The organism is Ramlibacter sp. bp-362 (genome assembly GCF_054956735.1).
Map to the genome: position 1 here is coordinate 1 of NZ_JBUDXE010000001.1, position 110,165 is coordinate 110,165.

The 110,165-nt window shown below is 70.2% G+C and carries 104 protein-coding genes and 1 other RNA gene; 37 read left to right on the top strand and 68 right to left on the bottom strand.

Features of this window, described 5'->3' with window-relative positions:
* Window positions 1-105: 105 nt before the first annotated feature.
* Window positions 106-732, bottom strand: a complete 627-nt coding sequence (locus ACY0MJ_RS00005; RefSeq protein ID WP_462636174.1) for a trimeric intracellular cation channel family protein — start codon at window positions 730-732, stop codon at window positions 106-108.
* A 42-nt stretch (window positions 733-774) separates the two neighbouring features.
* On the opposite strand from ACY0MJ_RS00005, the gene ACY0MJ_RS00010 reads away from it, so the two are divergent.
* Window positions 775-2,244 carry an MFS transporter gene (locus ACY0MJ_RS00010; protein ID WP_462636175.1) on the top strand — a complete coding sequence of 490 codons (1,470 nt, stop codon included), beginning with the start codon at window positions 775-777 and terminating at the stop codon, window positions 2,242-2,244.
* A gap of 4 nt (window positions 2,245-2,248) precedes the next feature.
* On the opposite strand, the gene ACY0MJ_RS00015 is transcribed toward ACY0MJ_RS00010, so the two are convergent.
* Window positions 2,249-3,979 (bottom strand): IlvD/Edd family dehydratase, encoded by a 1,731-nt coding sequence (locus ACY0MJ_RS00015; protein ID WP_462636176.1) that lies wholly within the window; start codon window positions 3,977-3,979, stop codon window positions 2,249-2,251.
* A 27-nt stretch (window positions 3,980-4,006) separates the two neighbouring features.
* Here ACY0MJ_RS00015 and ACY0MJ_RS00020 point away from each other — a divergent pair, with 27 nt between their 5' ends.
* The 3 genes from ACY0MJ_RS00020 (at window position 4,007) to ACY0MJ_RS00030 (ending at window position 6,450) form a co-directional block, all read left to right on the top strand.
* Window positions 4,007-4,939: a dihydrodipicolinate synthase family protein gene (locus ACY0MJ_RS00020; RefSeq protein ID WP_462636177.1), complete on the top strand. Its 933-nt coding sequence runs from the start codon at window positions 4,007-4,009 to the stop codon at window positions 4,937-4,939.
* 44 nt (window positions 4,940-4,983) lie between these two features.
* The gene (locus ACY0MJ_RS00025) at window positions 4,984-5,208 is read left to right on the top strand and encodes a hypothetical protein (RefSeq protein WP_462636178.1); all 225 of its coding nucleotides are present in this window, start codon (window positions 4,984-4,986) and stop codon (window positions 5,206-5,208) included.
* A gap of 495 nt (window positions 5,209-5,703) precedes the next feature.
* A complete protein-coding gene (locus tag ACY0MJ_RS00030; protein WP_462636179.1) occupies window positions 5,704-6,450 on the top strand; it encodes a hypothetical protein in 747 nt (248 codons plus the stop codon).
* A 7-nt stretch (window positions 6,451-6,457) separates the two neighbouring features.
* Here ACY0MJ_RS00030 and ACY0MJ_RS00035 read toward each other — a convergent pair whose 3' ends face one another.
* Window positions 6,458-8,005 carry a UxaA family hydrolase gene (locus tag ACY0MJ_RS00035; protein ID WP_462636180.1) on the bottom strand — a complete coding sequence of 516 codons (1,548 nt, stop codon included), beginning with the start codon at window positions 8,003-8,005 and terminating at the stop codon, window positions 6,458-6,460.
* Window positions 8,006-8,144: 139 nt separating this feature from the next.
* Here ACY0MJ_RS00035 and ACY0MJ_RS00040 point away from each other — a divergent pair, with 139 nt between their 5' ends.
* The 5 genes from ACY0MJ_RS00040 to ACY0MJ_RS00060 are packed head-to-tail and all read left to right on the top strand — an operon-like array spanning window position 8,145 to window position 12,862.
* Entirely contained in the window at window positions 8,145-8,957 is an 813-nt protein-coding gene (locus tag ACY0MJ_RS00040) for an ABC transporter ATP-binding protein (RefSeq protein ID WP_462636181.1), read from the top strand.
* Window positions 8,957-9,676 carry an ABC transporter ATP-binding protein gene (locus ACY0MJ_RS00045; RefSeq protein WP_462636182.1) on the top strand — a complete coding sequence of 240 codons (720 nt, stop codon included), beginning with the start codon at window positions 8,957-8,959 and terminating at the stop codon, window positions 9,674-9,676. Before ACY0MJ_RS00040 ends, ACY0MJ_RS00045 begins: the two co-directional genes overlap by 1 nt.
* 11 nt (window positions 9,677-9,687) lie before the next feature.
* The gene (locus tag ACY0MJ_RS00050) at window positions 9,688-10,560 is read left to right on the top strand and encodes a branched-chain amino acid ABC transporter permease (RefSeq protein WP_462636183.1); all 873 of its coding nucleotides are present in this window, start codon (window positions 9,688-9,690) and stop codon (window positions 10,558-10,560) included.
* 14 nt (window positions 10,561-10,574) lie between these two features.
* On the top strand, window positions 10,575-11,621 hold the full coding sequence (locus tag ACY0MJ_RS00055) for a branched-chain amino acid ABC transporter permease (protein ID WP_462636184.1): 1,047 nt from the start codon (window positions 10,575-10,577) through the stop codon (window positions 11,619-11,621).
* A gap of 32 nt (window positions 11,622-11,653) precedes the next feature.
* On the top strand, window positions 11,654-12,862 hold the full coding sequence (locus ACY0MJ_RS00060; RefSeq protein ID WP_462636185.1) for an ABC transporter substrate-binding protein: 1,209 nt from the start codon (window positions 11,654-11,656) through the stop codon (window positions 12,860-12,862).
* Window positions 12,863-12,966: 104 nt separating this feature from the next.
* Here the strand turns inward: ACY0MJ_RS00060 and senA are convergent, their stop codons facing one another.
* Entirely contained in the window at window positions 12,967-14,202 is a 1,236-nt protein-coding gene (gene senA / locus ACY0MJ_RS00065; RefSeq protein ID WP_462636186.1) for a selenoneine synthase SenA, read from the bottom strand.
* On the opposite strand from senA, the gene senB reads away from it, so the two are divergent.
* The 8 genes from senB (at window position 14,187) to ACY0MJ_RS00105 (ending at window position 21,841) form a co-directional block, all read left to right on the top strand.
* Window positions 14,187-15,179: a selenoneine biosynthesis selenosugar synthase SenB gene (gene senB, locus ACY0MJ_RS00070; protein WP_462636187.1), complete on the top strand. Its 993-nt coding sequence runs from the start codon at window positions 14,187-14,189 to the stop codon at window positions 15,177-15,179. The two genes, senA and senB, sit on opposite strands and share 16 nt — an antisense overlap.
* Complete coding sequence (gene selD, locus ACY0MJ_RS00075; RefSeq protein ID WP_462636188.1) at window positions 15,176-16,246, top strand: selenide, water dikinase SelD; 1,071 nt, start codon at window positions 15,176-15,178, stop codon at window positions 16,244-16,246. Before senB ends, selD begins: the two co-directional genes overlap by 4 nt.
* Before the next feature lie 139 nt (window positions 16,247-16,385).
* The gene (locus ACY0MJ_RS00080) at window positions 16,386-17,159 is read left to right on the top strand and encodes an ABC transporter ATP-binding protein (RefSeq protein ID WP_462636189.1); all 774 of its coding nucleotides are present in this window, start codon (window positions 16,386-16,388) and stop codon (window positions 17,157-17,159) included.
* Window positions 17,160-17,161: 2 nt separating this feature from the next.
* A complete protein-coding gene (locus tag ACY0MJ_RS00085) occupies window positions 17,162-17,869 on the top strand; it encodes an ABC transporter ATP-binding protein (protein WP_462636190.1) in 708 nt (235 codons plus the stop codon).
* A gap of 28 nt (window positions 17,870-17,897) precedes the next feature.
* Complete coding sequence (locus ACY0MJ_RS00090; RefSeq protein WP_462636191.1) at window positions 17,898-19,094, top strand: ABC transporter substrate-binding protein; 1,197 nt, start codon at window positions 17,898-17,900, stop codon at window positions 19,092-19,094.
* Window positions 19,095-19,144: 50 nt separating this feature from the next.
* A complete protein-coding gene (locus ACY0MJ_RS00095; protein ID WP_462636192.1) occupies window positions 19,145-20,029 on the top strand; it encodes a branched-chain amino acid ABC transporter permease in 885 nt (294 codons plus the stop codon).
* Between the two features lies 1 nt (window position 20,030).
* The gene (locus ACY0MJ_RS00100; protein ID WP_462636193.1) at window positions 20,031-21,074 is read left to right on the top strand and encodes a branched-chain amino acid ABC transporter permease; all 1,044 of its coding nucleotides are present in this window, start codon (window positions 20,031-20,033) and stop codon (window positions 21,072-21,074) included.
* On the top strand, window positions 21,071-21,841 hold the full coding sequence (locus ACY0MJ_RS00105; protein WP_462636194.1) for an SDR family oxidoreductase: 771 nt from the start codon (window positions 21,071-21,073) through the stop codon (window positions 21,839-21,841). Before ACY0MJ_RS00100 ends, ACY0MJ_RS00105 begins: the two co-directional genes overlap by 4 nt.
* A gap of 139 nt (window positions 21,842-21,980) precedes the next feature.
* Here the strand turns inward: ACY0MJ_RS00105 and ACY0MJ_RS00110 are convergent, their stop codons facing one another.
* The 7 genes from ACY0MJ_RS00110 to ACY0MJ_RS00140 form a co-directional block, all read right to left on the bottom strand.
* Window positions 21,981-22,865 carry a carbohydrate kinase family protein gene (locus ACY0MJ_RS00110; RefSeq protein ID WP_462636195.1) on the bottom strand — a complete coding sequence of 295 codons (885 nt, stop codon included), beginning with the start codon at window positions 22,863-22,865 and terminating at the stop codon, window positions 21,981-21,983.
* Window positions 22,866-22,880: 15 nt separating this feature from the next.
* Entirely contained in the window at window positions 22,881-23,903 is a 1,023-nt protein-coding gene (locus ACY0MJ_RS00115; protein WP_462636196.1) for a DUF3426 domain-containing protein, read from the bottom strand.
* Between the two features lie 22 nt (window positions 23,904-23,925).
* Entirely contained in the window at window positions 23,926-24,807 is an 882-nt protein-coding gene (gene prmA, locus ACY0MJ_RS00120; protein WP_462636197.1) for a 50S ribosomal protein L11 methyltransferase, read from the bottom strand.
* A 7-nt stretch (window positions 24,808-24,814) separates the two neighbouring features.
* Window positions 24,815-26,164 (bottom strand): acetyl-CoA carboxylase biotin carboxylase subunit, encoded by a 1,350-nt coding sequence (gene accC, locus ACY0MJ_RS00125; RefSeq protein WP_462636198.1) that lies wholly within the window; start codon window positions 26,162-26,164, stop codon window positions 24,815-24,817.
* A gap of 2 nt (window positions 26,165-26,166) precedes the next feature.
* Window positions 26,167-26,625 (bottom strand): acetyl-CoA carboxylase biotin carboxyl carrier protein, encoded by a 459-nt coding sequence (accB, locus tag ACY0MJ_RS00130; protein WP_462636199.1) that lies wholly within the window; start codon window positions 26,623-26,625, stop codon window positions 26,167-26,169.
* A 150-nt stretch (window positions 26,626-26,775) separates the two neighbouring features.
* Window positions 26,776-27,336 (bottom strand): TlpA family protein disulfide reductase, encoded by a 561-nt coding sequence (locus tag ACY0MJ_RS00135; RefSeq protein ID WP_462636200.1) that lies wholly within the window; start codon window positions 27,334-27,336, stop codon window positions 26,776-26,778.
* On the bottom strand, window positions 27,333-27,926 hold the full coding sequence (locus tag ACY0MJ_RS00140; RefSeq protein WP_462636201.1) for a hypothetical protein: 594 nt from the start codon (window positions 27,924-27,926) through the stop codon (window positions 27,333-27,335). Before ACY0MJ_RS00140 ends, ACY0MJ_RS00135 begins: the two co-directional genes overlap by 4 nt.
* Before the next feature lie 72 nt (window positions 27,927-27,998).
* On the opposite strand from ACY0MJ_RS00140, the gene ACY0MJ_RS00145 reads away from it, so the two are divergent.
* Both ACY0MJ_RS00145 and mpl read left to right on the top strand, forming a co-directional pair.
* On the top strand, window positions 27,999-29,627 hold the full coding sequence (locus tag ACY0MJ_RS00145; protein ID WP_462636202.1) for a long-chain fatty acid--CoA ligase: 1,629 nt from the start codon (window positions 27,999-28,001) through the stop codon (window positions 29,625-29,627).
* 199 nt (window positions 29,628-29,826) lie between these two features.
* Entirely contained in the window at window positions 29,827-31,212 is a 1,386-nt protein-coding gene (gene mpl / locus ACY0MJ_RS00150; RefSeq protein WP_462636203.1) for a UDP-N-acetylmuramate:L-alanyl-gamma-D-glutamyl-meso-diaminopimelate ligase, read from the top strand.
* Window positions 31,213-31,243: 31 nt separating this feature from the next.
* Here mpl and ACY0MJ_RS00155 read toward each other — a convergent pair whose 3' ends face one another.
* The 5 genes from ACY0MJ_RS00155 to ACY0MJ_RS00175 all read right to left on the bottom strand — a co-directional run bounded on the left by ACY0MJ_RS00155 (window position 31,244) and on the right by ACY0MJ_RS00175 (window position 36,688).
* Window positions 31,244-32,275 carry a hypothetical protein gene (locus ACY0MJ_RS00155; protein WP_462636204.1) on the bottom strand — a complete coding sequence of 344 codons (1,032 nt, stop codon included), beginning with the start codon at window positions 32,273-32,275 and terminating at the stop codon, window positions 31,244-31,246.
* Between the two features lie 94 nt (window positions 32,276-32,369).
* A complete protein-coding gene (locus ACY0MJ_RS00160) occupies window positions 32,370-33,485 on the bottom strand; it encodes a 3-deoxy-7-phosphoheptulonate synthase (protein ID WP_462636205.1) in 1,116 nt (371 codons plus the stop codon).
* Between the two features lie 232 nt (window positions 33,486-33,717).
* A complete protein-coding gene (locus ACY0MJ_RS00165) occupies window positions 33,718-34,203 on the bottom strand; it encodes a hypothetical protein (protein WP_462636206.1) in 486 nt (161 codons plus the stop codon).
* A 97-nt stretch (window positions 34,204-34,300) separates the two neighbouring features.
* Window positions 34,301-35,761 carry a metalloprotease TldD gene (gene tldD, locus ACY0MJ_RS00170; RefSeq protein WP_462636207.1) on the bottom strand — a complete coding sequence of 487 codons (1,461 nt, stop codon included), beginning with the start codon at window positions 35,759-35,761 and terminating at the stop codon, window positions 34,301-34,303.
* A 54-nt stretch (window positions 35,762-35,815) separates the two neighbouring features.
* The gene (locus ACY0MJ_RS00175) at window positions 35,816-36,688 is read right to left on the bottom strand and encodes an NAD(P)-dependent oxidoreductase (protein WP_462636208.1); all 873 of its coding nucleotides are present in this window, start codon (window positions 36,686-36,688) and stop codon (window positions 35,816-35,818) included.
* Window positions 36,689-36,808: 120 nt separating this feature from the next.
* Here ACY0MJ_RS00175 and ACY0MJ_RS00180 point away from each other — a divergent pair, with 120 nt between their 5' ends.
* Genes ACY0MJ_RS00180 through ACY0MJ_RS00190 form a run of 3 tightly spaced genes read left to right on the top strand, consistent with a single transcriptional unit; the run spans window position 36,809 to window position 44,226 of the window.
* A complete protein-coding gene (locus ACY0MJ_RS00180; protein ID WP_462636209.1) occupies window positions 36,809-38,578 on the top strand; it encodes an ATP-binding response regulator in 1,770 nt (589 codons plus the stop codon).
* The gene (locus ACY0MJ_RS00185) at window positions 38,559-42,614 is read left to right on the top strand and encodes a GMC family oxidoreductase N-terminal domain-containing protein (protein WP_462636210.1); all 4,056 of its coding nucleotides are present in this window, start codon (window positions 38,559-38,561) and stop codon (window positions 42,612-42,614) included. Before ACY0MJ_RS00180 ends, ACY0MJ_RS00185 begins: the two co-directional genes overlap by 20 nt.
* Before the next feature lie 7 nt (window positions 42,615-42,621).
* Window positions 42,622-44,226: an alkaline phosphatase D family protein gene (locus tag ACY0MJ_RS00190; RefSeq protein WP_462636211.1), complete on the top strand. Its 1,605-nt coding sequence runs from the start codon at window positions 42,622-42,624 to the stop codon at window positions 44,224-44,226.
* On the opposite strand, the gene ACY0MJ_RS00195 is transcribed toward ACY0MJ_RS00190, so the two are convergent.
* Window positions 44,190-44,810 carry a response regulator gene (locus ACY0MJ_RS00195; protein WP_462636212.1) on the bottom strand — a complete coding sequence of 207 codons (621 nt, stop codon included), beginning with the start codon at window positions 44,808-44,810 and terminating at the stop codon, window positions 44,190-44,192. The two genes, ACY0MJ_RS00190 and ACY0MJ_RS00195, sit on opposite strands and share 37 nt — an antisense overlap.
* Window positions 44,811-44,928: 118 nt before the next feature.
* Window positions 44,929-46,083, bottom strand: a complete 1,155-nt coding sequence (rodA, locus tag ACY0MJ_RS00200) for a rod shape-determining protein RodA (protein ID WP_462636213.1) — start codon at window positions 46,081-46,083, stop codon at window positions 44,929-44,931.
* Between the two features lie 86 nt (window positions 46,084-46,169).
* Here rodA and ACY0MJ_RS00205 point away from each other — a divergent pair, with 86 nt between their 5' ends.
* Window positions 46,170-46,832, top strand: a complete 663-nt coding sequence (locus ACY0MJ_RS00205) for a response regulator transcription factor (RefSeq protein WP_462636214.1) — start codon at window positions 46,170-46,172, stop codon at window positions 46,830-46,832.
* A 6-nt stretch (window positions 46,833-46,838) separates the two neighbouring features.
* On the opposite strand, the gene ACY0MJ_RS00210 is transcribed toward ACY0MJ_RS00205, so the two are convergent.
* A complete protein-coding gene (locus ACY0MJ_RS00210) occupies window positions 46,839-48,602 on the bottom strand; it encodes a hybrid sensor histidine kinase/response regulator (protein ID WP_462636215.1) in 1,764 nt (587 codons plus the stop codon).
* A 78-nt stretch (window positions 48,603-48,680) separates the two neighbouring features.
* Between ACY0MJ_RS00210 and ACY0MJ_RS00215 the strand changes: the two genes are divergently transcribed.
* Genes ACY0MJ_RS00215 through ruvC form a run of 6 tightly spaced genes read left to right on the top strand, consistent with a single transcriptional unit; the run spans window position 48,681 to window position 54,353 of the window.
* Complete coding sequence (locus tag ACY0MJ_RS00215) at window positions 48,681-49,265, top strand: YqiA/YcfP family alpha/beta fold hydrolase (protein WP_462636216.1); 585 nt, start codon at window positions 48,681-48,683, stop codon at window positions 49,263-49,265.
* A gap of 41 nt (window positions 49,266-49,306) precedes the next feature.
* Window positions 49,307-51,367, top strand: a complete 2,061-nt coding sequence (locus ACY0MJ_RS00220; RefSeq protein ID WP_462636217.1) for a ribonuclease catalytic domain-containing protein — start codon at window positions 49,307-49,309, stop codon at window positions 51,365-51,367.
* A gap of 4 nt (window positions 51,368-51,371) precedes the next feature.
* Entirely contained in the window at window positions 51,372-52,226 is an 855-nt protein-coding gene (locus tag ACY0MJ_RS00225) for an energy transducer TonB (protein WP_462636218.1), read from the top strand.
* Complete coding sequence (aroE, locus tag ACY0MJ_RS00230; RefSeq protein ID WP_462636219.1) at window positions 52,226-53,068, top strand: shikimate dehydrogenase; 843 nt, start codon at window positions 52,226-52,228, stop codon at window positions 53,066-53,068. Before ACY0MJ_RS00225 ends, aroE begins: the two co-directional genes overlap by 1 nt.
* Window positions 53,065-53,799 (top strand): monofunctional biosynthetic peptidoglycan transglycosylase, encoded by a 735-nt coding sequence (gene mtgA / locus ACY0MJ_RS00235; RefSeq protein ID WP_462636220.1) that lies wholly within the window; start codon window positions 53,065-53,067, stop codon window positions 53,797-53,799. Before aroE ends, mtgA begins: the two co-directional genes overlap by 4 nt.
* 5 nt (window positions 53,800-53,804) lie before the next feature.
* Window positions 53,805-54,353, top strand: a complete 549-nt coding sequence (gene ruvC / locus ACY0MJ_RS00240; RefSeq protein WP_462636221.1) for a crossover junction endodeoxyribonuclease RuvC — start codon at window positions 53,805-53,807, stop codon at window positions 54,351-54,353.
* Between the two features lie 55 nt (window positions 54,354-54,408).
* On the opposite strand, the gene ACY0MJ_RS00245 is transcribed toward ruvC, so the two are convergent.
* Together ACY0MJ_RS00245 and ACY0MJ_RS00250 are read right to left on the bottom strand one after the other, a co-directional pair.
* Window positions 54,409-55,353 carry a 2-hydroxyacid dehydrogenase gene (locus ACY0MJ_RS00245; RefSeq protein WP_462636222.1) on the bottom strand — a complete coding sequence of 315 codons (945 nt, stop codon included), beginning with the start codon at window positions 55,351-55,353 and terminating at the stop codon, window positions 54,409-54,411.
* Window positions 55,353-55,775 (bottom strand): VOC family protein, encoded by a 423-nt coding sequence (locus tag ACY0MJ_RS00250; RefSeq protein ID WP_462636223.1) that lies wholly within the window; start codon window positions 55,773-55,775, stop codon window positions 55,353-55,355. The genes ACY0MJ_RS00245 and ACY0MJ_RS00250 overlap by 1 nt, the downstream gene beginning before the upstream one ends.
* A gap of 118 nt (window positions 55,776-55,893) precedes the next feature.
* Here ACY0MJ_RS00250 and ACY0MJ_RS00255 point away from each other — a divergent pair, with 118 nt between their 5' ends.
* On the top strand, window positions 55,894-56,559 hold the full coding sequence (locus ACY0MJ_RS00255) for a GntR family transcriptional regulator (RefSeq protein WP_462636224.1): 666 nt from the start codon (window positions 55,894-55,896) through the stop codon (window positions 56,557-56,559).
* Between the two features lie 5 nt (window positions 56,560-56,564).
* Here ACY0MJ_RS00255 and ACY0MJ_RS00260 read toward each other — a convergent pair whose 3' ends face one another.
* The 5 genes from ACY0MJ_RS00260 to ACY0MJ_RS00280 are packed head-to-tail and all read right to left on the bottom strand — an operon-like array spanning window position 56,565 to window position 61,070.
* Window positions 56,565-56,984, bottom strand: coding sequence for a RidA family protein (locus ACY0MJ_RS00260; protein WP_462636225.1), 420 nt, complete (start codon window positions 56,982-56,984; stop codon window positions 56,565-56,567).
* Window positions 56,981-57,907 (bottom strand): dihydrodipicolinate synthase family protein, encoded by a 927-nt coding sequence (locus ACY0MJ_RS00265; protein ID WP_462636226.1) that lies wholly within the window; start codon window positions 57,905-57,907, stop codon window positions 56,981-56,983. Before ACY0MJ_RS00265 ends, ACY0MJ_RS00260 begins: the two co-directional genes overlap by 4 nt.
* A 10-nt stretch (window positions 57,908-57,917) precedes the next feature.
* Complete coding sequence (locus ACY0MJ_RS00270) at window positions 57,918-58,844, bottom strand: alpha/beta hydrolase (protein WP_462636227.1); 927 nt, start codon at window positions 58,842-58,844, stop codon at window positions 57,918-57,920.
* A gap of 2 nt (window positions 58,845-58,846) precedes the next feature.
* A complete protein-coding gene (locus tag ACY0MJ_RS00275; protein WP_462636228.1) occupies window positions 58,847-60,070 on the bottom strand; it encodes an FAD-dependent oxidoreductase in 1,224 nt (407 codons plus the stop codon).
* A gap of 28 nt (window positions 60,071-60,098) precedes the next feature.
* The gene (locus ACY0MJ_RS00280) at window positions 60,099-61,070 is read right to left on the bottom strand and encodes a Bug family tripartite tricarboxylate transporter substrate binding protein (RefSeq protein ID WP_462636229.1); all 972 of its coding nucleotides are present in this window, start codon (window positions 61,068-61,070) and stop codon (window positions 60,099-60,101) included.
* 174 nt (window positions 61,071-61,244) lie between these two features.
* Between ACY0MJ_RS00280 and ACY0MJ_RS00285 the strand changes: the two genes are divergently transcribed.
* Both ACY0MJ_RS00285 and ACY0MJ_RS00290 read left to right on the top strand, forming a co-directional pair.
* The gene (locus tag ACY0MJ_RS00285) at window positions 61,245-61,661 is read left to right on the top strand and encodes a VOC family protein (RefSeq protein WP_462636230.1); all 417 of its coding nucleotides are present in this window, start codon (window positions 61,245-61,247) and stop codon (window positions 61,659-61,661) included.
* 44 nt (window positions 61,662-61,705) lie between these two features.
* Window positions 61,706-62,734, top strand: a complete 1,029-nt coding sequence (locus tag ACY0MJ_RS00290; protein ID WP_462636231.1) for a porin — start codon at window positions 61,706-61,708, stop codon at window positions 62,732-62,734.
* Between the two features lies 1 nt (window position 62,735).
* On the opposite strand, the gene lpxC is transcribed toward ACY0MJ_RS00290, so the two are convergent.
* From lpxC to ACY0MJ_RS00400, 22 genes are all read right to left on the bottom strand, one after another.
* On the bottom strand, window positions 62,736-63,659 hold the full coding sequence (gene lpxC / locus ACY0MJ_RS00295; protein ID WP_462636232.1) for a UDP-3-O-acyl-N-acetylglucosamine deacetylase: 924 nt from the start codon (window positions 63,657-63,659) through the stop codon (window positions 62,736-62,738).
* 166 nt (window positions 63,660-63,825) lie between these two features.
* Entirely contained in the window at window positions 63,826-65,067 is a 1,242-nt protein-coding gene (gene ftsZ, locus ACY0MJ_RS00300) for a cell division protein FtsZ (RefSeq protein WP_462636233.1), read from the bottom strand.
* A gap of 147 nt (window positions 65,068-65,214) precedes the next feature.
* Complete coding sequence (gene ftsA / locus ACY0MJ_RS00305) at window positions 65,215-66,444, bottom strand: cell division protein FtsA (RefSeq protein WP_462636234.1); 1,230 nt, start codon at window positions 66,442-66,444, stop codon at window positions 65,215-65,217.
* A 13-nt stretch (window positions 66,445-66,457) separates the two neighbouring features.
* The gene (locus ACY0MJ_RS00310) at window positions 66,458-67,246 is read right to left on the bottom strand and encodes a cell division protein FtsQ/DivIB (RefSeq protein WP_462636235.1); all 789 of its coding nucleotides are present in this window, start codon (window positions 67,244-67,246) and stop codon (window positions 66,458-66,460) included.
* On the bottom strand, window positions 67,243-68,214 hold the full coding sequence (locus ACY0MJ_RS00315) for a D-alanine--D-alanine ligase (RefSeq protein ID WP_462636236.1): 972 nt from the start codon (window positions 68,212-68,214) through the stop codon (window positions 67,243-67,245). Before ACY0MJ_RS00315 ends, ACY0MJ_RS00310 begins: the two co-directional genes overlap by 4 nt.
* Window positions 68,211-69,623, bottom strand: coding sequence for a UDP-N-acetylmuramate--L-alanine ligase (gene murC / locus ACY0MJ_RS00320; protein WP_462636237.1), 1,413 nt, complete (start codon window positions 69,621-69,623; stop codon window positions 68,211-68,213). Before murC ends, ACY0MJ_RS00315 begins: the two co-directional genes overlap by 4 nt.
* Entirely contained in the window at window positions 69,620-70,684 is a 1,065-nt protein-coding gene (murG, locus tag ACY0MJ_RS00325) for an undecaprenyldiphospho-muramoylpentapeptide beta-N-acetylglucosaminyltransferase (RefSeq protein ID WP_462636238.1), read from the bottom strand. Before murG ends, murC begins: the two co-directional genes overlap by 4 nt.
* Window positions 70,681-71,913, bottom strand: a complete 1,233-nt coding sequence (gene ftsW / locus ACY0MJ_RS00330) for a putative lipid II flippase FtsW (protein WP_462636239.1) — start codon at window positions 71,911-71,913, stop codon at window positions 70,681-70,683. The genes murG and ftsW overlap by 4 nt, the downstream gene beginning before the upstream one ends.
* Window positions 71,910-73,424 carry a UDP-N-acetylmuramoyl-L-alanine--D-glutamate ligase gene (gene murD, locus ACY0MJ_RS00335; RefSeq protein WP_462636240.1) on the bottom strand — a complete coding sequence of 505 codons (1,515 nt, stop codon included), beginning with the start codon at window positions 73,422-73,424 and terminating at the stop codon, window positions 71,910-71,912. The genes ftsW and murD overlap by 4 nt, the downstream gene beginning before the upstream one ends.
* Window positions 73,424-74,602 (bottom strand): phospho-N-acetylmuramoyl-pentapeptide-transferase, encoded by a 1,179-nt coding sequence (gene mraY / locus ACY0MJ_RS00340; RefSeq protein WP_462636241.1) that lies wholly within the window; start codon window positions 74,600-74,602, stop codon window positions 73,424-73,426. The genes murD and mraY overlap by 1 nt, the downstream gene beginning before the upstream one ends.
* Window positions 74,592-75,986, bottom strand: a complete 1,395-nt coding sequence (locus ACY0MJ_RS00345; RefSeq protein WP_462636242.1) for a UDP-N-acetylmuramoyl-tripeptide--D-alanyl-D-alanine ligase — start codon at window positions 75,984-75,986, stop codon at window positions 74,592-74,594. Before ACY0MJ_RS00345 ends, mraY begins: the two co-directional genes overlap by 11 nt.
* On the bottom strand, window positions 75,983-77,494 hold the full coding sequence (locus tag ACY0MJ_RS00350; RefSeq protein WP_462636243.1) for a UDP-N-acetylmuramoyl-L-alanyl-D-glutamate--2,6-diaminopimelate ligase: 1,512 nt from the start codon (window positions 77,492-77,494) through the stop codon (window positions 75,983-75,985). Before ACY0MJ_RS00350 ends, ACY0MJ_RS00345 begins: the two co-directional genes overlap by 4 nt.
* Window positions 77,494-79,230: a peptidoglycan D,D-transpeptidase FtsI family protein gene (locus ACY0MJ_RS00355; RefSeq protein ID WP_462636244.1), complete on the bottom strand. Its 1,737-nt coding sequence runs from the start codon at window positions 79,228-79,230 to the stop codon at window positions 77,494-77,496. The genes ACY0MJ_RS00350 and ACY0MJ_RS00355 overlap by 1 nt, the downstream gene beginning before the upstream one ends.
* Window positions 79,227-79,508 (bottom strand): cell division protein FtsL, encoded by a 282-nt coding sequence (gene ftsL, locus ACY0MJ_RS00360; RefSeq protein ID WP_462636245.1) that lies wholly within the window; start codon window positions 79,506-79,508, stop codon window positions 79,227-79,229. Before ftsL ends, ACY0MJ_RS00355 begins: the two co-directional genes overlap by 4 nt.
* Window positions 79,505-80,416, bottom strand: a complete 912-nt coding sequence (rsmH, locus tag ACY0MJ_RS00365; protein ID WP_462636246.1) for a 16S rRNA (cytosine(1402)-N(4))-methyltransferase RsmH — start codon at window positions 80,414-80,416, stop codon at window positions 79,505-79,507. The genes ftsL and rsmH overlap by 4 nt, the downstream gene beginning before the upstream one ends.
* A gap of 9 nt (window positions 80,417-80,425) precedes the next feature.
* Window positions 80,426-80,854, bottom strand: coding sequence for a division/cell wall cluster transcriptional repressor MraZ (gene mraZ / locus ACY0MJ_RS00370; RefSeq protein WP_462636247.1), 429 nt, complete (start codon window positions 80,852-80,854; stop codon window positions 80,426-80,428).
* Between the two features lie 234 nt (window positions 80,855-81,088).
* Entirely contained in the window at window positions 81,089-82,405 is a 1,317-nt protein-coding gene (gene hslU / locus ACY0MJ_RS00375) for an ATP-dependent protease ATPase subunit HslU (protein ID WP_462636248.1), read from the bottom strand.
* The gene (hslV, locus tag ACY0MJ_RS00380; RefSeq protein WP_462636249.1) at window positions 82,402-82,953 is read right to left on the bottom strand and encodes an ATP-dependent protease subunit HslV; all 552 of its coding nucleotides are present in this window, start codon (window positions 82,951-82,953) and stop codon (window positions 82,402-82,404) included. Before hslV ends, hslU begins: the two co-directional genes overlap by 4 nt.
* A 52-nt stretch (window positions 82,954-83,005) precedes the next feature.
* Window positions 83,006-84,910, bottom strand: coding sequence for an STAS domain-containing protein (locus ACY0MJ_RS00385; RefSeq protein WP_462636250.1), 1,905 nt, complete (start codon window positions 84,908-84,910; stop codon window positions 83,006-83,008).
* 27 nt (window positions 84,911-84,937) lie between these two features.
* Window positions 84,938-86,023, bottom strand: coding sequence for an RNA polymerase-binding protein DksA (dksA, locus tag ACY0MJ_RS00390; protein WP_462636251.1), 1,086 nt, complete (start codon window positions 86,021-86,023; stop codon window positions 84,938-84,940).
* Between the two features lie 291 nt (window positions 86,024-86,314).
* Complete coding sequence (locus tag ACY0MJ_RS00395) at window positions 86,315-87,370, bottom strand: CobW family GTP-binding protein (RefSeq protein WP_462636252.1); 1,056 nt, start codon at window positions 87,368-87,370, stop codon at window positions 86,315-86,317.
* 37 nt (window positions 87,371-87,407) lie between these two features.
* The gene (locus ACY0MJ_RS00400) at window positions 87,408-88,592 is read right to left on the bottom strand and encodes a class I SAM-dependent rRNA methyltransferase (protein WP_462636253.1); all 1,185 of its coding nucleotides are present in this window, start codon (window positions 88,590-88,592) and stop codon (window positions 87,408-87,410) included.
* Between the two features lie 73 nt (window positions 88,593-88,665).
* On the opposite strand from ACY0MJ_RS00400, the gene ACY0MJ_RS00405 reads away from it, so the two are divergent.
* Window positions 88,666-90,408 (top strand): sensor domain-containing diguanylate cyclase, encoded by a 1,743-nt coding sequence (locus ACY0MJ_RS00405; RefSeq protein WP_462636254.1) that lies wholly within the window; start codon window positions 88,666-88,668, stop codon window positions 90,406-90,408.
* Between the two features lie 152 nt (window positions 90,409-90,560).
* Here the strand turns inward: ACY0MJ_RS00405 and ACY0MJ_RS00410 are convergent, their stop codons facing one another.
* From ACY0MJ_RS00410 to dapF, 3 genes are read right to left on the bottom strand one after another with little or no spacing between them, the layout of a single operon-like run.
* Complete coding sequence (locus tag ACY0MJ_RS00410; RefSeq protein ID WP_462636255.1) at window positions 90,561-91,481, bottom strand: tyrosine recombinase XerC; 921 nt, start codon at window positions 91,479-91,481, stop codon at window positions 90,561-90,563.
* Between the two features lie 5 nt (window positions 91,482-91,486).
* Complete coding sequence (locus tag ACY0MJ_RS00415) at window positions 91,487-92,179, bottom strand: DUF484 family protein (protein ID WP_462636256.1); 693 nt, start codon at window positions 92,177-92,179, stop codon at window positions 91,487-91,489.
* Window positions 92,180-92,197: 18 nt separating this feature from the next.
* On the bottom strand, window positions 92,198-93,067 hold the full coding sequence (gene dapF / locus ACY0MJ_RS00420; protein ID WP_462636257.1) for a diaminopimelate epimerase: 870 nt from the start codon (window positions 93,065-93,067) through the stop codon (window positions 92,198-92,200).
* Between the two features lie 76 nt (window positions 93,068-93,143).
* Here dapF and ACY0MJ_RS00425 point away from each other — a divergent pair, with 76 nt between their 5' ends.
* Window positions 93,144-94,778 (top strand): MBL fold metallo-hydrolase, encoded by a 1,635-nt coding sequence (locus ACY0MJ_RS00425; RefSeq protein ID WP_462636258.1) that lies wholly within the window; start codon window positions 93,144-93,146, stop codon window positions 94,776-94,778.
* Here the strand turns inward: ACY0MJ_RS00425 and rnpB are convergent.
* From rnpB to ACY0MJ_RS00500, 15 genes are all read right to left on the bottom strand, one after another.
* An RNA gene (rnpB, locus tag ACY0MJ_RS00430) (RNase P RNA component class A) lies at window positions 94,779-95,112 on the bottom strand. It abuts the gene before it with no gap.
* A 22-nt stretch (window positions 95,113-95,134) separates the two neighbouring features.
* Complete coding sequence (htpX, locus tag ACY0MJ_RS00435; RefSeq protein ID WP_462636259.1) at window positions 95,135-96,001, bottom strand: protease HtpX; 867 nt, start codon at window positions 95,999-96,001, stop codon at window positions 95,135-95,137.
* A gap of 69 nt (window positions 96,002-96,070) precedes the next feature.
* Window positions 96,071-96,847 carry a DUF3025 domain-containing protein gene (locus ACY0MJ_RS00440; RefSeq protein WP_462636260.1) on the bottom strand — a complete coding sequence of 259 codons (777 nt, stop codon included), beginning with the start codon at window positions 96,845-96,847 and terminating at the stop codon, window positions 96,071-96,073.
* Window positions 96,844-97,599 carry an NYN domain-containing protein gene (locus ACY0MJ_RS00445; RefSeq protein WP_462636261.1) on the bottom strand — a complete coding sequence of 252 codons (756 nt, stop codon included), beginning with the start codon at window positions 97,597-97,599 and terminating at the stop codon, window positions 96,844-96,846. Before ACY0MJ_RS00445 ends, ACY0MJ_RS00440 begins: the two co-directional genes overlap by 4 nt.
* Window positions 97,596-98,630: a dihydroorotase gene (pyrC, locus tag ACY0MJ_RS00450; protein WP_462636262.1), complete on the bottom strand. Its 1,035-nt coding sequence runs from the start codon at window positions 98,628-98,630 to the stop codon at window positions 97,596-97,598. Before pyrC ends, ACY0MJ_RS00445 begins: the two co-directional genes overlap by 4 nt.
* Window positions 98,631-98,756: 126 nt before the next feature.
* Entirely contained in the window at window positions 98,757-99,494 is a 738-nt protein-coding gene (locus ACY0MJ_RS00455; RefSeq protein WP_462636689.1) for an amino acid ABC transporter ATP-binding protein, read from the bottom strand.
* A 28-nt stretch (window positions 99,495-99,522) separates the two neighbouring features.
* Window positions 99,523-100,191, bottom strand: a complete 669-nt coding sequence (locus ACY0MJ_RS00460) for an amino acid ABC transporter permease (RefSeq protein WP_462636263.1) — start codon at window positions 100,189-100,191, stop codon at window positions 99,523-99,525.
* A 1-nt stretch (window position 100,192) separates the two neighbouring features.
* Window positions 100,193-100,954: an amino acid ABC transporter permease gene (locus ACY0MJ_RS00465; RefSeq protein ID WP_462636264.1), complete on the bottom strand. Its 762-nt coding sequence runs from the start codon at window positions 100,952-100,954 to the stop codon at window positions 100,193-100,195.
* Between the two features lie 61 nt (window positions 100,955-101,015).
* Window positions 101,016-101,900, bottom strand: a complete 885-nt coding sequence (locus tag ACY0MJ_RS00470; RefSeq protein WP_462636265.1) for an amino acid ABC transporter substrate-binding protein — start codon at window positions 101,898-101,900, stop codon at window positions 101,016-101,018.
* Between the two features lie 169 nt (window positions 101,901-102,069).
* The gene (locus ACY0MJ_RS00475; RefSeq protein ID WP_462636266.1) at window positions 102,070-103,014 is read right to left on the bottom strand and encodes a LysR substrate-binding domain-containing protein; all 945 of its coding nucleotides are present in this window, start codon (window positions 103,012-103,014) and stop codon (window positions 102,070-102,072) included.
* 21 nt (window positions 103,015-103,035) lie between these two features.
* Entirely contained in the window at window positions 103,036-103,440 is a 405-nt protein-coding gene (locus ACY0MJ_RS00480; protein WP_462636267.1) for a VOC family protein, read from the bottom strand.
* The gene (locus ACY0MJ_RS00485) at window positions 103,364-104,233 is read right to left on the bottom strand and encodes a M23 family metallopeptidase (protein WP_462636268.1); all 870 of its coding nucleotides are present in this window, start codon (window positions 104,231-104,233) and stop codon (window positions 103,364-103,366) included. Before ACY0MJ_RS00485 ends, ACY0MJ_RS00480 begins: the two co-directional genes overlap by 77 nt.
* Before the next feature lie 50 nt (window positions 104,234-104,283).
* On the bottom strand, window positions 104,284-104,733 hold the full coding sequence (locus ACY0MJ_RS00490) for a metallophosphoesterase family protein (RefSeq protein ID WP_462636270.1): 450 nt from the start codon (window positions 104,731-104,733) through the stop codon (window positions 104,284-104,286).
* A gap of 5 nt (window positions 104,734-104,738) precedes the next feature.
* The gene (locus ACY0MJ_RS00495) at window positions 104,739-105,095 is read right to left on the bottom strand and encodes a hypothetical protein (protein ID WP_462636272.1); all 357 of its coding nucleotides are present in this window, start codon (window positions 105,093-105,095) and stop codon (window positions 104,739-104,741) included.
* The gene (locus tag ACY0MJ_RS00500; protein WP_462636274.1) at window positions 105,095-106,969 is read right to left on the bottom strand and encodes an ABCB family ABC transporter ATP-binding protein/permease; all 1,875 of its coding nucleotides are present in this window, start codon (window positions 106,967-106,969) and stop codon (window positions 105,095-105,097) included. Before ACY0MJ_RS00500 ends, ACY0MJ_RS00495 begins: the two co-directional genes overlap by 1 nt.
* A 41-nt stretch (window positions 106,970-107,010) precedes the next feature.
* On the opposite strand from ACY0MJ_RS00500, the gene ACY0MJ_RS00505 reads away from it, so the two are divergent.
* Window positions 107,011-107,439, top strand: coding sequence for an acyl-CoA thioesterase (locus ACY0MJ_RS00505; protein ID WP_462636275.1), 429 nt, complete (start codon window positions 107,011-107,013; stop codon window positions 107,437-107,439).
* 51 nt (window positions 107,440-107,490) lie between these two features.
* Complete coding sequence (locus ACY0MJ_RS00510) at window positions 107,491-108,579, top strand: AI-2E family transporter (RefSeq protein WP_462636277.1); 1,089 nt, start codon at window positions 107,491-107,493, stop codon at window positions 108,577-108,579.
* A gap of 6 nt (window positions 108,580-108,585) precedes the next feature.
* On the opposite strand, the gene ACY0MJ_RS00515 is transcribed toward ACY0MJ_RS00510, so the two are convergent.
* Window positions 108,586-109,068 carry a hypothetical protein gene (locus ACY0MJ_RS00515; protein ID WP_462636690.1) on the bottom strand — a complete coding sequence of 161 codons (483 nt, stop codon included), beginning with the start codon at window positions 109,066-109,068 and terminating at the stop codon, window positions 108,586-108,588.
* Between the two features lie 169 nt (window positions 109,069-109,237).
* Here ACY0MJ_RS00515 and ACY0MJ_RS00520 point away from each other — a divergent pair, with 169 nt between their 5' ends.
* Window positions 109,238-109,594, top strand: coding sequence for a winged helix-turn-helix domain-containing protein (locus ACY0MJ_RS00520; protein WP_462636279.1), 357 nt, complete (start codon window positions 109,238-109,240; stop codon window positions 109,592-109,594).
* A 28-nt stretch (window positions 109,595-109,622) separates the two neighbouring features.
* On the opposite strand, the gene ACY0MJ_RS00525 is transcribed toward ACY0MJ_RS00520, so the two are convergent.
* Window positions 109,623-110,150, bottom strand: a complete 528-nt coding sequence (locus tag ACY0MJ_RS00525; RefSeq protein WP_462636280.1) for a ComEA family DNA-binding protein — start codon at window positions 110,148-110,150, stop codon at window positions 109,623-109,625.
* Between the last annotated feature and the right edge of the window lie 15 nt (window positions 110,151-110,165).

Genomic DNA, 110,165 nt, shown 5'->3' on the forward strand with positions numbered 1-110,165 from the left:
GTGCAATCCCCAACTCGGTGGCTCTTGTTCCTTCACACCCCCCTCCCCCCCCCCCCCCCCCCCCCCTCCTCCCCCCCCCCCCCCCCCCCCCCCCCAAACCCCAGCTCAATTCCGGTCGACGTCCGCCCCTGCCCGCGGCAGCTGCCAGCCATGGCGGATCGCCATCACGCGCAGCCCGAAGCACAAGCCGGCCCCCAGGACCGCCACCGTGAAGTAGGGCATCCCCAGCCGCTCGCCGACCACGACCACCGCCGCTCCCGCCAGCGCCGCCACCGCATAGAGATCCGAGCGCAGCACCGTCGGGATCCGCGCCAGCAGCATGTCGCGCGCCATGCCGCCGCCGATGCCGGTGAGCATGCCCAGCAGGGTCGCCATCACCGGGTCCAGCCCGTAGGCCAGCGCCTTGTGCGCGCCGGTGACGGCGAACAGCGCCAGGCCGGCCGCGTCGAACAGCAGCACGGGGTTCTTCCAGCGGTGGCCGATGGCCTTCGGGAAATGGAAGGCCAGGAGTCCCGCCGCGACGGAAACGCCGAGGTAGTGCCAGTCGCGGATCGCCGCGGGCGGCACGGCGCCGATCAGCAGGTCGCGCGTGATCCCGCCGGTGTTGGCCGCCGCGAACGAGAGCACCAGAACCCCGAACACGTCGGCGCGGTGCTTGATGCCCGCCATGGCGCCGCTGAGCGCGAAGACGAAGGTGCCGGCGAGATCGAGCGCATAGGGAAGCCACGCCATGGACCCGGAGTCTAGGCCCGCTTCCTCGCTTAGCATCGCCGCGTGCGCGAAGACCAGGAACCCGCCTCTCCGCCGGCCACCTCCTTCGCCGCGCTCTTCAGCGCGGTGATGTTGCCCATGTTCATGGGTGCGGTGGACCAGACGCTGCTGGTCACGGCGACGCCGCGCATCGCCCGCGAGCTCGGGGGGCTGAGCGAAACCTCGTGGATCGCGGCCGGCTACCTGATGGCCGCCACCGTGATGGCTCCGCTCTACGGCCGGCTCGGCGACCGCTTCGGCCGGCGCAACGTGATGCTCGCGGCGCTCACGGTCTTCGCGCTCGGCTCGCTGGCCTGCGCGCTCGCGCCCACCATGCGCCTGCTGATCGCCGCCCGGGTGGTGCAGGGCCTGGGCGGCGGCGGCCTGATGGTGCTGTCGCAGGCGCTGATCGGCGAGCTCGTGCCGCCCTGGGACCGGCCGCGCTACCAGGGTTACTTCGCCCTGGTCTTCACCACCTCGAGCGTGGGCGGGCCGCTGATCGGCGGCTTCGTGGTCCACCACGGCGACTGGCGCTGGCTGTTCCTGGCCAACCTGCCCCTGGCCGCGCTCGCGTTCTGGCGCATGGCGCTGCTGCCGAAGCCGCAGCCCACCGCGGCCCGGCACGCCGCCTACGACCCGCTCGGGTTCGTGCTGTTCGCGCTGTGCGCCATCAGCGCGCTTCTGTGGTTCGGGCAGGTGGGGCACGGCTTCCCGCTGGTGTCCGCCTTCAGCGCCGGGCTGGTCGCGGCCGCCGTGGTGCTGGGGCTGCTGCTCGCGCGCCAGCAGCGCGCACACGCCAACGCCTTCCTGCCGCTGGACATCCTGCGCCTGCCGGGCGTGCCCTGGATCTGCGCTTCCGTGGTCGGCTTCGCCGGCACGCTCTTCGCGCTGCTGTTCCTGCTGCCGATCTACCTGCAGGTCGCCCGCCACGCCGACGCCGTCGACGCCGGCCTGCGGCTGCTGCCGCTCACCGGCGGCATCGTCGTGGGCTCGACGCTGAACAGCCGTTTCAGCGCCTGGACCGGCACCAGCGGCAAGCCGCCGCCCTACGGGCTCGGCGCCGCGGCGCTGGGCGTGCTCGCGCTGGCGCTGCTGCCGCCCTCGCCCTGGCTGATCACGATCGTGGCGGCCGTGTGCGGCGTGGGCTTCGGCACGGTGATGCCCAATTCGCAGCTCACGACGCAGATCCTGGCCGGCCGCGAGCGGCTCGGCACGGCGGCGGCGCTGCTGTCGCTGACGCGTTCGACGGGCGCCTCGATCGGCACGGCCGCCTTCGGCGGGCTCGCCTTCGTGCTGCTGCAGCCGCCCGGGGGCCACGCGCTGGAGATCCAGGGGCTGGACCCGGCGCGGGTGGAGCACGCCTTCCGCATCGTGTTCGGCGTGCTCGCCGGCTTCGCGGCGCTGGGGGCGTTCGCGGCGACGCGGGCGCCGACGGTGGAGTTGCGCGCGCAGGCGCGCGAGGAAAGCCCTGGGTCCCCGCCTGCGCGGGGATGACGCACTACGCCTTCGGCACGCTGCCGCGTTTTTGCGGCGCCGCGAGGAAATCGAAGTCCACGCCCTGGTCGGCCTGCGTGACCGTCTCGAGGAACAGCTTGCGGTAGCCCCGTTCCGCGCGCGGAACGGTGACCGGGTGTTCCTGTGCGCGGCGCGCCAGTTCCGCGTCGTCCACCAGCAGGCGGATCTCGCGCCGGCTCACCGAGAGGCGGATGCGGTCGCCGTTGCGCACGTGGGCGAGCGGGCCGCCGACCGCCGACTCGGGCGTCACGTGCAGCACGATGGTGCCGAAGGCGGTGCCGCTCATGCGGCCGTCGGAGATGCGCACCATGTCCTTCACGCCCTGCCGCGCCAGCTTGCGCGGCAGCGGGATGTAGCCCGCCTCGGGCATGCCCGGCGCGCCCTTGGGGCCGATGTTCTTCAGCACCAGGATGTCGTCGCGCTCCACGTCGAGGTCGTCGCTGTCGATGCGGTTGGCGAGGTCCTCCAGCCCCTCGAACACGACGGCGCGGCCCTCGTGTTCCATCAGCCGCGGGTCGGCGGCCGACTGCTTGATGATGGCGCCGCCCGGCGCGAGGTTGCCGCGCAGCACGGCGATGCCGCCCTGCGGGTAGATCGGGTTGTCGCGCGGCCGCACGACGTCCTGCTTGAAGGGCGGACTGGCCCGCTCGAGTTCCTCGCCCAGCGTGCGGCCGGTGACGGTGAGCGCGTCCAGGTGCAGCAGCGGCTTCAGTTCGCGCAGCAGCGTGGCCATGCCGCCGGCCGCGTCGAAGTGCTCCATGTAGTGCTGCCCCGAGGGCTTCAGGTCCAGCAGCACCGGCGTTTCGCGGCCCATGCGGTCCAGCGCCTCCAGGTCCACCTCGAAGCCGAGCCGGCCCGCGATGGCGGTGAGGTGCACGATGGCATTCGTCGAGCCGCCGATGGCCAGCAGCACGCGCATCGCGTTCTCCAGCGCCTTCTCCGTCAGGATCCTGTCGATGGTGAGCCGGCTCTTCGCCATCTGCACCGCCACCGCGCCGGTCTGCTCCGCGATGCGCATGCGCGCCGAGGTCACGGCCGGCGGCGAGGCGCCGCCGGGCACCGTCATGCCCAGGGCTTCGGCGATGCAGGCCATGGTGCTGGCCGTGCCCATCACCGAGCAGGTGCCGATGCTGGGCACCAGCTGGTTGTTGACGTCGGCGATCTCCTGCGCGTCGATCTCCTCGGCGCGGAAGCGCGCCCAGTAGCGGCGGCAGTCGGTGCAGGCACCCACCGTCTCGCCGCGATGCGAGCCGGTCAGCATCGAGCCCGTGATCAGCTGGATCGCCGGCAGGCCGGCGGAGGCCGCGCCCATGAGCTGCGCGGGCACGGTCTTGTCGCAGCCGCCGATCAGCACCACGGCGTCCATGGGCTGGGCCCGCAGCATCTCCTCGGTGTCCATGGACATGAGGTTGCGCAGGTACATGCTGGTGGGCGCCGCGAAGCTCTCGCCGATGGAGATGGTCGGGAACTTCACCGGCAGGCCGCCGGCGAGCATGATGCCGCGCTGCACGGCCTCCACCAGCTGCGGCATGTTGCCGTGGCAGGGGTTGTAGCCGCTGCCCGTGTCCGTGATGCCGATCACCGGCCGGTCGAGCGCGTTGTCGGTGAGGCCCGCCCCCTTGATGAAGGCCTTGCGCAGGAACAGCGAGAAGCCGGCGTCGCCGTAGTTGGTGAGGCCCTTGCGCATGCCGGTGGGGTGGTCGGATTGGCTCATGGCCGGATTGTCCCGCACAATGGCCCTATGACCGCAGCCACCCCCCGCATCCAGGGCGTGCTCTCGCCCGTGCTCACGCCCTTCCGCGCCGACCACACGCCGGACCCCGACCGCTTCATCCGCCACTGCCGCTGGCTGCTGGACCAGGAGGTCGGCCTGGCCGTCTTCGGCACCAACTCCGAGGCCAACTCGATGACGGTGGCCGAGAAGCGCAAGCTGCTCGACGCGCTGCTGGAGGCGGGCCTGCCGCCGGCGCGCATGATGCCGGGCACCGGCTGCTGCGCCGTCCCCGACACGATCGAGCTCACGAAGCGCGCCGTGCAGGCCGGCGTGGCGGGCGTGCTGATGCTGCCGCCCTTCTACTACAAGGGGGTGAGCGAGGAAGGCCTCTATCGCGCCTTCGCCAGCGTGATCGACGGCGTGGCCGACGATCGCCTGCGCGTCTACCTGTACCACATCCCCCCGGTGTCCAACGTGCCGATCCCGCGCGGGCTGGTGGCGCGCCTCTTGAAGTCCTACCCCGGCATCGTGGCCGGCCTCAAGGACAGCGGCGGCGACTGGAACCACACGAAGGCGATGCTGGAGGAGTTCGGCCCGCAGGGCTTCGACGTCTTCGCCGGCAGCGAGAACTTCCTGCTGGCCGATCTGCGCGCCGGCGGGCCGGGCTGCATCACGGCCACGGCGAACGTCAACCCGACGGCGATCGTGCAGCTCTACAAGACCTGGAAGCAGGCCGACGCCGACGAACAGCAGAAGAAGCTGGACGCGACGCGCGCGGCCTTCGCGCAGTTCCCCATGATCCCCGCGATGAAGGCCGCGATCGCCTGGAAGACCGGCCGTGCCGACTGGGCGCACGTGCGCCCGCCGCTGGTGGACCTCGACGCGGCACAGCAGCAGGTGCTGCAGGCCGCGCTGGACAAGGTCGGCTTCACCATGCCCAACGCCGCGGCGCTGGCCTGATCTGCGTCAAGCCTGCGGGCGGGGAGCCGGTGTCTACTTGCACCATGTTCCCGCCCGCCCCGACCGACCTGCTTCCGCCGCAGCGCGCGCTGCTGGCGGAGTTCGAGCGGCTGCACGAGGCGTGGCGCGTGGCCAGTGCAGCGGCGGACGAGGTGGAGTGCGCGATGTGCGCGGATGACTGCGCGATGGACGTGCTCCTGCATCAGCGGCTGGTTGCCGACCAGGTGCAGCAGGAGGCGATGCGGTTGCTGCGCAGCGCGCCGCTCTGAACGGCATTCCCGCCGGGCGTTCTGAAATGCATCTTGTCATCCCGGCGGAAGCCGGGATCCCAGCTGTTCCAGCAGGCAGTGCCGCGCCGCGTCGCGCCAGGCGGTGCGCGGCGCAGGCCCGCTGGGGCGCCGGTCCGCGGCTGCGCGCGCGGACTTCCCTGAGCCGGTGCTTGCGGCACCGCCCGCGCCATAACTCACTGCGAGTTGGGCCGCGCGGCCCAACTCTCCGTTCGGACAAATGGCGCGAGCATGAAACGTACGCGCGGCTCGATGCGGGCCTGCGCCGCGCACCGCCTGGCGCGACGGATCGCGACGCTCGACCCATGAGACCAAGGTTCTCACCTTCCTGAACTTGTCATCCGCATGAATGCACAGCTGAGGTGGTGAGGTGTGTCTGATACCCGCGGTGGTCGGATTGGTGCTCTTGACCCTCCAAGGCTCAACTTCCTACATTCCCCTGGCCGCACCTTGTTGGCGCAGCAAGGAGAGTGAAGAATGAAGAAGCTCCTGTGCGTTGCATTCACCGCCGTCTTGCTCGCCGCCTGCGGGGGAGGGGGAGGCGGTGGCGATAGTGAAGGCGGGACCGGAAACCAAACGGGAAGTGCCTCCGCCGAAGGGTTCTGGACGGGCCAGACATCTACCGGCTACTCGGCCAGCATAGCCATCCTCGAGAACGGAGACACATGGGGCGTCTACACCTCGGGCAACTTGGTCATCGGGGCACTGCATGGACAGACCCAATGGAGCAACGACGGCAAGCTCTCGGGCTCTGGCAGTGAATTCAACCTGGTAACGCAAACCGTCTCCTCCAGCACGTTTTCAGGAACATTCGAGAGCGCTAAGGAAATCGCGATCACCACCGCCGACCGCGTGCGCTTTGATGGCTCTTACGAAGATGTCTATGAGGAATCACCCTCCCTGGCGGCATTGGCGGGCACCTTCTCCGGATCCGCGGCAACGGGCAGTACCAGCGCACAGACCGTCTCCGTGAACGTCACAGCTGGCGGCGTCGTCACCGTGCCCGACACCGGAGGTTGTTCCGCGTCGGGCACCGTCGCCCCGAGGCCCACCGGGAAGAACGTGTTCGACGTCAGCGTCACCTTTGCGGGATCGTCGTGTGCGCTTGGAAGCGGAACCCGCGTGAGGGGGGTTGCCTTCTACGATGTGACGGCGCGGCAACTGCTGGTGCTGGCCCTCAATGCAGGCCAAACCGACGGCTTCATCTATCTGGCAACGAAGTAAGCGAGGATCAGCTCACCACCCCGATGTTCCACGGCACGAATTCGTGGTCGCCGAGGTCCAGCAGTTCGCTCTTGCTGCGTTCCCCCGACGCGATCTGCAGCATCAGCCGGAAGATCCCCTCCGCCGCCTCCGGCAGCGTCTGCGTGCCGTCCAGGATGGTCCCGCAGTTGTAGTCCATATCCTCCGCCAGCCGCTCGTACATGGGCGTGTTCGTCGCGAGCTTCACCGAGGGCACCGGCTTCGCGCCGAACATCGAGCCGCGCCCCGTCGTGAACAGGATCATGTTGGCGCCGCCGGCGATCTGGCCGGTGGCGGAGCACGGGTCGAAGCCGGGCGTGTCCATGAACACGAAGCCGTTCTGCTTCACCGGCTCGGCATAGCGGTACACCTCCATGAGCCCCGTCGTGCCGCCCTTCATCGAGGAGCCCAGCGACTTCTCGAAGATGTTCGCGAGCCCGCCCATGTTGTTGCCGGGACTCACCGCGCCGTTGATCTGCACGTCGCGGCCCGGCGAATACTCCTCCTTCCACCAGCGGATGCGCTCGATCAGCTTCTCGCCGACGGCGCGGCTCACGGCACGCCGCGTCAGCGTGTGCTCCACGCCGTAGATCTCGGGCGTTTCCGAGAGGATGGCCGTGCCGCCGTGGCGCACCAGGATGTCCATCGCGGCGCCGAGCGCGGGGTTGGCGGTGATCGAGGAGAAGCCGTCCGAGCCCCCGCATTGCAGGCCCACCTTCAGGTGGCGCGCCGACACGGGCACGCGCACGACGTCGTTGGCGGCCGGCAGCATCTCCTGCACGGCGGCAACCGCCGCCTCGATCGTCTTCCGCGTGCCGCCGCTCTCCTGCATGATGAAGGTCTGCAGCCGCGGGTTGGCCGCGAGCTTCTCCTGCGCCATCAGGCCCGAGAGCTGGTTGCGCTCGCAGCCCAGGCCGATGATCAGCACGGCCGCGAAGTTGGGGTGCTTCGCGTAGCCGCCGATCGTCCGGCGCAGCAGGTCCATGGGCTCGCCCGTCATCTCCATGCCGCAGCCGAGGCCGTGCGACAGGCCCACCACGCCGTCGATGTTGGGGTAGGCCGCGAGGCGCTCCGGCGTGAACCACTCCGCCACCTTGTGCACCACGGTCGCCGAGCAGTTCACGGTGGACAGGATGCCGATGTAGTTGCGCGTGCCGACCTCGCCGCCGGGCCGCACGTAGCCCATGAACCTCGCCTGCTCCGCTTCGGGCAGCACGGGCGTTTCCACGTAGTCCTGGCCCCAGGCGTAGTCGCGGTCGTACTCGCGGAAGCTCACGTTGTGCGAGTGCACATAGGTGCCCGGCGCGATGTCCACGGCGGCGAAGCCGATGCAAACGTTGTACTTCAGGATCGCCTCGCCCTGGCGGATCGCGCGGGCCGCGATCTTGTGGCCGGCCGGCACCTGGCTGCGGCTGGTGAAGCCCTCGCTGGGCACGGGCGTGCCGATGCCCACGTCCACGCGCGCCACCACCACGTTGTCCTTCGGGTGCAGGCGGATGATGGGGCCGGTGACGCGCTTTTCGGAGAGTTCGAGCATCCCGCCATCATGCCAAACCGCGGCCGCCACGCATGGGCAGCGATGTGAACCTACGTGACACCCTGCGGGAAAACACTGTGCGGCCCGCGGCCGGATGCGTGAAAGCATGCAGGCCTCTTTGGCAAGGCCGAGGTCCGCAGTGCAGGTTCTTCCGGAAACGCGCACCGTCCCCACGTCCGACGCCAGCAGCCCGCTGCTGTCGGTGCGCGACCTGTGCGTGCGGTTCCGCGGCATCACGGCCCTCGACGGCGTCTCGTTCGACGTCGCGCGCGGCCAGATCGCGGGCCTGATCGGCCCCAACGGCGCCGGCAAGACGACGCTGTTCAACTGCCTCTCGCGCCTGTACGGCTACTCCGAGGGCCGCATCACCTTCGACGGCCAGCCGCTGGAAGGCCTCGGCCGGCACAAGGTCGCGCCGCTGGGCATCGGCCGCACCTTCCAGAACCTGGCGCTGTTCGCCAGCATGACCGTGCTGGACAACATCCGCGTGGGCCGCCACTGCCGCACGCGCAAGGGCTTCTTCGCCAATGCGCTGCGCCTGCCGGGCGTGGCGGAGGAGGAGGCGGACAGCACGCGGCGCGCCGAGGACCTCGTGCGCTTCCTCGGCCTGGAGGCCGTCGCGCAGCAGCGCGTGGCGGAGCTGCCCTTCGGCACGCGCAAGCGCGTCGAGCTCGGCCGCGCCCTGGCGAGCGAGCCGCGGCTGCTGTTGCTGGACGAGCCCGCCGCCGGCCTCAACCACGAGGAGGTGGGCGCGCTCGGCAGCCTGATCCAGGCCATCCGCGACCAGTTCCACCTCACGGTGCTGCTGGTGGAACACCACATGGGCCTGGTGATGAGCGTGTCGGACCACGTGGTGGCGCTGAACTTCGGCCGCAAGATCGCCGAGGGCACGCCGGCGGAAGTGCGGGGCAACCCCGACGTGATCCAGGCCTACCTGGGGGCGCAGAGCTGATGGCCGGCCCGCTGCTCGAGGTGCGCGACCTCCATGCGGGCTACGGGCCGACGGAGGTGCTGCACGGGCTGTCCTTCAGCATCGAGGAAGGCAGCATCACCGCGCTGCTGGGCGCCAACGGCGCCGGCAAGACGACCACGCTGCGGGCGATCTGCGGCATGGTGCGGGCCAGCGGCGAGGTCCGCTTCGCCGGCGACCGCATCGTCGGCCGACCCACCGAGGACATCGTGCGCCTGGGCGTGGCCCACGTGCCCGACGGCCGCGGCACCTTCACCGACCTCACGACCGAGGAGAACCTGCGCCTGGGCGCCTATGCGCGGCGCGACAAGGGCGGCGCGCTGGCCGAGGACTACGAGCGCATGTACAAGCTGTTCCCCATCCTGGCCGAGCGGCGCCACCAGCAGGCCGGCACGCTCTCGGGCGGGCAGCAGCAGATGCTGGCCGTGGCGCGCGCGCTGATGCTGCGTCCGCGCCTGCTGCTGCTGGACGAACCCTCGTTCGGCCTCGCGCCCCTGGTGGTGAAGGAGATCTTCGAGGTGATGCGCGACATCAACCGCACGCAGAAGATGACCATCCTGCTGGTCGAGCAGAACGCCGCCATGGCCCTGCGCCTCGCGGACCGCGCCCACCTGCTGGAGACGGGGCGCATCGTGCTGTCCGGCAGCAGCGCCGAACTGATGAACGACGACGCGGTGCGCCGCGCCTATCTCGGCTACTGAAAGGCCCGCGCATGGAAGCCTTCCTGCACCAGGTGATCGCCGGCCTCGCGACCGGCGGCATCTACGCCAGCCTGGCGCTCGCGCTGGTGATGATCCACAACGCGACGCGCCTCGTGAACTTCGCCCAGGGCGAGATGGCGATGTTCTCCACCTACCTGTGCTGGACGATGATCCAGGCCGGCATGCCCTACTGGGTCGCCTTCTTCGCGACGCTGGTGCTCTCCTTCGTGCTGGGCGCCGCGATCGAGCGCATCCTGATCCGCCCGGTGGAGCGCGCGCCGGTGCTCACGGTGGTGGTGGTGTTCATCGGCCTGCTGCTGATCCTCAACAGCGTGGCCGGCTGGATCTACACCTATACGGTGAAGTCCTTTCCCAGCCCCTTTCCCAGCGGCCCGCCCTTCGGGCTGCACCTGGTGTCCTGGCACGAACTGGGCGCGATCGGCGTGACCCTCGTCGTGCTGCTGATGGTGTTCCTGTTCTTCCGCTTCACCCCGCTGGGCCTCGCGATGCGCGCGGCGGCGCAGAACCCCGATTCGAGCCGGCTCGTAGGCATCCACGTCGGCTGGATGCTCGCCCTCGGCTGGGGCCTCGCGGCGGCCATCGGCGCCACGGCCGGAATGATGGTGGCCCCCATCGTCTTCCTCGACCCCAACATGATGACGGGCGTGCTGCTGTACGCCTTCGCCGCGGCCCTCATGGGCGGCATCGACAGCCCCGGCGGCGCCGTCGTCGGCGGCTTCGTCGTGGGCGTGCTGGAGAACCTGGTGGGCGCCTACCTGATCGGCACCGAGCTGAAGCTGACGGTCGCGCTCGTCCTCATCGTCGGCGTCCTGGTGGTGCGTCCCGCGGGCCTGTTCGGCCGCACCATCGTGCAACGGGTCTGAACCGCATGGAAGCCGTGAACTCCACCCCCGTGCCCCTGGCCGCCGCCCCGCAGCCGGCCTCCGGCGCCGTGCGCGACTGGTCGCCGCGCACGCTGGCGCTGTGCCTCGTGCTGCTCGCCGCCGCCTGCGTGCTGCCCTTCGTGCTCAGCAACTACCGGGTGTTCCAGTTCACCATGGTGCTGATCTACGCGATCGCGCTGCTGGGGCTGAACATCCTGACCGGCTACAACGGGCAGATCTCGCTGGGCCACGGCGCGTTCTACGCGATCGGCGCCTACGTGGCGGCGATCATGATGGACCACTTCGGCCTGCCCTACTGGGCCACGATCCCCGCGGCCGGCGCCGTATGCCTGCTCGCGGGCTTCCTGTTCGGGCTGCCCGCCTTGCGGCTGGAGGGCGTCTACCTCGCGCTCGCCACCTTCGCGCTGGGCGTCGCGCTGCCGCAGCTGCTGAAGTACAAGCTCGTGGAGGGCTGGACCGGCGGCGTGCAGGGCATCTCGCTGATCAAGCCCGACCCGCCCTTCGCCACGCTGTTCGGCCTGAAGCTCAACCCGGACCGGTGGCTGTACCTGTTCACGCTGTTCGTGACGGTCGTGATGTTCGTCCTGGGCTGGAACCTGCTGCGCGGCCGCGTCGGACGGGCGCTGATCGCGATCCGCGACCAGCCGATCGCCGCCTCCACCATGGGCATCGACAACGCCCTGTACAAGTCGCTCGCCTTCGGCGTCAGCGCCATGTTCACGGGCGTGGCGGGCGCGCTGGGCGCGATCGCGGTGGCCTTCGTGGCGCCCGACAGCTTCACCATCTTCCTGTCCATCAGCATGCTGGTCGGCATGGTGGTGGGCGGCCTGGCCTCCATCAGCGGCGCCTTCTGGGGCGCGCTGTTCATCCAGTTCGTGCCCAACTTCGCCGACCAGATCTCGAAGGCGGCGCCGTGGGCGATCTACGGGGCGCTGATGATCCTGCTGATGTACCTGATGCCCACCGGCATCGCCGGCGCCTTGCGCCTGGCCGCCCGGCGCCTGCGGCGCCGGGCGCGCCGGGACTCCACAGCGGCGTGATTGCCGTAGCTCTCCCCGAGAAAGGACTTGTCATGTCAATCAAGAACCGCATCGTGCTCGCTTCGTTGGGTCTCGCGCTCGCGGCCGCGCCCGCGCTGGCGCAGAAGCAGTACGGGCCGGGCGCCAGCGACACCGAGATCAAGATCGGCAACACCATCCCGTACAGCGGCCCCGCCTCGGCCTACGGGATCATCGGGAAGGTGGAGGCGGGCTACTTCAAGATGCTGAACGAATCCGGCGGCATCAACGGCCGCAAGATCAACTACATCTCCTACGACGACGGCTACAGCCCGCCCAAGGCCGTGGAGATGGTGCGCAAGCTGGTGGAGCAGGACGAGGTGCTGTTCACGGTCAGCACGCTCGGCACGCCGTCGAACTCGGCGATCCACAAGTACATGAACCAGAAGAAGGTGCCGCACCTCTTCCTGGCGACGGGCGCTTCGAAGTGGAACGACCCGAAGGACTTTCCCTGGACAATGGGCTTCAACCCCAACTACCAGAGCGAGGGCAAGCTGTACGCGCAGCACATCCTGGCCACCAAGCCGAACGCGAAGATCGCCGTGCTCTACCAGAACGACGACTACGGCAAGGACTACCTGAAGGGCTTCACCGACGGCCTGGGCGACAAGGCCAAGACCATGATCGTGAAGGCGGTCACCTACGAGGTGACCGATCCGACGGTGGATTCGCAGATCGTGACGCTGCAGGCCTCCGGGGCCGACACCTTCTTCAACATCACCACGCCCAAGTTCGCGGCCCAGGCGATCCGCAAGGTGGCCGACATCGGCTGGAAGCCCACGCACTACCTGAACCAGGTGTCGGCGAGCGTCGGCTCGGTGCTCAAGCCCGCGGGGCTGCAGAAGGCGGTCGGCCTGATCTCCATGCAGTACATCAAGGACCCGACCGACCCGAAGTGGGCCAACGATCCGGCGATGAAGGAGTACTTCGCGTTCATGAAGAAGTACGTGCCCGAGGGTGACCCGATGGACGGCAGCGCCACCTACGGCATGGCGGCGGCGCAGCTGATCGCGCAGGTGATCAAGCAGTGCGGCGACAACCTGACGCGCGAGAACGTGATGAAGCAGGCCGCCAACCTGAAGAACTTCCAGATCCCCATGGCGCTGCCCGGCGTGACGGCGAACACCAGCCCGACGGACTATGCGCCGTTCCAGACCATGCAGCTGGTGAAGTTCGACGGGAAGACCTGGGAAGGGTTCGGGGAGCCGATGGCGGTGAAGTGATTGCTGATTGCTGGGGTTCGCCTTCGGCTCACCACCAGCCTACGGGCATCGTCGATCCGCGGTGATTCGTAGGCTGGCGGTGAGCGCAGCGAACCCCAGCATCCTCACGGCCGCACGCTGCGGAACCCGGCAAAGACATCCCGCCGCTGCGGCTCGAAGAAATTGCGGTAGCGCGCATGCGCGAGCGCCGGCGCCGTCGCCGGCGCCGCTCCGCGCAGCACCCGCCGCGTGCCGAACCAGGGCTGCGAATAGTCACGATAGGGATGCGGCTCGAATCCGGGCCAGGGCTGGAACGTGCTCGCCGTCCACTCCCACGCGTGGCCCCAAAGGAATTCCTTGCCCGCCAACGCCGCGCACTCCCACTCCGCTTCCGTCGGCAGCCGCCGGCCGGCCCACCGGCACCACGCCTCGGCCTCGTGCGCATTCACGTGCATCGCGACCTGCTGCGCGACCAGCGGCTGCCAGCGCCCGTGCCGCAGCTGCTCCCAGCCGCTGCCCTGCCGCCGCACCGCCGCCGGCCCGCGCCGCGGCAGGCCCGCGAGCCAGGCGCGTCCTTCCTCGCTCCACCAGCGCGCATCCTCGTAGCCGCCCGCCTCCACGAAGGGCAGGAACGCGCCCCAGGTGACCGGCTCCGCGTCGATCGCGAAGTCCGCGAGGGCGACGGCGTGCGCGCCGAGCTCGTTGTCGAAGGCGAAGCCCGCGCCGGGCTCGCCCAGGCGCAGCTCGCCGCCGGCGATGCGCAGCTCCCGGCGCGGACCCGCCTCCGGCGGCGTGCCGGCGCGCACCGGAATCCCCAGCGCATGGGCCATGTACACCGCCGCCTCCGCGTGCATCTGCTCGTGCAGCGCGACCAGGCGGAAGAAGTAGAGCGCGTCCTCGCCGGCGTCCGCCGGCAGCGCTTCCAGCAGGTCCAGCGTGCGCTCCAGCGTCGCTCGCAGGTAGGCCGCCGTCCCTTCCGCATCCGGCAGCGGCAGCTCCCAGCGCGTGCGGTGCGCCACCCGGCTGGAGTCGTACCAGCGGTCCGCCTGCGGCAGCAGCGAGGGCGGGCGCGGCGCGTCGGGATCCGCGCGGCAGCCGCGCGCGCGTTCCGGGTTCCGGGCGATCCACCATTCCTGGAACCAGGCCACGTGGCCCAGTTCCCACAGCGGCGGATTGAGCCCCGCGTCGTAAGGCACCCGCGCCGAGGCGCCGAGCGCCGAGCGCACGTCCTCGGCGAGCCGCAGCGTGCGGGCGCGCGCGGCGCGCAGCGCGGCGCCCACGGCCGCCGGCGGGCCTTGCCGCAATGCGAGCGCGTCCGGCGGCGCCGGCGCGCTATAAACCGCGGATGTCGCGTTCCCCATCGGTGGTCATCGTAAGCCCGGCGCTGGCGGACGCCAACAACGGCAACTGGCGCACGGCCCGGCGCTGGGCGCAGCTGCTGGCGCCGCTGCCGGTGCGGATCACCAGCCAATGGCCCGACGACCAGGCCGGCGGCGACCGCCTCATGCTGGCGCTGCACGCACGCCGCTCCGCCGCGTCGATCGCCGCCTGGGCGCAGGCCCACCCGGGCCGCGGCCTCGCCGTGGTGCTGACCGGCACCGACCTGTACCAGGACATCGCGACGGATGCCGCCGCCCGGCGGTCGCTGGAACTGGCGCAGCGCCTCGTCGTGCTGCAGGAGCGCGGCGCCGACGCGCTGGCGCCGGCGCTGCGCGCGAAGGCGCGGGTGGTGTTCCAGTCGACGCCGGCGCGGCCGCCGCTGGCCAAGGGGCGCGACGTGCTGCGCGCCGTGATGGTCGGCCACCTGCGCGCCGTGAAGACGCCGCAGACCCTGTTCGCCGCGGCCCGCCTGCTGCGCGATCGCGCCGACATCCGCATCACGCACATCGGCGACGGCAGCGGCGATCCCGCGCTGGCCGGCGAAGCACGGGCGACCGCGCGCGACTGCCCCGGCTACGAATGGCTGGGGCCGCTGCCGCACGAGGAAACCCTGGAGCGCATCCGCGGCTCGCATGTGCTCGTGCACACCAGCGCCCTCGAGGGCGGCGCCCACGTGATCATGGAGGCCGTGCGCTGCGGCGTGCCCGTGCTCGCGAGCCGGGTGCCGGGCAACGTCGGCATGCTGGGCGCGGACTACGAGGGCTATTTCCCCCATGGCGACGCGGCCATGCTGGCGCGGCTGCTGGCCGCCTGCCGGGCCGGCCAGGCGCAAGACCCCCCGGGCGGCCTGCTGGGGCGCCTCGGCGCACAATGCGCCCTGCGCGCGCCGCTCTTCGATGCCGATGCCGAGAAGGCAGCGCTCACGTCCCTGCTGCAAGAACTGGAACCTGCCCCATGAACGCCGCCCTCCCCGCCACGGCCGCCGAACCCCGCCTCACCTCGCTGTCGCACGGCGGCGGCTGCGGCTGCAAGATCGCCCCCGGCGTGCTGTCCGAGATCCTCAAGGGCACCGCGCGCCTGCCGGTCCCGCCCGAGCTGCTGGTGGGCATCGAGACCGCCGACGACGCCGCCGTCTACCAGCTGAACGACGAGCAGGCGCTGATCGCCACCACGGACTTCTTCATGCCGATCGTGGACGATCCCTACGACTTCGGCCGCATCGCCGCCACCAACGCGATCTCCGACGTCTACGCCATGGGCGGCAAGCCCATCATGGCCCTGGCCCTGGTGGGGATGCCGATCAGCGTGCTCGGCACGGGCACCATCGGCCGCATCCTCGAGGGCGGCGAGTCGGTGTGCAAGGCGGCGGGCATTCCCATCGCCGGCGGCCACACCATCGACTCGGTCGAGCCGATCTACGGCCTCGTCGCGCTGGGACTCGTGCATCCCAAGCGCGTCAAGCGCAACTCCGATGCCCGGGCCGGCGACGTGCTGGTGCTGGGCAAGCCGCTGGGCGTGGGCGTGCTGTCGGCGGCGCTCAAGAAGGAGCAGCTCGACGCGGCCGGCTACGAACGCATGATCGCCACCACCACGCGCCTGAACACGCCCGGCCCCGAGCTGGCGGCGCTCGAGGGCGTGCATGCCCTTACCGACGTCACCGGCTTCGGCCTCGCGGGGCATGCGCTGGAACTCGCGCGCGGCGCGCAGCTGGCCGTCGACCTCGACTGGGCGCAGGTGCCGGTGCTGGAGGGCGTGCGCGCGCTGGCGCAGGCCGGCTTCGTGACCGGCGCGTCGGGGCGCAACTGGGCGGGCTACGGTGCCGAGGTGGCGCTGCCGGCCGGCTTCGCGGACGCGGACCGGGCGCTGCTGTCGGATCCGCAGACCAGCGGCGGCCTGCTGGTGTCCTGCACGCCCGCGAGCGTGGACCAGGTGCTCGCGGTGTTCCGCCAGCACGGGTTCGGCCAGGCGGCGGTGATCGGCCGCATGGCCGAAGCGCAGGACGGCGCGCGTTTGCGCGTGCGCTGAGGGCTTCGCCGGCGTAAACATACGTAGCAGCACGTACCTAGGGCTTTCCCGCTTTCTGCGCTGCAGCACGCGCAGGACCATTGGCGGTTTCGACGGGGCCGCGGCCCCGAGTCCTGTCACGCCGTTGCCGGAGGAGCATTTGTCCGCAGAGACCATCCTGGAAACCCAGGGCCTGACCAAGGAGTTCAAGGGCTTCGTCGCCGTGAACAACGTGGATCTGAAGGTCAGGCGCGGCGACATCCATGCGCTGATCGGCCCCAACGGCGCCGGCAAGACCACCTTCTTCAACCTGCTGACCAAGTTCCTGCCGCCCACGCGCGGCAAGATCACCTACCAGGGCACGGACATCACCAACGAGGCGCCCGCGCAGACGGCGCGCCGCGGCATCGTCCGCTCCTTCCAGATCTCGGCCGTGTTCCCGCACCTGACGGCGCTGGAGAACGTGCGCGCGGCGCTGCAGCGCAACCTGGGCACCTCCTTCCATTTCTGGAAGCCCGAGCGCTCGCTGTACCCGCTGCACGGCCGCGCGCTGGAGCTGCTGCACGCCGTGGACCTGCAGGACTTCGCCCAGGAACTCACCGTCAACCTGCCCTACGGCCGCAAGCGCGCCCTGGAGCTGGCGACCACCATGGCACTGGAACCCGACCTGATGCTGCTGGACGAGCCGACGCAGGGCATGGGCCACGAGGACGTCAGCCGGGTGACGCAGCTGATCAAGAAGGTGGCCCAGGGCCGCACCATCCTGATGGTCGAACACAACATGAACGTCGTCTCCTCGATCGCCGACCGCATCACGGTGCTGCAGCACGGCAGCGTCATCGCCGACGGCCCCTACGCGGAGGTCTCGAAGAACCCGCAGGTGATCGAGGCCTACATGGGCTCCGCCGACACCGAGCTCCAGGGAGCGCACTGAGCATGGCCGCCAACGAGATGCTGCGCATCGAGGACCTGCACGCCTGGTACGGCGAGTCGCACGTGCTGCACGGCGTGGACATGCGCGTCGAGGAGGGCGAGGTGGTCTCGCTGCTGGGGCGCAACGGCGCCGGCCGCACGACCACGCTGCGGGCCATCGTCGGCCTGACCGGCGCGCGCACCGGCTCGATCCGCATCCGCGGCCAGGAGGCCGTCAAGCTCGCGTCGCACCGCGTCGCGCGGCTGGGCGTGGGCTACTGCCCCGAGGAACGCGGCATCTTCGCCAGCCTGTCGGCCGAGGAGAACCTCATGCTGCCGCCGGCGATCGGCGAGGGCGGCATGAGCGTGGCCGAGATCTACGACATGTTCCCCAACCTGAAGGAGCGCGCCGGCAGCCCCGGCACGCGCCTGTCGGGCGGCGAGCAGCAGATGCTCGCCGTGGCCCGCATCCTGCGCACGGGCGCGCGGCTGCTGCTGCTCGACGAGATCTCCGAGGGCCTCGCCCCGGTGATCGTGCAGAAGCTCGCCGAGACGATCCGCACGCTCAAGGCCAAGGGCTACACGATCGTGCTGGTGGAGCAGAACTTCCGCTTCGCCGCGCCGCTGGCCGACCGCTTCTACGTCATGGAGCACGGCAAGATCGTGCGCGAGTTCGCGCAGGGCCAGCTCAAGGAAAACATGGGGATGCTGCAGGAATACCTGGGCGTCTGACAACGACTTTCAACAAGGAGACCGTGCTATGAAACTCAAGACCCTCGTGGCCGCACTGACCATCGGCTTCGCCGGCGGCGCCTTCGCGCAGGCCCAGACCGGGCCCGTGCGCATCGGCTTCATCACCGACATGGCGAGCCTGTACGCCGACATCGACGGCCCGGCGGGCGCCGAGATGATCAAGTGGGCGGTGCAGGACTTCGGCGGCAAGGTGCTGAACCGCCCGATCGAGGTGCTGACGGCCGACCACCAGAACAAGGCCGACATCGCCGCCTCCAAGGCCCGCGAGTGGATGGACAGCGAGAACCTGGCCATGCTGATCGGCGGCACCAGCTCCGGCACCAACCTCGCCATGGCCGCGGTGGCCAACGAGAAGAAGCGTCCCTTCATCGCCATCGGCCCGGGCTCGGCCCGCCTGACCAACGAGAACTGCACGCCCTGGACCATCCACTACGCCTACGACACCGTGGCCCTGGCCAAGGTGGCGGGCAACGCGCTGATCAAGGCCGGCAACAAGAAGTGGTACTTCCTGACCGCCGACTACGCCTTCGGCCACTCGCTCGAGGCCGACGCCTCCACGGTGGTGAAGGCCAACGGCGGCACGGTGGTCGGCGCGGTGCGCCACCCGCTGAACGCCTCCGACTTCTCGTCCTTCCTGCTGCAGGCGCAGGGCTCCAAGGCCGACATCCTGGCCATGGCCAACGCCGGCGGCGACTTCATCAACGCGATGAAGGCGGCCAAGGAGTTCGGCATCACCAAGACGATGAAGGTCGCGGGCCTGCTGGTGTTCGTGAACGACGTGCACTCGCTCGGCCTGAACAACACCGCCGGCCTGCAGCTGGCCGACAGCTGGTACTGGAACCAGGACGACGCCTCGCGCAAGTTCGCCAAGCGCTTCTACGACAAGTTCAAGCGCATGCCCTCCAGCCTGCAGGCGGCCGACTACTCGGCCACCATGAACTACCTGAAGGCGGTGCAGAAGGTCGGCACGACCGACGCCGAGAAGGTGAACAAGGAGCTGCGCTCCATGAAGTACAACGACTTCTACCACAAGGGCTACGTGCGCGGCGACGGCCGCATGATCCACGACATGTACCTGTTCGAGGTGAAGTCGCCCAAGGAGTCCAAGGCGCCCTGGGACTACTACAAGCTCGTGGCGACGGTGCCCGGCGAGCAGGCGTTCACGACGCCCGCCGAGTCGAAGTGCTCCCTGTTGAAGAAGTGATGTGAGCCAGCCGGGGCGCGCGCCGCGCGTCCCGGCGCAAGCCCTGCCCCATGGAAATATTCGGAATCCCCCACCAGGCCTTCCTCGGGCAGCTGATGCTCGGGCTGGTCAACGGCGCCTTCTACGCCATGCTCAGCCTCGGGCTGGCCGTGATCTTCGGCCTGCTGGACATCGTCAATTTCGCGCACGGCGCGCTCTACATGGTGGGCGCCTTCGCCGCCTGGATCATGCTGGATTCGTGGGGCGTGAACTACTGGTTCGCGCTGGTCCTCGCGCCGCTGGTGGTCGGCATCCTCGGCGCCCTCATCGAGCGCTTCCTGCTCAAGCGGCTGTACGGGCTCGACCCGCTCTACGGCCTGCTCCTCACCTTCGGCCTCGCCCTGATCCTCGAAGGCGCGTTCCGCAAGCAGTACGGCGTCTCGGGCCAGTCCTACGACGTGCCGGAGCTGCTGGCCGGCGCGACCAATCTCGGCTTCATGATCCTGCCCAACTACCGGGCCTGGGTCGTGGTCGCCTCGGTGGCCGTCTGCCTGGCCACCTGGTTCCTGATCGAACGCACCCGCCTGGGCGCCTACCTGCGCGCCGGCACCGAGAACGCGCGGCTGGTGCAGGTCTTCGGCGTCAACGTGCCGCGGATGGTGACGCTCACCTTCGCCTTCGGCGCGGCGCTGGCCGGCCTGGCCGGCGTGCTGGCGGCCCCCATCATCCAGGTCACGCCGCTGATGGGGTCGAACCTGATCATCGTCGTGTTCGCGGTCGTCGTGATCGGCGGCATGGGATCCATCCTCGGTTCGGTCGTGACCGGCCTGGGTCTCGGCGTGGTCGAGGGCTTCACGCGCGTGTTCTACCCGGAAGCCTCCAACATCGTCGTCTTCGTGATCATGGCCATCGTGCTGGTGCTGCGGCCCGCCGGCCTGTTCGGCAAGGAAGCCTGATATGTCCGCGCCCTCCTCTTCCGTCGCCGCCGCGGGCCTGCCCGCGGACGAAGCCCGCGCCCCGCAGCACGCGGGCGCGCCGCTCGCCTCCTCCGGCCTGAGCAAGCCGGTCCGGGTGCTGTACCTGGCGCTCCTCGCGGTGGCGCTGGTCGCCCCCGCGCTGGGCCTGTACCCGGTGTTCCTGATGAAGCTGCTGTGCTTCGCCCTGTTCGCCTGCGCCTTCAACCTGCTGCTCGGGTTCACCGGCCTGCTCTCCTTCGGGCACGCGGCCTTCTTCGGCTTCGCCGCCTACGTCACCGGCTGGCTGGTGAAGGTGCAGCACTGGACGCCCGAACTGGGCCTGCTCGCCGGGCTCGTCACCGGCGCGCTGCTCGGGCTGGTATTCGGCCTCGTCGCGATCCGCCGCCAGGGCATCTACTTCGCCATGATCACGCTGGCGCTGTCGCAGATGGTGTTCTTCCTGTGCCTGCAGGCGCCCTTCACGCACGGCGAGGACGGCCTGCAGGGCGTGCTGCGCGGCAAGCTGTTCGGCGTGTTCTCGCTGGTCGACGACACGGTCATGTACTACCTGGTGCTGGCGGTGTTCGTCGCCTGCTTCCTGGGCATCCTGCGCATCGTCACCTCGCCCTTCGGCCAGGTGCTGAAGATGATCCGCGAGAACGAGCCGCGCGCCGTCTCGCTGGGCTACCAGGTCGACCGCTACAAGCTGCTGGCCTTCGTGCTGTCGGCTTCGCTGTCGGGCCTGGCCGGTTCGATGAAGACGCTGGTGATGAAGTTCGCGACGCTCACCGACGTGCACTGGCAGATGTCGGGCGAGGTGATCCTGATGAGCCTGATGGGCGGCGTGGGCACCTTCTTCGGCCCGGTGCTGGGCGCCGGCATCGTCATCTCGCTGCAGGACGTGCTGGCCGACAAGGTCGGCGAATGGGTGACCGTCATCATCGGCGCCATCTTCGTGCTGTGCGTGCTGGCGTTCCGCAAGGGCATCGTCGGCGAGTTCCTGGCCTGGCGCGAGCGCCGCAAGGCGCGCGCGAAGGCGAAGTGAAGGACCTCTTCTCCCTGCAGGGGCGGGTGGCGCTGGTCACGGGCGGCTCGCGCGGGATCGGCTTCATGATCGCCACCGGGCTGCTGCACCAGGGCGCGAAGGTGTACATCAGCGCGCGCAAGGCGGCGGCCTGCGATGCCGCGGCGAAGGAACTGTCGGCGCTGGGTCCCTGCATCTCGCTGCCGGCGGACGTCTCGAGCGTCGAAGGCGCGCGCCGGCTCGCCGGCGAACTGGTGCAGCGCGAACCGGCGCTGGACATCCTGGTGAACAACGCCGGCGCCGCCTGGGGCGAGGACTTCGACACCTTCCCGGAAAACGGCTGGGACAAGGTCGTCGACCTGAACCTGAAGACGCCCTTCTTCCTGACGCAGGCGCTGCACGAGGCGCTCAAGCGCGGGGCGAAGCCCGAGCGGCCCGCGAAGGTGATCAACGTCGCGTCGATCGACGGGATCTCGGTGAACCCGTGGGAGACCTACTCGTACGCGGCGAGCAAGGCCGGCCTGATCCACCTCACGCGGCGCATGGCGCTGCGCCTGGCGCAGGATCACATCGTCGTCAGCGGCATCGCGCCGGGGCCCTTCCCGTCCGACATGAACAAGCAGGCGCGCGACCACGGCGACGAAGTGGCGCAGCGCGTGCCCGCCGGCCGCATCGGCAACACCGAGGACATGGCCGGCGTGGCGATCTACCTCGCCTCGCGCGCGGGCGACTACGTGGTCGGCGAAACCATCGTGGTCGACGGCGGGGTCACGCTCGCGCGGGGCTGAAGCCCGGAAACCGGGAGCGGGTACCGGACGCAAAGGTCGCAAAAGCCGAAAAACCGAAGTCGCAAAATCCAATCAGGATTTCTTTTGCGACTTTTGCGCAACCTTTGCGACCTCTGCGTCCGGCTGTCCGCCTTCCTTCCTATCCCAGCGTGTAGTTCTGCGGCCCGCGGCTCGCGATCTTGATCGCGCCGACCTTGTTGCCCAGTTCGGCGCAGCGCGCCAGCGACCAGCCCTGCTCCAGGCCGTACAGCAGCGCGCCGCGCCAGGCGTCGCCGCAGCCCGTCGGGTCGACGATCGCCTCGGCCTTCTGCGCCGGCACGTGCGTGAGCTCGCCGTCGATCCAGACTTCGCAGCCCTCGCCGCCCAGCGTGACCACCAGGCCCTGCACGCGGCGCGAGATCTCGGCGCTGCTCCAGCCCGTGCGCTCGCTCAGCATCTTGCCTTCGTAGTCGTTGACCGTCACCCAGGTGGCGAGGTCGACGAAGCGCGCGAGCTCCTTGCCGTCGAACATGGGCAGGCCCTGGCCCGGGTCGAACACGAAGGGAATGCCCGCGGCGTGGAACTGCTGCGCGTGCTGCAGCATCGCGTCGCGCCCGTCCGGCGAGATCATGCCCAGCTTGATGTCCGGCCGCGCGCGCACCTGCACCTGGTGCGCCTGCATCATCGCGCCCGGGTGGAAGGCGGTGATCTGGTTGTTGTCGCGGTCCGTCATGATCATCGCCTGCGCCGTGTAGGTGTCGTCCGCGCGCAGCACGAACTCGCTGCTGATCCCCAGCTGCTGCAGGCGCTGCAGGTAGTCGCCGCCGTCGCTGCCGACCGCGCCCATCGGCAGCGGCGTGCCGCCCAGCAGCTTCAGGCTGTAGGCGATGTTGCCGGCGCAGCCGCCGAAGTCGCGCCGCAGGCTGGGCACCAGGAAGGAGACGTTGAGGATGTGCAGCTGGTCCGGCAGGATCTGCTCGGCGAAGCGGCCCTCGAAGCGCATGATGGTGTCGAAGGCGAGGGATCCGCAGATGACGGCGGCCATGGTTTCTTTCTTGGTTCAGGGATAGAAGGCAAGCAGGCGGTAGCCCGCGACGCGGGGCCCGCCGGCGGTATCGAGTTCGATGCCGGCGGAGCGGGACCATTCTCCGGCCGCCGGGATCACCGGGTTCCCGGCGCCGAGTTCCGCCGGCGTGAGCACGCGGCGCGCGATGGTCTGGTCCTGCGCGTCGGTGATGGTCAGCTCCAGCGTGGGCGCGGCCACCGGCAGGCTGGCCGTGTTGCGCAGCGTGAAGGCGAGCCGGTAGGTGTCGTCGCGCAGGCGGTTGAAGCCCGAGCTCTCGATCACGATGGATTCGATCTGCCGCGGCGCGCCCAGGCTGCAGTGCAGCACCTCGCACATCTGCTCCAGCGCCGGGCGCAGCGCCGGCTGCGCGAGGGCCAGCCGGTCGCGGTCGTGGTAGGCGGCCTGCAGCAGCAGCGCGGCGGCCAGCACGAGCACCAGCAGCGCCAGGAACACGCGCACGAGCGGACGCCGCCAGAACTGCCGCCGGCGCGCCTGGCGCACGAAGGACACGTCGGCCAGCTCCTCGGGCTCCTCCGCCGGCTCCAGGTCCTCGGGCAGGATCTGGCTTTCGCGCCCCGGCTCGGCCTCGAGCTGGCTCAGGGAGACCTCGGAGCGGCGGAACACGAAGGGCGCGTCCAGCGGCGAGGGCTCCAGCTGCGCCTCGACCGCCTCCTCGCCGAAGAAGTCGGACGGGTCGGACGACATCCGCGAGTCCTCCTCGGGCAGCGCGCGCGAGACGGCGGGCCCGGACGGGCGGAACGGCGGCGGCGGCGGCGGAGGGGGTGGCGGCGGCGCGACGGACACCGGCTCCTGGGGCAGCGTCTGCTCCAGCGGGGCCGAGCGGGTGGACTGGGCGTCCGCGAGCGGGCCCAGCACGGACTCGTCGCTCAGGTGGGCGGTGGCGTCGAACACCTCGCTGCAATGCCCGCAGCGGACCCAGCCTTCGGAAATCTTCAGCTGGTCCGGTACCACGCGGAACATCGTGCCGCAGGCGGGGCAGCTGGTGATCAGGCTCATGAGCCAGCGATTGTAGGGAGGCTCAGGCCCGGGCCGTCATGAGGATCCACCCTTCCTCTTCGTCGCTGACCTGCAGCGGCAGGTACGGCGCGTAGGCGGCCTGCAGCTCCTCGGCCTGGCGCGCGAGGATGCCGGCCAGCACCAGGTGGCCGCCGGGCGCGACGTGGGCGCACAGCAGGGGGGCGAGCACCTTCAGCGGCGTGGCGAGGATGTTGGCCAGCACCAGCGCGTAGCGGCCGCTCGCCCGGTCGGGCAGGCCGGCGGCGAGCTGCACGCCGTTGGCCCGCGCGTTTTCCTCGGTGGCGCGCACGGCCGCTTCGTCGATGTCCACCGCGTCCACGCTGGCCGCGCCGAACTTCGCCGCGCCGATGGCCAGGATGCCGGAGCCGCAGCCGTAGTCGAGCACGCGCGCGCCGCGCGGGGGATGCGCCGCGATCCAGCGCAGGCACATGCGGGTGGTGGGATGGGTGCCGGTGCCGAAGGCGAGCCCCGGATCGAGGCGGATGACTTCGCGCGCCTGCGCCGGCGGCTCGTGCCAGGTGGGCACGATCCAGAACGTGGGGGTGACCTGCACCGGCTCGAACTGCGACTGCGTGAGGCGCACCCAGTCCTGGTCCGGCACGGCCTGGATGCCCAGCAGCCTGCAGCCGGCGAAGAAGTCCTGCGGCGGCAGCAGCCGGGCCGCCTCGGCCGCCTGCGTTTCATCCGGGAAGAGCGCGATCACGACCGAGCGCTGCCAGCCTTCCTTGGGCGGCGGCAGGCCCGGCTCGCCGAACAGCGCCTGCTCCGCGGGCGTCTGCGCGTCGGCGTCCTCGACCGAGACGCTCAGCGCATCGAGGGCTTCCAGCGCGTCGCCGACCGCCTCGACGCGTTCCTCCGGGCAGAGCAGCCGCAGCTCGAACATGATCCGGCTAGCGCTTGTGATGCGACAGCCACTCTTCCAGGTAGTGGATGTTGGTGCCGCCGTCCATGAACTTGGCGTCCACCATCAGCTCGCGGTGCAGGGGGATGTTGGTGTTGATGCCCTCGACCACCGTCTCGCCGAGCGCGCCGCGCATGCGCGCGAGCGCCTGCTCGCGGGTGTCGCCGTGCACGATGATCTTGCCGATCATCGAGTCGTAGTTGGGCGGCACGAAGTAGTTGTTGTAGACGTGCGAGTCCACCCGCACGCCCGGGCCGCCGGGGGCGTGCCACTGCGTGATCCGGCCCGGCGAAGGCACGAAGCTGTACGGGTCCTCGGCGTTCACGCGGCACTCGATCGCGTGGCCGCGCAGCACGATGTCGCCCTGCTTGAAGGGGAGCTTCTCGCCCGCGGCCACCCGGATCTGCATCTTCACGATGTCGACGCCGGTGATGAGCTCGGTGACCGGGTGCTCCACCTGCACGCGCGTGTTCATCTCGATGAAGTAGAACTCGCCGTTCTCGTAGAGGAACTCGAAGGTGCCGGCGCCGCGGTAGCCGATCTTCTTGCAGGCGGCCGCGCAGCGCTCGCCGATCTTCTCGATCAGCTTGCGCGGGATGCCGGGGGCCGGCGCCTCCTCGATGACCTTCTGGTGGCGCCGCTGCATGGAGCAGTCGCGCTCGCCCAGGTACACGGCGTTCTTGTGCTTGTCGGCCAGCACCTGGATCTCGATGTGGCGCGGGTCCTGGAGGAACTTCTCCATGTAGACGGCCGGATTGCCGAAGGCGGCCTGCGCCTCGGCCTTGGTCATCTGCACCGCGTTCACCAGCGCCGCCTCGGTGTGCACGACCCGCATGCCGCGGCCACCGCCGCCGCCGGCGGCCTTGATGATCACGGGGTAGCCGACCGCCTTGGCGATGCGGCGGATTTCCGCTGCGTTGTCCGGCAGCTCGCCGTCGGAGCCGGGCACGCAGGGCACGCCGGCCTTGATCATGGCCTGCTTGGCCGAGACCTTGTCGCCCATCAGGCGGATCGACTCGGGCGTCGGGCCGATGAACTGGAAGCCGCTCTTCTCCACGCGCTCGGCGAAATCGGCGTTCTCGGAGAGGAAGCCGTAGCCGGGGTGGATGGCCTCGGCGTCGGTGACTTCGGCCGCCGAGATGATGGCCGGCATGTTCAGGTAGCTCTGGCTGGAGGGCGCCGGGCCGATGCAGACGGCCTCCTCGGCCAGCTTGACGTACTTGGCTTCGCGGTCGGCCTCGGAGTAGACCATCACCGCCTTCACGCCCAGCTCGTTGCACGCCCGCTGGATGCGCAGCGCGATTTCGCCGCGGTTCGCGACCAGGATCTTCTTGAACATGCTTACTCGATCACGAACAGCGGCTGGCCGTATTCGACCGCCTGCCCGTTCTCGCACAGGATCTGGGTGACGGTGCCGGACTTGTCGGCTTCGATCTCGTTGAGGATCTTCATCGCCTCGATGATGCAGACCGTCTCGCCTTCCTTGACCTGGCTGCCCACCTCGACGAAGGGCTTGGCGCCGGGGGAGGAGGCACGGTAGAAGGTGCCGACCATCGGCGACTTGACCTGGTGGCCCTTGGGCGCTTCGGGCGCGGCGGCCGCGGGTGCGGGGCCGGCCGGTGCCAGCGCGGGTGCGGGCGCGGCGACGGCGGCCGGCATCATCATCGGCGCGGCCATGCCCTGGCCCGCGGGCCCGCCCTTCACGATGCGGACCTTGCCCTCCGCTTCGGTGATCTCCAGTTCGGAAACGTTGGATTCCGACACCAGGTCGATCAGCGTCTTGAGTTTGCGCAAGTCCATGGGGAGGTTCTCCTGCCTCGTCTTGAGAGGAGGCGAATTTACAGCAAAATTCGCTTACTTCCCGCAATTCGCGGGAACGGACTGCAAATTTGTCTAAACGTCCGCGGCTTCAGAGCAACGGGAACAGCGGCCGGAACGGCCTGCGGACGCTCACGCGGGGGCCGACCAGGCTTTCAGGTCGGCTTCGTGGAGCTGCCCCATTCTACGCTCGCGAATCCGGCCGCCGGCGTCCACCAGCACGGAAAACGGCAGGCCGCCCACCTGGTTGCCCAGGCTGCGGGTCAGCTCCGTGCCTTGCAGGCCGGCCAGCCCGATCGGGAAGCTGACCGGGGTGCGTTGCAGGAACTTGCGCACGGAGGAGGGCTGGTCGATCGCGAGGCCGACGACTTGCCAGCCGTTGGCGGCATGTTGCCGGTAGAACGCATCGAGCAAGGGTATTTCCTCGATGCAGGGCGCGCACCACGTGGCCCAGAAGTTCACCAGCAGCGGCTTGCCCCGGAAGCTGGCCATCTCCAGCGAGCTGCCTTGCGGGGTCTCGAACTGCAGCGACCACAGGTGCTCCACCACGCCCTCGTCGGCCGCTTCGAGGCGCTGCCGCCACCAAGCGAAGCCGGCGCCCGCCACCGCGCCGGCGGCCGCGACGGCGCCGACGATCCAGGTGCGGCGGTTCGGGCCGGCGCCGGGCGGCGCCGCGCTCACGTTCTCGTTCATCTCTCTCCTTCTTCGATCAGCGCCCGCACCGCCGCGAGGTCGCCGCGCGGGGTGCGGCCCTTGGCGTCCGGCTTGAGCGCGCCGCGCAGGTCGTCGTGGTCGTACACCAGCAGGTGCACGCCCACGGGCTCGCCCAGCTCCCGGCTCATGCTGCTCAGGCTCAGGGCCTCGACCGGCTCGCCGTTGAAGCCCGTGACGGTGCGCGGCGTGTAGTCGACCCCGTGCTCGATGAGGGCGATCTCGGCGGACTTGGGATCATCGCAGAACAGCTGCAGGTAGATGTCCGACAGGCGCGTGGCCGTCCCGTGCCACACGGCCCCGCCCAGGTGCGGGCGGAACTCCGCGAGGCGCTCCATCCAGGTGAGCGCCAGGCGCCGCAGCGCCGCGAGCTGCGCCGGCTGCGTGTCGGCGCAGAACAGGGAGATGTATTCCAGGACGGCGTCCTCCACGCTGTCGTTGTCCGGCAGCGCGGTGCGCGCGTTCAGGCCCATCTGCTTCACGGCCCGCCGCTTGGCGGCGCCATATTCCAGGCCCTCTTCCACCACCATGCGGGCGGCCGTGGCGGCGATTTCCGACTGCAGGCTGTCCATCCGGTGGATTCTGCATTGCCCGCCCTGCCCCCCGCCCGTACAGTGGCTTGTCCACTCTCCGGGAGACGGGCCATGCAAAGCACGATGACGGCGACGCCGCTGTCGCTCAACCACCTGCTGGAGCGCGCGGGCCAGCTGTTCCATGGCAACGAGATCGTCTCGCGCCTGCCCGACAAGTCCCTGCGCCGCCACAGCTACGGCGAGTTCCACCGGCGCACGCGGGCGCTGGCTTCGGCGCTGCAGCGGCTCGGGCTGCGCAAGGGCGAGCGGGTGGCCACGCTCTGCTGGAACCACCACGCCCACCTGGAGTGCTACTTCGGCATCCCGGCCGCGGGCGGCGTGATGCACACGCTCAACCTGCGCCTGGCGCCGGACGAGATCGGCTGGATCGCCGGCAACGCCAGCGACCGATTCCTGGTGGTCGACGACGTGCTGCTGCCGCTGTACCGGCAGTTCGCCGGCCTGCACCGCTTCGAGAAGGTGATCGTGTTCCCCTTCTCCGGCGCGCCCGTGCCCGCGGAGTTCGCGGACTACGAAGCGCTGCTGGCGGACGCGGACCCGGACGGGTTCGAGTACGCGCCGCACGACGAGAACGACCCCGTCGCGATGTGCTACACGTCCGGCACGACCGGGCGGCCCAAGGGCGTCGTGTACTCGCACCGGTCGACGGTCCTGCACACGCTGGTCGCCAGCCTGGGCGATTTCTGGGGACTGCGCGGCACCGACGTCGTGATGCCGGTGACGCCCATGTTCCACGCCAACAGCTGGGGCATGCCCTACGGCGCGGTCATGATGGGCGTGAAGCTCGTCTTCCCCGGCCCGCACCTGCACCCCGAGGACCTGCTGGACCTGATGCAGCTGGAGCCGCCGACGCTGTCGCTGGGCGTGCCGACGATCTGGATGGGACTGATCCAGGCCTACGATGCGGCGCAGGCGAAGGACTCGCCGCACCACGGCCGCTGGAAGCTGCCGCGCGGCATGCGTTCGCTGGTCGGCGGCGCGGCCGTGCCGGAGGCGCTGATCCGCGCGTTCGACCGGCACGGCATCTGGATCGAGCAGGGCTGGGGCATGACCGAGACCTCGCCGGTCTGCACGATCTCCTATCCCCGCGCCGAACTGCAGGACGCGCCCGAGGCGGAGAAATACCGCCGCGCCGCCATGGCCGGCGTACCGGTGCCGCTGGTGGACCTGCGCGTGTGGGGCGACGAGGGCGAGCAGCCCTGGGACGGCAAGAGCGTGGGCGAGGTGCAGGTGCGCGGGCCCTTCATCACCGGCAGCTATCACGAGGTGCCGGTGAGCGCGGAGAAGTTCACCGAGGACGGCTGGCTGCGCACCGGCGACGTCGCCTGTGTCGACGAACTCGGCTTCCTGCGCATCACCGACCGCACCAAGGACCTGATCAAGTCCGGCGGCGAGTGGATCAGCTCGGTGGACCTGGAGAACGCGCTCATGGCCCACCCGTCGGTGGCCGAAGCCGCCGTGATCGCCATCCCCGACGAGAAGTGGAGCGAACGTCCGCTCGCCTGCGTGGTGCTGAAGAAAGGCGCCGACACCCACCCGGGCGAACTGAACGAGCACCTGCTGAAGCACAGCTTCGCCAAATGGCAGCTGCCCGAACGCTACGAATTCATCGACGCCGTCCCGCGCACGTCCACGGGAAAGTTCTGGAAGCTGAAGCTGCGGGAGCGCTTCCCGAGATAGGTGGGTGGGGATTCAAGCATTCAGAACGCAGAGGACGCAGAGGTTTCGCAGAGGAACGCAGAGAAGACCAATACAAAATGGTTTTTCTCTGCGTTCTCTGCGTTACCTCTGCGTCCTCTGCGTTAAAAATCCTGCCGCAGGGCACCCATTCCGGCCCCTCGCGCGGCTGACTCGCCACCGCCCCGGATAATCCGCCCTCATGCACATCCATATCCTCGGCATCTGCGGCACGTTCATGGGGGGTCTCGCCGCGCTCGCCCGCGAGGCGGGGCACAAGGTGACCGGCTGCGATGCCGGCGTCTATCCGCCCATGAGCGACCAGCTGCGCTCGCTCGGAATCGACCTCATCGAGGGCTTCGGCACCGAGCAGCTCGCGCTCAAGCCCGATGTCTGGGTGGTGGGGAACGTCGTCTCGCGCGCCCGGCTGCCCGACGGCACGCCGCGCTTCCCGCTGATGGAGGCGATCCTCGACCAGGGCCTGCGCTACACCAGCGGGCCGCAGTGGCTGGCAGAGAACGTGCTGCAGGGCCGGCACGTGCTGGCCGTCGCCGGCACGCACGGCAAGACCACCACCACGTCCATGCTCGCCTGGATCCTGGAGCATGCCGGCCTGCAGCCCGGCTTCCTGGTCGGCGGCGTGCCGCTCAACTTCGGCGTATCGGCCCGGCTGGGCAACACGGCGCGGCCGCTCACGCCCTTCGTGATCGAGGCCGACGAGTACGACACGGCCTTCTTCGACAAGCGCAGCAAGTTCATCCATTACCGGCCGCGCACGGCGATCCTGAACAACCTGGAGTTCGACCACGCCGACATCTTCGACGACCTGGCGGCGATCGAGCGGCAGTTCCACCACCTCGTGCGCACCATCCCGTCCACCGGGCGGGTCGTGGTCAACGGCCTGGAGGAAAGCCTCGCCCGCGTCCTGCACCAGGGCTGCTGGAGCGAAGTGCGGACCTTCGGCGCGGCTGTGAGCGACTTCCGCGCCGAGGGCGAACCCACCCGCTTCGACGTGCTGGAGCAGGGACATCGCGCCGCGCAGGTGCACTGGGACGTCGGCGGCGTGCACAACCAGCTGAACGCGCTGGCGGCGATCGCCGCCGCGCAGCACGTGGGCGTCACGCCGCCCGTGGCGGCGGCGGCGCTGCGCGAGTTCCGCAACGTCAAGCGCCGCATGGAAGTGCGCGGCGTCGCCAACGGCATCACGGTGTACGACGACTTCGCGCACCACCCGACCGCGATCCGCACGACCATCGACGGGCTGCGGCGCCAGGTCGGCGCGCAGCGGATCCTGGCCGTGTTCGAGCCGCGCAGCAACACCATGAAACTGGGGACCATGAAGGCGCAGCTGCCCTGGAGCCTGGAGCAGGCCGACCTGTCCTTCTGCCACGCGGGCGGGCTGGGCTGGGATCCGGCGGAGGCGCTGCAGCCCATGGGCGCGAAGGCGCGCGTGGCGCAGACGATCCCGGAACTGGTGCAGCAGGTGCAGGCCGTCGCCGTGCCCGGCGACCACATCCTGTGCATGAGCAACGGCGGCTTCGGCGGGATCCACGCGAAGCTGCTGGAGACGCTGGGGCGGGGCGCGTAGCCCTCTCCCCCGAGGGGGAGAGGGAGGAGGATCACTCCCGCATCAGCGGCAGCGGCGCCGTCATGTCGGACGCGCGCAGGTCGGACAGGTCCGGCGGCCGCGGCGAGGAGTCCATCACCGAGAAATAGACGCTGTGCTCGCTGGCCGACGCCGCGTCGCGTCCGGCCGCCGGGCGGGCGCCGCCGCCCATGGCCCGCTTCGGGTTGGAGGTGACCGAGCCCACCACGTAGAGCGCGGAGAGGAAGCGGGCCAGCGCCTCGGCGCCCAGGCCGGTGGCCTGCTGCAGTCCGTTGAAGTTCATGCCCGGGTGGGCCACCAGCTCGCGCATCAGCAGCAGGTGCGCGTCCTTCAGCTGCCGCTGCGGCAGCCGCGGCGGGCGGCGGAAGAACAGCGGCTGCGTGCGGTAGTGGGGAGGCAGCAGGTCGCGCTGGGTGCGCTGCGCGTACTGCCACATCAGCTGCGACACGCTCGCGCGCGGGTAGTTCGGCGGGATCACGACGGCGCCGTGGTCGCGGATGCACCAGCTGGCGCCCTGCAGGTCGCGGGCCGTCACGCCCGGGCGCACGCCGGCACCCAGCTTCAGGTCCACCACGGCCAGCAGGTCGCTGCCGTGCAACACCTCCCAGGAACCGGAGCCCAGGCTGGGCTGGTGCTCGGTGATGCTGGACGCCAGCGCGAACTGCGACAGCATGGTCTGCATCCAGTCCGCGAACTGGTTCAGCACGGCGAGGCCGGCGTCGCGGTCCTCCAGGGCGAAGGTGACGGCGGGCTTGAAGCCGGCGGCCGTGATGGGCAGGGAAAAGGCCACCGGCCGGTCCACGTCGGCCAGGGCGATCTGCACCGAGCGGCCGGAGGGCACGGCGGGCTGCACGCGCAGGTGCTGGTTGGGCATGAGCAGGGTGCGGCTGCCTTCGAGCCACCATGCGTCCGCTTCGGCGAAGGGACCGACGGCCCAGTTCGCGCGCGTGCTCCCGGCGCTCGCGGCGATCTCCGCGGCCGCCTTCTGCTGTGCCTCCGTGTACCCCGCCAGGCCCAGGCGCAGCAGGGGGACCTCGATGCTCATTCCGTTTCTCCTCGGACTCCCGGTCTCCCGAGTCGAAACAAATATACCCCGCTCGTTACTATATGTAAATAAGGCGCAAGTATTCCGTGGAATCCTACCGTCGCCGGCGCACGCCGTCGGCGAGCGTTTCCAGCAGGTCCAGCGACTCGTTCCAGCCGAGGCAGGCATCGGTAATGCTTTTTCCGTATTCGAGCGCCTGCGGATCGTCCTTGCCGGGCGTGAACTTCTGCGCACCCGCGACCAGGTGGCTCTCGACCATCACGCCGAAGATGCTGCGCGAGCCGCCGGCGATCTGGCCGGCGATGTCGCGGGCGACGTCCATCTGCTTCTCGTGCTGCTTGCTGCTGTTGGCGTGGCTGCAGTCCACCATCAGCGTCGGGTGCAGCTTCGCCGCCTCCAGTTCGCGGCAGGCCGCCGCCACGCTCGCGGCATCGTAGTTGGGCGCCTTGCCGCCGCGCAGGATCACGTGGCAGTCGCGGTTGCCGTTGGTCTGCACGATCGCGACCTGCCCGTTCTTGTGCACCGACAGGAAGTGGTGCGGGCGGGCCGCGGCCTGGATCGCGTCGGTGGCGATCTTGATGTTGCCGTCGGTGCCGTTCTTGAAGCCGATGGGCGCCGAGATGCCGGAGGCGAGCTCGCGGTGCACCTGGCTCTCGGTCGTGCGCGCGCCGATCGCGCCCCAGGAGATCAGGTCGCCGATGTACTGCGGCGAGATCACGTCCAGGAACTCGCTGCCGGCCGGCACGCCCAGGCGGTTGATCTCGATCAGCAGCTGGCGCGCGATGCGCAGGCCCTCGTCGATGCGGTAGCTCTCGTCGAGGTAGGGGTCGTTGATCAGGCCCTTCCAGCCGACCGTCGTGCGCGGCTTCTCGAAGTACACGCGCATCACGATCTCCAGCGTGTCCGCGTGCTTGCGGCGCGCCTCCCGCAGGCGCGTCGCGTACTCGAGCGCCGCCGTGGGGTTGTGGATGGAGCAGGGGCCGATCACCACCAGCAGGCGGTCGTCCTTGCCGGTCATGATCTCGTGGATGGCACGCCGGGTGTGGCTGATCAGGCCCTCCACGGCCGTCCCGCGGATCGGGAAGAACCGGATCAGGTGTTCGGGCGGAGGCAGCACGGTGATGTCCTTGATGCGCTGGTCGTCGGTCTGGCTGGTCTTGTCGGCGGGGCGCTGCCAGGCATGGTCGGCGGGGATGGCTTTGGGACTCATGGACGGGCTTCTCTCTGTGGTGTGGTGGTTTGCGAGGGCCAAAAAAAAACCGCCGGGGACCGGCGGTTTTTCGAGGTTCGTTGCGTGGATCGCGGGTACGCTCAGATCTCTCTTCCGCCGGAGGCGCTGGAGAACCAAAAGTAGCCAAAGAAGAAGCCGCGAACGGAACGCATGCCGAAAATGTAGCACACGGGACGGGGAGCGCGCACGCGGCATGCGCGCCGGTGTGGCTTCATTGCTCCAGCCAGTGCTCGTACATGTCGGCCAGCAGCATGCCTTCGCCGAGCGTGCGCCACGCCACCAGGGCGAAGTCGTCGGCGGTCACCTGCAGCTCGTCGTCCCAGGGGCGCAGGTCCAGCAGCCACTGGTGGATCTGCACGCGGAACTGGTCCAGCGCCTGCAGGTAGGCGGCGTATTCGTAGAGCCCGCGCCAGGCCGGGCCCAGGCTGCCCGCCACCATGGCGCGGTGGTCGCGCAGGGCCGTCAGCATGTCCATCAGCACCGGCGCCGCATGCTGGCGGCGCCGGTCCAGGCGCAGGGCGGCGAGCACCGCCTCGGCGACCAGCGCCAGCTGCTGCATGCCCTCGGAGAACTGGCTGCTCTCCTCGTCGGCCATCGCCGTGCGCAGGAAGTTGCTCCACTCCCCGAACGTGTGGATGCTCGGGAAACGGGAGCGCGCTTCCAGCGGCAGGCGGGACGTGGACGGGACGGTGTTCATGGTCGGGCCGGGGGGCCAGTATTCCCGCTGGCGGCGGGCGCGGGGGGCCCGGCCTCCAGGCGGCGGCTTCCGCCGGTCAGGCGGCAGCTTCCGCCCGTCAGGCGGTGCCGCCGACGGTGAGGCCGTCGATGCGCAGGGTGGGCTGGCCCACGCCGACCGGGACGCTCTGGCCTTCCTTGCCGCAGGTGCCCACGCCGGTGTCCAGCTTCATGTCGTTGCCGATCATGCTGACGCGGGTGAGCGCGTCCGGGCCGTTGCCGACGATGGTCGCGCCCTTCACGGGATAGAGCAGCTTGCCCTTCTCGACCCACCAGGCCTCGCTGGCGGAGAACACGAACTTGCCGGAGGTGATGTCGACCTGGCCGCCGCCGAAGTTGGTGGCGTACAGGCCCTTCTCGATGCTCGCGACGATTTCCTCGGCGGGCCTGTCGCCGCCCAGCATGTAGGTGTTGGTCATGCGCGGCATCGGGATGTGCGCATAGCTCTCGCGCCGGCCGTTGCCGGTGGGCGTCACGCCCATCAGGCGGGCGTTGAGCGAATCCTGGATGTAGCCGCGCAGGATGCCGTCCTCGATCAGCACGTTGCGCTGGCTCGGGTTGCCTTCGTCGTCCACGTTGAGCGAGCCGCGGCGGTCGGCGATGGTGCCGTCGTCCAGCACCGTCACGCCCCTCGCGGCGACGCGCTGGCCGATGCGGCCGCTGAAGGCGCTGGAGCCCTTGCGGTTGAAGTCGCCTTCCAGCCCGTGGCCCACGGCCTCGTGCAGCAGGATGCCGGGCCAGCCGGGGCCCAGCACCACGGTCATCTCGCCGGCGGGCGCCGGACGCGACTCGAGGTTGGTCAGCGCCGCGCTGACCGCGTCGTCCACATAGGACTGCAGGTGGGCGTCGTCGAAGTACGCGAGGCCGAAGCGCCCGCCGCCGCCGCCCGAGCCCATCTCGCGCCGGCCGTTCTGCTCGGCGATCACCGTGACCGACAGGCGCACCAGGGGCCGCACGTCCGCGGCCAGCGTGCCGTCGGCGCGCGCGACCAGCACGACGTCGTACTCGCTCGCCAGCCCGGCCATCACCTGCGCCACGCGCGGGTCCTTGGCGCGGGCCATCTGCTCCACGCGCTCCAGCAGCTTGACCTTGGCGGTGCTGTCCAGCGTGGCGATCGGATCCAGCCCCTGGTACAGCGACCGGCTGCCGGCGACCTGCTGGGCCGGCACCCGGGCCCGGCCGTTCTTCGCCGCCGCGGCGATCGAGCGCACCGTGCGCGCCGCGTCCAGCAGCGAGGCCTCGGAGATGTCGTCGGAATAGGCGAAGGCCGTCTTCTCGCCGCTGACCGCCCGCACGCCCACGCCCTGGTCGATGCTGAAGCTGCCGGTCTTGACGATGCCCTCCTCCAGGCTCCAGCCCTCGCTGCGCGTGTACTGGAAGTACAGGTCGGCGTCGTCCACCTTGTGCGCGCGGATCTCCGCCAGCGCGCGCGCGAGGTGCGTTTCGTCCAGGCCGAAGGGTTCGAGCAGCAGCGCCCGGGCCGTCGCCAGGCGCTCGATGGTGGGTTCGCGGGAGATCATCGGACCATTGTAGGCGGCGGGTTGCGCCCCCGTGGCGCGACGGTCATCGCGCCCTCACGCGGCACGGAACAGCTTGAGCAGCGCCGCGTCGTCGAGCGCCCCGTCGCCGGCCGCGACCGCGCGATCGAAGGCTTCGTGCGCCGCCGGCCCGAGCTGCGCGGCGAAGCCGGCCGCGCGCGCCGCCTCGAGCGCGAGGCGCGAGTCCTTCTGCAGCAGCGTCACGTGCGCGCGCGGCGCGAAGTCGCCGGCCAGCGCCCGCCGCATGCGGTCGGAGCCGATCCAGCTCTGCCCGCTCGATTGCTCGATCACGTCCAGCGTGCGCGCGGCGTCCAGCCCCAGCCGCTCGGCCAGCGCGATGGCCTCGGCGGCGCCGGCGAGGTTGATGGCCGCCAGGAGGTTGTTGACCAGCTTGGTGCGGGCGCCGTCGCCGCAGCGGCTGCCCACGCGGAAGAGCCTGGCGCTGAGCGCGTCCAGCAAGGGACGGTTCGCATCGAAGGCGGCGTCGGGGCAGGCGACCATCAGGCTCATGCTGCCGTCGCGCGCGCGGGCCGGGCCGCCGGACATGGGCGCGTCGATCGCGGCGAGCCCCCGCTCCACCAAGGCCGCGGCAAGACGCTCGACGTCCGCTGGCGCGATGGTGGGACACAGCAGCACGGCGCAGCCCGGGGCGAGCGCCTCCGCCGCGCCGTCGCGGCCGAACAGCACCTCGTCCGCCTGCTGTGCATCGACCACGCACACGATCAGCGCCGCGGCGCCGGCCGCGGCGGCGCGCGGCGTCGCTGCCGCGCTGGCGCCGCATCGGACCAGGGCCTCGACCTTCTCCGGCACGAGGTCGCACACCGCCACTTCCCAGCCGCAGTCCAGCAGGCGGGCGGCCATGCCCCCGCCCATGTTGCCGACGCCGACGATGGCTGCGCGCTTCTCCATGGCCGCGCGATTATGGATGCGCCGCGGCGGCGCGCACCGGGAGATCCCCCATTGAGCAGAAGACACGCGCGCACGCAGCATCCATACTCCGCTGCGAGGCACACGAGAGGGGGCGACCTGATGCAGACAGCCGGCGCCAAGGCGCCCCGCGAGGAAGTCCAGCAGCGCCTGCTGGAGCTGCTGGCCGAACAGAGCCGGCGCGTGCCGGTCGCCGTCGGCATCCTGCTGCTGGTGGTGGCGCTGATCGCCGCGCAGCGCATGCCCCCCTGGATCCCCGCCGTGTGGCTGCTGGCCGCCATCGCGCTGCTGCTGGTGCGCCGCCACTGGCTGGGCCGCCTGCCGCTGCAGACGCAGGTGCCCACGCGCCAGCGCATGCGCACCGCCGTCACGCTCAGCTGCATCAACGGCTGCATGCACGGCCTGAGCCTCGCCGCCTTCCCCGTTCTGCTCGATGCGGAGCGTTCCTTCTTCTCCCTGCTGATCCTGGGCCTGTGCACCGGCGCGGTCGGCACGACGGCGGGCCACCGCTCGATCTACCTCGCCTACATGGTTCCGGCGGCGGGCACGCTGCCGCTGTGGTGGCTCGCCAATCCCGGCGGCATGCCGGCCGGCTGGATCGAGCTGTCGCTGGCCGTGCTGACGGCGCTTTACCTGTGGATCGTGGTGGGCCTGGCGGACAACGCCTGGCGCAACTTCAGCGAGTCGGTGCAGATCCGCTTCCAGGACCGCGAGATGGCCGCGAAGCTGCGCGAGGCGCTGGCCGTCGCCAACCAGGCGAGCCAGGCCAAGACGCGCTTCCTCGCCGCCGCCAGCCACGACCTGCGCCAGCCGCTGCACACCATCGGGCTGCTGGTCGCCGCGCTTTCGCTGCGTCCCATCGAGGGCCGCGACCGCGAGGTGGTCGACCTGCTGAGCCAGGTGACGGTCGCCCTGTCGGAACAGCTGGACCAGCTGCTCGACATCTCCAAGCTCGACGCCGGCGTCGTCGAGCCGGTGCGCAAGATCGTGGACCTCGGCGAGATGCTGCGCATGCACCACGCCGAGATGCGCGCCGCCATCGAGGAGAAGGGCCTGCGCGCCGTGCTCGACGCGCCCACGGGCGTGCGCTGCTGGACCGACCCGGCCCTGGTGCTGCGCGTGCTGCGCAACCTGACCGAGAACGCGATCAAGTTCACCCAGAGCGGCGACATCGCGCTGCGCCTGCGCGTCGAGGACGCCTGCGCCCTGATCTCGGTGGAAGACACGGGCCGCGGCATCCCGCCGGCGGAGCAGGCCATGGTCTTCGAGGAGTTCTACCAGGTCGACAACCCCGAGCGCGACCGCGCCAAGGGGCTGGGCCTGGGCCTGTCCATCGTGCGGCGCCTTTGCAGGCTGCTGGGCATCGCGCTGGACCTGCGCTCGGACGCCCGGGGCACCACCGTCACGCTGAAGCTGCCGCTGGAAACCTACGGCGCGCTCGCGCCGGCGCCCAGCGAACCCGCGCGCAGCCAGAGCCTCGGCGGCCTGACGGTGCTGGTGATCGACGACGAGCGCTCGGTGCGCACCGGCATGCGCGTGCTGCTGGAGGAACTGGGCTGCCGGTTCGTCGAGGCCTGCTCGGTGGCCGAGGCGACGCAGCAGGCGCTGGACGCGCGGCCCGACGTCGTGCTGGCCGACATGCGCCTGCGCAACGGCGAGTCCGGCATCGACGCCATCGCGCGCATCACCGAGGCCATCGGCCGCACGCCGGCCGTCCTGATCACCGGCGACACCGCACCGGACCGCCTGCAGGAAGCGACGCGTGCGGGCATCAAGCTCCTGCACAAACCGGTCAGCCTGCCGACGCTGCAGGCCGAACTGGGGCGCATCCTCGACCAGAAGGGCCCCCGCCATGAACCCGCCCGACCCTGACCCCTCGCCTGCCGGCCTGCGCTGGCAATCCCGCGACTACGGCGAGCTGAGGAAATACCCGTTCGACCCGCCCATCGACGTGCTCGTCGTGGGCAGCGGCTATGGCGGCGCGATGGCCGCCGCGGAACTCGCCACCTGGCGCCACGCCGACGGCACGCGGCTGCGCATCTGCGTGCTGGAACGCGGCAAGGAATACGCGCCCGGCATGTTCCCCTCCAGCCTGCAGGAACTGCTGCCGCACGTGCGGGTGCACCGCCGCGGCCGCGAGAAACTCCTGGGCCGCCCCGACGCCCTGCTGGACGTGCGCATCGGCCCGCACGTGTCCGCCCTGCTGGGCAACGGCCTGGGCGGCGGCTCCCTGATCAACGCCGGCGTGATGGAGAAGCCGCGCTGGCGCGACGGCCAGGCGCTGCCCGGGAACATCGCGCCGGAACTCGAGCCCCTGTTCGACGAAGTGAAGCAGCGGTTGCACGCGGCGCCCCGCTTCACGCAGGAGCACCCGGAACTGCAGGGCCAACCCCTGCCCAAGACCGCCGCGCTGCAGCGCGTGGCGCGCCATGCCGGCGCGCGCTTCCGCGACGCGGAGATCACGGTGCAGACGCAGCCGGGGGACCCCGACTTCCCGCCCTGCAGCCTGTGCGGCGACTGCATGACGGGCTGCAACGTCGGCGCCAAGCGCTCGCTCGACACCACCCTGCTCGCGCAGGCGCGCGCCGCCGGCGCCGAGCTCTACACCGGCGGCACCGTGCTGCAGGTGGAGCCGCATCCGCGCGGCGGCTGGCTGGTGCACACCGTCTACACCGACGCCTCGCTGCGCGCGCGCCACGAGGTGCTGAAGATCCGCGCGGCCAAGGTGATCCTCGCGGCCGGCACGCTGGGCAGCACCGAGATCCTGATGCACTCGCGCGCGGCGGTCTCGCCCTCGGCGCGCCTGGGCTCCGGCTTCTCCTGCAACGGCGACAACCTCGTGGCGGCCCACGGCGGGCCGCAGCCCGTGGACACCACCACCGACGAATGGGTCGCGCTGAAGGGCCGCAGGATCGGCCCGACGATCACCGGGGTCGTGGAACTCGCCTGGGACGCCGCCGCGCAGGAGACGATCCCGCCGCCGCTGATGGAGGAGTTCGCCGTGCCGGCGGCGCTCAAGCGGCTGTTCGACGAAACCGTCACGACGGCCGGCCTGCTGAACCGCCTGCCGAAGCGCCCGGGGCGCTCGCCCGGGCAGCGCCGGCACGGGCTCGACAGCATGGCGGTGGACCCGGAAGCCATGCGCAACACGCTGCTGGTGGGACTGGTCGGCCACGACGAGGCGCAAGGCCACGTCGTGATCCCGGGCAACCCGGCGCTGGAAGGCCGCGCGGGCGTGGAATGGTCCGAGGTGCGCAACTCGCGCTGGCTGGAAGCCGGCTACGAACAGGCGCGCCGCGCGCTCGAACGCGCCCGGGCCGGCGCCGTCCTGCCCAACCCCGCGTGGCGCCCGGTGCCCGTGGAAATGGAGACGCTGGTGCAGGAGCGCGGCCCGGTGCTGACGGTGCACCCGCTCGGCGGCTGCCCCATGGGGAGCTCGCACGTGGACGGCGTCGTGAACCACCTGGGCCAGGTGTTCCGCGTGACGAAGAAAGGTTCGGAGCCCTGGAGCGACCTCGTCGTGCTGGACGGCTCGATCCTGCCCTGCTCGGTGGGATCCAACCCCGCGCTGACCATCGCCACGCTGGCGCTGCGCGCCAGCCGCGCGCTCGCGCAGGAATGGAACTGGATCCGCGCCGTCCAGCCGCGCACGCAGGCGCCCTCCGCCACGGTGCAGCCGGTGCCGCAGGAGCCAATCGACCTGCAGATCACGACGGCGCACGCTGCCAGCATCGAGGGCGCGCAGCCGGTGTTCCGCCTGCCTTCCCTCCGCCGCTGGCTGCCGGTGCTGCTGCCGGAATGGCTGCTCGGCTGGCTGCTGGAACCGGGCGATCCGGCCGGCGGCAGCAAGCCCGCGCCCACCCGGCCGGCCCTGCCGCCGCCCGTGCATCCGCGACCGGTCTACCGGCAGCCGCCGCAGTGCACGCCACCGCGGCCGCAGGCGACGGAGGTGGAACTCGTCGAGCGGCTGGCCGGTCCGGCCGGCGATCACTGGGTCGAGCTCACGTTGTGCTACCTGCGCAGCGACCTGGCGCAGCTGACCGGACAGGCCTCGCGCGAAGTGCACCTGTATGCGCCGAAGTCCTGGCTGCGCATCTACGACAACCGCCACGACGCGCGGCGCGAGCTGCTGACGCTGGACGAACACGAGCGCACGGCCCGCGCGATTTTCGCGGCGCAGCTGCAGGGGTCGCTCACCATCCGCGAGCACGCCGCCGGCTTCCACACGCCTGTGCGCGTGCTGCGCGCCATGCATGCGTGGTGGCGCAACCGCGGCAAGCGCGAAGCCTGGGACCTGTTCACGGGCGCGGTGGACCAGCCGTTCAAGGCCGGCGTGTTCATCGCTTCCGCCGCGCGTGCGGCGGAGCGCCGCGTGTTCTCCTACGACCTGCGCGTCGTGCAGGTCGAGCGTCCCTGGACGGGCCCGTCGCCCGCGCCGGCGATCGCCGCCGGCACGCCGGTGCGCGGCACCAAGTGCCTCACCTACATCCTGCACGGCAACCCGTGGCGGCAGCTCACCGAGCTGCGGCTGCACGGCTTCCCGCTGGGTGGCAGCCCGGTGCTGGCGCTCGACTGCCGCTTCATCGTCAAGCAGGGCGTGCCGCTGCTGCGCATCATCCGGCAGGAGAACCAGGTCGTCGCGCTCGCCGAGTTCGCCTCCTTCGCGCTGTGCTGGGCGCGCATGCTGGTGAGCATCCACCTCTGGTCCTTCCGCGCGCCCGACCGCCCCGCGCCGCGCGAGCCGCGCTTGCTGCCGGGGCCGATCACCGGCTTGCCGGCGCCGCGCCACGTGGAGCTGCCGCTCGAAGCCCCGGACTCGCCCATTCCCGCCTTCGTGCGCCTGACGCGCTACGCCAATCCGGGCAAGCCGCCGGTGGCGCTGGTGCACGGCTACAGCGCCAGCGGCACCACCTTCACGCACGAGGCCATCCCCGAGCCGCTCGCGCGCCACCTCTGGAACGCCGGGCGCGACGTCTGGGTGCTGGACCTGCGCACGAGCTGCGGCATGCCGACCGCGCGGCAGCCCTGGCGCTTCGAGGACGCCGCCTTCGCCGACCTGCCGCGCGCGATCGCCTACATCCGGGAGGTGACGCAGCTGCGCGTGGGCGTCGTGGCGCACTGCATCGGCGCCGTCATGCTCAGCATGGCCCTGCTCACGGGGCCCAAGGACCTGGATCGGTTCAAGCATGCCGAGGGCGACCGGCCCACGCCCAGGCGCTGGCACGACGAACTGGAGGCGCTGCAGGAGAACATCGACCGCATCGTCCTGTGCCAGAAGGGCCCGGTGCTGGTGTACCGCGACGACAACGTGCTGCGCGCCTATTTCCAGCGCCTGCTGCGGCGCCTCGTGTTCGCGGACGACTACCAGTTCCGCGTGCCGGCAGACCGCACGCTCGCCGGCAACCTGCTGGACCGCCTGCTGGCCACCCTGCCCTACCCGGCGGAGGAATTCGCGCGCGAGAACCCCGAGGTGCCGTGGGCGCGCACGCCCTGGGCCGGCTTCCGGCACCGCATGGACGCGCTCTACGCGCGCGACTTCAAGCTGGCCAACGTCGCAGACCGCACGCTCGCGGCGATCGAGGACCTGTTCGGGCCGCTGAACCTGGACACGGTGGCGCAGGCGATCCACTTCGCGCGCCGCAACACGATCACCGACGCGAACGGCCGGCCCTTCGACACCAGCCGCGGCGTGCTGCAGCGGCGCTGGCCGAAGCGCGGCACGGTCAGCATCCACGGCGCCGAGAACGGCCTCGCCGACGTGAAGACGCTCGACGTGATGCGCACGCAGATGGCGTTCGCGGGCATCCCGTATGCCGCGGTGGAGATCCCCGGCTACGGCCACCAGGACTGCCTGATCGGCGAGCACGCGGCGCGCGACGTGTTCCCGCACATTTCCGCCAACCTGTGAGGCACGCATGGATTCGCTGTGGAAACTGCCGCCCACCGACCTCCAGCCTGGCGAGGGCGCCTGGCAGGTGCAGTCCGAGGAAGGCCTCGGCCCGGCCGGCGCCGTGTTCGTGCCGCTGCGCAAGGACGCCGGCGGCTGGGCCTTCGTCGCGCCCGCGCAGTCCGCGCTCCCCCTCACACGGGTGGACGACAGCGCCTGGACCGCCGTCCCCCTGCCCGATGCGCCGGGCGCCGACCATTTCCTGTGCCTGCTTTGCTACGACCAGCCGGCCGAGCATGCCGGCAAGGTGTACCTCACGCTGAAGCTCGCCGCGCTGCCGGCCGGGGACGGGCTGCCCACGGAAGTCCCGGCACGCGACCTGCGCGAGGCCTTCGAGCGCGTCCGGGACCGCGCGGACCTCGACCTCGACCTGCTCGTCGTTCCGGCCGTCCCGGCAGCGCGCGCCGCCGCACAGGCCAGGGGCTTCGCGTCAGGCGAGGACGCGGAGGCGGCGCCGTCCGGACTCGAATTCGCCTTCTGCAGCTGCCAGTACCCGGCCGGCATGCTGGACCGGCGCGTCGCCTACCGGGCCTACGGCGCGCTGGCGGAGTACCTGCAGGCACCCGGGCAAGCCTTGCCGCAGCGCCTGCTGCTGCTCGGCGACCAGGTCTACGCCGACGCGACCTACGGGCTGCTCGACCCCGCGCGTGCCGACGACCGCTACCGCCTCGCCTACGACGAATTCGGCAGCCGCGCGTCCGGGCCGTTCGCGCAGCTGCCGCAGACGCTGCTGGCCCGCCGGCGCATGACGCCGGACGACCACGAGATCGAGGACAACTGGGAGCCGGCCGGCCCGCGGTCCATGGAGTTGCTGGCCGCGGCGCTGCCGCAGTTCTGGAGGTTCCAGCGCCGCGAGCAACAGCGAACGAACCTGCACCTGGTGGAGCGGGGCCCGGGCTGGCGCCTGTTCATGGCCGACAGCCGCACGCGCCGCGACCCACGCAACGAGTCCACGCTCGCCACCGCGCTGATGCTGGGCGAGCAGCAGACCTCCGAGCTGCACGACTGGCTGGCCGAGCCCGCGCCGGACGCGTTGAAGATCGTGACCTGCGCCTCCATGCTGCTGCCGCGCGCCCGCATCAACATGGACGCGCCGCTGTACCTGGACACGTGGCAGGGCTACCCCGCCTCGCTGCACGGGCTGCTCGCGTGGCTGTGCGAGCACGAGGTGCGGGACGTGGTGTTCCTCTCCGGCGACGCGCACCTGGCGTGCGACGCGCGCGTGCGCGTCGTCAACACGCGCACGGGCAAGGCCGTGGACTTCGCCGCGCTGCACGCGCCGCCGCTGTACGCACCTTATCCGTTCGCCAACGAGGAGGTCGCCAACCTGCTGTGGCAGGACGACTTCACCTTCACGGTGGAGCGCGAGTCCTACCGCTGCACCGTGGAGGCCAGGCGCTTCGAGGCGCCCGCCGGCGGCTGCGGCCTGCTGCGGGCGCGCCGCGGGCCGCAGGGCTGGACCTGCGGGATGGAGGTGCTGGTACCGGTGGAGCGGCGGCGCGGGGAAGGGCCGGCGCAGGCCGCGCCGGCGCCGCGCTACGAGATCCGGACGCCCTGCTCCGCGGCCATGTAGACGGCCTCGGTGCGGTTGCGCGTGCCCAGCTCCTGGTAGATCGCGCGCAGGTGGGTCTTGACGGTGCCGTCGCTGATCCCGAGCTCGCGGGCGATCAGCTTGTTGGAGTTGCCGCGCAGCGCGGCGCGCAGCACGTCGGCCTGGCGCTCGGTGAGCATCGGGAAGGCGTCGCGCACGTCGCGCGTCTGGATCGGCGCCAGCCCGCCCGTGGGCAGGTACACGCCGCCGTCGGCGATGGTGCGCACCGCGATCATCAGCTGCGCCGGCGGGGAATCCTTGGGGATGAAGCCGGCGGCGCCCAGGTCCACGGCGTTGCGCACCAGCTCGGCGTTGCGGTCGCCGGAGAGCACGACCACCCGCGTGAGCGGCGCCGACTCGCGCAGGGCCTCGAGCGCGCGGGCGCCGGCCAGGCCCTCCATGTGCCAGTCCATCAGGATCAGGTCGAACATGCCGGCGCGCGTGGCTTCCAGCGCTTCCTCGGCGGAGGCGGTGAGCGTCACCTCCATGCTCGCATCCAGCTTCTCCAGCAGGAGGCGCAGCCCTTCCCGGAAGAGGGAATGGTCATCGCATACCAGGACTCGCATGAAGGCCTCCTTTCGCCTCGGACTGCAGCATAGCGGGGGACTCCGTCCAACCCAACGACACCGCGATGGTGCCTGCGCGCGCCGCGATCCGCCTCTCCCCTTCGGGAGAGCGAAAGCACTACGTCTGCACCAGCCGCTTCGATTTCGAGATCGACATCAGGATGCCCAGGCCCATCCCGAGCGTCACCATCGCCGTGCCGCCGTAGCTGATGAAGGGCAGCGGCACGCCCACGACGGGCAGGATGCCGCTCACCATGCCCATGTTCACGAAGGCATAGGTGAAGAAGATCATGGTCACGGCGCCGGCCAGCAGCCGCGAGAACAGCGTCGGCGCCTCGATGGCGATGGCCAGGCCGCGCAGCACCAGGAACAGGAAGCTGGCGATCAGGAACAGGTTGCCCAGCAGGCCGAACTCCTCGGAGAAGGCGGCGAAGATGAAGTCCGTCGTGCGCTCGGGGATGAACTCCAGGTGCGTCTGGGTGCCCTGCATGAAGCCCTTGCCGAAGATGCCGCCCGAGCCGATGGCGATCATCCCCTGGATGATGTGGAAGCCCTTGCCCAGCGGATCCTTGGTCGGGTCCAGCAGCGTGCAGATGCGCTGCTGCTGGTAGTCGTGCAGGATGGGCCAGCGGAAGCCGTCGGCGCACAGCGTGCCCTCGAAGGCCACGATCAGCACCAGCCCCACCAGCCCCAGCACCAGCGGCGGGATGATGAGCTTCCAGGACAGGCCGGCGAAGAAGATCACCGACAGGCCCGCCGCCAGCACCAGCATGGACGTGCCCAGGTCCGGCTGCTTCATGATCAGGGCCACCGGCAGCGCCAGCAGCACCCCGGCCACGATGAAGTCGAGAGGGCGCAGCTGCCCCTCGCGCTTCTGGAACCACCAGGCGAGCATCAGCGGCATGGCGATCTTCAGGATCTCGCTGGGCTGGATCACCACGCCCACGTTGATCCAGCGTTTCGCGCCCTTCTTGGTGATGCCGAACACGGCGACGGCCACCAGCAGCGCCACGCCGAGCACGTACAAGGGCACGGCGAAGCTCATCAGCCGCTGGGGCGGGATCTGCGCGACCACGAACATGATCGTGCCGGCCAGCACCATGTTGCGCGCGTGGTCGACGAAGCGGGTGCCGTGGTCGTAGCCGGAGCTGTACATGGTCAGCAGCCCGGCGCAGGCCAGCAGGAAGACGGCGAAGGCGAGGGGCCCGTCGAAGCCCTGCAGCATGGGCAGGATGCGCTGGCGGAACGACGGTTTTTCGAAGACGGCGGCCATGGCGGATTATCCTCCGCCTCCTCCCAATGGCCGTGGTGTCGCGCTGCCCGGCGGCTGCTAACATCCGCCGCACCTTGCAGCGCCGCATGAACATCCTCGTCGTCGATGACCATCCCCTGTACCGCAGCGGGGTCGCCTACACGCTGCAGACGACGGGCATGGAGGTCGAGGTGGTCGAGTGCGCCACGCTCGACGCCGCCTTCCAGCGGCTGGACGAGGGCCTGCAGGCCGACCTGCTGATCCTGGACCTGCACATGCCCGGCTACAGCGGGCTCGACTCCGTGCGGGCGATGCGCAGCCGCCGGCCCGAGGTGCCGGTGCTCGTGCTGTCGGGCAACGAGGACCCGGCCGTGGTGCACGAGTGCGTCGAGCTCGGCGCCTTCGGCTTCCTGTCCAAGTCCGCCGGCAGCGACCAGTTCCACGCCGCGCTCACGCGCGTGCTCGCCGGCGGCGTCTACCTGCCGCCCGCCAGCCTGAGCGTCGCCGCGCCGGCCAGCCGGGCGCAGCAGGACGCCTGGAGCCGCCTGGGCGCGAAGCTCACCGACCGCCAGCGCCAGGTGCTGCTGGGCATCGTGCAGGGCAAGCCCAACAAGGCGATCGCCCGCGACCTCGGCCTGTCGGACACGACGGTGAAGTCGCACGTGGCGCACATCCTCCAGGCGCTGGTGGTGTCCAACCGCACCGAGGCGGTCTACGCGCTGGCGCGCGCGGGCATCAGCATCCGCGACCTCGAACCCTCGTCGCCCTGAGGCGCGTCAGGCGCGCACGGGCAGCGCGTCGCCGCCGGGGAAGGCCGGCCGCAAGGCCTGCAGCAGGCGCTCCGGCGTGATCGGCTTCTGCAGCACCGGCAGGGCGAGCCCGCGCTCATGGATGTCCGGCTCGCCGGAGACGATCCACGCCGGCAGCGGCCCGTAGGCGGCCCGCACCGCCTCCACCGCGTCCACGCCGGTGCCGTCCGCGAGGTGGTAGTCCGCCAGCACCAGGTCCGGCGGGCCTTCGGCCTCGCGCAGCTGTTCCAGCACCTGCGCCAGCGAAGCGCCCGCGGCGACGCGCGCGCCGGCTTCCAGCAGCCAGTCGCACAGCGCCTCCCGCGCCAGGCGGTCGTTCTCCACCACCGCCACCAGCCGGCCGCGCAGCATCGCGTCGCCCCGCTCGTGCACCGGCGAGCCCGCCACCGCGCCTTCCACCTGGGCGGCCGCCAGGCGCAGGCTCACGCAGGTGCCGCGCCCGGGCTGGGACTCGATCTGCAGCGGCACCTGCATCAGGTCGGCCATGTGGCGCGACACGGCCAGCCCGAGGCCGATGCCTTCGGCCTCCGCGACGCTGGCCGAGCGGCCGCGGTAGAAGGCGTTGCACGCCTGGGCCAGGTCTTCCGATTCCATGCCCACGCCCTGGTCGCTCACGCTCACCAGCACGCCACCGCTTCCGCTGCGCACCGTGAGAGCGATCTCGCCGCCCAGCGAGTACTTGTATGCGTTGTCCAGGAAGTTGCGCAGCATGCGCTCCAGCAGCACGGGATCGCCCGCGACGCGCACCGGCCCGGCCAGCTCCAGCCGGAAGCGCAGCCCGCGCGCGGCGCACTTCTCGGCGAAGCCGGAGACGGCGGCGGCCACCAGCTGGTCCAGCTGCACGGGCTGCACGACGGCCTTCATGGTGCCGGCGTCGATCTGGGCGAAGTCCACCAGGTGCCGGAACATGCCGTCGATGGATTCGCCGGTGCGCACGATCTGCTGCGCCATGGCGTCGCGGCGGGACGGATCGGTGGAGCGCCGGAAGATGTCGGCCAGGAACAGCAGCGCCTGCACGGGCTGGCGCAGGTCGTGGCTGGCCGCGCCGAGGAAGCGCGACCGGGCGCGCTGGGCCTCCTGCTGCTTGCGCAGTGCCTCGCGCAGCTGCACCACGAGCACGGCGTTCTGCTGCGCGGCCTGCACCGCGTCCTGCAGTTGCGACCGGACGATGCGCGCCAGCCGCACCAGCATGGGCCCGCCCAGCAGCATGGACGTGCCGATCAGCAGCAGCTCGCGCGTGCCCGTGCGCGGCACCCAGCCGAGGAAGATCGTCGCCAGGCAGGCGGCCAGGAACAGCGCGTAGATGCGCGGCTGCACGGCCAGCAGCGCCACCGCCACCGTGGCCCAGCCGACCATGATGATGGTCAGCACGCCGAGGTCGGCCACCGAGACGAAGGGCGAGAACAGCGGGACGCACAGCGTTCCGGTCCAGCCGGTCACGGCCGCGGTGGCCGCGATGGCATGCAGGGTGCGCTCGGTCCGGCCGTGGCGCGCGACGAGCCAGCGGAAGAAGGGCTGCCAGGAGAGCATGCCGGCGGCCAGCAGCAGGTACCAGCCGAGGAAGGTCGGCCAGCCCACGGCCGGCTGGAACACGATGCCCAGGATGGCGCCCATCAGCAACGCGGTGGCGGCCCCGGCCCGGGTCTGGGCGAGGATCATGGCCACGCTGCGTTCCACCAGTTCCGCGGAGGCGGCGGGTTCGCCTGCCGCGGATCGTTCTTCTTCTGCCAACTTCTGCTCCGGGCCCGGAGTCTGGCCGAACCGGAGATGTTCTGCAAATCGGAACGATCCCCCTCTACCATCCGGTGGATGGACACCACGCACTTGTTGTATTTGCACGGCTTCCGCTCCTCCCCGCGCTCCTTCAAGGCGCAGCGGACGGAAGCCGCCGTGCGCGCGCGCCATCCCGCCGTCACCTGGTGGTGCCCGCAGCTGCCGCCTTCGCCCCGGGCCGCCATGGAGCTGGTGCTGCGCGGCATCGCCGCGTGGCCGGCGGAGCGCATGGCCGTTGTCGGCTCCTCGCTCGGCGGCTTCTACGCGACCTGGGTCGCCGAGCGCACCGGCTGCCGCGCGGTCCTGCTCAATCCGGCGGTGGACCCGGCGCGCGACCTGCACGGCTACCTCGGCGAGCAGACGTCTTGGCACGACCCGGACGAACGCTTCGTGGTGGAGCCCGGCTTCCTGGACGAACTGCGGGCGCTGGAATGCGGCCCGGTGCGCCATCCCGGGCGCTACTTCGCCGTCATCGCCAAGGGCGACGAGGTGCTGGACTGGCGCGAGATGACCGGCCGCTACCCCGGCGTGCGCACGAAGCTGCTGGAAGGCGGCGACCACGCGCTGTCGGATTTCGACGCGCACCTGGAGGAAGTGCTCGCCTTCCTGCAACTCGCCTGAGCCCGACGGTGGCGCCGGGAGGCGCATGGGACAATCCGGCGATGTACGTGTTGTTCGAAGATGCCGGGAAATTCCTCTCCGGCCGGGTGCTGTCCGAATCGGACGCCTCGGCGCAGGTGGAGCTGGAAAGCGGCAAGCGGGTCAAGGTGAAGGCGGCGAACGTGCTGCTGCGCTTCGAGAAGCCGCAGCCGCAGGAGCTGCTGCAGGAGGCCCGCGCGCTCGCGGAGGGCATCGAGCTGGACCTCGCCTGGGAGTTCGCGCCCGAGGAGGAGTTCGGCTTCGCCGACCTGGCCCGTGAATATTTCAGCGCCCAGGCGACGCTGGGCCAGCAGGCCGCCGCGCTGCTGCGCCTGTTCGAGGCGCCCCACTATTTCCGCCGGGCCGGCCGCGGGCGCTTCCGCAAGGCGCCGGCCGAGATCCTGCAGCAGGCGCTGGCCGCCATCGAGAAGAAGAAGCAGGTGCAGGCGCAGATCTCCGCCTGGGCCGCCGAACTCGCGGCCGGCAGCTGCCCGCCCGCGATCCGCGAGCAGCTCTATCGCATCCTGTTCAAGCCGGACAAGAACGCCCCCGAATACAAGTCGGTGGTCGAGGCCTCGCGCAACACGCAGACGGCGCCGCTGGCGCTGCTGCAGAAGGCCGGGGCGATCACCTCGCCCTACCAGTTCCACTGGAAGCGCTTCCTGCTGGAGTACTTCCCCAAGGGCACCGGCTTCCCGCCGGTGGCGGCGCCCGCGATCCAGGAGGAGCTGCCGCTGGCGGCCGTGCAGGCCTTCTCGGTCGACGATTCGAGCACCACCGAGATCGACGACGCCCTGTCCGTGCAGGGCCTGGGCAGCGGCACGGTGACGGTGGGCATCCACATCGCGGCGCCGGGCCTCGCCATCGCGCCGGCGGCGCCGCTGGACCAGGTCGCGCGCCAGCGCCTGTCCACGGTCTACATGCCGGGCCACAAGATCACCATGCTGCCCGACGACGTGGTGCAGGCCTACACCCTGCTGGAGGGACGCGACTCCCCCGCGGTGTCGCTCTACCTGCGGATCGACGAGGCCTCGCTGGCGGTGCAGGCCAGCGAGACGCGCCTGGAGCGCGTGCCCGTCGCCGTCAACCTGCGGCACGACCAGCTCGATGCCTTCCTGAGCGAAACCTTGCTGGAGGATCCGTCGGCGCCGGCCGACGGCGTGCCCGAGGCGGCGGCGCGCTTCCGCCCCGAGCTCGCCTTCCTGTTCCGCCTGGGCCGCCACCTGAAGGCGCAGCGCGAGATCGTGCGCGGCAAGCCCGAGACCTTCAACCGGCCCGACTACAGCTTCCGCGTGCCCGACGCCGGCGACGACGGCCCGGAAGGCGACGAGACCGTGGAGATCACGGTGCGCAAGCGCGGCGCCCCGCTGGACCTGCTGGTGGCCGAGGCCATGATCCTCGCCAACAGCACCTGGGGCCTGTGGCTCGCGGAGCTGGGCGTGCCCGCCATCTACCGCAGCCAGGCCAGCCTGGCGCCCGGCGTGAAGGTGCGCATGGGCACGAAGTCGCTGCCGCACGCGGGCATCGGCGTGAAGAGCTATGCCTGGAGCACGTCGCCGCTGCGCCGCTACACCGACCTCGTGAACCAGTGGCAGATCATCGCGGCCGCCCGCCACGGCCGCACCGCGGCCCTGGCCGCGCCCTTCAAGCCCAAGGACGCGGAGCTGTTCTCGATCATCTCCGCCTTCGATGCGGCCTACAGCGCGTACAACGCCCACCAGGCCGCGATGGAGCGCTACTGGACGCTCAAGTACCTGCAGCAGCAGGGCATCACCGAGCTGGAGGCGACGGTGTTCAAGGAGGGCCTGGCGCGCGCCGACACGCTGCCGCTGGTGCTGCCCGTGATGGGTACCGCGGACCTCCCCCGCGGCGCCCGCGTGCGCCTGAAGCTGGGCGCGATCGACCTGATCACGCTGGACGTGAACGGCACGGTGACGCAGCGCCTGGACAGCGCGGCGCAGCCGGCGTCGGCAGAAGACGACAGCGAGGAGGAAACCGTCGCCGGTCCGATTGCGATCGCGGTGGATGTCACCGACACTCCCGAGGACGAAGCCGCCCCGGCACCCGCTGCCGCCGATAATTGATTTCGTGAACTTCCGGTCCCTCAGCACCCTGCAGATCGCTCTGGGCGTGTCCGTCCTCGTCCACGCCGCGGTGCTCACCGTGCGCATCGTCGATCCGGAAGGCTTCGACCGCGTCTTCCAGGACACCCCGCTGGAGGTGGTGCTGGTCAACGCCCACACCAGCGAGAAGGTGGAGCGCGCGCAGGCCATCGCGCAGCGCACGCTGGCCGGCGGCGGCGAAGCCGACCAGGGCCGCGCGACCTCGCCGCTGCCGCCCTCGGCGCTCACCAGCTTCGGCGACGCCGCGGAAGACGAGCAGAAGAAGATCGAGGCGATGCAGGAGCAGCAGATGCTGATGCTCGCCCGCATCAAGCGCACCCTGGCGGCGATGCCCCCGGCGGACCCGAAGCAGGTCCGCACCAACCCGGAAGCGGCGGCGCGCGAGGACAAGCGCCGGCGGCTGATGAAGCTGCTGGCCGAGATCGAGAAGCGCATCAACGAGGAGAACGCGCGGCCCAAGAAGCGCTACATCAGCCCCTCGACGCGCGAGGAGGTGTACGCGGTCTACTACGACGCGCTGCGGCGCCGGATCGAGGACCGCGGCACGCGCAACTTCCCCGAGCTGGCGGGCCGCAAGCTGTACGGCGAGCTGACCATGATCGTCACCGTCAACTTCGACGGCCGCGTGCTGGACACCGAGGTGGTGGAGACCTCCGGCAACCGCGTGCTGGACCGCCGCGCCGCGTCCATCGCGCGCGCCGCCGGACCGTTCGGCCGCTTCAACGAGGCGATGCGCCGCAAGGCCGACCAGATCGTCGTGGTCTCGCGCTTCAAGTTCACGCGCGAAGACACGCTCGAGACCAAGCTCACGAACCGCTGATGGCGCACACCGTGGACCGTTACTGCGTCATGGGCAATCCCGTGGAACACAGCAAGTCGCCGTGGATCCACGCCCGCTTCGCCGCCCTCACCGGGCAGGCGGTGGAATACGGCAAGCGCCTGGTGCCGGTGGACGGCTTCGCGGCCGCCCTGCGCGACTTCCGCGCCGAAGGCGGCAAGGGCTGCAACGTCACCGTGCCCTTCAAGTTCGAGGCCGCCGCGCTGGCGGACTTCCGCAGCGACCGCGCCGAACTGGCCGGCGCCTGCAACACGCTGCGGCTGGAGGCCGACGGCATCCACGGCGACAACACCGACGGCATCGGGCTGGTGGCGGACCTGCAGGGCAACGCCGGCTTCGCGCTGGCGGGCCGCGACCTGCTGCTGCTGGGCGCCGGCGGCGCCGCGGCGGGCGTGCTGGCGCCGCTGCTGCAGGCGCGGCCGCGCCGCATCGTCGTGGCCAACCGCACCGTCGGCAAGGCGCAGGCGCTGGTGGCATCGCATGCGGCGCTCGCCGCCGCATCGGGCGCGGACCTGCAGGCCTGCGCGCTGGCCGCGGTGCCGGGCCGCTTCCACGCCGTGATCAACGCCACCGCGAGCAGCATGGCGGGCAGCGGCGTGCCTGTGGCCGCATCCGTGCTGGCGCCGGGCGCGCTGGCCTGCGACCTGATGTACGGGCCGGCCGCCGGGGACTTCCTGCAATGGGCGCGCGAACACGGCGCGACCGGGCGCGACGGCCTCGGCATGCTGGTGGAGCAGGCGGCCGAAGCCTTCCTGTTCTGGCGCGGCGTGCGCCCGCCCTCGCGGCAGGTGCTGGCGGAGCTGCGCAAGGAGCTCGCGCGATGAACGCCTTCGCCCGCTGGCTGGGGCTGGTGCTGCTGGCGTTCGTCGCGCTGCAGCTGTTCTTCATCGCGCGCATCGCCCTCATGTCCGTCGTGGACCCGGAATCCACGAGCTTCCAGCGCTCGGAAGCCTTCCGCATCGCGACGCAGAAGGACAAGCTGCGCTGGCGCCAGGAGTGGGTGCCCTACGACCGGATCTCCGACAACCTCAAGCGCGCGGTGATCGCCTCGGAGGACGACGGCTTCGCCAACCACGACGGCGTGGACTGGGACGCGGTGGAGAAGGCCTGGGAGCGCAATGCCAAGGCGGAGGCGCGGGCGGAGCGCCGCGCCCAGCTCGCGCCTTCGAAGCCCGTCAAGCCGCCGAAGATCGTCGGCGGTTCCACGATCACGCAGCAGCTGGCCAAGAACCTGCTGCTTTCCGGCGAGCGCAGCCTGCTGCGCAAGGGCCAGGAGTTCGTGCTGACGATGGTGCTGGAGCAGGCGCTGTCGAAGGAACGCATCCTGGAGATCTACCTGAACAGCGTCGAATGGGGCGAAGGCGTGTTCGGCGCCGAGGCGGCGGCGCAGCACTACTACCGCAAGAGCGCCAGCCGGCTGACGGCCTGGGAGGCGGCGCGGCTCGCGGTGATGCTGCCGCAGCCCAAGCGCTTCGAGAAGAACCCGGGCTCCGGCTACCTCGCCAGCCGCGCCTCCACCATCGCGGCGCGCATGCGGCACGCGGAACTGCCCTGAGGACCATGCGCATCCTCGGCATCGACCCGGGCCTCCAGACCACCGGCTTCGGCGTGATCGATGCGGACGGCTACACGCTGCGCTACGTCGCGAGCGGCACGATCACCACGACCCACCTCGCGCGCGGCGACCTGCCGGCGCGCCTGAAGGTGCTGTACGACGGCATCGGCGAACTGCGCACGCGCTACCGGCCCGACGCGGCGGCGATCGAGATCGTGTTCGTCAACGTGAACCCGCAGTCCACGCTGCTGCTGGGGCAGGCGCGCGGCGCCTGCGTCACGGCGCTGGTCGCCTGCGAGCTGGCCGTCGCGGAGTACACGCCCATGCAGATGAAGCAGGCGGTGGCCGGCACCGGCAAGGCCGCGAAGGCGGAAGTGCAGCAGATGGTCAAGCGCCTGCTGCAGCTGCCCGCCCTGCCCGGCAAGGACGCGGCCGATGCGCTGGGGCTGGCGATCACGCACGCCCACGCGGCGATCGCGACGGCGCGGATCCAGGAGGCGGGGAACGTGGCGCGGCGGAATACCGGCGCGTACAAGACCGGCCGGGTCATCTGACCCTGCCTTGCTCCCTCTCCCGCTTGCGGGAGAGGGCCGGGGTGAGGGCCGGCCCCTAGCGCAGCTCCGGCACCAGGTAGCTGCAGTCCTTTCCCGCCAGCGCCTCTTCCAGGCTCAGCAGCAAAGCCTCCTTCTGCGCCACGAAGGACGCCGGCGAGCGCCCCGCCACGTGCGGCGTGAGCAGCACGTTGTCGAACGCGGCCAGTTCGGCCGGCACCTCCGGCTCCTCTTCCAGCACGTCCAGCCCGGCCCCCGCGATCAGGCCTTCGCGCAGGGCGCGCACCACGTCGGCGGTCGCGAACACCGTGCCGCGCGAGACGTTGATCGCGTAGCCCTCCGGACCCAGGCGCTTGAGCACCTCGTAGTCGACGATGTGGTGCGTGGAGGGGCCGCCGGGGCAGGCGGCGATCAGGAAGTCCGCCGCTTCGGCCAGGTCGCGCACGTTGTCGACGAAGGTGCCGGGTACGCCGTCGCGCGCCGCGATGTCGAAGTACGCGATGCGCGCATCGAAGGCGGAGGCGCGCCGGGCGATCAGCTGGCCGACCCGGCCCATGCCGACGATGCCGACCGTGGAGCCGTTGAGCGTGGCCCGCTCGCCGCGCGAGCTCTTCCACTTGCCGGCCTTCACCGCGGCGCTCAGGCCGCAGTAGCCGCGGGCGAGCGCGAGCGCGAGCCCGATGGCGTGGTCGGCGACGGTGGCGGCGTTCGCGCCGGGCGCGTGCGTCACCACGACCGAGCGGCCGCGGGCCGCCGCCACGTCGACCTTCTCGTAGCCCGCGCCGAAGGAGCAGACCACCTTCAGCGCGGGCAGCCGCTCCATCAGGCGGGCGCTGCAGCCGGTGGACCCGTTGGTGACGACGGCGACCGTCGCCTCGGCCTGCGCGGGCGTCAGCTCCGGCTGCCCGCCGCTCTCCGGCTGGTAGGACAGTTCATAGCGCGAGCGCAGCGCCTCCACGGTGTGCTCCGGCAGCGGGATCAGCGCGATCAGTTGCGGCTTCATCAGGCGCCCTCCTTGCCGGCGACGGGCACGACATCCTTCACGGCGCCCTTCCAGCCGCTTTCCGTCAGGTCGAACACGATGCCGTCGGGCGTGCGGTACTTCACCTCGTAGTACACGTTCGGGTTGAGCTCCTTGCGCCCCGTCAGGTAGGTGCCGCCGGCGGCCTTCACCGCGGCCTCGCTCTCCTCCAGGTTGTCGACCCACATGCCGAAGTGGATGACGCCGCGCACGTCCTTGAGGCCCGCATAGCCGGGGACCGTCTCGTCCTTGAAGTTCAGCAGCGCCACGTTCATCACGCCGTCGGTCATGTAGACGCCGCGCATCGCGTTGCCGGCCCTCTTCATGCCGAAAGCCTGTTCGAAGAAGCGGGCGGCCGCCTCCGGGTCGCTGACGGAAAGTGCGATGTGACGTAGTTTCGCCATCCGGTTCATCCTCTGTTTGTCTGGGCGCAATGGTATACCAAACAACATATTTGGCGCACATGAAACATAATTTGGCACCTCACTGGCGGGGATTTCGCGCCTTCGGGCACAATGGAGCATGTCCAACATCGGCACACGCATCTACAAGACCCTCGCGGACGACATCATCAAGGGCAACCTGCGTCCCGGGGAGAAACTCGACGAACGCACGCTGGCCGAGCGTTTCCAGGTCTCGCGCACGCCCATCCGCGAGGCGCTGCGCCTGCTGGGCTCGCGCGGCCTGGTGGAGATGTCGCCCCGGCGCGTCGGCGTGGTCGCCAGCATCGGCATCGACCGCCTCGCCGAGCTCCTCGACGCCGACGGCGAACTCGAATCGCTGTGCGCGCGCCGATCGGCCGAGTACATGACGGTCATGGAGAAGAAGGAGCTCGAGTTCCTGCACGAACAGGGCGCCAAGTTCGCCGAGGCGAACGACACCGAGGGCTACCTGGCGATGAACGACCAGTTCCACCGGCTCCTCTGCGCGGGCGCGCACAACGAAGTGCTGGCCTCGCTGGTGGAGGACCTGCGGGCGCGCCTGGCGCCCTTCCGCCAGGCGCAGCCGGAGATCGAGGTGCGCTTCAGCGTCTCGCACGGGGAACACACGGCGGTGGTGGATGCGATCCTCAAGGGCGACCCGGAGGCGGCCTACACGGCGATGCGCAGCCACAACGCGCGCCTGAGCACCACCGTGATCCGCCTGCTGCGCAGCCAGCAGCAGGAGCAGGCCCGCAAGGCCGCCTGAGCGCCTCAGGCGCGCCCCTGCGGCAGCAGCGCCACCGCCTTCATCTCCACCATCATGTCCGGGTGCGGCAGCGCGCGCACGGCCACCGTCGTGCGCGCCGGGCCCGTCGCGTCGAAGAACTCGCCGTAGACCTGGTTGTAGGCGTCGAAGTCGGCCATGTCGACCAGGAACACCGTCATGTCCACGCAGTCGCGCAGCGAGCCGCCCACGGTCTCCAGCGTGCGGGCGATGTTCTGCAGGACGATGCGCGTCTGCAGCGCCGTGTCGCGGCGGACGCTGCCGTCGGCGCTCTTCGTGACGCCGGCGATGCTGCCATCGGGCTGCCGCGCCGTCGTGCCCGAGAGGAACACGAGGTCGCCCGCGCGCTTGGCGTGCGGGTACTTGCCCAGGGGCTTGGCCCGTTCGGCGACGATGGTCTCGCTCATTGCAGCGCCTCCCGCAGGCCGGGCATGGTGAAGCCCAGGGTCTTCAGCTTGACGACCAGCGCGTCCGCCTGTTCGGACGGCAGCAGCGTCAGCGGCGGCCGCACGGCCTCCCAGTCCTGCAGGTCCGACGCGTCCGCGATCACGTGCTTGAGCGCCGGGATCATGGGGAAGGACTGCATCAGCGAGCGCACGGCGCCCACCTGCGCCTGGCGCTCCGCGCTGCCGGGCGTGCCGAAGCGCGCGATCAGCTGGGCGATAGCGCCCGGCTGGATGTTGGCGGTGGCCGAGATGCAGCCGGCGGCGCCGAGCGGCAGCGCCTTCTCCATCAGCGCCTCGGACGCCGGGAAGACCGAGAAGCCGGGGAAGCGCTTGAGCATGCCTTCGGTGTTGGCCCAGTCGCCCGAGCTGTCCTTCACGCCGACCACCGTCTTGGGGTAGGCGCGCAGCAGCTTCTCGATCAGCGTGTGCGTGATCGGCACGCCGCTCACCTGCGGGATGTGGTACAGGTAGACGCGCAGCTCCGGCGAGGCCACGCGCTCGATCACGCGCGCGTAGAAGTCGAACAGGCCTTCGTCGGACACGCCCTTGTAGAAGAAGGGCGGCAGCATCAGCGCGCCGCCGCAGCCGGCGCGCACGGCGGCGCGCGTCAGTTCCACCGTCTCGTCCAGCGAGCAGCAGCCGGTGCCCGGCATCACGCGGCGCGGATCGACGCCGTCCGTGACCAGCCGCTCCAGCAGGCGCAGCCGCTCCTTGAGCGACAGCGAATTCGCCTCGCTGTTGGTGCCGAACACGGCGAGGCCGGCGCCCTGCGAGACGAGCCAGCGGCAGAACGCCGAGAAACGGCGGTCGTCGACCGACAGGTCGCGCTGGAAGGGAGTGACGACGGGCGTGAAGACGCCGGAGAGGGGATGGCTTGCTTGCATGGTGGGCCGCTCAGGAAGGGATGTGCTCGAAGAAGTCGACGATCTCGCGTCCGAGGAGCTCCTCGCCCGAATTGAAGTGGGCGACGATGGACGTGTGGTTGTGCTTCTTCATCTGGAGGAAGCGTGGCGCCCGCGCGCGGGCGGCGCTCGCGCGCTGGAAGAACTCGGCGCCGTATTGCTCGAGGTAGGGGTTCTCGAATTCGGCGATCGCCACCAGCAGCGGCACCTGGCTGCGGTGCGCGTGCGTGACCGGCGAACGCTCCTCGTAGAGGGACGCGTCGTCGCCGAAGTAGGCGCGCACGCCCTCGGCGTTGGGGTTGCCGGGCAGCACGTCCGCGCGCAGGCGGGCGCTCACCAGGACGGCCGCCGCGGCGCGCGCCGGGCGCGCCGTGAAGGCCGGGTCGAACAGGCAGGTGGCCACGTGCGTGCCGCCGGCCGAATGCCCGATCAGGAACAGCCGGCGCGCGCGCGGACCGTCCGCGGCGTTGCTGGCCCACTCCGCCGCCGCGGCGACGTCCTCGGCGCCGCCGGGATACGGCGCATCCTGGGCCAGGCGGTACTCCATGTTGACCGCCGTGTAGCCCTGGCGCGCGAACCAGTAGCAGAGGTTGTCGTAGACGTGGCCGTTGCTGCTCTTCTTGCCGCGGATGAAGGCGCCGCCGTGCACGAAGAGCACGACGTCGCCCTGGCGCCGCTCGGCATCCGCGCCCGGCGCGGGCGTGAACACGTCCAGCACCTGGCGCGCATGCGCGCCGTAGGGGATGTCGCGCCGCACGGCGATCCCGGCGTTGTCGGCCTGCGCCACGATGGGGCTGTAGGTCGCGATCACCAGGTCGCGGTGCTTGTTGATGTTCGAGCCCCACACGGGCCCGATCTCCGCGAAGAGGCGGGCGTCCGCGGCCGGGAGGGCGCCGAGCGGCTCGAGCGTGGTCGGCATGCCTATTCGATCGCGTTGGCCGTGCGCAGGCTCTCGGCCAGCGAGGCGCGGCGCATGTACTGGCGGGCGGACTCGCGGTCGCCGGCGATGCGGCGCAGCTCGTCGAACTTCGCGCGGCGGGCCGCCTCGTCCTTCTCTTCCAGCATCTTCTTGTTGGCGATGGTCTGCGCCTGCACGTAGGCCACGGCGGCGTGGCGGCGCTGGCGGCTGTAGCGGTCCAGCAGCTTGTCGCCTTCCTTGCCCTGCATCACCAGCGTCAGCTTCTCGGCCAGGTTGATCGCGTCGTGGATGCCGCCATTCATGCCCATGCCGCCGATGGGATTGTTCACGTGCGCCGCGTCGCCGGCCAGCAGGATGCGGCCCTTGCGGAAGCTCTCGGCCACGCGCTGGTTGACGCCGTAGACGTTCGCGTACGCGATCTCGTAGCGGCCGGACTTCGGGAAGAACTTCTGCAGGCGCGCCTCGATGCCCTCGGGGCTGGCCGCGTACTCGGGCGACTCGCCGGCGCGCGTCGGGAAGATCGCGCGCCACAGGCCGTCCTCGCTCTCGCCGCGCACCTTGAACAGGTTGCACCACTCGTCCGGGTCGGAGAAGTAGGTGCGGTAGGCGTAGTCGGGGTGCACGCTCTGGAAGTCGAACTTCGTCGCGATCTTGACGAAGTTCTCCTCATAGGTGAAGCCCTCGAAGGCGATCTTGGCCGCCTTGCGGATGGTGCTGCGGCCGCCGTCGCAGCCGATGACGTACTCGCCGTGGTGCTTCTGCACGGCGCCGCCCGGGCCCTCCACCTCGAGCTCCACGCCGCCGGCCGTCTCGCGCACCTGCAGCACGCGGTGGCTGAAGCGCACGTCGAAGTCGGACTCGTTGGCGTAGCGCGCGGCGATGTCGCGCGTGAGCTTGTACTGCTCGTACTGCAGCACGAAGGGGAAGCGGAACTCGTCGCGCAGGTCGCGCAGGTCGAACTGGGCGATCAGCTCGCCGGAGGGGCGGTCCCGGAACTGGTAGGTCTCGGAGACCAGGCCGCGCGGGACGATCATCTCCGTGACGTTCAGCTTGTCCAGCATCTCCAGCGTCGTCGGGTGGATCGACGCGGCGCGCTGGTCGCGCACGGGCGCCGGCTCCTGCTCGAACACCGTCACCTGGATGCCCGCGCGGTTCAGCGCCAGGGCGCAGACCATTCCCACCGGTCCCGCGCCGACGACGAGGACCCTGTTCTTTCCTTGCTGCATGTCTGTCTTCTTTCTCCTGCGCCGGGGCTCACTGGGGCGTGATGCCTGCATTGATGATCACCGGCTTCCATTTGGTGATGTCGTCCAGGATCCGGCGGCGGAAGGCCTCCTTGATCTCCGGGATGGGCGTCACGCCCATGCCCAGGAGCTTCTCCTGGAATTCGCGGTCGGCGTGGATCTTCTGCATCTCGCGCGCCAGGGTGTCGACCACCACGGGCGGCACGCCGCTGGGCGCCAGGATGCCGTTCCAGGTCTCCACCACGTGGCCGGGATAGGTCTCGGCGATCGTCGGGACGTCCGGCAGCTGCGGGATGCGCTGCTCGCTGGACACCGCCAGCAGGCGCAGGGCGTTGCTCTTCGCGTAGGGCAGCACCTCCGAGAGGTTGCCCGAGTAGAAGTCGATCTGCCCGCCCAGGACGTCGGTGAGCGCCGGCGCGCCGCCCTTGTAGGGAATGAGGTTGCCCTCGATGCCGGCGCGGTGCAGGAACAGCACGGCCGACAGGTGCGTCAGCCCGCCGACGCCGGCGTGGCCCACGGCCAGCTTGCCGGGATTCTTCCTGGCATAGCTCACCAGCTCGGCCAGCGTGCGGAAGGGCGCGTCCTTGCGGGCGGCGATCACGTAGGGGTTGCCGCCGACGTTCGCCACCGGCACGAAGTCGCGCAGCGGGTCGAACCGGATACGGTTGGTGAACGGGGCGGTGGACACTTGCGTCAGCGTGCCGAAGAACAGCGTGTAGCCGTCGGTCTTGGCGCGCGACACGTATTCCGCGGCGATCATCCCGCCGGCCCCGGCACGGTTTTCCACGACCACCGGCTGCCCCAGGAGCTTGCCCAGGCGCTCGGCGACGACGCGCGCCATGGAGTCCGTGTTGCCGCCGGGCGCGTAGGGCACGATCAGGGACACGGGACGGGTCGGCCACTGGTCGGCCGAGGCGATCACGGGAAGGGCGGCTGCGCCACAGAGGAGGGATACGACGGCTCGACGACTGACCTGGCTCACGGGAACTCCTGTCGGAAAGGGGAGAAAGGGAGAGGTTGCTGGCATGCATTCTGTGCACCGCTTTGATCCATGTCAAAGATTTGGTATGCCCATCCGCCGTGCTTGGTCTTTTATGGAGTAGATTGGTATACCAGATAACAATGGGGTCCTCCAAACCGGTTTTGAAAGGACTCCATGGACAAGTTGCGCCATATCGCCCTCTCGGTCAGCGACCCCGAGGCGGCTGCGCAGTTCTTCGAGAAGGCGTTCGGCATGCGGCGCGCGGGCAAGGCCATGCGCGGCGTCTACATGACCGACGGCGTCATGAACGTGGCGCTGCTGAACTTCAAGGATGAGACCGTGCCCGGCTACGCGGGCCTCAAGGACGTGCGCGGCGTCATCCACTTCGGCATGTGGGTCGACGACATCGAGGAAACCGAGAAGCGCGTCAAGGCCGCGGGCGGCACCTACCTCACCGGCCGCAAGGAAACCGACCCGAACGTCTTCTACGAGGTGAAGTACCGCACGCCCGACGGGATCGTCTTCGACGTGACCGAAAGCGGCTGGCGCGGCGCCGTCAAGGAAGTCGCCCCGGTCGGCGACAAGGCCTGATGCCGCCGCCCCTCCCTCCCACATCCATAACGAGAACCCGGACCATGAACCAACCCACCAGAAACCTGATCACCCTGTCGCTCGCCGCCCCGATGCTGATGCTGGCGGCTCCCGCGCCGGCGCTGGCGCAGACCTCCTCCGTGCAGATGTACGGCCTGGTCGGCCTGTACGTCGGCCGCACCGAGCGCAGCGGCGGCCCCGCCGCCGTGACGCAGATGGGCCATGGCGGCCTGACCACCTCCTACCTCGGCTTCCGCGGCAGCGAGGACCTGGGCACCGGCCTGAAGGCGATCTTCTCGCTGGAAGCCTTCTTCCGCCCGGACACCGGCTCCTTCGGCCGCACGCCGGCCGACCCGTTCTTCTCGCGCAACTCCTGGGTCGGCTTCGAGGGCGGCTTCGGGCGGGCCACGTTCGGCCGCCAGACCAACCCCACCTACAGCAACCTGGCCACGCTGAGCGCCTTCGGCGGTTCCACCGTGTTCTCGCCGCTGGTGCTGCAGACCTTCATCGGCACCTACGGCGGCGCGATCCTGGGCGACACCGTCTGGGACAACGCGATCCAGTACGCGGCGCCCAAGTGGGGCGGCCTGAGCGCCTCGGCGATCTACAGCTTCGGCGAGGTGGCCGGCGATTCCGGGCGCTCCAACTACGGCGTGCACGCGCGCTACCTGAACGGCCCCTTCAGCGTCGCGGCGTCGGTCCAGCACGTGGAAGTGCCCATGGCGGCGCCCATGACCGCGCAGGACGCCTGGATCGCGGGCGCGACCTACGACTTCAAGATGGCCAAGCTCTTCGGCTCCATCGGCCACACGAGCGCCGACGGCGTGAAGAACGACACCCGCACGACGAGCTTCGGCGTGCGCGTGCCGACCGGCCGCACGGGCGCCGTGATGGCGGAATGGGCGCGCACCAAGCGCGAGGCGGCGGTGGAAACGACGCGCAACACGGCGTCGGTCGGCTACGACTACTTCCTGTCCAAGCGCACGGACCTGTACGCCGTCTACAGCCGCGACAAGCTGACGTCGTTCGACTCCGCGAACACCTTCGCGGTGGGCATCCGGCACACCTTCTGAGTCACCAGGCCTTGGCCGGTTGCGCGAAGCCCTTCGGGGCTTCGCGGTCGTTCCCGAAGCTGACGACCTCGAAGGCGTCCTGGTCGGCCAGCAGCGCGCGCAGCAGCTGGTTGTTCAGGGCGTGGCCGGAGCGGAAGGCGCTGTAGGCGGCCAGCAGGGGCTTGCCGAGGAGGTACAGGTCGCCCATGGCGTCCAGGATCTTGTGCTTCACGAACTCGTCGTCGTAGCGCAGGCCGTCCGAGTTCAACACCCGATAGTCGTCCACCACGATCGCGTTGTCCATGCCGCCGCCCAGCGCCAGGCCGCGCGAGCGCATCATCTCGACGTCCTTGGTGAAGCCGAAGGTGCGCGCGCGGGCGATGTCGCGGGAATAGTGGCCGGTGCTCAGGTCGAACTCGTGGCGCTGGCCGGTCGAATTGACGACGCGGTGGTCGAAGTCGATCTCGAAACCCAGCTTGTAGCCGTGGTACGGGTCCAGCCGCGCCCACTTGAGGTTCTCGCCCTCGCCTTCCCGCACTTCCACGGGGCGCAGCACGCGGATGAAGCGGCGCGGCGCGTTCTGCGGCTCGATGCCGGCGCTCTGCAGCAGGAACACGAAGGAGGCGGACGAGCCGTCGAGGATGGGCACCTCTTCGGCCGTGATGTCCACGTACATGTTGTCCACGCCCAGGCCGGCGCAGGCGGACATGAGGTGTTCCACCGTGTGCACCTTGGCGCCGCCGTTGGAGATGGTCGAGGCGAGCCGCGTATCCGTGACGGCGTCGGCGGACACCGGGATGTCCACCGGCTGCGCCAGGTCGACGCGGCGGAAGACGATCCCGGTATCGGGCTGCGCGGGGCGCAGCGTCAGCTCCACCCGCTGGCCACTGTGCAGGCCCACGCCGACGGCCTTGGTCAGCGTTCGAAGGGTGTGTTGCCGGAGCATAGGGGCGTCATTTTAGTTGGCCGGCCCGCGGACCATTCGGGCTTTACCGGATAGCCACATGGAAGGCGGAGAGAAAGAACGCAGAGGACGCAGAGGAAAACCTGAAATTTTCTTCTCTGCGTCCTCTGCGTGGTTTCTGCGTCCTCTGCGTTCCTTTGGCGCCCTGTCAGTCAGCCTGTTTCCGGAGAAACGCCGGGATCTCGAAGTCGTCCATCCCGCCGCTCGAGAGCGCGTCGACCTTCGCGGCCGCCTGGGTGCGGTTGGTGCGCCACACGCTGGGGACGGCCAGGCCGCCGTAGTCCGGCTGTTGCGCGCCCGCCGCCTGCATCTCGCGGGTGACGATCGCGCCCGGGCCGCCCACGGCGTTGTTGATGGTCGGGACGTTGAAGGGCACGTTGTCGGTGCCGGTGCGCAGCACCTGCAGCGGCGGGGCCGTGCGGCGCTGGCCCTGGCGCGACAGGCCGGTGGCCACCACCGTGACGCGGACCTGGTCGCCCAGCTCGTCGTCGTAGGCCGTGCCGTAGATCACGTGCGCGTCCGGCGAGGCGTAGGCGCGGATCGTGTTCATCGCCAGCTTGGACTCGGACAGCTTCAGGCTGCCCTTGGCCGCCGTGATCAGCACCAGCACGCCCTTGGCGCCGGAGAGGTCGATGCCTTCCAGCAGCGGGCAGGCGACGGCCTGTTCCGCGGCGATGCGCGCGCGGTCCGGCCCGTTGGCCAGGGCCGTGCCCATCATCGCCTTGCCCGGCTCGCCCATCACCGTGCGCACGTCCTCGAAGTCCACGTTGACGTGGCCCGGGACGTTGATGATCTCCGCGATGCCGCCCACGGCGTTCTTCAGCACGTCGTTGGCGTGCGCGAAGGCCTCGTCCTGGGTGATGTCGTCGCCCAGCACTTCCAGCAGCTTCTCGTTGAGCACCACGATCAGCGAATCGACGTTCGCCTCCAGCTCCGCCAGCCCCTGGTCGGCGTTGGTCATGCGGCGGCCGCCTTCCCAGTCGAAGGGCTTCGTGACGACCCCCACGGTGAGGATGCCCATGTCCTTGGCGACACGCGCGATCACCGGCGCGGCCCCCGTGCCCGTGCCGCCGCCCATGCCGGCCGTGATGAACAGCATGTGCGCGCCCGAGATCGCCTCGCGGATAGCCTCCACGGCGGCCTCCGCGCATTCGCGGCCCTTCTCAGGCTTGCTGCCGGCGCCCAGGCCGGTGCCCCCGAGCTGGATGTGCTTGTGCGCCGAGCTGCGGGCGAGCGCCTGCGCGTCGGTGTTGGCGCAGATGAACTCCACGCCCTGCACGTTGCGCTCGATCATGTGCGCCACGGCATTGCCCCCGCCACCGCCGACGCCGATCACCTTGATCTGCGTGCCCTGGTGGAACTCCTCGACTTCGATCATTTCGATGCTCATTGCGTACTCCTGATTCGTTGCAGTTGCCACTGACTCTGTTGTTGGTGTTGCGTCATCAACGCGGGAACGGTGGATCGGTGCACCGACATCGCTCCTTTCTCGAGTGCGGCGGGGAACCGCGCGCCAGCCAGGGTGTGTGTTTCATGGTCAGAAGTTCCCCACGATGAAGTCGCGCAGCCGGCCGAAGGCCGTCTTCACGGAACCGTGCTGCTGCGCGACCTTCAGCCCGCGCACGCGCGCGAGGCGCGCCTCTTCCAGCAATCCCATCACGGTGGCGGCGCGCGGCTGCGCCACCATGTCCGACAGCGCGCCGTGGTAGCGCGGCACGCCGCGGCGCACCGGCTTCAGGAAGATGTCCTCGCCCAGTTCCACCATGCCCGGCATGACGGCGCTGCCGCCGGTGATCACGATCCCGGAGGACAGCACCTCCTCGAAGCCGGACTCGCGCACGACCTGCTGCACCAGCGAGAAGATCTCCTCGATGCGCGGCTCGATCACGCCGGCGAGCGCCTGGCGCGAGAGCATGCGCGGCCCGCGGTCGCCCAGGCCCGGCACCTCCACCTGCGTCTCCGGGTCGGCGAGCAGCTGCTTGGCGCAGCCCGACTCCACCTTGATGTCCTCGGCGTCCTTGGTCGGCGTGCGCAGCGCCATGGCGATGTCGCTCGTGATCAGGTCGCCGGCGATCGGGATCACGGCCGTGTGGCGGATCGCGCCGCCGGTGAAGATCGCGACGTCGGTCGTGCCGGCGCCGATGTCCACCAGCGCCACGCCCAGCTCCTTCTCGTCGTCCGTCAGGATGGAGCTGCTGGAGGCGAGCGGGTTCAGCAGCAGCTGCTCGACCTCCAGGCCGCAGCGGCGCACGCACTTGATGATGTTCTCGGCCGCGCTCTGGGCGCCGGTGACGATGTGCACCTTGGCTTCCAGGCGGATGCCGCTCATGCCGATCGGCTCCTTCACGTCCTGGCCGTCGATCACGAACTCCTGCGGCTCCACCAGCAGCAGGCGCTGGTCGGTCGAGATGTTGATCGCGCGCGCGGTCTCGACCACGCGCGCCACGTCCGCCTGCGTCACCTCGCGGTCCTTCACCGCCACCATGCCGCTGGAGTTGATCCCGCGGATGTGGCTGCCGGTGATGCCGGTCCACACGCGCGTGATCTTGCAGTCGGCCATCAGCTCCGCTTCCTTCAGCGCCTGCTGGATGCTCTGGACGGTGGCGTCGATGTTGACGACGACGCCGCGCTTCAGCCCGTTCGAGGGCGCCACCCCCAGCCCCGCGAGCTTCAGTTCGCCGGCCGGCATGACCTCGGCCACGACCGCCATCACCTTGGCCGTGCCGATGTCGAGCCCGACGACGAGATCCTTGTAGTCCTTGGCCATCCTCGTTGTTCCCTCAGTTCCTCTGCGCGGCCACGTCCGTGGTGGCCACGCCCCTCAGCTTCACCGCGTACCCGTCGCGGTGGCGCAGGTCCGCCGTCACCAGCGCCTCGGGCTTGCGCCCGTACTTCGCCGTCACCTGCGTGAGCGTGCGCGCGAAGCGCTGGCCGCGGGCCAGCACCTCCTCCGTCGCGCCGCGCCCCAGTTCCACGGTGGCCCCGCTGTCCAGGTGCAGGGTCCAGCCGCCGCGGCCGGTCAGCTCCACTTCCTCGATCGCCAGTTCCAGCGGCTCCAGCAGCGGCTCGAGCCCGCGGTACATCGCCAGCACCTCGGCCGACGTGCCGTCCGGGCCGGCGAGGCGCGGCAGGTCTTCCTGCTCCACGTCGCCGGGATTGGCCTCGAACACCTCGCCGTAGGTGTTGACCAGGCGCGACTCCGCGTCGGCGCCCCAGAAGGCGACGGCGTGGTGTTCCTGCAGCCGCACGCGCAGCTTGTTGGGGAACTGCCGCTGCACGACCGCGCGCCGCACCCAGGGGACGGCCTCGAAGGCCTCGCGGGCCTTCTCCAGGTCCACGGTGAAGAAGTTGCCGGCCAGCCGCGGCGCCACGTTGGCCCGCAGCGTCGCCGCGCTGTTGTGCGCCACCTCGCCCTGCACCACGATGCCGCCCAGCGCGAAGGCCGGGTGGCGCAACGCCCACCAGGCGAGCGCCGCCACCAGCAGCAGGCCGCAGGCGGCGAACAGCACCGTGGCGGTGATGTTCATCAGCCTCACGTCCGGCGGCAGCGGCAGCGCCTTCTTCTTCATGCGGCGGCGTCTCCCGGCTGGTCCAGCGTGGCGTCGGCCAGCAGTTGCAGGCACAGGTCCTCGTAGCTGATGCCGGCGGCGCGCGCCGACATCGGCACCAGCGAGTGGCCGGTCATGCCGGGCGAGGTGTTGATCTCCAGCAGCGAGGGCTGGCGGGTCTTCGCGTCGATCATGACGTCGATGCGCCCCCAGCCGCGGCAGCCCAGCACGCGGTACGCCTTCACCACCAGCTCCTGGATCGCCGCCTCCTCGCCTTCCGGCAGGCCGCAGGGCACCAGGTACTTGGTGTCATCGGTGAAGTACTTGTTCTGGTAGTCGTAGTTGCCTTCCGGCGCCACGATGCGGATCACCGGCAGCGCCCGCGCGCCCTCCCCCGTGCCGAGGATGGGACAGGTCACCTCGTCGCCGGCGACGAACTGCTCGCACAGCACGTCGGCGTCGAGCGCCGCGGCGGCGTCGACGGCCGCCTGCATTTCCGAATAGCCCTGGACCTTGGCCACTCCGATCGAGGAGCCCTCGCGCGCCGGCTTCACGATCAGCGGCAGGCCCAGTTCATCGGGGATGGCGATCACCTCCTCGCGCTGGTAGGCGCCGCGGTGCAGCAGCTTGTAGCGCGGCGTCGGGATGCCCTCGGCCAGCCACACGCGCTTGGTCATCACCTTGTCGATGGAGATCGCCGAGGCCATGACGCCGGAGCCGGTGTAGGGGATGCCCAGCAGCTCCAGCGCGCCCTGCACCGTGCCGTCCTCGCCGAAGCGGCCGTGCAGCGCGATGAAGCAGCGCTGGAAGCCCTTGCGCTTCAGCTCCGACAGCGGCCGCTCGGCCGGGTCGAAGGCGTGCGCATTCACACCCTTGGACTGCAGCGCCTTCAGCACGCCGGCCCCCGACATCAGCGAGACCTCGCGCTCGGCCGACTTGCCGCCCATGAGGACGGCGACCTTGCCGAAGGCCTTCGGGTCGGCGCTCATGACCCGCCTCCCATTTCCACCAGCTTGCCGGGCACGGCGCCGATGGAGCCGGCGCCCATGCACATCACCACGTCGCCGTCGCGCACGGTGTCCAGCACCGCCTGCGGCATCGCCGCGATGTCGCCCACGAACCGCGGCTCCACCTTGCCGGCCACGCGCACGGCGCGCGCCAGCGAGCGGCCGTCGGCCGCGACGATCGGCTCCTCGCCGGCGGAGTACACCTCCGCCAGCAGCACGGCGTCGGCGCTGCCCAGCACCTGCACGAAGTCCTCGAAGCAGTCGCGCGTGCGCGTGTAGCGGTGCGGCTGGAAGGCCAGCACGATGCGCTGGCCGGGGAAGGCGCCGCGCGCGGCGGCGAGCGTCGCGCGCATCTCGACCGGGTGGTGGCCGTAGTCCTCGATCACCGTGAACTTCCCGCCGCCCTGCGCCGCCGGCACCGGCAGCTCGCCATAGCTCTGGAAGCGGCGGCCGACGCCGCGGAATTCCGACAAGGCCTTCACGACGGCGTCGTCGGGGATGTTCAGTTCCACGGCGATCGCGATCGCGGACAGCGCGTTCAGCACGTTGTGCATGCCGACCAGGTTGAGCTTCACGTGCAGGTCGGGCAGCGTGACGCCGTTGCGCCGCTGCACCGTGAAGTGCATCTGCGGGCCCACCGCCTTCACGTCCACGGCGCGCACCTGCGCTTCGTCGCCGAAGCCGTAGGTGGTCACCGGGCACTGCACCTCCGGGATGATCGAGCGCACCGCCTCGTCCTCGTTGCACAGGATGGCCGTGCCGTAGAAGGGCATCCGGTTGAGGAAGTCCAGGAAGGCGCGCTTCAGGCGGTTGAAGTCGTGCCCGTAGGTGTCCATGTGGTCGGCGTCGATGTTCGTCACCACCGCCATCACCGGAAGCAGGTTCAGGAAGGACGCGTCCGATTCGTCCGCCTCCACCACGATGTAGTCGCCGGAACCGAGCTTGGCGTTGGCGCCGGCGCTGTTCAGGCGGCCTCCGATCACGAAGGTCGGATCCAGCCCGCCCTCGGCGAGCACGCTGGCCACCAGGCTGGTGGTGGTCGTCTTGCCGTGCGTGCCGGCGATCGCGATGCCCTGCTTCAGGCGCATCAGCTCCGCCAGCATCACGGCGCGCGGCACGATGGGGATCTTGCGCTTGCGCGCTGCCACCACCTCGGGGTTGTCCTGCTGCACGGCCGTCGAGGTCACGACGGCGTCGGCGCCGATGACGTTGGCGGCCGCGTGCCCCACGAAGGTCTGGATGCCCAGGCTCGCCAGCCGGCGCAGCGTGGGCGTGTCGGCGATGTCGGAGCCGGAGATCAGGTAGCCGAGGTTGCGCAGGACTTCGGCGATGCCGGACATCCCGGCGCCACCGACGCCGACGAAGTGAATGTGCTTGATCGCGTGTTTCATGATGCGAGGGCCTCGCAGGCGGCGACCACCTGGGCGGTCGCCTGGGTTTTTTCCATGCGCTTGGCCGCCTGCGCCTTGCGCAGCAGCTCGGTGCGATCCAGCTTCTGCAGGAGGGCGGCCAGCGCTTCGGGCGTCAGGTCGCGCTGCTGCACCAGCCAGCCGCCGCCGGCATCGACCAGGAAGCGCGCGTTGGTGGTCTGGTGGTCGTCCACCGCGTGCGGGAACGGAACGAACAGCGCCGGCGCGCCGACGGCGGCCAGCTCGGTGACGGTGCTGGCGCCGGCGCGGCAGATCACGAGGTCGGCTTCCGCGAAGGCGCCGGCCGTGTCGTCGATGAAGGGCGTGAGCTCGGCCTGCACGCCGGCGACGGCGTAGTTGTCGCGCAGTGCGTCGATCTGCTTCGCGCCGCTCTGGTGCAGCACGTAGGGCCGCTGCTCGCGCGGGATGAGCGCCAGCGCCTGCGGCACGATCTCGTTGAGCGCCTTGGCGCCCAGGCTGCCGCCCACCACCAGCACCTTCAGGGGGCCGCTGCGGCCGGCGAAGCGCTCCTCCGGCGGCGGCTGGTGCAGGAAGGCCTCGCGCAGCGGGTTGCCCACCCACTCGGCCTTCTTCAGGACGCCGGGGAAGGCGCTGTAGACGCGGTCGGCGACGCCGGCGAGCACCTTGTTGGCCAGTCCCGCCACCGAGTTCTGCTCGTGCAGCACCAGCGATTTGCCGAGGAGCACGCTCATCATGCCGGCGGGGAAGGTGATGTAGCCGCCCAGGCCCACCACCACCTGCGGCCGCACGCGTCGCACCACGCGGATGCTCTGCCAGAAGGCGCGCAGCAGCTTGAGGGGCAGCAGCGCCAGCGTCATGACGCCCTTGCCGCGCACGCCGCCGAAGTCGATGGTCTCCAGCGGGAAGCCGCGCAGCGGCACCAGCTGGCTTTCCATGCTGCCGGGCGCGCCCAGCCAGTGCACGCGCCAGCCGCGCGCGCGCAGGGCTTCGGCCACGGCCAGCCCCGGGAAGATGTGGCCACCCGTGCCGCCCGCCATGACGAGTGCGCAGCGCTCGCTCATTTGCGGCCTCCGCGCATCAGCGTCCTGTTTTCGTAGTCGATGCGCAGCACCACCGCGATCGCCACCACGTTCATCAGGACCGCCGAGCCGCCGTAGCTCATGAGCGGCAGGGTCAGGCCCTTGGTCGGCAGTGCGCCCAGGTTCACGCCCATGTTGATGAAGGCCTGGAAGCCGATCCAGATGCCCACGCCCTGCGCCACCAGGCCCGCGAACACGCGGTCCAGCGCGATCGCCTGGCGGCCGATGTGCATGATGCGGCGGGTCATCCAGAGGAACAGGCCGATCAGCGTGACCACGCCGACCAGGCCGAACTCCTCGCCGATCACGGCCAGCAGGAAGTCGGTGTGCGCCTCGGGCAGCCAGTGCAGCTTCTCGACGCTGCCGCCCAGGCCGACGCCGAAGATCTCGCCGCGGCCGATCGCGATCAGCGAATGCGACAGCTGGTAGCCCTTGCCCAGCGCGTGCTTCTCGCTCCAGGGGTCGAGGTAGGCGAAGATGCGCTCGCGCCGCCAGTCCGACAGCGCGATCATCAGCACGAACGCGATGGTGATCACCGTCGCGATCAGGAGGAACATGCGGGCGTTCACGCCGCCCAGGAACAGGATGCCCATGGCGATCACGGCGATCACCATGAAGGCGCCCATGTCGGGCTCGGCCAGCAGCAGCACGCCGACGAAGGCCATGGCCGCCGCCATCGGCAGCACGGCGCGGAAGAAGCGCTCCTTCACCTCCATCTTGCGCACCATGTAGTCGGCGGCGTAGAGCAGCGCGGCGAACTTGGCGAGCTCGGAAGGCTGGAAGGAGATCGGGCCCAGGCCGATCCAGCGGCGCGCGCCGTTGACGCCCTTGCCGATGTGCGGGATCAGCACGATCACCAGCAGCACCAGCGCGGCGACGAACAGCCAGGGCGCCACGCGCTCCCAGGTCTCCATCTTCACCTGGAAGGCCAGCAGGCCGGCGGCGAAGGACAGCGCCAGGAACAGCGCGTGGCGCGTGAGGAAATAGGTGTGGGCGTAGCGGCCGAAGCGCGGGTTGTCCGGCAGCGCGATGGAGGCGGAATAGACCATCACCAGGCCCCAGGCGAGCAGCGCCACGGTGACCCACAGGAGCGCGGGGTCGAAGGCCGGGATGCGCGTGTCCAGGCGCGACGGCGCGGGAGTCCAGGAAGTGCCAGGCTGCGATGGATTGCGGCGCAAGGCCGCAATGACACGGGAGAGGGACAGATTCACGCTTCTCCCCCTTGCACCATCTGGCCCGCCTCGTCCGCCAGCGCCTGCACGGCGGCGCGGAACACCTCGGCGCGGTGCGGGTAGTTGCGGAACATGTCGAAGCTGGCGCAGGCCGGCGACATCAGCACGGCGTCCCCCGCATGGGCACGCTGCGTCGCGAGCTTCACGGCTTCTTCCATGCTGCCCGCATCGACCAGCGGCACGCCGGTGGATTCGAGCACGGCGCGCACCAGCGGACCGTCGCGGCCGATCAGCACGGCGGCGCGCGCGAAGCGCGCCACGGGGGCGGCCAGCGGCGAGAAGTCCTGGCCCTTGCCGTCGCCGCCCAGGATCACGACCAGCCGGCGCTCGGCGCCCAGGCCCTGCAGAGCGGCGACCGTCGCGCCGACGTTGGTGCCCTTGCTGTCGTCGAAGTACTCGACGTCGTTCACGATGCCCACCGGCTCCACGCGGTGCGGCTCGCCGCGGTACTCGCGCAGTCCGTACAGCATGGGCGCGAGCTGGCAGCCGGCGGAGGTGGCCAGCGCCAGCGCGGCCAGCGCATTGATCGCGTTGTGGCGGCCGCGGATGCGCAGCGCGTCGGCCGGCATCAGGCGCTGCAGGTGGATCTCCTCCTCGGCGTCCTTCCTGCGCTTCTCGGTCTCGTCGGCTTCGTGCGCGCGCACCAGCCAGGCCATCCCGTGCACGACCTCCAGGCCGAAGTCGCCCGGGCGCTTGGGCAGGTCGCCGCCGAAGGTGACATGGGGGCGCTGCTCGTACTTCCCGCCCTTGAGCCGCACCGGCTCGGGCAGCATCCTCATCACCAGCGGATCCTCGCGATTGAGGACCATCACGCCCTGCGTGCCGAAGACGCGCGACTTGGCTTCGGCATAGGCCTCCATCGTCCCGTGCCAGTCCAGGTGGTCCTGGGAGATGTTCAGCACCGTGGCGGCGGTCGGCTCGAAGCCGGTGACGCCATCGAGCTGGAAGCTGGAAAGCTCCAGCACCCACACCTGCGGCAGCGAGCCGGCTTCCTGCCGGGACGCCAGGGTGTCGAGCAGCGTCGGGCCGATGTTGCCGGCGACCGCGACGGTCTTGCCGCTGCGCTCCACCAGCTGGCCCGTGAGCGCCGTCACCGTCGTCTTGCCGTTGGTGCCGGTCACGGCCAGCACGGCCGGGTGGTAGCCGTCGGCCTGCTTCATCGCGGCGAGCGCGTCGGCGAACAGGCCCAGTTCGCCGCGCACGGCGATGCCGCGTTCGCGCGCGGCATCCACCACGGGCGCCACCTGGTCCGGCGTGAGCCCCGGGCTGCGCAGCACGAGCTGCTGGCCTTCCAGCAGCTCCGCCGAGAACGCACCGGCGACGAAGCGCGCGCCGGGCACGGATTCCTGCAACTCGCCCAGCTGCGGCGGCGCCTCGCGCGTGTCGGCGACCGTCACCCGGGCGCCATGGCGCGCGCACCAGCGGGCCATGGCGAGCCCCGAGGCGCCGCAGCCGAGCACGAGGACGGGTTGGTCGCGCAGTTGTTCCATCACCGCAGCTTCAACGTGGACAGGCCGACCAGGCACAGCAGCATCGTGATGATCCAGAAGCGGACCACGACCTGCGTCTCCTTCCAGCCGGTCTTCTCGAAATGGTGGTGCAGCGGCGCCATCAGCAGGATGCGCCGGCCGGTGCCGTAGCGGCGCTTGGTGTACTTGAAGTACATCACCTGCACCATCACGGACACGGCTTCCACCACGAAGATGCCGCCCATGATGGCCAGCACGATCTCCTGGCGCACGATCACGGCGATCGTGCCCAGCGCGCCGCCCAGCGCGAGCGCGCCGACGTCGCCCATGAAGACCTGGGCCGGGTGGGCGTTGAACCACAGGAAGGCGAGGCCCGCGCCCGCCACCGCGGCGCAGAAGATCAGCAGCTCGCCGGAGCCGGGGATGTAGGGCAGCAGCAGGTACTTGGAGAACACCGAGCTGCCGGTGACGTACGCGAACACGCCCAGCGCCGATCCGACCATCACCACCGGCATGATCGCCAGGCCGTCGAGGCCGTCGGTGAGGTTCACGGCGTTGCTGGAGCCCACGATGACGAGGTAGGTGAGGATCACGAAGCCGAACACGCCCAGCGGATAGCTCACTTCCTTGAAGAAGGGCACCAGCAGGCCGGCCTTGGGCGGCAGGTCCAGGTCGAAGCCGGACGCGACCCAGCGGAAGAACAGTTCCAGCACGCGCGTGTTGGAGCTCTCCGAGATGCTGAACACGAGGTACAGCGCCGCGACCAGCCCGATCACCGACTGCCAGAAGTACTTCTCGCGCGAACGCATCCCTTCCGGGTCCTTGTTGACGACCTTGCGCCAGTCGTCCACCCAGCCGATCGCGCCGAAGCCGAGCGTCACCAGCATCACGATCCAGACGAAGCGGTTGCTCCAGTCGAACCACAGCAACGTGGAGACCGAGATCGAGATCAGGATCAGCACGCCGCCCATGGTGGGCGTGCCGCTCTTCTGCAGGTGCGTCTGCATCGCGTACTCGCGCACCGGCTGGCCGATCTTCAGCGCGGCCAGGCGGCGGATCACCCACGGGCCCGCGATGATGCCGATCAGCAGCGCCGTCATGGCGGCCATGACCGCGCGGAAGGTGAGGTACTGGAAGACGCGGAAGAAGCCGAACTCGTGGCCGTGACTCTGCATCCAGGCGGCGAGGCTAACGAGCATCGGGATTCTCCTTCCGTTGTTCTTGCGCGAGGGCCGTGATCGCCTCCACCACCCGTTCCATCTTCATGAAGCGCGAGCCCTTCACCAGCACGCTCTCGCTGCCGGCCAGCGCCGCGCGCACGGCCTCGTTCAGCGCGTCGACGTCGGCGAAGTGCCGCCCCTGCATCGCCTGCGCCTGCGCGCCCAGCGTGAACAGCTGCTCGATGCCGCGCTCGCGCGCATAGGCGCCGACTTCGGCGTGGAAGGCCGGCCCCTGGTCGCCGACCTCGCCCATGTCGCCCAGCACCAGCAGGCGCGGCCCGGGCAGTTCCGCCAGCACGTCGATCGCGGCGCGCACGGAATCGGGGTTCGCGTTGTAGGTGTCGTCGACGAGGGTGAGGGTGCGCGCGCCGAGCTTCACGGCCAGGGCGCGCGAGCGGCCCTTCACCGGCTCGAAGCTTTCCAGCCCGCGGGCGACGGCTTCCGTCGGCACGCCCGCGGCCAGCGCGCAGGCCGCCGCGGCCAGCGCGTTGCGCACGTTGTGGCGGCCGGCGATATGGAGTCGGAACCCGAGGGCACCGGCGGGCGTCTGCGCCCGCACGTCCCAATGTCCCTGTTGCCATTCAGACCCGGCCAGAAAGAGGTCGGCGCCGCTTTCGCGGTCGTCGCCGAAGGTGAGGCAGGCGCGCGCCTCCGCCAGCCCCGTCCACAGCATGGTGAAGGGGTCCCCGGCGGGGAACACGGCGACGCCGTTGCGGGGCAGCGCCGCGAACACGCTGCCGTTCTCCCGCGCCACGGCTTCCACCGTGGCCATGAATTCCTGGTGCTCGCGCTGGGCGTTGTTCACCAGCGCCACCGTGGGCTCGGCGATCTGCGCGAGGTAGCCGATCTCGCCGGGATGGTTCATCCCCAGTTCGATCACGCCGATGCGGTGCTCCGCGCGCAGGCGCAGCAGCGTGAGCGGCAGGCCGATGTCGTTGTTCAGGTTGCCCTGCGTCGCGAGGTGCGCCTCGGGCTGCCAGGCGCGCAGGATGGACGCGATCATCTGCGTCACCGTCGTCTTGCCGTTGCTGCCGGTGACCGCGACGAGGGGCAGCGCGAACTGGCGGCGCCAGGCCTGGGCGAGGCGGCCGAGCGCGAGCTTGCTGTCGTCCACCTCGATGCCGGGCATGCCGGGCGGCAGGCGGCCGGGCTGCGCGATCGCCGCGACGGCGCCCTTGGCGCGGGCGTCGGCGAGGAAGTCGTTGGCGTCGAAGCGCTCGCCCTTCAGCGCGACGAAGAGGTCGCCGGGCTGGAGGGTGCGGGTGTCGGTGTGGACGCGCTGGATCGCCACCTTGCCGTCGCCGACGAGGCGGCCGGAGGTCCAGGTGGCGGCCTGGGCGAGGTCGAACATCGTGGTACTCATGCGCCCTCACCCCGGCCCTCTCCCGCGCGCGGGAGAGGGTGAGCTTGCAGCGCGGCCAGGGCGTGGGCCTGGTCGCTGAACTTGTGCTTCACGCCGCCGATCTCCTGGTAGTCCTCGTGGCCCTTGCCGGCGATGAGGATGACGTCGGCGGGCCTGGCCTGGGCCACGGTCTCGGCGATGGCCAGGGCGCGGTCGGCCTGCACTTCCACGCTGTCGCGGTGCGACAGGCCCAGCAGGATCTGGCTGATGATGGCCTCCGGTTTCTCCGTGCGCGGGTTGTCGCTGGTGACCACCACGCGGTCCGCGTTCTTCTCGGCGACGGCCGCCATCAGGGGGCGCTTGGTGGAATCGCGGTCGCCGCCGCAGCCGAACACGCACCACAGCTGGCCGCCGCGCTGCTGCGCGAGCGGACGCAGCGCCTCGAGCCCCTTCTCCAGCGCGTCGGGCGTGTGCGCGTAGTCGACCGCCACGAGCGGCCGGCCCTCCACGTGCAGCCGCTCCATGCGGCCCGGCACCGGCAGCAGGTCGGCGCACGCCGCCACCGCCGAGGCGAGCGGCACGCCGATGGCGCGCATGATGCCGACCACGCCCAGCAGGTTGGACACGTTGTACTGGCCGATCAGCTGCGTCTGCAGCACATGCTGCTCGCCGCCCTCGGCGATGACGAAGCGCAGGCCCTGGGCGGTGTAGCCGATCTCGCGCGCCTGCAGGCGCGCATCGCGCACGCAGGACACCGTCCAGACGTCGACCGGGCCGCCGTGCAGGCGCGCCTGCAGCAGGTCGCCCTTCTCGTCGTCCACGTTCAGCACCGCCGCCTGCAGGTCCGGCCAGTCGAACAGCTCCTGCTTCGCCGCCCAGTACTCCTCCATCGAACCGTGGTAGTCCAGGTGGTCCTGCGTGAAGTTGGTGAAGGCGGCGACGCGGATGCGCGTGCCGTCCAGGCGCCGCTCGACGATGCCGATGGACGAGGCCTCGATCGCGCAGGCCTGCGCGCCTTCGGCCACGAAGCGCCGGAAGTGCCGCTGCAGCAGCACCGGGTCGGGCGTCGTGAGCCCCGTGTGCTCCACGTGCGGGGGCCGGCCGATGCCCAGCGTGCCCACCAGCCCGCAGGGCCGCGCCTGCGGTTTCAGGTTGGTGAGCGCCTGCGCCAGCCACCAGGCCGTGGAGGTCTTGCCGTTGGTGCCGGTCACCGCGAGGACGTCGAGCTCGTGGCTCGGCGCGCCGTAGAACAGCGCGCCGATGGGTCCCGTCGCGGCCTTCAGGCCTTCGTAGGCGGCCACCGCGTCGCCGCTGAAGGAGTAGGCCTCGCTGCCGGCCGCCTCGACCAGGCAGGCGACGGCGCCCTGCTGCAGCGCGGTCGGCACGAACTTGCGGCCGTCGGTGGCGGCGCCCGGCCAGGCGATGAAGCCGTCGCCGGGGCCGGCCTTGCGGCTGTCGCAGTGCACTTCGCCCGTCACGCGCGAACGCAGCCACGCGGCGGCTTCCTGGGGGGTGCGCAGCAGCCGCATCAGAACGACTCCTCCACCGCGTCGACCACGATCTGCGGCTTCACGTTCATGTCCGGCTGCACGCCCAGCATGCGCAGCGTCTGCTGCACGGTGGCGCTGAACACCGGGGCGGCGACGTCGCCGCCGTAGTAGCGGCCGGCGCTCGGCTCGTCCACCATCACCGCCACGACGATGCGCGGCTGGTCGATCGGCGCGATGCCGACGAACACGCTGCGGTACTTGTCCCGGGCATAGCCGCGGCCTTCCTGCTTGTAGGCGGTGCCGGTCTTGCCGCCCACCGAGTAGCCCATGGTCTGCGCGCGCGGCGCCGTGCCGCCGTTCAGGGTGACGAGGTGCAGCATCTGGCGCATCTGCCGCGCCGTGGACGGCTTGAGCACGCGCACGCCCGGCGCCGGCACGTCCGACTTCATCAGCGTGAGCGGGATCAGTTCGCCGTCGCGCGCGAACACCGTGTAGGCGCGCGCCAGCTGGAACAGGCTGGTCGACAGGCCGTAGCCGTAGCTCATGGTCGCCTGCTCGATGGGCCGCCAGCTTTTCCAGGGGCGCAGCTTGCCGCTCACCACCCCGGGGAAGTGCACCTGCGGCCGCTGGCCCAGGCCGACCTGCGTGTACAGGTCCCACATCTCGCGCGGCTGCAGCTGCATCGCCAGCTTCACGGTGCCGACGTTGCTGGACTTCTGGATCACCTCGGCCACCGTCAGGTCGCCGTGCGGATGCGAGTCGCTGATCGTCGAGCCGCTGATCGTCATGCGCCCGGGCGCCGTCGGGATCACGGTCGTGGACTTCGCGAGGCCCTTTTCCAGCGCCAGCGACACCACCAGCGGCTTCATCGTGGAGCCGGGCTCGAACGTGTCGGTGAGCGCGCGGTTGCGCAGCTGCGCGCCGGTGAGGTTCTGGCGGTTCGAGGGCGAGTAGCTCGGGTAGTTCGCCAGCGCCAGCACTTCGCCGGTGCGGGCGTCGAGCACCACCACGCTGCCGGCCTTGGCCTTGTTCGCGACCACGGCCTCGCGCAGCTTCTGGTAGGCGAAGAACTGCACCTTGCTGTCGATGGACAGCTGCAGGTCCTTGCCGTCCACCGGCAGGATCTGCTGGCCGACGTCCTCGACGATGTGGCCCAGGCGGTCCTTGATCACGTGGCGCAGGCCCGGCTTGCCGGCCAGTTCCTTGTTGAAGGCGAGCTCCACGCCTTCCTGGCCCTTGTCCTCCACGCTGGTGAAGCCGACGATGTGCGCGGCCGCCTCGCCCTCGGGATACTGGCGCCGGTATTCCTTGCGCTGGAAGATGCCTTTCAGATCCAGGGCGGCGATCTTGCGGGCCGTGGCGTCGTCCACCTGGCGCTTGAGCCAGACGAAGTTGCGGTCCTGGTCCTCGAGCTTCGCCATCAGCTCCGACAGCGGCATGTCCAGCAGCTTCGCCAGCTGCGCGAGCTTTTTCGTGTCGCGCTCGACGTCCTCGGGGCTGGCCCAGATGCTGGGCACCGGCACGCTGGTGGCGAGCAGCAGGCCGTTGCGGTCGAAGATGCGGCCGCGGTTGGCCGGCAGTTCCAGCGTGCGGGCGAAGCGCACCTCGCCCTGCTTGATGTAGAAGTCGTTGCCGATCACCTGCACCCAGGCGGCGCGGCCCGCCAGGCCCACGAAGGCCAGCGCGATGCCCGCGACGATCAGCTTGCTGCGCCACACGGGCGTGCGGCTGGCCAGCAGCGGCGACGAGGAGTAGGCGACCACCCGGCCCCTCATGGCTGCACCCCCGCGCCCTTGTCCTGCACGTACTGCGTGATCGCGGGCGTCGCGGCGCGCATGTGCAGCTGCTCGCGCGCGAGCCGCTCCACGCGCGCGGGCGTGGCCTGCGCGCGCTTGGCGACCTGCAGGCGCTCGTGCTCGACCTCCAGCTTGCGGAATTCGTTCTTCGCGCGCTCGATCTCGGTGTAGAGCCGGCGCGACTCGTACTGCACGCGCACGAGCACCAGCGCGCTGGCCAGCACGGCGACGAGCAGCAGGAGGTTGAGGCGGATCATGCTTGCGTCCTCTCCGCCACGCGCATGATCGCGCTGCGGGCGCGCGGGTTGGCCTGCACCTCCGCGGCCGAGGGCTTCACGCGCTCCAGGGCCTTCAGCTTCATGGGCTTGGGCGGCGCGAACGGCGCGCGCCGGTCCACCACATCGCGCGAATGCTTCGCGATGAACTGCTTGACGATCCGGTCTTCCAGCGAATGGAAGCTGATCACCACCAGGCGGCCGTGCGCATGCAACACGTCGAGACTCGCTTCTAGCGCCTCCTGCAGCTCTTCAAGCTCGGCGTTGACGAAAATCCGAAGAGCCTGAAATGTGCGCGTAGCAGGGTCCTGGCCCGGCTCGCGGGTTTTGACCGCACCAGCCACGAGCTGGGCCAGTTCGGCGGTGCCTGCAAGAGGGCCCCGCTCCTGTCGGCGAGCTGCAATCGCCTTTGCAACCTGAAAAGCAAACCGTTCTTCGCCGTAGTCACGGATCACCTCCGTCATCTGTTCCACCGACGCGGTGGCGAGCCAGTCCGCGGCGCTGGTGCCGCGCGTGGTGTCCATGCGCATGTCCAGCGGGCCGTCGGAGCGAAAGGAGAAACCGCGGGCCGGGTTGTCGATCTGCGGCGAGCTGACGCCCAGGTCCATCAGGATCCCCGTCACGCTGCCCGCCTCCAGCTCGCGGATCCCCGCGAAGCCCTGGTGGCGGATCGAGAAGCGCGGGTCCCCGATCGCGTTGGCCGCGGCCACCGCCTCCGGGTCCTTGTCGAACGCGAGCAGGCGCCCCTGCACGTCGAGGCGCGACAGCAGCAGGCGGGAGTGCCCGCCGCGGCCGAAGGTCGCGTCGACGTAGTTTCCATCCGGCTTGGTGACGAGGGCGTCGACTGCTTCGTTCAACAAGACGGTGGTGTGTTGCCATGTGCCGTCCACCGCCCGCCTTCAGAATGAAAAGTCCTGGAAGGCCTCGGGCATCTCGCCGCGCATCGCCTCGGCCTCCTTGGCCTCGTAAGTCGCCTTGTCCCAAAGTTCGAAGTAGCTGCCCATCCCCAGCAGCATCGTTTCCTTCTCGATGCCCGCCGCGGCGCGCAGCTCGGGCGAGACCAGCACGCGGCCGGTTCCGTCCAGCTCCACGTCCATCGCGTTGCCCAGGAAGATTCTCTTCCACCACTGCGCGGCCATGGGGAGCTGCGCGATGCGTTCACGAAAACTTTCCCACTCCGGGCGCGGGAAGATCATCAGGCAGCCGTGCGGATGCCGGGTGATCGTGAGCTGGTTGTTGGCCGTGGCCGCGACGACGTCACGGTGCCGGGTCGGCATGGAGAGCCGCCCCTTGGCATCGAGACTCAGCGACGACGCGCCCTGGAACACCTTGGTCAGCCCTCACTACGGTGGAAGCGCAGGACAGGAGAGTTTTCCCACTCTCTGCCACTTCATTGCACTTTTTTGCACTGTAGCAGGAAAACGCTGAGGCGCAATCCTTCCGTGGTAAGTTTTCAGCAATGAAATCAAGCACTTAGAAACGAATTCGGAGGCGCGAGGCCTCCGAAAATCGTTCCATGGCAAGGACTTAGCGAACGCTCTGAATGTGTTGCTTGAGCCCCATCACAGGATGTACCGCGACAGGTCCTCGTCACGGCTGAGTTCGCTCAGGCGCGCATCCACGTAGGCCGCGTCCACCGTCACGGCCTGGCCTTCCAGCCGCGTGGCCTCGAAGCTGACCTCGTCCAGCAGCCGCTCCATCACGGTCGAGAGCCGGCGGGCGCCGATGTTCTCGGTCCGCTCGTTCACGTCGTAGGCGATCTGCGCGAGGCGCGTGATCCCCTCCGGCGTGAACACCAGCTGCACGTTCTCGGTGGCCAGCAGCGCCTGGTACTGCTTGACCAGCGAGGCATGCGTGGACGTGAGGATCGCCTCGAAGTCCTGCACCGACAGCGAGGCCAGCTCCACCCGGATCGGGAAGCGCCCCTGCAGCTCGGGGATCAGGTCGCTCGGCTTGCTCAGGTGGAAGGCGCCGCTCGCGATGAACAGGATGTGGTCGGTGCGGATCGGCCCGTACTTGGTGGAGACGGTCGTGCCCTCCACCAGCGGCAGCAGGTCGCGCTGCACGCCCTGGCGCGAGACGTCGGCGCCGCCGGCCTCGCTGCGCGAGGCGACCTTGTCGATCTCGTCGATGAAGACGATGCCGTTCTGCTCCGCGTTCTGGATCGCGGCCGCCTTGATCTCGTCCTCGTTGACCATGGCCGCGGCTTCCTCGTCGGTCACGAGCTTCATGGCCTCGCGGATCTTCAGCTTGCGCGTCTTGCGGCGGGCGCCCCCGAACTGGCTGAACATGCCGCGCAGCTGCTCGGTCATGTCCTCCATGCCGGGCGGGCCCATGATCTCCAGCTGCGGCTTGGGCTCGGCCACGTCGATCTCGATGTCCTTGTCGTCCAGCTCGCCCTGGCGCAGCTTCTTGCGGAAGGCCTGCCGCGTGTTGCTGTCGCCCGTGTCCTCGTCGCCGCGCGCCCGCGGCAGCAGCGCGTCGAGGATGCGCTCCTCGGCGGCGTCCTCGGCGCGCGTGCGCACCTTGCGCATCTCGGCGATGCGCGTCTGCTTCACCGCCATCTCGGCGAGGTCGCGCACGATGGAGTCGACGTCCTTGCCGACGTAGCCGACCTCCGTGAACTTGGTCGCCTCCACCTTGATGAAGGGCGCGTCGGCCAGCTTGGCCAGGCGCCGCGCGATCTCCGTCTTGCCGACGCCGGTGGGGCCGATCATCAGGATGTTCTTGGGCGTGATCTCGTGGCGCAGCTTCTCGTCCACCTGCTGGCGGCGCCAGCGGTTGCGCAGCGCGATGGCCACGGCGCGCTTGGCGTCCTTCTGGCCGACGATGTGGCGATCGAGTTCGGAAACGATCTCCTGGGGCGTCATCGAGCTCATTCCAGGACCTCGATCGTGTGGTTCATGTTCGTGTAGATGCACAGCTGCCCGGCGATCTCGAGCGACTTCTTGACGATCTCCGGCGCGCCCATCTGCGTGTTGTCCAGAAGCGCCTTGGCCGCCGCCTGCGCGTAGCCGCCCCCGGAGCCGATGGCGATGATGCCCTGCTCCGGCTCCAGCACGTCGCCGTTGCCGGTGATGATCAGCGAGGACTCGCGGTCCGCGACGGCCAGCATGGCCTCGAGCCGGCGCAGCACGCGGTCGGTGCGCCAGTCCTTGGTGAGCTCGATCGCCGCGCGCACCAGGTGGCCCTGGTGCTTTTCCAGCTTGCCCTCGAAGCGCTCGAACAGCGTGAAGGCGTCGGCGGTGGCGCCGGCGAAGCCGGCGAGCACCTTGTCGTGGTAGAGCTTGCGCACCTTGCGCGCGGTGCCCTTGACGACGATGTTGCCCAGGGTGACCTGGCCGTCGCCGCCGAGCGCCACTTGCCAGCGGCCGTCGGCGCCCTGGCGCCGGACGCTGACGATGGTCGTGCCGTGAAACTGTTCCATAGTCCTTGCAGCTTGGGGTTGCGCACCCCATTGCAAGAACCCGCGGGCGCGCCTACTCGTTGCGGATGGTAATCCGCGCGTGCTCGCTGATGCCGATCACGTTGAAGAACGCGGCCACCAGGCGGTGCACGTCGGAGAACTGCACCTGCCGGCCCTCGCCCTCGCGCGCCGTCACCCAGTTGAGCAGGGTGCCGGCGGCCGTGAAGTCGATGCGCATGAGGCGGGCGCACGAGATGATCATGATGTCGGCGTCGGCCAGCTTCGCGTCCAGCAGGGCCAGCGCCTCCTTGCCGTCGCCCAGGATCTCGCCGGAGAGCTCCACGGTGGCGACGCTGGACAGCTGCGAGGTGGCTCCCTGCAGCTGCGAGTCGCCGAAGTTCATCATGCTGGAGACCACGGAGTCGCGGTAGGCCTCGCCGACGATGGTGTTGCGGCTGGCGACGCTGCCGTCCGCCTGCAGCGACTTGAAGTCGCAGCGCGCGCTGTCCCAGGAGGGCGGCGACACCTCGTAGGTGACGCAGTAGTCCAGCGCCACCAGCTCGAATTCGTCCGGCCGGTGCATCACCCGCAGCACTTCCATGCGCAGCTTCCACCAGGCGGGGTTGACTCCGCGGTCGCTGGAGGGCGTGGCCTCGCGCAGCACCCTCTCCAGCACCTCGGCGCCGATGAAGTGCAGCTGCATGCTCTGCCCCGCCCACTGCGTGAACAGCTTCGTGAGCGGCTCCACGGCGCCGTCGACGATGGAGGTGAGCTTGTTCCAGTTCAGCTTGTAGGGCTGCGTGGCGCGCCCCAGCGCGGCGTTCAGCGCCGCGGCCGTCTGCGTGCCGAACACGGCCGGGCACGTCCAGTCCGCCACGGCCTGCCCCGCGCCGGCGGCGGCGGCGGTCGCCGGCGCCTTCATGCGCGCGACGATCTCGGGCATCGAGAACCACTGCGGCGCCGAGCGGCCGAAGCGGCCGGCGAAGTCGATGGCGGCGCTTTCGAAACGCTCCTGCCAGCCGGCAGCGCGGTACAGGTCGAACAGCGTGAGCCAGGTCTCGTCGTGGTTGATGCGCGAGCCGTTCGGGGCCAGCACTTCCAGCAGGCCGGCCTCGGCGCCTTCGTTGTCGCCGTTGGCGAAGCGGATGGAGGCCTCTTCCAGCTCGGGGTCGTGCGCGAACTCCTCGACCTGGATCGCGAACTGCTTGGACGGCGAGAAGGTGCTCGGGCCGCTCGGCAGGCTGGGCGCGCCGGCGGCGGCGATCTCGCGGGCGGTCGGCTGGGCTTGCTGCGGCGGCTGCGGCGCGGGCGCCGGCACGGCGGCCGCACGCGCGGCCGGAGGCGCCATGCGGCTGCCGCCCCCCGGGGGCTGCGCGCCGGGCGCCGCCTGCGGAACGAGCCCGAGCGCCTGCGTGGTGGCGTCGGGCAGCACGGACTCCATCAGCGCGGGCGCGGGCGCCGGCGCCTGCCCTTCGGCCGGGGCGAGCTCCTGCGGCGAGGTGCGCGAATAGCTGGTGGCCGCCGGCGGGGGCGCATTGCGCATCGCCTCCGGCGGCACGTGCGCCGACATCGGGAAGCCGCTGTTGCCGCCGGCCGGCTGCTGCGAGGCGCCATGCTTGGTCTTCCACCACTGCATGGACATCTGCGCCTCGATCTCGTCGATCTTCTTCAGCGTGGTCGCGCGGTCGTCCGGCTTGGACGGCATCGAGCTCTGGAAGAACGAGGGGCGCAGGCCCGGGTCCTGCCCGGCGAGCACCTCGCTGCGGCGCATCTTGCGCAGCATGTCGAATTCGCGCTTGCGCACGAAGTCGTTGCGCCGCTTGCGCTCGATCATCTCCTTCAGCATCTGCTTGGAGTACGAGCTCTCGCGGTCGGTGTCGGTGCCCTCGTTCTCGTTCCAGTTCGAGGCGGGGCTCTTGACGAACCGCACCACCCTGGAGAGCAGGCCAGCGGGGGCGGAATCGTCTTTCTGCGCCATGGGGTTCCTGGTACTGCGGGTCCGGCGTCAGTCGCCGAACATCTTCTGCTTCAATTCGCGGCGTTGCTGCGCCTCGAGCGAAAGGGTCGCGGTGGGACGCGCGAGCAGGCGGCCCACGCCGATCGGCTCACCGGTCTCGTCGCAGTAGCCGTAGTCGCCCGCGTCGATGCGCGCGATCGACTGCTCGATCTTCTTCAGCAGCTTGCGCTCGCGGTCGCGGGTGCGCAGCTCCAGCGCGTGCTCCTCCTCGATCGTCGCCCGGTCGGCGGGATCGGGGACGATGACCGTGTCCTCGCGCAGGTGCTCGGTGGTCTCGCCGGCGCTGTTCAGGATCTCCTGCTTCAGCTGCTGCAGCTTCAGGCGGAAGAACGCCATCTGCTTCTCGTTCATGTACTCGGAGTCCGGCATGGCCAGGACCTCGTCGTCCGTGAGCTCTTCGGCGGACTTCGTCTTCCAGTTGTTGGCCAGCTTCGGGTCCTTCTTGATGGCGACAACGGGCGGGGGCGTCAGGACGGATGGGTTTGCCATGGGGGTGTAGGTTGCCTTGGCGGTACCGAAGGCACCGGGCGCGACCGGGGCGACGGCGGGCGCGGTCCGCGCGGCTTGCGCCTGCGGGGATCCGTGCGCCCGGGCCGGGGCCGGTGGCACTGCGGCCGGTGCGGGTGCCGCGGGTGGAGGGGACGCCTTGGCAGCGACGCTCCGGGCGGGAGCCGGGCTGGCCTTGGCAGGAATCTTCTTGGCGGCGGCGACCACTGCCTTGGCGCCGGTGACGACGGCCTTGGCGACGGCGCCGGAGACCTTGCGCACGGCGGCCTTGGCGGCCTGGGGGGCTGCCTTCACCGTCTTCGTGCTCGCGGTCTTCGCGGTTTTCGCGGTCTGCGTTGTCTTGCCGGGCGTGCGGGCCGGCGCCTTCGCGGCCTTGGCGGCCGTGCGGGCCGGGGCTTTCGCCGCTGGCTTGACGGTCTTCACCGGCGCACGGGCGGGCGCCTTGGCCGGAGCCTTCCGGGCGGCGGTCTTCGCGACCTTGGCCGCGGGCTTGGTCGCCTTGGCCTTGGCGGAAGTCTTCGCCGCAGGTTTCCTGGATTTGGCAGCGACCTTGGGCTGAGCCTTCACTTCCCGTCTCCTCGGATCGGCGCCGGCGACCTGCGGATCTCCCGCATGCCTGCCTTTTGTTGTAGGTGCAACGCCGTCATGACCGCGATTTATACCCTGAGTTACGTGCCGTGCACGACCGTGGACCTCCTTTTCATCGAGGCGCGCCAGCCCCACCCTGCCGGGAGCAGATGCGGTGAGTTGCGGAAGCGAGACAAACATGTCCTCTGGCGGCTGCGCGGGTTGCGGAACGGGCGCCAGCGTAACGCGGCTGCTTGCGCGGCCCGGCTCGGACCAGACCGCACCGGCGCGTCAGACAAGGCACTGCTCGAGGCCCTGCAGGAAGATGTCCTTCGGCAGCTCGATGCCGATGAAGACCATCTTGCTCACGCGCGGCTCGCCCTCGGCCCACTGCGGGCCCAGGTCGCTTCCCATCAGCTGGTGCACCCCCTGGAAGATCACCTTGCGCTCCGTGCCCTTCATGTGCAGCACGCCCTTGTAGCGCAGCATGCGCGGGCCGTAGATGTTCACGATGGCGCCCAGGAAATCCTCCAGCTTCATCGGGTCGAAGGGCCGGTCCGAGCGGAAGACGAAGCTCTTGACGTCGTCGTCGTGATGGTGGTGGTGCGGGTGGTCGCAGTGCTCGCCATGCTCGTGGTCGTGGTCGTGGTCGTGGCCATGTGCGTGGTGCGCGTGGTCGTGCTCGTCCTCCTCCTTCAGGAAGTCCGGGTCGATGTCGAGCTTGGCGTTGAGGTTGAAGCCCCGCAGGTCGAACACCTCCTTGATCGGCACGTCGCCGAAGTGCACCGCCTTCTGCGGCGCGCGGGGGTTCATGTGCTTCAGGCGGTGCACCAGCGCATCCACCTCGTCCTTGCCCACGAGGTCGGTCTTGCTGATGAAGATCTGGTCGGCGAAGCCCACCTGGCGGCGCGCCTCCTGGCGGTCGTCCAGCTGCTGGTCCGCGTGCTTGGCGTCCACCAGCGTCAGGATGGAATCGAGCAGGTAGCTCTCGGCGATCTCGTCGTCCATGAAGAAGGTCTGCGCCACGGGGCCGGGGTCGGCCAGGCCGGTGGTCTCGATCACGACGCGGTCGAAATCGAGCAGGCCCTTGCGCTTCTTGGCGGCCAGCAGCTGCAGGGCCGAGCGCAGGTCCTCGCGGATCGTGCAGCAGATGCAGCCGTTGCTCATCTGCACGATCTGCTCCTGGGTCTCGTTCACGAGGATGTCGTTGTCGATGTTCTCCTCGCCGAACTCGTTCTCGATCACGGCGATCTTCTGGCCGTGGGCTTCGCTCAGCACGCGCTTGAGCAGGGTCGTCTTGCCGGAACCGAGGAAGCCGGTGAGGATGGTCGCGGGGATGAGGCTCATGGAAAACTCCTGGGGAACCGGCTAGTTTAAGGACGCTTCAGTTCCCGCGCAGGACGACCAGCCCTTTCAGGTACTCGCCCTCCGGGAACGAAAGCGTCATCGGGTGGTCGGGCGCGGCGCCCAGGCGCTCCGCGATGTAGCCGTCCACGCCGGCGTCGGCGCCGGCCGAGGCCACGATCTTGTGGAACAGGTCGGCGGAGATCCCGCCCGAGCAGGAGAACGTGAACAGGACGCCCCCGGGCGCCAGCAGCTTCAGGGCGAGCCGGTTGATGTCCTTGTAGGCGCGCGCGGCGCGCTCGGCGTGGGCCACGGTGGGCGCGAGCTTGGGCGGGTCGAGCACGATGGCGTCGAAGGTCCGGCCCTCCTGGCCGAAGCGGCGCAGGCTCGCGTTGACGTCGGCGTCGAGGAATTCCACCCCGCCTTCGGTGAAGCCGTTGAGCGCCACGTTGGCGCGGGCCCGCTCCAGCGCCGGCGCCGAGGAATCGATCGACGTCACCTCCGCGGCGCCGCCGGCCAGGGCCGCCACCGTGAAGCCCCCGGTGTAGCAGTAGCAGTTCAGGACCCGCTGCGCACCCAGGCGCCGCACCCAGCCGGCGAAGCGCGCGCGGCTGTCCCGCTGGTCCAGGTAGAAGCCGGTCTTGTGGCCCGTGGCGACGTCCAGGCCGAATTTCCAGCCGTGTTCCGCGATGACGACCCCGGTCGGCCCGCCGCCGCGCAGCCAGCCCGTGGCCTCGGGCAGCCCCTCGAGGCCGCGGGAGCTGGCATCCGAGCGCTCGTACAGGCGCTCGAGCCCGGTGGCCTCCAGCAGGCCGTCGGCCAGAACCTTCTTCCACCGCTCTGCGCCGGCGGAGAGGAACTGGGCGACCAGCGTGTCGTCGTAGCGGTCCACCACGAAGCCGGGCAGGCCGTCGGATTCCCCGTGCACCAGGCGGATTCCGTTGCTTTCCGGCTTAAGCCGTTGGCGTAAGGCCACGGCCTGCGCCAGCCGTTTGCGGAAAAAGGCCGGATCGATGCGGTCCGCCTCGGCGAAGCTCCAGGCCCGCGCACGGATCTTCGACGCCGGGCTGTACGCTGCCCACGCGAGGAAGCGGCCGTCGTGGCCCTCGATGCGGACCGTCTCGCCCGGGTCGGCCCCACCCCGCGCTACGGCAGAATCGAACACCCAGGGGTGGCGCCGCAACAACGAACGGTCGCGGCCTTCCCGCAAGCGGATCACTTTCATGGGCCCTATTGTGGGCCGGACCGGAAAGCGTAAGAATGTGCAACAGGATTCTGTCCTGAAGGAGAAGCCCGAGATGGCTTGGCTGGCGGGCTGCCGGAAGGCGGCGGCACTGTTGTTCCTGGCGATGCTGGTCATGGCCGGGCCGGCGGCTGCCCGTTCGGCGCTGAAGTTCGACCCGGCGCAGCAGCCGGTCATGCTCGAGGACGCCGGCGATGCCTGGCTGGACGAGACCGGCAAGGCCACCGTCGAGGAGGTCGCGGGCAATCCCGACCTGCGCTGGCACGCGACCGCGCCGGACAACATCTACAAGCTGGCGGGCGGCAAGGCCCTCTGGATCCGCTTCACCGTGCCCCCGGTGTCCACCACCGAGCGCTGGTACCTGGAGGTCGTCTACCCCGGCGTCGACCGCGTGGAGCTGTTCGTGAAGGACCGAACCGGCCAGTGGACCTCGCGCGTGGCCGGCGACTCCGTGCCCGTGGCGCAGTGGCCGGTGCCGCACCGGCACCCGGTCATGCCGATCGCGGTGTCCGCGGGCGAGCCGCGCGTGCACTACCTGAAAATCCAGAACGGCACCATCTTCGGCGCGCCGCTGGAATTCGTGAGCGAGAACACGCTCGGCTACACCGAGCAGAGCATCGCGCTGGGCCTGGGCGTGTACCTGGGCCTCGTGGTGCTGGCGGTGATCCTGGCCGGCATCGGCGGCGTGTCGCTGGGCGACAAGGGCTACTGGTTCTATGCGCTCTCGGCCGTGATGATGTGGCTGTGCCAGGCCACGCTCACCGGGCTGGCGGGCCTGTTCCTCTGGCCCAACTCGGCGTGGCTGAACAACATGGCGCCACAGCTGACACCCCTGTTCGCGATCGCCTCGATCCAGGTGTTCTTCGCCGAGGTCGTGTCGCTGCGCGAACGCTGGCAGCTGCTGCACCGGCTGGTAGCCGCGGCGGCGCTCGCCTCCATCCCGCTGGCCATCTACATCATGATCACGCCCGACGTCGTCGAGCGCCTGCGGCTGATCGTGTTCTACGTCTCGGGCCTCACCATCGCCGGCTTGGGGGTCGTGGTCTGGGCCGCGATGCGCGGCGACCGCTATGCGCCCTGGCTGCTGCTCGGCTGCGTCCCGGTGGCCGTGGGCGCCGGCTTCCCGCTCGCGCGCGCGGCCGGCCTGATCCCGGTCAGCTTCATGACCACCTACGGCATGCAGATCGTGATCGCGCTGGAGCTCCCGGTGCTGCTGATCGTGCTGGCCATGCGCAGCCAGCACCGCCGCGAGCACACGCGCCGGATCCAGGGCCTGGACCGCATCGACCCGGCCACCGGCCTGATCAACGCCGCCGTCTTCCACGAGCGCCTGGTGCGCCTGGTGACGCGCTCGCAGCGCCTGAAGTTCCGCAGCGCCATGCTGCTGGTGGACATCGGCAACATCGACCAGATCCGGCGCCAGTTCGATGCCGACTCCGCCCGCGAGCTGACGCTGCGCGTGGCCGGCCGCCTGCTGTCGGTGGCGCGCGAGATCGACACGGTGGCGCGCCTGTCGGAGCACCGCTTCGGCATCCTGCTGGAAGGCCCGCTGCATGCGGACGAAGTGGCCGAGGCCGGCCCGCGCATCGTGGCGCGCTGCCTGATGCCCTTCAAGGGTCGGCCGCTGGAATGGTCGGCGCACGTGCGGGTGGCGCAGGCGCTGATCCCCATGGACGGCACCGACCCGTCCCAGCTGATCGGCCGCCTGGAAATGCTGCTCGCCAGCGCCCCGGCCGACAGCCGCCGCGCGGTGTTCATGCTGTCCAAGAGCAGCATGCCGGCGGCGCTGACGCCCTGAAGTCCGGGATCGGACAGCCGGACGCAGAGGTCGCAAAGGTTTCGCAAAGGTCGCAAAAGAACAGCCGATGAAGCGGATAGCCCTTTCGTCGTTCCTGTTCCCTTTTGCGACTTTTGCGTGACCTTCGCGACTTTTGCGTCCGGCTGTCCGCTTTACTTCCTCTTCGCCCGCGGATGCGCCGCGTCATAAGCCTTGGCGAGGTGCTGGAAGTCCAGCCGCGTGTACACCTGCGTCGTCCCGATGTTCGCGTGTCCCAGCAGTTCCTGCACCGCGCGCAGGTCGCCGCTCGATTGCAGCACGTGGCTCGCGAACGAGTGGCGCAGCATGTGCGGATGCACCGGCGTGGCCAGCCCGGCCTGCAGGCTGCGCTGCTTCAGGCGCGCCCACACGGCCTGCGCGCTCAGGCGCGTGCCGTGGCGGCCGGTGAAGAGCGCATCGGCCGCGGCATGCGGGCCGGCCGCCCGTAGCGCCAGCCAGTGCCGCAGGGCCTCGATCGCCTTGCGGCCCACCGGCACCGTGCGGCGCTTGCTGCCCTTGCCCAGCACGTGCGCCTCGCCGGCCTCCAGGTCGACCCAGCCCTTCGCGCCGGCGCTCGCCTGCGCGTCGAGCCCGACCAGTTCGCCCACGCGCAGCCCGCAGCCATAGAGCAGTTCCACGACCGCCGCGTCGCGCGCCTCCAGCCAGGGATCGGCCTCGTCCGCGCTGAATTGCGCGAGCTGCACGGCGTCGTCGACGCTCAGCGCCTTGGGCAGCGGCTTGGGGGCCTTCGGGGCGCGCACGTCCTGCACCGGGTTGCTCCTGACCAGCGATTCCCGCCCGAGCCAGGCGTAGAAGCCGCGCCAGCCGGAAAGGATCAGCGCGATGCCGCGGCCGCTGCGGCCCGCCCCGTGCATCTGCGCGACCCAGCGCCGCACGTGCGCGTTCTGCACCTGCAGCAGCGGGACGCCGGCCTTCCGGGCCTGTTCCGAGAGCTTCCGCAGGTCCAGCGCATAGAGCTCCACGGTGCGCGCCGCGAGCCGCTTCTCGACGCGGACGTGTTCGAGGTAGCGCTCGACCAGCCCGGCGTCGTCCATGGCCTTCAGCGCGGGCGCAGCCGCGACAGCGCCGCGCTCGCGAGTTCGGCGATGCGCTCCAGGAAGTCGGTGGCCAGCCCCGACTCGAAGCGCTGCGGGTCCGGCGAGGCCAGCACCAGCATGCCGAACGCGGGGCCCGCGCCGTGGCTGCCGCCCGGGCGCAGCGGCACCAGCGCGATCGACATCGCGGTGGCCGCGTCCGGCAGCCAGCCCACCGCCTCGATGCCCGAGACCACGCCGCAATAGGGTTGCGCCAGCGAGGAGGCGAAGCTGCGGGCGTCCTCGCTCACCCCCTGGGCGAAGGGCTCGCCCGCGTAGCGCTCGTCCACGCCCCAGACCTTCAGCGCCACCTGCGGCACCATGAACTGGTTCTGCAGCTCCGCCAGCAGCGTGGCCGGCAGCGCCCGGCTGGACTGCACCAGCAGCAGCGACTTCGCCCAGCGGTGGATGCGGTCGGAGATCACCATGTTCTCGTTGCCGTGCCGCACCATGTCCATGATGCGGTGCTCCAGCGCCTTGATCTTCTCGCGCAGCATCTCGGCCTGCCGCTCCTGCAGGCTGACGGCGCGGTTGCCGTGCGGGCTGGTCAGGTGCACGGAAGCGAGCAGCTGCGCGTGGCGCTCGAAGAAATCGGGGCTGTTCGCCAGGTAGTTGGCGATGTCGTCTTCCGTGATCGGGTTCATCTGTTCCTGGCCCATCCTCTGTCCTTGTCCTGCTCAGTCCTGCAATTCGATTTCGCCTTCGAAGACGGTCACGGCCGGCCCGGTCATGAAGACCGGCGCGTCCCCGCCCGCCCACTCGATCGTGAGCAGCCCGCCGCGCGTCTCCACGTCCACGCGCGCATCGAGCCGGCCCAGGCGGATGCCCGCCACGACGGCTGCGCAGGCGCCGGTGCCGCAGGCGAGCGTCTCGCCGGCGCCGCGCTCCCACACGCGCAGCTTGATGCGCCCGCGTTCCTGCACTTCCATGAAGCCGGCGTTCACGCGCTTGGGAAAGCGCGAATGGCGCTCGATCAGCGGCCCCTGCGCCGCCACCGGCGCGCGGTCGACGTCCGCGACCTCCTGCACCGCGTGCGGGTTGCCCATCGACAGCACCGCCACCGCGACGATGTCGGAATCGGCATAGGTGCCCAGCGCCAGGTGCCACTTCTGCCAGCCGCCGTCCTTGTGCGGGCTCAGGCCCGCCGCGACGAAGGGGACCTCGGCCAGTTCGAACACCGGGCGGCCCATGTCGACGGTCACGCGGCCATCGGCGTTCAGGCGCGGCTCGATCACGCCCGAGAGCGTCTGCACGCGGATGCTCTCGCCCTGCGCCAGGCCCTTGTCGGCGACATAGCGGGCGAAGCAGCGCGCGCCGTTGCCGCACTGCTCCACCTCGCTGCCGTCGGCGTTGTGGATCGCGTATTCGAAGTCGATGCCCGGCGCCGGCGAAGGCCGCACCGAGAGGACCTGGTCGGCGCCGACACCGAAGTGGCGGTCCGCCAGCTGCCGGTACTGCGCCGGCGTGAGCGCCAGGCGCTGGCGGGTTTCGTCGAGCACGACGAAGTCGTTGCCCGCGCCTTGCATCTTGGTGAAGCGGATGCGCATGGGACGATTATCCGCGCAGGCGGTCCCGGTGGACAGGCCGGCGGGGCGGACGCGAGGCCGGAGCAATAATGCCCGCATGACCCGCGCCAGCCAGCTGCTGCATCCGCAGCGCGAACCCGCCGTTCCCCGTCCCGCCGCCACGGTGCTGCTGCTGCGCGACGGCGCCGCCGGCCTGGAGGTGCTGATGACCCGCCGCTCGCCCACGGCGAGCTTCGCCCCCGGCGCCTACGTGTTCCCCGGCGGCGGCATCGACCCGGCGGATGCGCAGGCCCACGCGATCGCGGCGCGGCGCCCCGGCCAGGACGACCTGCAGCTCACCCAGTCGATCGCCGCGATCCGCGAAAGCTTCGAGGAACTGGGCGTGCTGCTGGCGCGCCACGCCGACGGCCGCCCGGTGGATGCCGGCGACATCGCCGCGCTCGACCGGCGCGCGCCCTTCGCCGCCCAGTGCCGCGAACGCGGGCTCGTGCTCGCGGCCGACCAGGTCTTCGTGCTGGCGCACTGGATCACCGACCGCGACCTGCCGCGCCGCTTCGACGTGCCCTTCCTGGCCGCCCGCATGCCCGCCGGGCAGGTGCCGGTGGCCGACGAGGCCGAGCAGTTCGAGCCGGCCTGGGTGCGCCCCGCCGACGCGCTGGAGCGCCACCGCGCCGGGCAGTTCTTCATGATCTTCCCGACCATCCGCACGCTGGAGCGGCTGCAGTCCTTCGCGTCCGTCGACGCGCTGCTGGCCGCCTGCGCGGGCGGGAAGCCGCTGTGGACCAGCTGCCCGCGCGCGGGCCTGGTGAACGGCGCCGAGGCGCGTTTCATGGAGCACGAGATGCAGTACGGCGAACTGGCGCTGGTCTGCCCGGACGGCCAGATGCTGCACCACCTGGACTGGCGCACCGACCAGCCCGTGCCGCTGCTGAAGAACGTGGTGCGCGTCACCGCGCCCAACCCCGGCGTGATGACGGGTCCCGGCACCAACAGCTACATCGTCGGCGACCCCGACACCGGCTACCTCGTGATCGACCCGGGCCCCGAGGAGCCCGAGCACCAGCAGCGCCTCTGGCGCGCCACCAACGGCGACATCCGCATGATCGTGTGCACGCACTCGCATGCGGACCACTCGCCCGGCGCGCGGCCGCTGCAGGCGCTGTGCCGCGTGCGCCCGCCCATCCTGGGCCTGCCCTCGGCGCCGACGGCGCGCCCCGCGAGCGAGTTCACGCCCGACCGCGCGCTGGCCGAGGGGGAGGTGCTCGTGCTGGAAGGCGGCGGACGCACGCACACCCTGCAGGTGATGCACACGCCGGGGCACGCGGCCAACCACCTTTGCCTGGTGCTGCGCGAGGACGGCCTGCTGTTCTCGGGCGACCACATCCTCAACGGCAGCACCACGGTGGTCGATCCGCCGGACGGCGACATGAGCGCCTACCTCGACTCGCTCGACCGGCTCTCCGCCGCCTGCGACGCGCACGGCATCGAGTTCATCCTGCCGGCGCACGGCCACGTGCTGGGCTTCGCGAAGCAGGCGATCGCGCACCTGAAGGCGCACCGCCTGCAGCGCGAGGCACGCGTCGTGGCGGCCATGCGCGCCCGCCCGGGCGGGACGCTGGAAGACTGGGTGGAACTGGCCTACGCGGACGTGCCGCCGCGGATGTGGCCGATGGCGAAGCGCTCGCTGCTGGCGCACGTGCAGCGGATCGAGGCGCTGCAGCTCGCCGCGTAAATGTGAAGCCCGCCGATACGCCGGATTCTGTGCGCCTGGTCGCCCAGGCGTGACCGCCATTCCTCTGGGCCGGGGGTCGCCCCACCGGCTCGGTGCTACCTACCCGCCAGCTCCGCGGGACCACGTCAAAGCCGGCCTATTTGGTATTGCTGCGCGTAGAGATTGCCCGTTTCACCCCCTCCCCTCGCTCGCGCTCGGTTCGGGACTCGTCTCTGTTGCTCTGATCCTCACCTCGCGGTGGACAGGTGTTACCTGCTACGCTGCCCTGTGCAGTCCGGACGTTCCTCCAGTGCGGCCTTTCGGCGATTGCACCAGCGGCGGCCTGGCGGGCTTCACGTCCGGATTATCCCATCCGCTCAGGCGTTCTGCAGCGCGGCGATCCGCTCCTCGATCGGCGGGTGCGTGGAGAACAGCTTGCCCACGCCCGAGGTGATGCCCATCGACTGCAGGCCCTTGGGCAGTTCGCCAGGGACCATGCCGCCCAGGCGCGCGAGCGCGTGGATCATCGGCTGCTTGCGGCCCATCAGGTCGGCCGAGCCGCGGTCGGCGCGGAACTCGCGCTGGCGCGAGAACCAGGCGACGATCATGGCGGCCAGGAAGCCGAGCAGGATGTCCAGCACGATGGTCGTGACGAAGTAGCCGATGCCGGGGCCGGAGCGCTGCTCGCCCCTGTTCAGGAAGCCGTCGACGATGTAGCCGATCACGCGCGAGAGGAACACGACGAAGGTGTTCATCACGCCCTGGATCAGCGTCATGGTCACCATGTCGCCGTTTGCGATGTGCGCGACCTCGTGGCCGATCACCGCCTCCACCTCCTCGCGGGTCATGCCCTGCAGCAGGCCGGTGGACACGGCGACGAGCGCATTGTTCTTGAAGGCGCCGGTGGCGAAGGCGTTGGGTTCGCCCTGGAACACGCCGACCTCGGGCATGCCGATGCCGGCCTTGTCGGCGAAGCGGCGCACCGTCTCGACGATCCAGGCTTCGTCGGCGTTGCGCGGCTGCTCGATCACCTGCACGCCGGAACTCCACTTGGCGATGGGCTTGGACAGCAGCAGCGAGATGATGGCGCCGCCGAAGCCCATGATGAACGCGAAGCCGAGCAGCGCGCCCAGGTTCAGCCCGTTGGCGGTCAGGTAGCGGTTCACCCCCAGCAGGCTGGCGACCACGCCGAGCACGACGACCACGGCGAGGTTGGTTGCCAGGAAGAGGAAGATGCGTTTCATTGCTTGGAAACTCCGAAGGGTGGAAGAGGATCACCCTCGCGCGCCAGATGAGGTGGCGCCTGCCGGAAATCAAGAGCGCGAGGAGCCCGCGGACGTTGTTGTTGGAGTGGGTTCTGGCGTCTTGCGTGGACGGAATACGAGGGAGTCATCATAAAAGGAAAAGTTCTCGTTTTCGCCCCACCAGCCGGGCACGCCCAGCACCGGCAGCGGCGTGAACGGCTTGGCCGCCAGGCGCTCCGGCGTGCACTGCGCGGCCAGCCAGGCGTCCGCGGATGCTACGGATTCGAGAGCGGCATCGGCGCACCAGACATGCGCCGTCAGCCCTTTTCGCGGCGCGGCGAGCTGCTCCAGCAGGGCATGGCCGAAGATCCACAGGCGCGCCTGCCCCCACAGCGGCCGCAGTTCGACGAACAGGCGCCGCCACTCGCGCGAGCGCAGCGCCCCCCACAGCGCCGGCGGCGCCTGCAGCAGCGCCCCGTTCTCGTCGAAGACGGTGATCGCGTCGCGCACGGGGCCGCGCCGGGCGCCGACGCCATCGCGCGCGAGCTCCTGCGCCTGCAGCCGGTTGAGCGCCGACTTGGCCAGGGGGAACTGCAGCCAGGCAAGCCCGTTGAAGAAGTCGTGCAGGCCCGGGCGCACCGGCACCTCGCGGCGGGAGAAGATGAACTGCTCATAGGCCGTCCCGGCGGGCAGCCGCTCCTGCGGGACGAAGCGCACGGGGGCGGGCCCGGCGTCCGCAAGGGCCTCGTGCAGTGGCTGGTCCCGCAGCACCGCTGCTTCGACGCGGCCGCCGGGCTCCCGCCACGGATCGAACCAGGGCGCCTGCCAGGCGATCTGCGCGTTCACGCCTTCGGGCCGTTGCGGGCCGCCCGCTTGTCGCGGACGGCGACGCTGGATTTCCCCTCGTCCGTCATCTCGAAGAGCTGCGTCGCGGCCAACAATTTGGTCAGGGTCGCGTAGCCGTAGTTGCGCGAGTCGAGGGACGCCTGGTTGGCGATCTGCTGGCCCACGGCGCCCACTCGGGCCCAGCCGCTGTCGTCGGCCGCGGCCTGCACGGCGTTGCGCAGCAGGGTCACCAGGCGCGTGTCCTGCTTCAGCTGCGCCGTGGACATCCGCAGGGGCTGCGCAGGCACGGATTCCGGTGCGGCCTGCTCGGCGGATGGATCCTGCAGTTCATCGAGGAACAGAAAACGGGAACAGGCGTTCACGAAGGGCTCCGGAGTCTTCCGCGCTCCGAAGCCGTAGACCGCCGCGCCCTTCGCGCGCAGATGCATCACCAGCGGCGTGAAATCGGAATCCGAGGAGACGATGCCGTAAGCATCGGGGCGGTCGGTGTACAGCAGGTCCAGCGCGTCGATCACCATCGCCATGTCGCTGGCGTTCTTGCCCTTGCTGTAGTCGAACTGTTGCATGGGCCGGATGGCGTGCTCGTGCAGCAGTTCCTCCCACCCCCTCAGCTCGTTTTTCTTCCAGTTGCCGTAGGCGCGCCGGATGTTCGTTTCGCCGAAGGTGGAGAGCTCGTTCAGGATCAGGTCGATCTTCCCGGCCGGCGAATTGTCGGCATCGATCAGCAGGGCGACCCGCGGGCGTTCCTTCATGCCGCCACCCGCCACGCCAGCGTCTCGCCGCCTCGCAGCGGCTTCAGCTCCGCCTCGCCGAAGGGCACCTTCTCGGGCAGCTGCCAGGTCTCCTTCTTCAGCGTCAGCTTGCCGCTGTTGCGCGGCAGGCCGTAGAAGTCCGCGCCGTGGAAGCTGGCGAAGCCTTCCAGCTTGTCCAGCGCGCCGGCGGCGTCGAAGGCTTCGGCGTACAGCTCCATGGCCGACAACGCCGTGTAGCAGCCGGCGCAGCCCAGCGCGTGTTCCTTCAGCAGCGCCGGGTGCGGCGCGCTGTCGGTGCCCAGGAAGAACTGCGGGCTGCCGCTGGTGGCGGCCTCCACGAGCGCCTGGCGGTGCACCTCGCGCTTGAGCACGGGCAGGCAGTAGTAGTGGGGGCGGATGCCACCGGTGAAGATCGCGTTGCGGTTGTACAGCAGGTGGTGCGCCGTGATCGTGCCGGCGGTGAAGGGGCCGGCGGCGCGCACGTACTGCACGGCCTCGCGCGTGGTCATGTGCTCCACCACGATCTTCAGCTCCGGGAAGTCGCGCTGCAGCGGCGCGAGCTGCGTCTCCAGGAACACCGCCTCGCGGTCGAAGATGTCGACGGCGGGATCCGTCACCTCGCCGTGCACCAGCAGCAGGATGCCTTCGCGCTGCATCGCCTCGAGCGTCTTGTAGGTCTTGCGGATGTCGGTGACGCCGGCGTCGCTGTTGGTCGTGGCGCCGGCCGGGTACAGCTTGACGGCGACGACGCCGGCGGCCTTGGCCCGGACGATCTCCTCCGGCGCCAGGTTGTCGGTAAGGTACAGCGACATCAGCGGCTGGAAGGCCACGCCCGCCGGCACGGCGGCGAGGATGCGGTCGCGGTAGGCCGCGGCCAGCGCCGCCGTGGTCACCGGCGGCTTGAGGTTGGGCATGATCAGCGCCCGGGCGAACTGGGCCGCCGAATGCGGCACCACCGAGGCCATGGCCGCCCCGTCGCGCACGTGCAGGTGCCAGTCGTCGGGGCGGGTGATGGTGAGGGTCTGGGACATGGGAGCATTCTCCCAGACAGCAAGTCATTCACCGCAGAGGCGCAGAGAGCGCAGAGGAGCGCAGAGCCAATCTGGATGGCCTCTGCGTGCCTCTGTGTCCTCTGCGCCTCTGCGGTGAAGGCTGTTTCAGTGCGCCAGGATCTTGTTCAGGAAGTCCTTCGTGCGTGGCTGGCGGGCGTCCGGGTTGCCGAAGAACTCTTCCTTGGAGCAGTCTTCCAGGATGCGGCCGCCCACGTCGATGAAGATCACGCGGTTGGCGACCTTGCGGGCGAAGCCCATCTCGTGCGTGACCACCATCATCGTCATGCCTTCCTTGGCCAGCCCCACCATGACATCGAGCACCTCGCCCACCATCTCGGGGTCGAGCGCGGAGGTCGGCTCGTCGAAGAGCATGACGATCGGGTCCATCGACAGCGCGCGGGCGATCGCCACGCGCTGCTGCTGGCCGCCGGAGAGCTGGCCGGGGAACTTGTCCTTGTGCGCCATCAGGCCCACGCGGTCCAGCATCTTCAGCCCGCGCGCGTGCGCCTCGTCCTTGCTGCGCCCGAGCACCTTCACCTGCGCGATGGTCAGGTTCTCGGTGACGGACAGGTGCGGGAAGAGCTCGAAGTGCTGGAACACCATGCCCACGCGGCTGCGCAGCTTGGGCAGCTGGGTCTTGCGGTCGTTGACCTGCGTGCCGTCGACGTAGATCTCGCCCTTCTGGATCGGCTCGAGGCCGTTGACGGTCTTGATCAGCGTGGACTTGCCCGAGCCGGAAGGCCCGCAGACCACGACGACGTCGCCCTTGTTGATCTGCACCGAGCAGTCGGTCAGCACCTGCACCGGCCCGTACCACTTGGACACGTTGCGGATGTCGATCATGGGTCTTTGTTCGCTCATGGTGCCGTTCTCAGCGGATGATGGCGATCTTCTTCTGCAGGCGCTTGACCATCCAGGACAGCGAGAAGCAGATCACGAAATAGAAGACCGCGGCGAGGATGTAGGCCTCGCGCGGATGGCTCAGGTTGTTGCCCGCCACGGTGAAGCCGTGCAGCAGGTCGTGCGCCGTGATGATGTACACGAGCGAGGTGTCCTGGAACAGGATGATCGTCTGCGTCAGGAAGACCGGGATCATGTTGCGGAAGGCCTGGGGCAGGATCACCAGGCGCATGTTCTGCCCGTAGCTCATGCCCAGCGCCTGGCCGGCGTACACCTGCCCGCGCGGGATCGACTGGATGCCCGCACGCACGATCTCGGAGAAGTACGCCGCCTCGAAGGCGATGAAGGTGATCACCGCCGACGTCTCCGCGCCGATCGGCTGGCCGATGATCAGCGGGACCATCAGGAAGAACCACAGCAGCACCATCAGCAGCGGGATGGAGCGCATGCCGTTGACGTAGATGGCCGCGGGCAGCTCCAGCGCCTTCACGCCCGACAGGCGCAGCAGCGCCAGCAGGGTGCCCAGGACGATGCCGCCCAGCGTGGCGACCACCGTCAGCCACAGGCTGAAGTACAGGCCCTTGAGGATGAACGCGCGGAAGACGTCCGGCGTGAAGAAGGAGAAGTCGAGCGCGGCCATGTCAGTGTCCGCCGCCGGTACTGGCCACGAAGCCGGGCACCCGCACCCGCCGCTCGATCAGGGCCATGATGCGGTTGATCGCGAAGGCCGACACCACGTAGGCGGCGGTCACGGCCAGGTAGACCTCGATGCCGCGGGCCGTCTCCTCGCCCACCTGCTGGGCGAAGAAGGTCAGCTCGGTGATCGACACGGCGAAGGCCACCGAGGAATTCTTGAAGATGTTCATCGCCTCGCTCGTGAGCGGCGGCACGATGATGCGGAAGGCCATGGGCAGCAGAACGTAGCGGTAGTACTGCGGGGTCGTGAAGCCCAGGGCCATGCCGGCGTAGCGCTGCCCGCGCGGCAGCGCCTGGATGCCAGCGCGCACCTGTTCGGCGATGCGGGCGGATGTGAAGAGGCCCAGCGCCGCCACGACGAGCGCCAGCTTGGGCGTGTCGGCGAAGGCCGGGAAGACCACCGGCACCACGTGGTACCAGAGGAACAGCTGCACCAGCAGCGGGATGTTGCGGAACAGCTCGACCCACCAGTTGCCGAAGCGGGTGAGCCAGGGGCTCTCCGGGAGGGTGCGGATGGTGCCGACCAGGGAACCGGCCACCAGGGCGACGATCATCGACAGGCCCGCGACCAGCACGGTCTGCCACCAGGCGGACAGGAACCAGTCCAGGTAGGTCTGCGTGCCCTTCAGGCCGCCGGTGCCGAAGCAGCCGGCCACCACCGTGCGGTCGATCGTGTCCTGGCAGAAGACCTGCCAATCCAGCGCCATCCCCTCTCCTCTTTTTCGTTCGAATCATGCCGGCCGCGGCGCGCGCGGCCGGCCGGGGGCCTTACTGGTTGAAGGCTTCCGCGGGCTTGTCGTTCGGGTGCGCCACCAGCTCGGTGAGGATCTTGCCCATGGGCAGGTTCACGCTGGTGTTCTTCGGCGGGATCGGCTGCATGAACCACTTGTTGTACAGCAGCTTGATCTCGCCGTCCTTCATCGCCTTGCGGATGTAGTCGTCCACCGCGGCCTTGAACTTCGGGTCGTCCTTGCGGATCATGATCGCGATCGGCTCGACGTTCAGCGTCTCGCCCACGATCTTGTAGGCCTTGGGATTGCTGGACGAGGCGATCAGGCCGGCCAGGATGTTGTCGTCCATCACGAAGGCGTCGGCGCGGCCGGACTCGAGCAGCAGGAAGCTGTCGGCGTGGTCCTTGCCGTAGACCTCCTTGAACTGGATGCCCTGGGCGCGCTTGTTCTTGCGCAGCAGCGCCACGGAGGTAGTGCCGGTCGTGGTGGCGACGGTCTTGCCGTTCAGGTCGGCGACGGAGTCGATCTTGGAATCGGCCTTGACGGCGGTGCGCACTTCGGTGACGTACGTGGTCAGCGCGAAGGCGACGTCCTTCTGGCGGGCCGTGTTGTTCGTCGTGGAGCCGCACTCGATGTCCACGGTGCCGTTCTGCACCAGCGGGATGCGGTTGGCGGACGTCACGGGCACGTATTCGACCGGCACGCCCGGCAGGATGGACTTCAGGATGCGCTGGCACAGCTCCACGTGGTAGCCGGTGTACTGGTTGTTGCCCAGCGTGTACGACAGCGGCGCCGAGGATTCGCGCACGCCCATCACGACCTTGCCGTTGGCCTTGGCCTTGGCGAGCGTGTCGTTCGCCTGGGCGAACACGCCGCAGGCAGCCACCGTCAGGGCGGCGGCCAGCAGAAACTTCTTGTTCATTCAAATCTCCTTGGGTGTTGCGCGTGTCTTGGATGCGCGAGGCGGATTCTAGGGCGGCTCCACGCGCCGGTCGCGGCCGCCCGGTGGCGTCCGGAAGCTTAGAGCCTGCGGAGCACACCCGTAAGCAGGGTTTATGCCCGGTGGCATGCCACCGCAAGCAAGTCCCCCGTCAGGATTCCGGCAGCGGCGCCGCGCCGCCTGTCGCGAGGAAGGTCCAGAGCTCCTGCGCCGTGCCCTTGGCGGGCTGCTTGCGCGACGGACGTTCGCGATAGGCCCGCACCTCCATCACGATCTCCAGCGGCGGCAGCTCCGGCGGCGCCGCGGACACCAGCTTGCGCGCGCGCAGTTCCTTGCGCACGGCGCTGTACGGCAGGAAGGCGACGCCGTGCCCTTCCAGCGCCATCACCTTCAGGCCTTCGGCCATGTCGGTCTCGTAGACGCGGTCGAGGTGGATGGCGATGCCGGCCTGCTTGAGCAGCAGGTCGGTCACCTGCCCCAGGTAGGCGCCGGGGGCGTAGCCCAGGTAGGGCAGCGGCTGCGTGGACCGCCCGGGCAGGCGGAACAGCGGCTCGCCGTCCTCGCCGGGGCGGCAGTACGGCGCCAGCGACTCGGTGCCGAGCGTGACCATCTCGTAGCGGTCGGGGTCCAGCTGCAGCGGCTGCGCCGGGTGGTGGTAGGCGATCAGCACGTCGCAGTTGCCTTCCACCAGGCGCATCACGGCGTCGTGCACGTTCAGCGCGATCAGCCGGCTCTTGATCGGCCCGAACTTGCCGCGCAGGCTGGACACCCAGGCGGGGAAGAAGGTGAAGGCCAGCGTGTGCGGCACCGCGAACTCGATCATGTCGTGGCCGGCCGACGCATGCCCGCGCAGCATGGCGCGCGTGCTGTGCAGCGCCTGGAGCATTTCCAGCGATTGCGCGTAGAGCGTCTCGCCCGCGGGGGTCAGGCGCGTGGGGTAGGAGCTGCGGTCCACGAGGTCCGTGCCGGCCCAGGCTTCCAGCGCCTGGATGCGCCGCGAAAAGGCCGGCTGCGTCACGTGCCGCAATTGCGCCGAGCGGCTGAAGCTGCGCGTCTCGGCCAGGCTGACGAAGTCTTCCAGCCATTTGGTTTCCATGGCCGGGGATTATGACCACCGTCAGTCCGGCGGCCCCTTCAATTCCACCACGTTGCCCTCCGGATCCGTCACGTACATCGACGGTCCTTGCCCTTCCGCGCCGAAGCGCCGCGCCACGGCGCCCGGCTCCACGCCGTGCGCCCGCAGGTGCGCGCCGATCGCCTCGGCGTCCCAGTTCTCCACCCGCAGGCAGAAGTGGTCCATGTTGCGCCCTTCCCGTCCCGGCGCGGCGCCGCCGGCGCGGCCGATCTCGCTGTCCACCGGAACCAGGTCGATCAGCCCGCGGCCGGCGCGCAGCTGCACGAGGCGGATCTTCTCGTCGATGCGGTGCACGGGGCAGCCGAGCACCTCACCGTAGAAGCGGATCATGGCGTCCACGTCGCGCACGCGCAGGACGAGGTGGTCGATTTCGCGGATCTTCAGCATGGCTCTCCTCGTTGCCCGTGCAGGCATACGGCCAGACGATCTTCGCACCGGCGGGCAGCATCGTGCCATCCTCCAGCAGGACGGCCACGTCCACCCGCTTGTCCGCCTCGGGCAGCGCGCGCATGGCCTGCGAATCGAGCGGCAGGCTGCCGCGGTAGAGCGCCACCGGGTCCATCCAGCGCCCGTCCACGGGAATGATGCGCTCGTCCAGGTCGGCGAATCCCTCGACGGCGCTGAAGAACGCGGCGAAGTGGATCGCCGGCCGCCGTCGCACCGACTGCACGCCGGTGAGGTCGATCCCGGAGTTGCCGGTCGGCCCGAGCACCTGCCCCAGGCGGACGCGCTGTCCCGGCACCAGCGCGGGCAGCGCCGACAGGTGGGCGTACTGCGTGTAGATCCAGGCCGGGATGCCGGTGTCCTCGGGCGCGTGGCGCAGCACGATCTCGATGCCGCGGAAGCTGTGCTCACCGCGATGCACGGCGACCACCGTGCCGGCCGCCGCGGCGAGGATGGGCGTGCCGGCCGGCGCCGGCATGTCGATGCCGCCGTGCCACGCCTCGTGCCTGCGCTTGTGCGTGTAGGAGATCGCGTAGCCTTCGTCGATGCCGCGGCAGTGCGCCCCGGGCGGGAAGACGGGCACCAGGCCGGTTTCGAACAGGCCGCGCTGCACCGCCAGCGCCGTGTCGCAGTGGCGGAAGCGGCCGATCGCGCAGCGCGTCTCTGCGTCGGGCGCGTCCGCCGCCGCGCCGGCGAGGGGCAGCAGCGCGAGCAGCAGGGACGCCGCGGCTTTCATGCGTCCACGATAGCAAGGGGCGCGCGCTTTTCAAGCGACGGGCAAAGGCTTCAGAACTGCACGAGACGGGCGGTCACCTCGCCGTCGGCGATCCGCAGCTCGCCGGCGGAAATCGGCAGCTTGAAGCGGCGCGGCCCGGCGCTGCCCGGGTTCACGTACAGCACGCCATCGCGCTCCTGCACCTTCGGGTGGTGCGAGTGCCCGGAGACCACCACCCGCACGCCGGCGGGCAGGTCCAGTTCCTTCAGGTCGTGGATCACGTGCACGGCGACGCCGCCGAGTCGCACGGTGGCCGTTTCGGGCAACGCCGCCGCCCAGCCACCGCGGTCGTTGTTGCCGCGCACGACGGTGAGCGGCGCCAGTTCGCCCAAGGCCGCCAGCACCGTCTGGTCGCAGATGTCGCCGGCATGGACGATGTGCTCGCTGCCACGCAGCCAGTCCAGGACCTCCGGCCGCAGCAGCCCGTGCGTGTCCGAAACGAGGCCCACGCGCAGCGCCATGGGCTTCAGGCCCGCCGGACTTCCATCAGGCCGTTGCCCGTGGCGAAGGCATACACCTTGGGATCGCGCAACGCCAGGTGCAGCAGGATCCTGGGCGCCTGCCACATCACGACGCGATTGAGCGCGATGCCCGCGGCCACGAGCGCCGCGCCGGCCCAGATCGCGCCCAGCAGGGCCAGGGCGATCCCCAGGCCGATCACCGGCATGACCGCCACCAGCAGCAACAGCCGTTGCGACACGTAGCGGCGCGCGAGCTTCGGGTTGACCACCACGCGGAAGCGCCCGGCCGGCAGGCCGGCGCGGAAGTCCTCGTGGGCGACGTATTCGGCGAAGTCCTCGCCGGAAGCGGCCGGGTCCGCCATCACATCCCCATCACTTCGGCGAAGCGCTCGCCTTCGGCGCTCTGCTGCAGCGCCCACATGTCGGCGTAGCGGCCGCCGCGGGCCAGCAGTTCCGCGTGGCTGCCACGCTCGATGATGCGGCCGGCCTCCATCACCAGGATCTCGTGCGCGTCCACGACCGTGGACAGCCGGTGCGCGATCACCAGCGCCGTCTTGTTGCGCGCCGCGCTCTTCAGCTCGGCCTGGATCGCGCGCTCGTTGGCGCTGTCGAGCGCCGAGGTCGCCTCGTCGAAGATCAGGATGGGCGGGTTCTTCAGCAGCGTGCGCGCGATCGCCACGCGCTGCTTCTCGCCGCCGGAGAGCTTCAGCCCCCGCTCGCCCACCATGGTCTGGTAGCCGCGCGGCGTCGAGGCGATGAAGTCGTGGATGCGCGCGGCGCGCGCCGCCTCCTCCACCTGCTCGCGGCTGGCGCCGGGGCGGCCGTAGGCGATGTTGTATTCCACCGTGTCGTTGAACAGCACCGTGTCCTGCGGCACGATGCCGATCGCCTGCCGCACGCTCGCCTGCGTGACGTCGCGCACGTCGCGGCCGGCGATCGTGATGCGGCCCTGCTGCACGTCGTAGAAGCGGTAGAGCAGGCGCGCCAGGGTCGACTTGCCCGAGCCCGAGGGGCCCACCACCGCGACCGTCTTGCCGGACGGGATCTCGAAGCTGACGTCGTGCAGGATCGGGCGGCCGGGTTCGTAGGCGAAGTGGACGTGGTCGAAGCGGACGGTCCAGTCGGCCGCAGAGCCCTCACCCCCGCCCTCTCCCGCCAGCGGGAGGGGGCGTGCGCCCGGGCGGTCGGCGATCTCGCGTTCGCGGTCCATCAGCGTGAACATCTTGTCCAGGTCCGTGAGGCTCTGCTTGATCTCGCGGTACAGCACGCCCAGGAAGTTGAGCGGGATGTACAGCTGGATCATGAACGCGTTGACCATCACCAGGTCGCCCAGCGTCATGCGGCCGTCCACCACGCCCAGCGTGGCGCGCCAGAGCATCGCCACCAGGCCGATGGCGATCACCAGCTGCTGGCCGGTGTTCAGCAGCGACAGCGTGGTCTGGCTCTTGAGCCGCGCGCGGCGCAGGCGGTCCAGGCTCACGTCGTAGCGCTTCGCCTCGAACTCCTCGTTGTTGAAGTACTTGACGGTCTCGTAGTTCAGCAGCGAGTCCACCGCCTTGGTGTGCGCGGCGGAGTCGTATTCGTTGGCTTCGCGCCGGAACTTGGTGCGCCACTCGGTGACGCTCACCGTGAAGACGATGTAGACGACCAGCGCGCCGCCCGTGATCCAGGCGAACCAGGCGTCGAACTTCACGCCGAGGATGGACAGCACCAGCACCACTTCCACGAGCGTCGGCACGATGCTGTAGAGCGAATACGAGATCAGCGACTCGATGCCGCGCACCCCGCGCTCGATGTCGCGCGTCATGCCGCCGGTCTGCCGCTCCAGGTGGAAGCGCAGCGACAGCGAGTGCAGGTGCCGGAAGGTCTCCAGCGCGATGCTGCGCGCCGCCCCCTGGGTCGCCTTGGCGAACACCAGCTCGCGCAGCTCGGTGAAGAGCGTGGTGGACAGGCGCAGCAGGCCATAGGCGACCAGCAGCCCGACGGGCACGACCAGCATGGACGCCGCGCTCCCGGGCTTGACGTCCATGGCGTCGATCAGCTCCTTCAGCAGCATGGGCACGCCCACGTTGGCCAGCTTGGCGGCCAGCACGAACAGCAGCGCCGCCCCCACCCGCCACTTGTACCGGGCCAGGTAGGGGAACAGGCGCTTCAGGGTGCTCCAGTCGGAGCGGCCCGCCGCCGGGCCGGCGGGCGGGGGAGGCGGGAGGGAGGAGCGATCGCCGCTGCGGCGCATGGAGGACAATCCGTTCAGCTGATTCCCTCCAGATTGTGCCCATGTCCGCAAATCCAGGCGCGCGCCCCGCGCCCTCCTCCGCCCCGGCCGCCCCGCCCTCCGACAAGGAACTGGTGCTCAAGGTCATCCCCATGCCGGCGGACACCAACGGCAACGGCGACATCTTCGGCGGCTGGGTCATGGCCCAGGTCGACCTGGCGGGCTCGGTGATCCCGGCGCGGATCATCCGCGGCCGCATGGCGACGGTGGCCGTGAAGGAGTTCGTCTTCAAGCAGCCGGTGCGGGTGGGCGACATCCTGAGCTTCTATTCGTCCATCACGCGCATCGGCAACACCTCGATCACGGTCGACGTGGAAGTGTTCGCCGAGAGCTTCCGCGCGCAGGGCACCTTCTGCAAGGTGACCGAGGCGCTGCTGACCTACGTGGCGATCGACGAGAACGGCAAGCCGACGCCGATCCCGAAACCTTGAACCGGGGCCGGCGGCCACCGCGGCGCACCGTTTGTTGATACGCTCGCGCGGATGAGTTCGCCCAACCCGCTCAAGAATCCCGAGCTCGAATTCAAGGCGCTGCTCGTGCTGGTGCTGGTGGCGAGCGCGCTCTTCGCCCTGATCCTGTGGCCGTTCTTCGGCGCCGTGTGCTGGGCCGTGTTCATCGCGATCGTGTTCTGGCCCATGCACCAGCGCTTCCTGCAAGGCAGCCACGGCCGCCCGAACATGGCGGCCGCCGCCTCGCTCACCGTGATCCTGCTGATCGTGATCCTGCCGCTGGCCATGCTGGCGGCTTCGATCACGCAGGAGGCCTCGGTGTTCGTGGAGCGCATGCGCTCGGGGGAGCTGCAGATCTCCGTCTTCTTCGACCGGTTCCTGCAGGCGCTGCCCGAATGGGCCCGCTCCATGCTGCACCGCTTCGGCCTGGCCGACCTGGGCCTGCTGCAGCAGAAGCTCCTGGCCACGCTCAGCGCGAGCGGCCAGGCGCTCACCTCGCGGGTGGTCGGCATCGGGCAGGTCACGCTCGACTTCGTCGTCGCCTTCTTCCTGATGCTGTACATGCTGTTCTTCCTGTTCCGCGACGGCGAACAGCTCTCCGCCTCGGTGGCGCGCTCCATCCCCCTGCACCCGCAGCACACGCGGCGCCTGCTGACGCAGTTCGCCACCGTGGTGCGCGCCACCGTCAAGGGCAACATCGTCGTCGCCCTGGTGCAGGGCTCGCTGGGCGCCCTCGCCTTCTGGTTCCTGGGCCTGCGCGGGGCGGTGCTGTGGGGCGCCGTCATGGCGGTGCTGTCGCTGCTGCCCGCCGTGGGCGCCGCGATGGTGTGGGGGCCGGTGGCCGCCTGGTTCTTCTTCACGGGCGCCCCGATCAAGGGCGCCGGCCTGATCGTCTGGGGCGCGCTGGTGATCGGCCTGGTCGACAACGTCCTGCGCCCGGTGCTGGTGGGCAAGGACACGCGCATGCCCGACTACCTGGTGCTGCTCGCCACCCTCGGCGGCATCGTGGTGTTCGGCCTCAACGGCTTCGTGATCGGCCCCGTGATCGCCGCGGTGTTCCTGGTCAGCTGGGAGATGCTGGCCAGCGCCCGCCAGCAGACGGCGGTGCCGCCTCCGCGCTAGGCGCGCTCAGCCCGCGCCGCGCGGCGCCAGCGCCAGCAGCGCCTTGATCCCGTAGATCACGATCAGCGTGCCGGTGAGGTCGCCGATGAACATGGCGACGAAGCCGGACACCAGCCTGTCCTGCCCCATGAAGGCGAAGTACACGTGGTGCAGCAGCGGGCTGGCCAGGGAGAAGGCGAGCACCAGCACCAGCAGGCGCCCCGGCGTGAGGTTCACGAGCGAGGCTTCCATGCCGTAGAGGCCGCGCGCCAGCCGGTACACCCCGTAGGGCGCGGCGGCGGCGATGATGCCGCCCATGAAGGGGCGCTCGAACTGGCCGGGAAAGAACAGCCAGAAGCTCACGAGCCAGGAGACGAGCAGCAGGCCCACGGCGCCGGCTTCGGCGAACAGCAGCGTGCACAGCAGGCGCATGCCGGCGGGCAGGTACACGTAGTTGATGCCGGGCGTGAACTCGAAACGGCGGAACAGCCATTCGTTGAGGGCCAGCATGGCCGAAAACAGCACCATCGTCGCCAGCACCATGGCGGCCTGGAGGCGGAAGCGGTCGGGGTTCACCGTGTCGGGAGGGGGCAACGTCGTCTCGGAAGTTGCCCATCCTAACCGAGGGGGCGTGGCGTTTTTCCCGCACAATGCGGGCCTCGCTGTGAGACAAAGCTGCATGAGCAAGAGCAAAGGCGCGGCCGACATCTACATGCGCTTCCTGCAGTTGTCGGAGGTGATCCGGGGACTGCCTGCGCTGCCGCCGCTGGACCCCCTCGAGGAACGCATCCTGGCCTGGGTGGCGCGCGCCGCGCGCTCGGGCGAGCGCCTGTCCGTGCGCGACATGATGTCCAAGGACGAACTGGGCGCGCCCGCCACCATCCACGGCCGCCTGAAGTCCATGCGGCGCAAGGGCTGGATCCTGCTGGCCGACACCGAGGACGCGCGCCGCAAGCAGGTGGAACTCACCGAGGCGGCGCTGCAGCACTTCGCGCAGCTTTCGCGCTGCGTGCTGAAGGCCGCCCGGGGCAGCTGAAGCGGCGGGCTGCCTGTGCGGGCGGGCCTCAGGCCTGCATCTGCCGGCGGATGTTGTCCACGGTCGCGCCGTCGATGCCTTCGATCTTCATCAGGTCGTCCGGCGAATCGATGCGGCCCGACTGCCGGAACTCCACGATCCTGCGCGCCGTCGCGGGGCCCACGCCCCACAGCGCGTCGAGTTCCTCCTCGCTCGCGGTGTTCAGGTCCACGCGGCTGGTGCGACCCTTGCGGCGGGTGCCGCGCCGGTAGGGCGCCGCGTCCGAGAGCTCGTCGTCCTGACGCCGGCGCACCAGCTTGCTGAAGCGGCTGGGCTCGCCCGAGCCGGTCTTGTCCTGGTACAGGAAGGCCAGCTGGTTGCGCTCGAAGGCGTCGAACCAGCTGTCCCAGTCCATCGCCTCCAGGCTGTCGCCGCCGCTGTAGCCGGGGAAGTCGATCCGCAGGATGCCGGGGTCCTGGCCCCCGCCCGTGCCTTGCACGTGCGCGGGCCGGCCGCCGCGCGTCTCCACCCAGTCCATGATCGCCTGGTGGTCCGTGGTGCGTTGAGCGCTTGCCATGCCTCGTCCTTTCGT

What these genes read in the sequence shown, in the direction of transcription:
- ACY0MJ_RS00005 (WP_462636174.1), bottom strand. Translation starts at nt 732, where the DNA reads ATGGCGTGGCTTCCCTATGCGCTCGATCTCGCCGGCACCTTCGTCTTC.
- ACY0MJ_RS00015 (WP_462636176.1), bottom strand. Translation starts at nt 3,979, where the DNA reads ATGAGCCAATCCGACCACCCCACCGGCATGCGCAAGGGCCTCACCAAC.
- ACY0MJ_RS00020 (WP_462636177.1), top strand. Translation starts at nt 4,007, where the DNA reads ATGACCGCAGCCACCCCCCGCATCCAGGGCGTGCTCTCGCCCGTGCTC.
- ACY0MJ_RS00025 (WP_462636178.1), top strand. Translation starts at nt 4,984, where the DNA reads ATGTTCCCGCCCGCCCCGACCGACCTGCTTCCGCCGCAGCGCGCGCTG.
- ACY0MJ_RS00030 (WP_462636179.1), top strand. Translation starts at nt 5,704, where the DNA reads ATGAAGAAGCTCCTGTGCGTTGCATTCACCGCCGTCTTGCTCGCCGCC.
- ACY0MJ_RS00035 (WP_462636180.1), bottom strand. Translation starts at nt 8,005, where the DNA reads ATGCTCGAACTCTCCGAAAAGCGCGTCACCGGCCCCATCATCCGCCTG.
- ACY0MJ_RS00045 (WP_462636182.1), top strand. Translation starts at nt 8,957, where the DNA reads ATGGCCGGCCCGCTGCTCGAGGTGCGCGACCTCCATGCGGGCTACGGG.
- ACY0MJ_RS00050 (WP_462636183.1), top strand. Translation starts at nt 9,688, where the DNA reads ATGGAAGCCTTCCTGCACCAGGTGATCGCCGGCCTCGCGACCGGCGGC.
- ACY0MJ_RS00060 (WP_462636185.1), top strand. Translation starts at nt 11,654, where the DNA reads ATGTCAATCAAGAACCGCATCGTGCTCGCTTCGTTGGGTCTCGCGCTC.
- senB (WP_462636187.1), top strand. Translation starts at nt 14,187, where the DNA reads ATGTCGCGTTCCCCATCGGTGGTCATCGTAAGCCCGGCGCTGGCGGAC.
- senA (WP_462636186.1), bottom strand. Translation starts at nt 14,202, where the DNA reads ATGGGGAACGCGACATCCGCGGTTTATAGCGCGCCGGCGCCGCCGGAC.
- selD (WP_462636188.1), top strand. Translation starts at nt 15,176, where the DNA reads ATGAACGCCGCCCTCCCCGCCACGGCCGCCGAACCCCGCCTCACCTCG.
- ACY0MJ_RS00085 (WP_462636190.1), top strand. Translation starts at nt 17,162, where the DNA reads ATGGCCGCCAACGAGATGCTGCGCATCGAGGACCTGCACGCCTGGTAC.
- ACY0MJ_RS00090 (WP_462636191.1), top strand. Translation starts at nt 17,898, where the DNA reads ATGAAACTCAAGACCCTCGTGGCCGCACTGACCATCGGCTTCGCCGGC.
- ACY0MJ_RS00095 (WP_462636192.1), top strand. Translation starts at nt 19,145, where the DNA reads ATGGAAATATTCGGAATCCCCCACCAGGCCTTCCTCGGGCAGCTGATG.
- ACY0MJ_RS00100 (WP_462636193.1), top strand. Translation starts at nt 20,031, where the DNA reads ATGTCCGCGCCCTCCTCTTCCGTCGCCGCCGCGGGCCTGCCCGCGGAC.
- ACY0MJ_RS00110 (WP_462636195.1), bottom strand. Translation starts at nt 22,865, where the DNA reads ATGGCCGCCGTCATCTGCGGATCCCTCGCCTTCGACACCATCATGCGC.
- ACY0MJ_RS00115 (WP_462636196.1), bottom strand. Translation starts at nt 23,903, where the DNA reads ATGAGCCTGATCACCAGCTGCCCCGCCTGCGGCACGATGTTCCGCGTG.
- prmA (WP_462636197.1), bottom strand. Translation starts at nt 24,807, where the DNA reads ATGTTCGAGCTGCGGCTGCTCTGCCCGGAGGAACGCGTCGAGGCGGTC.
- accC (WP_462636198.1), bottom strand. Translation starts at nt 26,164, where the DNA reads ATGTTCAAGAAGATCCTGGTCGCGAACCGCGGCGAAATCGCGCTGCGC.
- accB (WP_462636199.1), bottom strand. Translation starts at nt 26,625, where the DNA reads ATGGACTTGCGCAAACTCAAGACGCTGATCGACCTGGTGTCGGAATCC.
- ACY0MJ_RS00135 (WP_462636200.1), bottom strand. Translation starts at nt 27,336, where the DNA reads ATGAACGAGAACGTGAGCGCGGCGCCGCCCGGCGCCGGCCCGAACCGC.
- ACY0MJ_RS00140 (WP_462636201.1), bottom strand. Translation starts at nt 27,926, where the DNA reads ATGGACAGCCTGCAGTCGGAAATCGCCGCCACGGCCGCCCGCATGGTG.
- ACY0MJ_RS00145 (WP_462636202.1), top strand. Translation starts at nt 27,999, where the DNA reads ATGCAAAGCACGATGACGGCGACGCCGCTGTCGCTCAACCACCTGCTG.
- mpl (WP_462636203.1), top strand. Translation starts at nt 29,827, where the DNA reads ATGCACATCCATATCCTCGGCATCTGCGGCACGTTCATGGGGGGTCTC.
- ACY0MJ_RS00155 (WP_462636204.1), bottom strand. Translation starts at nt 32,275, where the DNA reads ATGAGCATCGAGGTCCCCCTGCTGCGCCTGGGCCTGGCGGGGTACACG.
- ACY0MJ_RS00160 (WP_462636205.1), bottom strand. Translation starts at nt 33,485, where the DNA reads ATGAGTCCCAAAGCCATCCCCGCCGACCATGCCTGGCAGCGCCCCGCC.
- ACY0MJ_RS00165 (WP_462636206.1), bottom strand. Translation starts at nt 34,203, where the DNA reads ATGAACACCGTCCCGTCCACGTCCCGCCTGCCGCTGGAAGCGCGCTCC.
- tldD (WP_462636207.1), bottom strand. Translation starts at nt 35,761, where the DNA reads ATGATCTCCCGCGAACCCACCATCGAGCGCCTGGCGACGGCCCGGGCG.
- ACY0MJ_RS00175 (WP_462636208.1), bottom strand. Translation starts at nt 36,688, where the DNA reads ATGGAGAAGCGCGCAGCCATCGTCGGCGTCGGCAACATGGGCGGGGGC.
- ACY0MJ_RS00180 (WP_462636209.1), top strand. Translation starts at nt 36,809, where the DNA reads ATGCAGACAGCCGGCGCCAAGGCGCCCCGCGAGGAAGTCCAGCAGCGC.
- ACY0MJ_RS00185 (WP_462636210.1), top strand. Translation starts at nt 38,559, where the DNA reads ATGAACCCGCCCGACCCTGACCCCTCGCCTGCCGGCCTGCGCTGGCAA.
- ACY0MJ_RS00190 (WP_462636211.1), top strand. Translation starts at nt 42,622, where the DNA reads ATGGATTCGCTGTGGAAACTGCCGCCCACCGACCTCCAGCCTGGCGAG.
- ACY0MJ_RS00195 (WP_462636212.1), bottom strand. Translation starts at nt 44,810, where the DNA reads ATGCGAGTCCTGGTATGCGATGACCATTCCCTCTTCCGGGAAGGGCTG.
- rodA (WP_462636213.1), bottom strand. Translation starts at nt 46,083, where the DNA reads ATGGCCGCCGTCTTCGAAAAACCGTCGTTCCGCCAGCGCATCCTGCCC.
- ACY0MJ_RS00205 (WP_462636214.1), top strand. Translation starts at nt 46,170, where the DNA reads ATGAACATCCTCGTCGTCGATGACCATCCCCTGTACCGCAGCGGGGTC.
- ACY0MJ_RS00215 (WP_462636216.1), top strand. Translation starts at nt 48,681, where the DNA reads ATGGACACCACGCACTTGTTGTATTTGCACGGCTTCCGCTCCTCCCCG.
- ACY0MJ_RS00220 (WP_462636217.1), top strand. Translation starts at nt 49,307, where the DNA reads ATGTACGTGTTGTTCGAAGATGCCGGGAAATTCCTCTCCGGCCGGGTG.
- aroE (WP_462636219.1), top strand. Translation starts at nt 52,226, where the DNA reads ATGGCGCACACCGTGGACCGTTACTGCGTCATGGGCAATCCCGTGGAA.
- mtgA (WP_462636220.1), top strand. Translation starts at nt 53,065, where the DNA reads ATGAACGCCTTCGCCCGCTGGCTGGGGCTGGTGCTGCTGGCGTTCGTC.
- ruvC (WP_462636221.1), top strand. Translation starts at nt 53,805, where the DNA reads ATGCGCATCCTCGGCATCGACCCGGGCCTCCAGACCACCGGCTTCGGC.
- ACY0MJ_RS00245 (WP_462636222.1), bottom strand. Translation starts at nt 55,353, where the DNA reads ATGAAGCCGCAACTGATCGCGCTGATCCCGCTGCCGGAGCACACCGTG.
- ACY0MJ_RS00250 (WP_462636223.1), bottom strand. Translation starts at nt 55,775, where the DNA reads ATGGCGAAACTACGTCACATCGCACTTTCCGTCAGCGACCCGGAGGCG.
- ACY0MJ_RS00255 (WP_462636224.1), top strand. Translation starts at nt 55,894, where the DNA reads ATGTCCAACATCGGCACACGCATCTACAAGACCCTCGCGGACGACATC.
- ACY0MJ_RS00260 (WP_462636225.1), bottom strand. Translation starts at nt 56,984, where the DNA reads ATGAGCGAGACCATCGTCGCCGAACGGGCCAAGCCCCTGGGCAAGTAC.
- ACY0MJ_RS00265 (WP_462636226.1), bottom strand. Translation starts at nt 57,907, where the DNA reads ATGCAAGCAAGCCATCCCCTCTCCGGCGTCTTCACGCCCGTCGTCACT.
- ACY0MJ_RS00270 (WP_462636227.1), bottom strand. Translation starts at nt 58,844, where the DNA reads ATGCCGACCACGCTCGAGCCGCTCGGCGCCCTCCCGGCCGCGGACGCC.
- ACY0MJ_RS00275 (WP_462636228.1), bottom strand. Translation starts at nt 60,070, where the DNA reads ATGCAGCAAGGAAAGAACAGGGTCCTCGTCGTCGGCGCGGGACCGGTG.
- ACY0MJ_RS00285 (WP_462636230.1), top strand. Translation starts at nt 61,245, where the DNA reads ATGGACAAGTTGCGCCATATCGCCCTCTCGGTCAGCGACCCCGAGGCG.
- ACY0MJ_RS00290 (WP_462636231.1), top strand. Translation starts at nt 61,706, where the DNA reads ATGAACCAACCCACCAGAAACCTGATCACCCTGTCGCTCGCCGCCCCG.
- lpxC (WP_462636232.1), bottom strand. Translation starts at nt 63,659, where the DNA reads ATGCTCCGGCAACACACCCTTCGAACGCTGACCAAGGCCGTCGGCGTG.
- ftsZ (WP_462636233.1), bottom strand. Translation starts at nt 65,067, where the DNA reads ATGAGCATCGAAATGATCGAAGTCGAGGAGTTCCACCAGGGCACGCAG.
- ftsA (WP_462636234.1), bottom strand. Translation starts at nt 66,444, where the DNA reads ATGGCCAAGGACTACAAGGATCTCGTCGTCGGGCTCGACATCGGCACG.
- ACY0MJ_RS00310 (WP_462636235.1), bottom strand. Translation starts at nt 67,246, where the DNA reads ATGAAGAAGAAGGCGCTGCCGCTGCCGCCGGACGTGAGGCTGATGAAC.
- ACY0MJ_RS00315 (WP_462636236.1), bottom strand. Translation starts at nt 68,214, where the DNA reads ATGAGCGCCGACCCGAAGGCCTTCGGCAAGGTCGCCGTCCTCATGGGC.
- murC (WP_462636237.1), bottom strand. Translation starts at nt 69,623, where the DNA reads ATGAAACACGCGATCAAGCACATTCACTTCGTCGGCGTCGGTGGCGCC.
- murG (WP_462636238.1), bottom strand. Translation starts at nt 70,684, where the DNA reads ATGAGCGAGCGCTGCGCACTCGTCATGGCGGGCGGCACGGGTGGCCAC.
- murD (WP_462636240.1), bottom strand. Translation starts at nt 73,424, where the DNA reads ATGGAACAACTGCGCGACCAACCCGTCCTCGTGCTCGGCTGCGGCGCC.
- mraY (WP_462636241.1), bottom strand. Translation starts at nt 74,602, where the DNA reads ATGCTCGTTAGCCTCGCCGCCTGGATGCAGAGTCACGGCCACGAGTTC.
- ACY0MJ_RS00345 (WP_462636242.1), bottom strand. Translation starts at nt 75,986, where the DNA reads ATGAGTACCACGATGTTCGACCTCGCCCAGGCCGCCACCTGGACCTCC.
- ACY0MJ_RS00350 (WP_462636243.1), bottom strand. Translation starts at nt 77,494, where the DNA reads ATGCGGCTGCTGCGCACCCCCCAGGAAGCCGCCGCGTGGCTGCGTTCG.
- ACY0MJ_RS00355 (WP_462636244.1), bottom strand. Translation starts at nt 79,230, where the DNA reads ATGAGGGGCCGGGTGGTCGCCTACTCCTCGTCGCCGCTGCTGGCCAGC.
- ftsL (WP_462636245.1), bottom strand. Translation starts at nt 79,508, where the DNA reads ATGATCCGCCTCAACCTCCTGCTGCTCGTCGCCGTGCTGGCCAGCGCG.
- hslU (WP_462636248.1), bottom strand. Translation starts at nt 82,405, where the DNA reads ATGAGCTCGATGACGCCCCAGGAGATCGTTTCCGAACTCGATCGCCAC.
- hslV (WP_462636249.1), bottom strand. Translation starts at nt 82,953, where the DNA reads ATGGAACAGTTTCACGGCACGACCATCGTCAGCGTCCGGCGCCAGGGC.
- ACY0MJ_RS00385 (WP_462636250.1), bottom strand. Translation starts at nt 84,910, where the DNA reads ATGGCGCAGAAAGACGATTCCGCCCCCGCTGGCCTGCTCTCCAGGGTG.
- ACY0MJ_RS00395 (WP_462636252.1), bottom strand. Translation starts at nt 87,370, where the DNA reads ATGAGCCTCATCCCCGCGACCATCCTCACCGGCTTCCTCGGTTCCGGC.
- ACY0MJ_RS00400 (WP_462636253.1), bottom strand. Translation starts at nt 88,592, where the DNA reads ATGAAAGTGATCCGCTTGCGGGAAGGCCGCGACCGTTCGTTGTTGCGG.
- ACY0MJ_RS00405 (WP_462636254.1), top strand. Translation starts at nt 88,666, where the DNA reads ATGGCTTGGCTGGCGGGCTGCCGGAAGGCGGCGGCACTGTTGTTCCTG.
- ACY0MJ_RS00410 (WP_462636255.1), bottom strand. Translation starts at nt 91,481, where the DNA reads ATGGACGACGCCGGGCTGGTCGAGCGCTACCTCGAACACGTCCGCGTC.
- ACY0MJ_RS00415 (WP_462636256.1), bottom strand. Translation starts at nt 92,179, where the DNA reads ATGGGCCAGGAACAGATGAACCCGATCACGGAAGACGACATCGCCAAC.
- dapF (WP_462636257.1), bottom strand. Translation starts at nt 93,067, where the DNA reads ATGCGCATCCGCTTCACCAAGATGCAAGGCGCGGGCAACGACTTCGTC.
- ACY0MJ_RS00425 (WP_462636258.1), top strand. Translation starts at nt 93,144, where the DNA reads ATGACCCGCGCCAGCCAGCTGCTGCATCCGCAGCGCGAACCCGCCGTT.
- htpX (WP_462636259.1), bottom strand. Translation starts at nt 96,001, where the DNA reads ATGAAACGCATCTTCCTCTTCCTGGCAACCAACCTCGCCGTGGTCGTC.
- ACY0MJ_RS00445 (WP_462636261.1), bottom strand. Translation starts at nt 97,599, where the DNA reads ATGAAGGAACGCCCGCGGGTCGCCCTGCTGATCGATGCCGACAATTCG.
- pyrC (WP_462636262.1), bottom strand. Translation starts at nt 98,630, where the DNA reads ATGTCCCAGACCCTCACCATCACCCGCCCCGACGACTGGCACCTGCAC.
- ACY0MJ_RS00455 (WP_462636689.1), bottom strand. Translation starts at nt 99,494, where the DNA reads ATGATCGACATCCGCAACGTGTCCAAGTGGTACGGGCCGGTGCAGGTG.
- ACY0MJ_RS00460 (WP_462636263.1), bottom strand. Translation starts at nt 100,191, where the DNA reads ATGGCCGCGCTCGACTTCTCCTTCTTCACGCCGGACGTCTTCCGCGCG.
- ACY0MJ_RS00465 (WP_462636264.1), bottom strand. Translation starts at nt 100,954, where the DNA reads ATGGCGCTGGATTGGCAGGTCTTCTGCCAGGACACGATCGACCGCACG.
- ACY0MJ_RS00470 (WP_462636265.1), bottom strand. Translation starts at nt 101,900, where the DNA reads ATGAACAAGAAGTTTCTGCTGGCCGCCGCCCTGACGGTGGCTGCCTGC.
- ACY0MJ_RS00475 (WP_462636266.1), bottom strand. Translation starts at nt 103,014, where the DNA reads ATGGAAACCAAATGGCTGGAAGACTTCGTCAGCCTGGCCGAGACGCGC.
- ACY0MJ_RS00480 (WP_462636267.1), bottom strand. Translation starts at nt 103,440, where the DNA reads ATGCTGAAGATCCGCGAAATCGACCACCTCGTCCTGCGCGTGCGCGAC.
- ACY0MJ_RS00485 (WP_462636268.1), bottom strand. Translation starts at nt 104,233, where the DNA reads ATGAAAGCCGCGGCGTCCCTGCTGCTCGCGCTGCTGCCCCTCGCCGGC.
- ACY0MJ_RS00490 (WP_462636270.1), bottom strand. Translation starts at nt 104,733, where the DNA reads ATGGCGCTGCGCGTGGGCCTCGTTTCGGACACGCACGGGCTGCTGCGG.
- ACY0MJ_RS00495 (WP_462636272.1), bottom strand. Translation starts at nt 105,095, where the DNA reads ATGGCGGACCCGGCCGCTTCCGGCGAGGACTTCGCCGAATACGTCGCC.
- ACY0MJ_RS00500 (WP_462636274.1), bottom strand. Translation starts at nt 106,969, where the DNA reads ATGCGCCGCAGCGGCGATCGCTCCTCCCTCCCGCCTCCCCCGCCCGCC.
- ACY0MJ_RS00505 (WP_462636275.1), top strand. Translation starts at nt 107,011, where the DNA reads ATGTCCGCAAATCCAGGCGCGCGCCCCGCGCCCTCCTCCGCCCCGGCC.
- ACY0MJ_RS00510 (WP_462636277.1), top strand. Translation starts at nt 107,491, where the DNA reads ATGAGTTCGCCCAACCCGCTCAAGAATCCCGAGCTCGAATTCAAGGCG.
- ACY0MJ_RS00515 (WP_462636690.1), bottom strand. Translation starts at nt 109,068, where the DNA reads ATGCTGGCCCTCAACGAATGGCTGTTCCGCCGTTTCGAGTTCACGCCC.
- ACY0MJ_RS00520 (WP_462636279.1), top strand. Translation starts at nt 109,238, where the DNA reads ATGAGCAAGAGCAAAGGCGCGGCCGACATCTACATGCGCTTCCTGCAG.
- ACY0MJ_RS00525 (WP_462636280.1), bottom strand. Translation starts at nt 110,150, where the DNA reads ATGGCAAGCGCTCAACGCACCACGGACCACCAGGCGATCATGGACTGG.